This is a genomic window from Bradyrhizobium viridifuturi (assembly GCF_001238275.1).
GTDB lineage: Bacteria > Pseudomonadota > Alphaproteobacteria > Rhizobiales > Xanthobacteraceae > Bradyrhizobium > Bradyrhizobium viridifuturi.
This window is the reverse complement of sequence record NZ_LGTB01000005.1, coordinates 57,672-173,014: the sequence shown is the minus strand read 5'-3', so window position 1 is coordinate 173,014 and position 115,343 is coordinate 57,672. Positions and strand designations below refer to the sequence as shown.

The 115,343-nt window shown below is 58.2% G+C and carries 78 protein-coding genes and 11 pseudogenes (2 of these 89 cut by a window edge); 46 read left to right on the top strand and 43 right to left on the bottom strand.

What is annotated here, in order from left to right; translation table 11 throughout:
• On the top strand, window positions 1-485 hold the 3' portion of the coding sequence (locus tag ALC15_RS06960) for a type II toxin-antitoxin system VapC family toxin (RefSeq protein ID WP_050399871.1). Its footprint begins 79 nt before the window's first position; only the last 485 of its 564 coding nucleotides appear in the window; the start codon falls outside the window, past its left edge; it ends in the stop codon at window positions 483-485.
• Here ALC15_RS06960 and ALC15_RS47845 read toward each other — a convergent pair.
• Window positions 409-1,494, bottom strand: a pseudogene (locus ALC15_RS47845) (transposase). The gene ALC15_RS06960 and the pseudogene ALC15_RS47845 sit on opposite strands and share 77 nt — an antisense overlap.
• Before the next feature lie 52 nt (window positions 1,495-1,546).
• On the opposite strand from ALC15_RS47845, the gene ALC15_RS47535 reads away from it, so the two are divergent.
• The 4 genes and pseudogenes from ALC15_RS47535 to ALC15_RS48145 all read left to right on the top strand — a co-directional run.
• Window positions 1,547-1,675, top strand: a complete 129-nt coding sequence (locus tag ALC15_RS47535; RefSeq protein ID WP_283807417.1) for a transposase — start codon at window positions 1,547-1,549, stop codon at window positions 1,673-1,675.
• Between the two features lie 194 nt (window positions 1,676-1,869).
• Window positions 1,870-2,223, top strand: a complete 354-nt coding sequence (gene tnpB / locus ALC15_RS06950) for an IS66 family insertion sequence element accessory protein TnpB (protein ID WP_050626595.1) — start codon at window positions 1,870-1,872, stop codon at window positions 2,221-2,223.
• Window positions 2,224-2,292: 69 nt separating this feature from the next.
• Window positions 2,293-3,486: an IS66 family transposase gene (gene tnpC, locus ALC15_RS06945; RefSeq protein ID WP_488240837.1), complete on the top strand. Its 1,194-nt coding sequence runs from the start codon at window positions 2,293-2,295 to the stop codon at window positions 3,484-3,486.
• Window positions 3,372-3,638, top strand: a pseudogene (locus tag ALC15_RS48145) (IS66 family transposase); the annotation flags it as partial. The gene tnpC and the pseudogene ALC15_RS48145, both read left to right, overlap by 115 nt.
• A gap of 247 nt (window positions 3,639-3,885) precedes the next feature.
• On the opposite strand, the pseudogene ALC15_RS06940 reads toward ALC15_RS48145, so the two are convergent.
• The 4 genes and pseudogenes from ALC15_RS06940 to nolL all read right to left on the bottom strand — a co-directional run.
• Window positions 3,886-4,091: pseudogene (locus ALC15_RS06940) on the bottom strand (phage integrase N-terminal SAM-like domain-containing protein); the annotation flags it as partial.
• A 252-nt stretch (window positions 4,092-4,343) separates the two neighbouring features.
• The gene (locus ALC15_RS06935) at window positions 4,344-6,716 is read right to left on the bottom strand and encodes an NEL-type E3 ubiquitin ligase domain-containing protein (protein ID WP_244485967.1); all 2,373 of its coding nucleotides are present in this window, start codon (window positions 6,714-6,716) and stop codon (window positions 4,344-4,346) included.
• A gap of 115 nt (window positions 6,717-6,831) precedes the next feature.
• Window positions 6,832-7,033: pseudogene (locus tag ALC15_RS41595) on the bottom strand (IS481 family transposase); the annotation flags it as partial.
• A 363-nt stretch (window positions 7,034-7,396) separates the two neighbouring features.
• Complete coding sequence (nolL, locus tag ALC15_RS06930) at window positions 7,397-8,533, bottom strand: nodulation factor fucose acetyltransferase NolL (protein ID WP_094193721.1); 1,137 nt, start codon at window positions 8,531-8,533, stop codon at window positions 7,397-7,399.
• Window positions 8,534-10,197: 1,664 nt separating this feature from the next.
• Between nolL and ALC15_RS06925 the strand changes: the two genes are divergently transcribed.
• Complete coding sequence (locus ALC15_RS06925) at window positions 10,198-10,809, top strand: 4'-phosphopantetheinyl transferase family protein (RefSeq protein ID WP_244485966.1); 612 nt, start codon at window positions 10,198-10,200, stop codon at window positions 10,807-10,809.
• Between the two features lie 980 nt (window positions 10,810-11,789).
• On the opposite strand, the pseudogene ALC15_RS45950 reads toward ALC15_RS06925, so the two are convergent.
• Window positions 11,790-12,113: pseudogene (locus ALC15_RS45950) on the bottom strand (GNAT family N-acetyltransferase); the annotation flags it as partial.
• A gap of 1,589 nt (window positions 12,114-13,702) precedes the next feature.
• Entirely contained in the window at window positions 13,703-13,879 is a 177-nt protein-coding gene (locus ALC15_RS44055; protein WP_157860868.1) for a hypothetical protein, read from the bottom strand.
• A gap of 100 nt (window positions 13,880-13,979) precedes the next feature.
• Here ALC15_RS44055 and ALC15_RS06910 point away from each other — a divergent pair, with 100 nt between their 5' ends.
• Window positions 13,980-14,678 carry a shikimate kinase gene (locus ALC15_RS06910; protein ID WP_244485965.1) on the top strand — a complete coding sequence of 233 codons (699 nt, stop codon included), beginning with the start codon at window positions 13,980-13,982 and terminating at the stop codon, window positions 14,676-14,678.
• 761 nt (window positions 14,679-15,439) lie between these two features.
• Here ALC15_RS06910 and ALC15_RS06905 read toward each other — a convergent pair.
• On the bottom strand, window positions 15,440-17,611 hold the full coding sequence (locus tag ALC15_RS06905; protein ID WP_128089455.1) for a hypothetical protein: 2,172 nt from the start codon (window positions 17,609-17,611) through the stop codon (window positions 15,440-15,442).
• 837 nt (window positions 17,612-18,448) lie between these two features.
• Window positions 18,449-19,858, bottom strand: a complete 1,410-nt coding sequence (locus ALC15_RS06895) for an MATE family efflux transporter (RefSeq protein WP_050626621.1) — start codon at window positions 19,856-19,858, stop codon at window positions 18,449-18,451.
• Window positions 19,859-19,953: 95 nt separating this feature from the next.
• On the opposite strand from ALC15_RS06895, the gene ALC15_RS45415 reads away from it, so the two are divergent.
• From ALC15_RS45415 to ALC15_RS06875, 3 genes are all read left to right on the top strand, one after another.
• Complete coding sequence (locus ALC15_RS45415) at window positions 19,954-20,292, top strand: hypothetical protein (RefSeq protein ID WP_050626587.1); 339 nt, start codon at window positions 19,954-19,956, stop codon at window positions 20,290-20,292.
• Between the two features lie 2,129 nt (window positions 20,293-22,421).
• A complete protein-coding gene (locus ALC15_RS06880; protein ID WP_050626585.1) occupies window positions 22,422-23,720 on the top strand; it encodes a glycoside hydrolase family 28 protein in 1,299 nt (432 codons plus the stop codon).
• A 247-nt stretch (window positions 23,721-23,967) separates the two neighbouring features.
• Window positions 23,968-24,954, top strand: coding sequence for a pectinesterase family protein (locus tag ALC15_RS06875; protein ID WP_050626584.1), 987 nt, complete (start codon window positions 23,968-23,970; stop codon window positions 24,952-24,954).
• A 131-nt stretch (window positions 24,955-25,085) separates the two neighbouring features.
• Here ALC15_RS06875 and ALC15_RS06870 read toward each other — a convergent pair whose 3' ends face one another.
• The gene (locus ALC15_RS06870) at window positions 25,086-26,906 is read right to left on the bottom strand and encodes an NEL-type E3 ubiquitin ligase domain-containing protein (RefSeq protein WP_050626583.1); all 1,821 of its coding nucleotides are present in this window, start codon (window positions 26,904-26,906) and stop codon (window positions 25,086-25,088) included.
• A gap of 595 nt (window positions 26,907-27,501) precedes the next feature.
• Between ALC15_RS06870 and ALC15_RS06865 the strand changes: the two genes are divergently transcribed.
• Window positions 27,502-28,389: a leucine-rich repeat domain-containing protein gene (locus ALC15_RS06865; protein WP_244485964.1), complete on the top strand. Its 888-nt coding sequence runs from the start codon at window positions 27,502-27,504 to the stop codon at window positions 28,387-28,389.
• A gap of 84 nt (window positions 28,390-28,473) precedes the next feature.
• Here ALC15_RS06865 and ALC15_RS41585 read toward each other — a convergent pair whose 3' ends face one another.
• Window positions 28,474-30,054: a carbohydrate porin gene (locus ALC15_RS41585; protein ID WP_094193717.1), complete on the bottom strand. Its 1,581-nt coding sequence runs from the start codon at window positions 30,052-30,054 to the stop codon at window positions 28,474-28,476.
• Between the two features lie 1,052 nt (window positions 30,055-31,106).
• On the opposite strand from ALC15_RS41585, the gene ALC15_RS41580 reads away from it, so the two are divergent.
• The gene (locus tag ALC15_RS41580; RefSeq protein WP_094193716.1) at window positions 31,107-31,625 is read left to right on the top strand and encodes a hypothetical protein; all 519 of its coding nucleotides are present in this window, start codon (window positions 31,107-31,109) and stop codon (window positions 31,623-31,625) included.
• Window positions 31,626-32,222: 597 nt separating this feature from the next.
• Here the strand turns inward: ALC15_RS41580 and hemN are convergent.
• The gene (gene hemN, locus ALC15_RS06850; protein ID WP_050626582.1) at window positions 32,223-33,557 is read right to left on the bottom strand and encodes an oxygen-independent coproporphyrinogen III oxidase; all 1,335 of its coding nucleotides are present in this window, start codon (window positions 33,555-33,557) and stop codon (window positions 32,223-32,225) included.
• Window positions 33,558-34,033: 476 nt separating this feature from the next.
• Between hemN and ALC15_RS06845 the strand changes: the two genes are divergently transcribed.
• The gene (locus ALC15_RS06845) at window positions 34,034-35,347 is read left to right on the top strand and encodes a DUF2130 domain-containing protein (protein WP_050399852.1); all 1,314 of its coding nucleotides are present in this window, start codon (window positions 34,034-34,036) and stop codon (window positions 35,345-35,347) included.
• Between the two features lie 954 nt (window positions 35,348-36,301).
• Here the strand turns inward: ALC15_RS06845 and ALC15_RS06840 are convergent.
• Window positions 36,302-37,018, bottom strand: coding sequence for a sulfite exporter TauE/SafE family protein (locus tag ALC15_RS06840; protein ID WP_050399851.1), 717 nt, complete (start codon window positions 37,016-37,018; stop codon window positions 36,302-36,304).
• 985 nt (window positions 37,019-38,003) lie between these two features.
• Window positions 38,004-38,273 carry a hypothetical protein gene (locus tag ALC15_RS43150; protein WP_128089453.1) on the bottom strand — a complete coding sequence of 90 codons (270 nt, stop codon included), beginning with the start codon at window positions 38,271-38,273 and terminating at the stop codon, window positions 38,004-38,006.
• Here ALC15_RS43150 and ALC15_RS47530 point away from each other — a divergent pair.
• Together ALC15_RS47530 and ALC15_RS47525 are read left to right on the top strand one after the other, a co-directional pair.
• A pseudogene (locus ALC15_RS47530) lies at window positions 38,189-38,796 on the top strand (autoinducer binding domain-containing protein); the annotation flags it as partial. The gene ALC15_RS43150 and the pseudogene ALC15_RS47530 sit on opposite strands and share 85 nt — an antisense overlap.
• 135 nt (window positions 38,797-38,931) lie before the next feature.
• Window positions 38,932-39,093 carry a helix-turn-helix domain-containing protein gene (locus ALC15_RS47525; RefSeq protein ID WP_347336276.1) on the top strand — a complete coding sequence of 54 codons (162 nt, stop codon included), beginning with the start codon at window positions 38,932-38,934 and terminating at the stop codon, window positions 39,091-39,093.
• 315 nt (window positions 39,094-39,408) lie between these two features.
• Here ALC15_RS47525 and ALC15_RS06830 read toward each other — a convergent pair whose 3' ends face one another.
• Window positions 39,409-40,131, bottom strand: coding sequence for an outer membrane protein (locus ALC15_RS06830; RefSeq protein WP_050399850.1), 723 nt, complete (start codon window positions 40,129-40,131; stop codon window positions 39,409-39,411).
• 139 nt (window positions 40,132-40,270) lie between these two features.
• Between ALC15_RS06830 and ALC15_RS44050 the strand changes: the two genes are divergently transcribed.
• Entirely contained in the window at window positions 40,271-40,417 is a 147-nt protein-coding gene (locus ALC15_RS44050) for a hypothetical protein (RefSeq protein ID WP_157347997.1), read from the top strand.
• A gap of 572 nt (window positions 40,418-40,989) precedes the next feature.
• On the opposite strand, the gene ALC15_RS06825 is transcribed toward ALC15_RS44050, so the two are convergent.
• Together ALC15_RS06825 and ALC15_RS06820 are read right to left on the bottom strand one after the other, a co-directional pair.
• On the bottom strand, window positions 40,990-41,235 hold the full coding sequence (locus ALC15_RS06825; RefSeq protein ID WP_050399920.1) for a hypothetical protein: 246 nt from the start codon (window positions 41,233-41,235) through the stop codon (window positions 40,990-40,992).
• 698 nt (window positions 41,236-41,933) lie between these two features.
• On the bottom strand, window positions 41,934-42,308 hold the full coding sequence (locus ALC15_RS06820) for a hypothetical protein (RefSeq protein ID WP_050399849.1): 375 nt from the start codon (window positions 42,306-42,308) through the stop codon (window positions 41,934-41,936).
• A gap of 446 nt (window positions 42,309-42,754) precedes the next feature.
• Between ALC15_RS06820 and ALC15_RS06815 the strand changes: the two genes are divergently transcribed.
• Window positions 42,755-43,078, top strand: a complete 324-nt coding sequence (locus ALC15_RS06815; RefSeq protein ID WP_050399848.1) for a hypothetical protein — start codon at window positions 42,755-42,757, stop codon at window positions 43,076-43,078.
• A gap of 434 nt (window positions 43,079-43,512) precedes the next feature.
• On the opposite strand, the gene ALC15_RS06810 is transcribed toward ALC15_RS06815, so the two are convergent.
• The 6 genes and pseudogenes from ALC15_RS06810 to nodD1 all read right to left on the bottom strand — a co-directional run bounded on the left by ALC15_RS06810 (window position 43,513) and on the right by nodD1 (window position 51,383).
• Window positions 43,513-44,541 carry an LLM class flavin-dependent oxidoreductase gene (locus ALC15_RS06810; protein WP_050626620.1) on the bottom strand — a complete coding sequence of 343 codons (1,029 nt, stop codon included), beginning with the start codon at window positions 44,539-44,541 and terminating at the stop codon, window positions 43,513-43,515.
• A gap of 164 nt (window positions 44,542-44,705) precedes the next feature.
• A pseudogene (locus ALC15_RS06805) lies at window positions 44,706-44,963 on the bottom strand (transposase); the annotation flags it as partial.
• Window positions 44,964-45,848: 885 nt separating this feature from the next.
• Window positions 45,849-46,856, bottom strand: coding sequence for a branched-chain amino acid ABC transporter substrate-binding protein (locus ALC15_RS06800; RefSeq protein ID WP_244485963.1), 1,008 nt, complete (start codon window positions 46,854-46,856; stop codon window positions 45,849-45,851).
• A gap of 444 nt (window positions 46,857-47,300) precedes the next feature.
• Complete coding sequence (locus tag ALC15_RS06795; RefSeq protein WP_157347991.1) at window positions 47,301-48,014, bottom strand: MerR family transcriptional regulator; 714 nt, start codon at window positions 48,012-48,014, stop codon at window positions 47,301-47,303.
• A 921-nt stretch (window positions 48,015-48,935) separates the two neighbouring features.
• Window positions 48,936-49,931, bottom strand: coding sequence for a LysR family transcriptional regulator (locus ALC15_RS06790; RefSeq protein WP_050404918.1), 996 nt, complete (start codon window positions 49,929-49,931; stop codon window positions 48,936-48,938).
• Between the two features lie 507 nt (window positions 49,932-50,438).
• On the bottom strand, window positions 50,439-51,383 hold the full coding sequence (gene nodD1 / locus ALC15_RS06785) for a transcriptional regulator NodD1 (protein WP_050404917.1): 945 nt from the start codon (window positions 51,381-51,383) through the stop codon (window positions 50,439-50,441).
• Between the two features lie 833 nt (window positions 51,384-52,216).
• Between nodD1 and ALC15_RS06780 the strand changes: the two genes are divergently transcribed.
• The 12 genes and pseudogenes from ALC15_RS06780 to ALC15_RS06725 all read left to right on the top strand — a co-directional run bounded on the left by ALC15_RS06780 (window position 52,217) and on the right by ALC15_RS06725 (window position 67,672).
• The gene (locus ALC15_RS06780) at window positions 52,217-52,849 is read left to right on the top strand and encodes a NodA family N-acyltransferase (protein WP_050404916.1); all 633 of its coding nucleotides are present in this window, start codon (window positions 52,217-52,219) and stop codon (window positions 52,847-52,849) included.
• Complete coding sequence (gene nodB, locus ALC15_RS06775; protein ID WP_050404915.1) at window positions 52,846-53,505, top strand: chitooligosaccharide deacetylase NodB; 660 nt, start codon at window positions 52,846-52,848, stop codon at window positions 53,503-53,505. Before ALC15_RS06780 ends, nodB begins: the two co-directional genes overlap by 4 nt.
• A 17-nt stretch (window positions 53,506-53,522) precedes the next feature.
• Window positions 53,523-54,895 (top strand): annotated as a pseudogene (gene nodC / locus ALC15_RS06770) (chitooligosaccharide synthase NodC).
• A gap of 11 nt (window positions 54,896-54,906) precedes the next feature.
• Window positions 54,907-55,536, top strand: a complete 630-nt coding sequence (gene nodS, locus ALC15_RS06765) for a nodulation methyltransferase NodS (protein ID WP_050626581.1) — start codon at window positions 54,907-54,909, stop codon at window positions 55,534-55,536.
• A 13-nt stretch (window positions 55,537-55,549) separates the two neighbouring features.
• Entirely contained in the window at window positions 55,550-57,259 is a 1,710-nt protein-coding gene (gene nodU / locus ALC15_RS06760) for a nodulation protein NodU (RefSeq protein ID WP_050404913.1), read from the top strand.
• Window position 57,260: 1 nt separating this feature from the next.
• Entirely contained in the window at window positions 57,261-58,181 is a 921-nt protein-coding gene (nodI, locus tag ALC15_RS06755; protein ID WP_083992275.1) for a nodulation factor ABC transporter ATP-binding protein NodI, read from the top strand.
• A 3-nt stretch (window positions 58,182-58,184) separates the two neighbouring features.
• Window positions 58,185-58,973 (top strand): ABC transporter permease, encoded by a 789-nt coding sequence (locus tag ALC15_RS06750; RefSeq protein ID WP_050404912.1) that lies wholly within the window; start codon window positions 58,185-58,187, stop codon window positions 58,971-58,973.
• Window positions 58,974-59,284: 311 nt separating this feature from the next.
• Entirely contained in the window at window positions 59,285-61,300 is a 2,016-nt protein-coding gene (locus ALC15_RS06745) for a carbamoyltransferase family protein (RefSeq protein WP_050626619.1), read from the top strand.
• A gap of 181 nt (window positions 61,301-61,481) precedes the next feature.
• The gene (locus ALC15_RS06740) at window positions 61,482-62,588 is read left to right on the top strand and encodes a nodulation protein NodZ (protein WP_083992274.1); all 1,107 of its coding nucleotides are present in this window, start codon (window positions 61,482-61,484) and stop codon (window positions 62,586-62,588) included.
• 1,182 nt (window positions 62,589-63,770) lie between these two features.
• Complete coding sequence (locus tag ALC15_RS06735) at window positions 63,771-64,607, top strand: SDR family NAD(P)-dependent oxidoreductase (protein WP_050404933.1); 837 nt, start codon at window positions 63,771-63,773, stop codon at window positions 64,605-64,607.
• A gap of 245 nt (window positions 64,608-64,852) precedes the next feature.
• Complete coding sequence (nifA, locus tag ALC15_RS06730; protein WP_244485961.1) at window positions 64,853-66,610, top strand: nif-specific transcriptional activator NifA; 1,758 nt, start codon at window positions 64,853-64,855, stop codon at window positions 66,608-66,610.
• A 219-nt stretch (window positions 66,611-66,829) separates the two neighbouring features.
• The gene (locus ALC15_RS06725; protein WP_050404911.1) at window positions 66,830-67,672 is read left to right on the top strand and encodes an electron transfer flavoprotein subunit beta/FixA family protein; all 843 of its coding nucleotides are present in this window, start codon (window positions 66,830-66,832) and stop codon (window positions 67,670-67,672) included.
• 94 nt (window positions 67,673-67,766) lie between these two features.
• On the opposite strand, the gene tcuC is transcribed toward ALC15_RS06725, so the two are convergent.
• Window positions 67,767-69,119, bottom strand: a complete 1,353-nt coding sequence (gene tcuC, locus ALC15_RS06720; protein ID WP_050626579.1) for an MFS transporter — start codon at window positions 69,117-69,119, stop codon at window positions 67,767-67,769.
• A gap of 1,085 nt (window positions 69,120-70,204) precedes the next feature.
• Here tcuC and ALC15_RS06710 point away from each other — a divergent pair.
• The 6 genes from ALC15_RS06710 to ALC15_RS43145 all read left to right on the top strand — a co-directional run bounded on the left by ALC15_RS06710 (window position 70,205) and on the right by ALC15_RS43145 (window position 75,984).
• Window positions 70,205-71,428: a GFA family protein gene (locus ALC15_RS06710; RefSeq protein WP_244485960.1), complete on the top strand. Its 1,224-nt coding sequence runs from the start codon at window positions 70,205-70,207 to the stop codon at window positions 71,426-71,428.
• A gap of 5 nt (window positions 71,429-71,433) precedes the next feature.
• Window positions 71,434-71,787, top strand: coding sequence for a hypothetical protein (locus tag ALC15_RS45945; protein WP_244485959.1), 354 nt, complete (start codon window positions 71,434-71,436; stop codon window positions 71,785-71,787).
• Between the two features lie 23 nt (window positions 71,788-71,810).
• Window positions 71,811-72,119: a 2OG-Fe(II) oxygenase gene (locus ALC15_RS45940; protein ID WP_244485974.1), complete on the top strand. Its 309-nt coding sequence runs from the start codon at window positions 71,811-71,813 to the stop codon at window positions 72,117-72,119.
• Window positions 72,120-72,963: 844 nt separating this feature from the next.
• The gene (locus tag ALC15_RS06700) at window positions 72,964-74,352 is read left to right on the top strand and encodes a hypothetical protein (protein WP_050626577.1); all 1,389 of its coding nucleotides are present in this window, start codon (window positions 72,964-72,966) and stop codon (window positions 74,350-74,352) included.
• Window positions 74,353-74,513: 161 nt separating this feature from the next.
• Window positions 74,514-74,675, top strand: coding sequence for a hypothetical protein (locus tag ALC15_RS44045; RefSeq protein ID WP_157113602.1), 162 nt, complete (start codon window positions 74,514-74,516; stop codon window positions 74,673-74,675).
• 436 nt (window positions 74,676-75,111) lie between these two features.
• Window positions 75,112-75,984: a hypothetical protein gene (locus ALC15_RS43145; protein WP_128089452.1), complete on the top strand. Its 873-nt coding sequence runs from the start codon at window positions 75,112-75,114 to the stop codon at window positions 75,982-75,984.
• A gap of 21 nt (window positions 75,985-76,005) precedes the next feature.
• Here the strand turns inward: ALC15_RS43145 and ALC15_RS44040 are convergent, their stop codons facing one another.
• From ALC15_RS44040 to ALC15_RS06660, 9 genes and pseudogenes are all read right to left on the bottom strand, one after another.
• A complete protein-coding gene (locus ALC15_RS44040) occupies window positions 76,006-77,304 on the bottom strand; it encodes a preATP grasp domain-containing protein (RefSeq protein ID WP_244485958.1) in 1,299 nt (432 codons plus the stop codon).
• A gap of 184 nt (window positions 77,305-77,488) precedes the next feature.
• On the bottom strand, window positions 77,489-79,024 hold the full coding sequence (locus tag ALC15_RS06690; RefSeq protein WP_050626575.1) for a class I adenylate-forming enzyme family protein: 1,536 nt from the start codon (window positions 79,022-79,024) through the stop codon (window positions 77,489-77,491).
• 124 nt (window positions 79,025-79,148) lie between these two features.
• Window positions 79,149-79,424 carry a hypothetical protein gene (locus ALC15_RS43140; RefSeq protein WP_128089451.1) on the bottom strand — a complete coding sequence of 92 codons (276 nt, stop codon included), beginning with the start codon at window positions 79,422-79,424 and terminating at the stop codon, window positions 79,149-79,151.
• Between the two features lie 815 nt (window positions 79,425-80,239).
• Window positions 80,240-81,364 (bottom strand): M20 family metallopeptidase, encoded by a 1,125-nt coding sequence (locus ALC15_RS06685; protein WP_050626574.1) that lies wholly within the window; start codon window positions 81,362-81,364, stop codon window positions 80,240-80,242.
• 371 nt (window positions 81,365-81,735) lie between these two features.
• Window positions 81,736-82,281 carry a flavin reductase family protein gene (locus ALC15_RS06680; RefSeq protein ID WP_244485957.1) on the bottom strand — a complete coding sequence of 182 codons (546 nt, stop codon included), beginning with the start codon at window positions 82,279-82,281 and terminating at the stop codon, window positions 81,736-81,738.
• Between the two features lie 615 nt (window positions 82,282-82,896).
• Window positions 82,897-83,910: an anthranilate phosphoribosyltransferase gene (trpD, locus tag ALC15_RS06675; protein ID WP_050626573.1), complete on the bottom strand. Its 1,014-nt coding sequence runs from the start codon at window positions 83,908-83,910 to the stop codon at window positions 82,897-82,899.
• Between the two features lie 555 nt (window positions 83,911-84,465).
• Window positions 84,466-86,074, bottom strand: a pseudogene (locus tag ALC15_RS06670) (acyl-CoA carboxylase subunit beta).
• Between the two features lies 1 nt (window position 86,075).
• The gene (locus tag ALC15_RS43135; RefSeq protein ID WP_095732582.1) at window positions 86,076-86,579 is read right to left on the bottom strand and encodes an acyl-CoA carboxylase biotin carboxyl carrier protein subunit; all 504 of its coding nucleotides are present in this window, start codon (window positions 86,577-86,579) and stop codon (window positions 86,076-86,078) included.
• A 1-nt stretch (window position 86,580) separates the two neighbouring features.
• Complete coding sequence (locus ALC15_RS06660; RefSeq protein WP_050626572.1) at window positions 86,581-88,050, bottom strand: acetyl-CoA carboxylase biotin carboxylase subunit; 1,470 nt, start codon at window positions 88,048-88,050, stop codon at window positions 86,581-86,583.
• Window positions 88,051-91,479: 3,429 nt separating this feature from the next.
• Between ALC15_RS06660 and ALC15_RS47840 the strand changes: the two genes are divergently transcribed.
• From ALC15_RS47840 to ALC15_RS06615, 9 genes are all read left to right on the top strand, one after another.
• Window positions 91,480-91,815, top strand: coding sequence for a DUF7694 domain-containing protein (locus ALC15_RS47840; protein WP_430649144.1), 336 nt, complete (start codon window positions 91,480-91,482; stop codon window positions 91,813-91,815).
• Window positions 91,816-92,318: 503 nt separating this feature from the next.
• A complete protein-coding gene (locus ALC15_RS06650) occupies window positions 92,319-93,065 on the top strand; it encodes a YopT-type cysteine protease domain-containing protein (protein WP_050626571.1) in 747 nt (248 codons plus the stop codon).
• A gap of 1,159 nt (window positions 93,066-94,224) precedes the next feature.
• Window positions 94,225-95,952 carry a class I tRNA ligase family protein gene (locus ALC15_RS41550; RefSeq protein WP_083992272.1) on the top strand — a complete coding sequence of 576 codons (1,728 nt, stop codon included), beginning with the start codon at window positions 94,225-94,227 and terminating at the stop codon, window positions 95,950-95,952.
• Window positions 95,949-97,166, top strand: coding sequence for an MFS transporter (locus ALC15_RS06640; RefSeq protein ID WP_063781794.1), 1,218 nt, complete (start codon window positions 95,949-95,951; stop codon window positions 97,164-97,166). Before ALC15_RS41550 ends, ALC15_RS06640 begins: the two co-directional genes overlap by 4 nt.
• Before the next feature lie 24 nt (window positions 97,167-97,190).
• Entirely contained in the window at window positions 97,191-98,501 is a 1,311-nt protein-coding gene (locus ALC15_RS06635; protein ID WP_050626615.1) for a lysine N(6)-hydroxylase/L-ornithine N(5)-oxygenase family protein, read from the top strand.
• Window positions 98,502-98,553: 52 nt separating this feature from the next.
• A complete protein-coding gene (locus tag ALC15_RS41545) occupies window positions 98,554-98,895 on the top strand; it encodes a cupin domain-containing protein (protein ID WP_083992298.1) in 342 nt (113 codons plus the stop codon).
• Complete coding sequence (locus ALC15_RS06625) at window positions 98,892-99,980, top strand: NAD(P)/FAD-dependent oxidoreductase (protein ID WP_050404894.1); 1,089 nt, start codon at window positions 98,892-98,894, stop codon at window positions 99,978-99,980. The genes ALC15_RS41545 and ALC15_RS06625 overlap by 4 nt, the downstream gene beginning before the upstream one ends.
• 10 nt (window positions 99,981-99,990) lie before the next feature.
• Complete coding sequence (gene alr, locus ALC15_RS06620) at window positions 99,991-101,166, top strand: alanine racemase (protein WP_050626569.1); 1,176 nt, start codon at window positions 99,991-99,993, stop codon at window positions 101,164-101,166.
• Between the two features lie 26 nt (window positions 101,167-101,192).
• Window positions 101,193-101,873 (top strand): hypothetical protein, encoded by a 681-nt coding sequence (locus tag ALC15_RS06615; protein ID WP_244485956.1) that lies wholly within the window; start codon window positions 101,193-101,195, stop codon window positions 101,871-101,873.
• Window positions 101,874-102,335: 462 nt separating this feature from the next.
• Here ALC15_RS06615 and ALC15_RS47835 read toward each other — a convergent pair.
• The 6 genes and pseudogenes from ALC15_RS47835 to ALC15_RS06600 all read right to left on the bottom strand — a co-directional run.
• Window positions 102,336-102,920: pseudogene (locus ALC15_RS47835) on the bottom strand (acyl-CoA dehydrogenase family protein); the annotation flags it as partial.
• Complete coding sequence (locus tag ALC15_RS47830; RefSeq protein WP_128089449.1) at window positions 102,802-103,416, bottom strand: acyl-CoA dehydrogenase family protein; 615 nt, start codon at window positions 103,414-103,416, stop codon at window positions 102,802-102,804. The pseudogene ALC15_RS47835 and the gene ALC15_RS47830, both read right to left, overlap by 119 nt.
• Window positions 103,319-103,714 (bottom strand): acyl-CoA dehydrogenase family protein, encoded by a 396-nt coding sequence (locus ALC15_RS47825; RefSeq protein ID WP_128089448.1) that lies wholly within the window; start codon window positions 103,712-103,714, stop codon window positions 103,319-103,321. Before ALC15_RS47825 ends, ALC15_RS47830 begins: the two co-directional genes overlap by 98 nt.
• A gap of 1,992 nt (window positions 103,715-105,706) precedes the next feature.
• Window positions 105,707-107,345 (bottom strand): annotated as a pseudogene (gene groL, locus ALC15_RS06610) (chaperonin GroEL).
• An 81-nt stretch (window positions 107,346-107,426) separates the two neighbouring features.
• Window positions 107,427-107,741, bottom strand: coding sequence for a co-chaperone GroES (locus ALC15_RS06605; RefSeq protein ID WP_050404891.1), 315 nt, complete (start codon window positions 107,739-107,741; stop codon window positions 107,427-107,429).
• Between the two features lie 434 nt (window positions 107,742-108,175).
• Window positions 108,176-109,141, bottom strand: coding sequence for an IS481 family transposase (locus tag ALC15_RS06600; RefSeq protein ID WP_050626568.1), 966 nt, complete (start codon window positions 109,139-109,141; stop codon window positions 108,176-108,178).
• A gap of 676 nt (window positions 109,142-109,817) precedes the next feature.
• Between ALC15_RS06600 and ALC15_RS47120 the strand changes: the two genes are divergently transcribed.
• On the top strand, window positions 109,818-110,144 hold the full coding sequence (locus tag ALC15_RS47120; protein WP_283806245.1) for an FkbM family methyltransferase: 327 nt from the start codon (window positions 109,818-109,820) through the stop codon (window positions 110,142-110,144).
• Window positions 110,141-110,464, top strand: coding sequence for an FkbM family methyltransferase (locus tag ALC15_RS47115; RefSeq protein ID WP_283806244.1), 324 nt, complete (start codon window positions 110,141-110,143; stop codon window positions 110,462-110,464). The genes ALC15_RS47120 and ALC15_RS47115 overlap by 4 nt, the downstream gene beginning before the upstream one ends.
• 704 nt (window positions 110,465-111,168) lie before the next feature.
• Here ALC15_RS47115 and ALC15_RS06590 read toward each other — a convergent pair.
• The 4 genes in view from ALC15_RS06590 to ALC15_RS06575 are tightly spaced (at most 31 nt apart) and all read right to left on the bottom strand, a layout consistent with a single transcriptional unit that may run on beyond the window.
• The gene (locus ALC15_RS06590) at window positions 111,169-112,527 is read right to left on the bottom strand and encodes a condensation domain-containing protein (RefSeq protein ID WP_050626567.1); all 1,359 of its coding nucleotides are present in this window, start codon (window positions 112,525-112,527) and stop codon (window positions 111,169-111,171) included.
• 18 nt (window positions 112,528-112,545) lie between these two features.
• Window positions 112,546-113,793 carry an MFS transporter gene (locus ALC15_RS06585; RefSeq protein ID WP_283806243.1) on the bottom strand — a complete coding sequence of 416 codons (1,248 nt, stop codon included), beginning with the start codon at window positions 113,791-113,793 and terminating at the stop codon, window positions 112,546-112,548.
• Entirely contained in the window at window positions 113,790-114,731 is a 942-nt protein-coding gene (locus ALC15_RS06580; protein ID WP_050404887.1) for a sulfotransferase family protein, read from the bottom strand. The genes ALC15_RS06585 and ALC15_RS06580 overlap by 4 nt, the downstream gene beginning before the upstream one ends.
• Window positions 114,732-114,762: 31 nt before the next feature.
• Window positions 114,763-115,343, bottom strand: partial view of an aminotransferase class III-fold pyridoxal phosphate-dependent enzyme gene (locus ALC15_RS06575; RefSeq protein WP_128089447.1) — the end only. Its footprint extends 727 nt past the window's final position; 581 of the gene's 1,308 nt are visible here — the last part of the coding sequence; the start codon falls outside the window, past its right edge; the stop codon is at window positions 114,763-114,765.

Genomic DNA, 115,343 nt, shown 5'->3' with positions numbered 1-115,343 from the left:
ACGAACTTCCGTTCCTTGGTGATAGGCCCGAGGCGGGTCAGGAGCTTCTGCTCGACACCTGCGTCTACATCGATGGACTTCAGGGGCGCGCACCAAGCATCGTCGCGGACCTATTGGACCTTCGGCACGCCAACCACTCGACTGTCGCCATCCAGGAGTTGATGCACACAGTCGGGGTGCTAGATCCCAAACATCCTGGGACGCGCGCGGCTATCGAGCAGATCGGCGCCTCAATCTCGAGCATGCCGTCTCACCGAATCTTCGCTCCGGATGTGGAGATTGTTGGCCGCGCCGCGCTCCTCTCGGGCATGCTTTGCCGGCTGCAGGGCTATCAGAAGGACGACAAGTTGCGTGCGCTTCAGGACAGCGTTCTATTCCTGCAAGCCCAAAAAGCCGGATTCACTGTTCTCACCGCCAATGTCGCGGATTTCGATTACCTGCTGCAACTGATACCCCTGGGTCGCGTGTTGTTCTATCGGAGGTGAGTTCGCGACTTTGCCGACCAGAAAGGCACACGTAACCTTTCAGTTCTTGGATGCGGGCTTGATTAATCGCGCGAAGGGACCGCTTCATCGGCAAACAACCTCGACGCATCGAACCTGACGGCTGTTTCCTCAATACGAGAGAGGGCCCGCCCGAGTTTACCAGCACGGGCGCCGGATGGACGCGCACACGAGCAAAACGCGAAGACAGCTGTTCTGCCGTGCCCTCACGGCACGTGATCTTGTGCCAAGCATGCGCTGGCGGACCGATCGCAAGCTTCGTGACCGAAATCGGTCGGTGTTTGCTATCACGCCGTAGCAGTTTTGGAGATCGTCCGTTCCCCGACCACTTCTTCGGCGGCCGCGGTCCGGTTCTGAGCGCCCATACCGAGGTTTCTGGCAAGATGCCGGCCACATAGCTCAGGCCCAGTTCGGTATACTCCCACGCAGAGCGGTATCGGGCCGTAGCCGGCGTCCATCAGGACCACGCCGCGCGGCAAGCCCACGCACAGGCCCAGCGCACATGATCGAGTGCAATTGCCGGCTTCGTCTTGAAGGTGATGTCCTTGGGAACTCCGGTTTTGCGCCGACGTACGGTCCGTCGCCCATTCCCTTGGTAGATAGAGTCAATAGGCCACCGGCAAGCCGCATGATGGTTCGCGAGCGAAGCGTCACGGCAACCTGTCAATTGTCTTGCTTGCCCAACTGACCGCAATTGCCGTGCAACGCCGACCGAATGCCGCCCCTTCTTACGAAAGCCCGTATCATCGATGATCCAAGCTTCGATCTCTCCGTGACATTCGATGCCCGGTAGCGCTAACTCACGGATCTTGCCCAACGCTTGCTGATCCGACCAGTCGCCTTGACCGACAAGATGTAACAAGGCCTGATGTTGTGCCGCTGTCCGCTCAGGAGTAAGCGCTAAGCCAGAACCCTTGCTTCGGGATCTGGATAGCCGTGCGAAGAAGCCTCCGGGTTGGACGGAGGTTTGACGTCCATTTAGACGGCTCATCGGCGGGGTCGGTGAGCGGCTGGAGATCCTTGAAGGGCCGTCAGGACGTCGTGTGCGTTCGGAAGCTGAGAGAGCTCGGATCGCTGCCGAGAGTCTGTTACCCGGTGCTCAGGTGTTCGAGGTGGCGCGCAAGCACGGAGCGACGCGCCGGCAGATCTACGATTGGCGACGGCGGTTTTGACGGCGAGGTATGTTGCCGCCGTGGGAGGCGTCCCCGCCGACATTTGCGCCGCTGGTCGTAGACCATGCGTTGGAGGAGCGTCAGGCTCCGGCGATCAAGCTTGAGATCGCGATCGGTGATGTCGTGCTGCGGACGGATACGGCCATAGATGCTGACCAGCTATCCCGGGTGATCCGTGCAGTGCGAGCGTCACGATGATCGCGGCCGGTTCTGATCTGAAGATTTACGTTGCCACGCGGCCGATTGACTTCCGCTGTGGACACGATGGGCTTGCGACGAAGGTGCAGGAGATGCTTGATCTCGACCCGTTCAGCGGCGCAGCCTTCGTGTTCCGCTCGAAGCGAGCGGACCTGATCAAGGTTTTGGTCTGGGATCGAACGAGCCTGGTGTTGGTGCACAAGCGCCTCGAAGGTTGCAAGTTTGTTTGGCCAACGATCGCGGACGGTGTGATGCGCATGTCGCCGGCGATGTTTGCGGCCTTGTTCGAAGGGCTGGATTGGAGATTGGTCCGCCCGGAAGAAGCACGGCGCCCGCAGACGGCGGGATAACTGCGGCAGAATGACTCGGCAGCTATTTTGAACGTGGCACACGCGGCGGCGATGTGCTCGAAATAGCGCATGAGCATCGCGGCGCTGCGCGACGAAAACGAACACCTTAAGGCGCTATTGGCGCAAACGCAGGTGGCCTTGGAGCATCAGGGGGCACTGGCGGCGCCGGAAGAAGCCCGACGCCGGCTGGAGGTCATTCTCGGCGAATTACGACGCGACAGGTTCGGCGCGAAATCCGAGAAGCTGCGACCAGATCAGTATCATTTGCCGCTCGAAGACGTGGAGATCGCGCAAGGCATCCTGGATGCCGCGCAGGAGAGAGCCGAGGCGGTGATCCAGGGCCGGTCACGGAACGCGACGGATCAAAGCTCTCATCGCAATCGCGGCTGCTTGCCTGCCCATTTGCCGCGGGTGGAGCGGGTCATCGAGCCTGCGAGCACGCTCTGCCCGTGCGGTTGCGGCGCCATGACGAAGATCGGCGAAGACGTCAGCAAACGCCTCGACGTGATCCCGGCGCAATGGCGGGTGTTGGTCACGCGCCGCCCGAAATACATCTGTCGCCGCTGCGCGGGCCCCGTCGTGCAGGCGCACGCACCGGAGCAAGTCGTGCCCGGCGGGCTGCCGACCGAAGCGGCCGTCGCGCACGTGATCGTCTCCAACCATACGCCTTTTTACCGTCAGGCCCAGATCTATGCGCGCCAGGGCATCCGGCTTGATCGGGCGACACTGGGCAACTGGTCGGGCCGCGCCTGCTTCCATCTTCAGCCCATTGCGGAACACATGCGCCATTACCTGGCCATGGCGGATCGGCTGTTCATGGACGAGACCAAGGCGCCGGTACTCGATCCGGGCGCGGCCAAACGAAGAAAGGCTACTTCTGGGCGATCGCCTCAGACGACCGCGGCCACAGCGGTCCAAGTCCGCCGATCGTGCTGTTCCGATATGCCCCCGGTCGCAGCGGTGCCTTCTGAGCAGTTCCTGAACGGCTTTGGCGGACGCTACCTGCAATGCGACGCCTATGACGGGTATGATCGGTTGAACGAAGTCGTTCGACCGCAAGGGCCATGGACGCTCGTGCATTGCTGGAGCATTTGCGCCGGCGCTTCGTCAAATTGGTACGCAACAGCAAGTCGCCGATTGCCGAAGCCGCCGTTCGGCACATCGCGCAGCTTTATGCCATCGAAGCCATGGTGCGCGGTGCATCGCCGGACATCCGGCTCGCCGCGCGAAAGGAGCATTCGTTGGCTCTCGTCGCCGCTTTGAAAATGTGGTTCGAGAACCAGCTGTCGATGATCTCCAGCGGCTCGACACTTGCCGAAGACATCCGCTATGCGCTGAATCACTGGCAGGGGCTGACCCGCTTCCTCGAAGACGGGCGCCTCGAGCTCGACACCAACCCGGTCGAGAACGCCATCCGGCCAGTTTGCCTGACCAGGAAAAATGCGCTCTTCGCCGGTCGTGAAATGGGGGCAGAAAACTGGGCCTTGCTCGCGTCGATCGTCGCCACCTGCAAGCTCAACGACGTCAACCCGGCTGCCGAAACATTCGAGGCGATCATCGACGGCCATCCTCATAGCAGGATCGAAGATCCTCATGCCGTGGCGATTCCGCGAATCGTCAAGCCAGCCCCAATAAGGGTCCCGGCTAAGCGCTTACGATCTAGTTCAGCGCCGGCCAGGACATCCCGTCGCCACCAGATGAACCTGGAAGGCGCGGATATCCTCCTGGACAAGGCGGTCGGGAGAGCGACCGAAATACCGGCTCAACTTCGCTGCGGCGTTGAGGTAGGATTGCTGTGCCGCCGGTGACAGATTGCGGACCGTCAAGTCCTCGATCATGCGGCGGCGAAGTGGGCTGATCTCAGCCATCGGAAAACCTCCTGTCTGAAGGGTTGGGCTTCGAAAACCCGCAATCCTCTCAGACAACAGGCAATCCTTGCTATGCCTGCCTACATGCCGCGACAGCGGCTTCGTTCAATCCCAAATCGATTCAAACTAACCCCATCTGCTCTAGCAGAGGCTCGGCACGAATCGATATTTGCAAGACTGAGCCGCCAGTTACGCTGTGTCACTGAGATATGGGTTCCTGTAAAATTGACGCTCCTCGCAAGGATGGCCATTTCACAGCTCAAGCCCGCGGTCCCCAAGCACCTGGCGCATCAGAGGGCCCTTGATCTCGCGGGCGATCTCCTCGCTAATCTGGGCTCCGAATTGCAACTCGGCATCGCTATCTCCGGTTAGCTGATGGTCGGCGAGCCGTTGCTCAAGGCGGCTCGGAAACTCCTCGTCCATCGCCTCCCTGAGCCGGCCCTCCATCTGTGCATGAGCTTGTGGGGCAATCCGACTCACCACCATCTCCCAGGGTTGCCAGCGAGTTGCCAGATAGTCGGCGAACCCCGTCGCCTCCTCGTTGCGCACCTGGATCTCGGCTGCGGCGAGGTCGTCTTCAGTGACGTGGGCAACATCAAAGAATCGCATATCCGGAGCGATGAGCTGTAGGTCCAGCCGCTCACGTAGCTTGACCTGATAGGCGAGATAGACCTCGACCTCGTCGACGAACCCGAGCGAGTCGACCTTCTGACGGGCGATCGGCTCGAGCGCGTTCAGGCGGAACAGGACCCGCGCCTGCTGGATGAGTTCGCCGAGCCGATCGTCATAGGCTCCGTCATCGACATCAGCGTTCAGACGTGCGGTCTGCATGCCGTTCCAGGTCAAGGTGACGCGATCCTGGCAGGTCTCGCTCGCCCCGTAGGCCAGCTCAAAAAACTGCCGCCGCAATTCCGGCCTGATCGCCGCCTGCCGTAGATCCTCGGCCACCGCCTCTCGGAATTCGGGATTGTCATAATTCACTGTCTTCTGCAGCTTGTCGAGGAAGAGCGCGTATTCCGCGGCCCCCTCCTCGTGGGCGAAGTTCTGCCAGACGGCGATCGCCTCCGGCTCGCCCTTCAACCAGTCCGCGACCGCATTGGACAGCGGCCGTTCCTGGTCCACCATCGTTCCTCCACCCATTGCAAAGAAGACCCGCGGGCCGGCATAGCTCGGCGCATTCAGGGCTGCCGCCAAATTCGTCCGCTCCTGCTCGGGCAGCGCATTATCCTCCACATAAACCATGCACCCAGACCCTAGCCGGGTCAGCAGGGTCTCTGGCAGGCTGGTGAGCCGATTGTTGCGTGCCTCGAGCACCTGGAGCTCGGTCGGGAGGTTCTCGGGCAAGCTCGACAGGCTGTTGCCGCTGACGTGGAGTCTCTGGAGCTCAGTCGGGAGGGTCTCGGGCAGGCTGTTCAGTCGGTTATCGCGAGCGAAGAGCAACAGGAGCTCGGCCGGGAGAGTGTCAGGCAGGCTGGTCAGTCGGTTGCCGTCGGCTTCGAGCTCTTTGAGTTCGGGCGGGAGAGTGTCGGGTAGACTAGCCAACCGATTGCTACCGAGGGCAAGCGACTGAAGTCCGGTCGGTAAGTTGTCGGGTAGGCGGGTCAACAGGTTGCCGCGGACATCGAGGTCCTGGAGCCCGGCCGGCAGGTTGTCTGGCAGGCTGGTCAACCGATTGGTGCAGACGGCGAGTGTCGAAAGGCTCTCCGGAAGCGTTTCAGGCAGTCCGGTCAGCTGGTTGCTGCCGACCACCAGAGACTGGAGTCCGGTCGGGAGAGTGTCGGGCAGGTCGGTTAACCGGTTGTTGCTGGCGCCAAGCGTCCGGAGGCCGGACGGAAGGGTGTCAGGCAGGCGCACCAGCTCGTTGTCGCTGACGTTGAGCGACTGGAGCCCGGGCGGGAGGGCGGCAGGCAGTGTCGTCAGGCCCAGATCATACAGCTCCAGCCCTGCATAGACGTCGCCGGCCTCTGCCCAGGCTCTTATTCGTCTTACGGCCTCTTGGCGGCCTTCGTCTTGCGTCTGCCCTTCCTCGCCGGCCCAGATGTCCAAGATGTGGTCGAGCCGCGATTGCCTGAGGACGGGGTCTTCAAGGTCCGTCGTGCTGCCATCGCCCGGCCGGGGCTGTCGGCCGAGGATTGATACTCCGAGATCTTGCTGCCAAGGAATTGCCGCGGTCGTTGGCCACTCAGGCACCACATCACCGGGCTCCGCCCACCAATGCTCCTCCTGATCGAAACTTTGCGTCGGCCAATCGGCTGCATCCACACCGTGCCAACTATCCGTCAGACTGAAACTGCCGGCTGGCAACTGGCCACTCCGATCCGCGCCTGGAAAAAGCAGATCTTGATTGACGCCTTGTCCAGAGAAGGCGGGCGAATCCGAGGGCAACCGCGAGGTGCCTTGTCCGACGCGATCCCCGTGCGGCATTCTCAAAAAATCCACATCTCTGTTCGACACAACGTCGCGGTCGCGGAGGTTATTTGAATTCTGGGGCGGGCGCTCGTGCGGATGCAACTGGTTCAGGTGCTGCTGAAACCCGGCTGGGTAATCCTGCTGCTGTCCCAGCTCGTCGTCGTCGTGCGCCCGCTCGACATCTGGGACGGGGTGGAGGTGGTTGAACGCATCCATCCGATTCTCCTGACAAATCTGAGCAGCTAACGTCGAACCTGGATAAACACGTTCTTGCTACAAGGCTTAGCTTTCGAGAAGCTGACGAGGAATCTGAATGATTATAACTGCCCTGTTAGGTGTTTGGTCCCGGCATTTGCTGGAGCGGATTGGGTTTGAATCGTTCTGCTCGGAAGTCCAGCATTTGCAGATGTGCTCGTAAGGCGTGAGGGCCTTCAGGGTCTTTAGCCTCCGTGCATAGTTGTAGGCGATGAAGTCGGCGAGATGAGAGCTTCGAGCTGATCGTGTCGATGATAATGATAGCTTTGGACGGTCGCTTGCGGAGCCGGCATTATTGACCTGCACACTACTGCCGCGCGAAGTCACCATTACGGCTGTCATTCCGCGTGCAATAGTTGGAAGCCGATCGACAAAAGACCTCATGGCGTACTTGCGATGGAAGCCCCGTGATGGTGGCGAAGCCTTCCAGAATTCGCATATTCTCCGCGAGGTCTGACGATCTGTAACGCTCGCCAACAACTCTTTGTCAGCATCTCGTGCGTCGACATCCAAAGCCGCCTCATCGCTGTCCCTACTCCGTCCCTTTCGGGGGAAGCAAATTACGTGGAGCAAAGACGCAATCTTCTGGAACATTTTTCGGCGAGGCACCCAGATTGGGGCGCCATGAATGGACAGCAGGTTCACAAGTCCCGCAAGCTACGATGGTTTGCGAGAGCCTCCTGATTGATTTGGCTGCCCGACAAGGAGCGGGGTGGCACTCCGAGCACGAGCTGGGAGAGATAAGGAATGTCGCGCACGGCCCACCGAACCGTTAGCGCGACAGCAACAATCATTGTCCCGAGAAATGCAGCCGCGGCCGACCTCATCGTGGCGTCCCAAGATTCTCCATACTGTATCGAATCCATGAGACGGAATACCGTACCCTGGACCAAGTACAGCACCAGCGTGCTGGGTCCCAGTTTCGCGGCGATAAAGCGGACCACCCGATTTGAACGACCAATATTCCAGGATCGAAGCAGGACCTTAATCATCACCGCTGAGACAGCTGCGGAGCCAAGAAACATCAGAAGCACATTTTTTGCCGACCGCAAATCCTGGACCAAAGCGAGATTGTTGTAGACATAAGTGTCCTTGCTCCAGATCGCAAAGCACATCATAGCCGCAATTGTGACGGACATAGCCAAGAACGGCCTGTGAGAGCGCATTATGCTCGTCCACCGTTCTCTCGACATTGCAAATGAGAATCCCAGGCAGAAAAACGGGTACGTATACTTTATGAGAGGGAATATGGAAAAGGTCAGAGGTGCAAGGACCACCAGAACGACCGATACGAACAAGGCCCATGGTGACGAATGATTGCAGATCGAAATAGTCTTAGCGAGAAGAAAACAAATGAACGCGGCCCAGACGAACCAGTAGGTGCCGGCGAAATCATTCAGGAACTGCAAAACGTTGTCTGGTGCGCTCGCCAGTCGGGGAAACATGGCCAACTTTAATGTCGCCAGGAGAGAGAACCAAAACAGCATAGGCACCAGGAGCTGCATCGCACGATCGCCCATGGCTTGCATGAAGGACTTTTCCAGCAGCGCTCGGCAGGAAAGATAACCGCTTATTCCCATAAAGAGGGGCATGTGGAACATGTAGATCCATTTGAAAATTGCCGAATCCCAAAACCCTTCATTTTGATAGAGGAAATATTGGATCAGGTGACCGACGATCACTAAAATGATGAGCACTCCTTTGGTAAAGTCCAAAGCGAGATCGCGATCGTGGGCTGTCTCAGGCATAATCTTTGCTATTACATGGTGTATCAACATCTCGGCACACTTTTCCGATCAGCCGAATCCACAGCTCGCCACAAATCCTGTCCGACGACGGCGGAGACAATTGCCACGGAGAGTCTGCACTCCAATAGCTGACTTTGCGATAAATACCGAAAGGAAAAGGGCGAAACGAGCTATATGATGGTTTATCGATTTCTTTCCCACCAACCTTGCTTCAATCGCTTCCCAGATCCGGCGGGCACTTTGCACCATGCACCGAGCGGAAGAGGTGTTGGCAAGGCATCGCAAGGAGACTTTCCATAGCGCAGGGCATGAACCGAATCCGTCATTTCGGCACTGCGCAGCTCCGTGCGGGCGAGTGAATAAGTTTTACCCTGCAGATACCTGATCTAGTGATTGCTTCCGTGGATGCTCGCTGTCGAGCTCGCTTGGCTGGGGATACCGTGGTGAATGATGGGCGAGCGTTGACCGGGCGTTTCTGATTCGCGCCTGCCGGCGGAACCTCCAAATTATTGCGATCCAACGGGCAAAAACTCAGCCGTGTTGGCTGGGTTTGCGGTGATGGTGAGGGTACCCACCGAATCCGTTATTGGCCTTCGCCACAATGCGCGTTGCCGGGCGCGGAAGTTCCCGGGCGAAGAAAGTGCGGCATGCGATTGCTGATCACATTTGACCATGCAAACCAGCCAGTGGCCTGCCGCAAACTAATTGTCGGGCGCAGCTAAAACCATCCACCATGCGTCAATCTCATCTCGTCGGCTCGATCCATCGCCAATTGTCCAACGTGTTCGGTTAAGCCGATATCGTTTCTCAACCAGGACCGTGAGGGAAATCGCTCGAATCTGCGACGCCCGGGCAAGGTCGAGCGGCGCAGCCAGATGGCGATCATCCCGCCGAGCCTGCTGCCGTTCGTGTGCGCCGCTTATCCACGCAAACGCCGTTCCTCGCGGCTGACAAACCGTCCCCGGATGCTTTGTCGTCTCCGGGGAGAATGTCTTCTCGTTGCCTAAAACCCCCTTCAGTCATCAATGAGCCTTATGCGTTGATCTCGCTATGCGGAACGAGCTGGATCGGAAACAATCAACCTAACGCATGTTCTGGTGCCCATTCATGCAAAGAGCGGCCTAGCGTGTGTTGAATCCTGCATCGAGGTGCGGTTCTTCGGCGGATCTTTCATGAAGGCCCGACTCAGTATCAATCCTCGTCCAATGGCGACGGGCGCCCTGAAGACAGGTTCCATTGCTGCCGTTGACCGCCACGTCCAGCTTGCCGACGTTGCAGCAAGGTGATGCCCACCCTTGGCACCGCCGTTGGGCGCACGCGAGCATGGCTTCCAACATGGCGGCCTGACGCTCCAGCGCAACACGCTCCTGGGGCTTGAGGGGCGGCGTCGGACGCCTCGCTCGAGCAGTACTACGGATCCCAAACGGCTGATCACTGACAAATGTTTCAGGCGGGCAGCGATCCAAACAGCGCCGACGATGGCAGCCCACTTTCATCCATGTCGGAGGCGAGGCTGGTCAGGACGATCCTTTGCCCAAGTACTCCGCCGTCCTTCCAACAAATGAACAATTCCTGGCAGGACACATCGAAGTTCAGAGTCGCGAACTGAAGTGTACGCAGTTTTGAGGTGCCTTAGACGCCGGGAGGGCTCGGTAGGCCTTTCGGGTGTAGCCGATTCTTCCGAAGTTATGTCTATGGGACGCGCCCTTGCCAAAGTCCGCCGCGAAAGCGGTGCCGCAAGAGCAGCCGCCCGAACACTTCTTGGGCAATTGGGATTTCCACCAATGGCGATTCCGAAGACGCAATCTGGTGTTCCGATCTGGCCGACGGGCGTGGTCGGATCTTGGGCGCACCACGATACGGTCGCGGCCGCCGCTATTGCAAGAACGAGAAAGATTGCAGCTCTCGGCATCGATATCGAGCCGAATGAACCTCTGCCGGAAAACCTGATCGCATTGATTGCCACTGCTAGCGAGCGACGGATGTACGATCTACACACGCTCAAGCGGCGCGATGTCTTCGTTTTGAAAGAGGCGGTGTATAAGGCGTGTTTTCCGATGGATCGCGAGTTTCTTCAGTTCCAGGACGTGGAGATTGACATCTTTGCGCGATCAGGACACGTGTCCAAGGCAAATCGCACGTTTTCACTCGAGTTAATTATTTCCAAGAATGTAATCGGGGTGGCGTATTCGCGGCCGAATGAAGTGGACGTGCCGCTCCAAAATCAGGCCGGCACCCGAAAGCAATCGATACTAACTCCTTCGCGCGTTTCTTTTCGGTCGAAGGAAAACCGCGCAGGCGGCTAGCACTAGCTCCAGTGTGTGTAGCCCTTCGCTCCGGCTTGTCCCGTAGGTGTTTCTAGCCGTTCGGCTAAGTGTATCGCACCCACGATGCCCATTCTTTGAGCGAGCTTTCGATCGCTGTATCGCGGCTCTTGGCGTTCGTAGCCGTGTGCTCTCATAGAGCTGTTTGGCCCACAGGTCTTCCGCATGGCGGATCAGAATGGGTGAATTCCCCGGTCTGGGAACCGACATCATCCGCCTTGTTCTCGATCTTTTCGAGAAATCTGATAGCCCGTTGGTATTCGATCTCGCACCACGCAAGCTCGAATGGTTCCATTAGTATCTCTATCCACATTTCGGCAAAGGCTGCCATCCCGACGAAAAATAGAATTCGCGACCTCCTATCAGCCATCAGTCGACGAAACCGGCGAAGACGAATGAGTTGTCGCTGTAGCCAGCCGCACATGCAGCTAAGATGATCGTGATCATCGGCTCAATCGAACCTTGGTAAAGATTCGGCACCTCCAGTGGAGCACCTGACGATACGAAAGTTTATGGCGGATGTTCGCCTGGCTACAACGGCTGCCCGAGCAGCAAAATAATCCGACGGCTTCGTAGAGGGCGTTCGCGTAGTGAGATCGCGGCGACATGCCCGCTATCTTGGCCTCAAGGCGAGGTCGTTAGGAGCGGGGTCAGTATATCAAGCGCAATGATAGGGATTGCTTCAGGCTCCGAGGCCTTCGCGCTATAGACATTGAACGATATCGAGAGCGGAAAATCGAGGTCACTTTCTCGATCGTCGGCTCGCCATTGTGCCGACAGGCCGTTCGGCGGTTGAATGATCTACCGTCTGATCCGTTCGATTTCTTATCTTGAGAGCCAAAGCCGTCGTTGTTCACAAAACCATACGATACAGCGGTAATGTCGGTGATGTTCCCCCACGATGATGATTTATCAGGACGGGACCGGACAGATCTGTCGGTGAATAGCAAGCGCCAATTCAGCTACGCAGCATTAGAGATGCTTGTAAAAGAAGGTCGCCGAGCGATATGTCCGTCAGGGGCGAGCACACACACGGGTATGATACCCACCCGCTGCCATCCCTCGCTGGCGTAAAGACGCTCGGCAGCAGAACCTGTGGCAGTGCTGAGCGTTAACAACGTCTTTCCCTCCTTTCGTGCTAAATCGCTGACAGCCGAGATGAGCCGGCGCCCGATGCCGCGGCGGCGTGCGTTTGTGTCAACCAGGACTTTGACGACTCGGGCGCTATGCAATTGGTTCTCAGACGCGGCAGGTATCATCTGGGTCGTGCCAACAATCTGACCTGCGCCATCTTCCGCAGCTAGTCACACGCATCCATTGCAAATGACCGCGTCTGCGACGCTACGCCAGTACATCAGCGCAAGTCGTCGAGTTGGCGGTGGCAGAAAGCTGACCGAGTCGCGGTGGGCGACGCAGTCAACGAGGATGTGGCGAGACGCTCAAAACGCTTATCCACTTCGTGGGCGCCGATGCGGCGTACCTGGATATCGTCTGTCATCTGTCGGACAGAGCGAGCCGATCGCCCCGGCTGAATCGGACGGTGAGTTCATTGCCACTGCCATGGCAATAGCGAGTTTCCATAGAGCGACATACTCTTGAAGGCAAAAAATGGTCACATGCCGCGTCGCCCAAGCCAACCGAAGCTGGCAAAGGACTGTGGAGGACTACTCCGCCAAGCTGCAACGCTCAGCTGGACCTGAGGCGCGCTCCGCATCACGATCCAAATTTAGCGCAGAGCTCCGCAGCACGAAACAAATTCAACGCGGAGATGAGAGCCTTGTCGTGCGGGAACAGCCTCCGAGCGGACTTGACCCGCGCGTCATGGTCCAGTCCAGATATCGTCTGGCCCTCTAAAAGAAGCGCCTCGGAGAATCTACGAAGAGCAGGGTGATACGGGTCAAGGGCGGCCTCGCCGCGCCCATTGGCACGAGTCATCATTTCAATGAAACTCTCGTCGTTCTCTGAGGGGCCTGGGCGATCGCACGGCGAGCGTCGGGCTCGCAGCAATCGCGAAGATTGCTCAACGGCGCCTTCATCCTTCGGCTATTAGAATCCGCTGACGTGACCGATAGGATTGCCGATTGCGCAGGTCAAACGCTCGACGTCGAAAGCGGAGAACATGCCCGCAATCGGTCAAGTTCGGTAGTATGCAGGCTTAATGTGCGCCTTTTAATGAGTCCGAGCCGCCGCATTATTCGTCGCATCATCAATTCGGCGCCGGTCTTCTTCAGACTGATGAGGGCATGTACCGCTGCCGGCTGGGAGCGCCGTCGCCAAGGACGGCTCAAACGCCTGGTGCCTCGCCGACCCTCTTGCTGCTCTTCCGAGGTGGCATGCTGCACCTGCGACCAAACTGTTACGTTGGATGGGTCACAATTGTGCGGGTCCACGTAGCCTCACGTCCAAGATCACCTGAACGGACATCCTACCAGAGCAAGCTTTCGAAAAGCTGACGAAGCCCCCTCGGCATGGTGTCGAGCCGAGCGCGCCTAAGTGACTTTGGATCGTCGATATTCTGAAGGTGAGCCGCGTGACGCCTCCGGATGGTCAGCAGTGCCTGCCTTCCGGCAGTAGCAGTAGGTGGGCAATCACCGTAGTTTCCCGGAATCCAACAATGTTGTTGTAAACTCTAATGTCGCCTTGCCGGGGCTAGATTTCAGCACGGACCGATATTCAAACCGGCAAGGGGCCGCTCGCGTGAGGCGGCCCCTTTCGATTCCGGTGGCCTGTTTTGTTCCCGCAAGTGGCCTATTTCGGCCAGTACCGGATAGGGGGGCTGCCGGTGCTGCCGAGCAGCAGCATCAGCACGCCGATCGGGACAAGAGGGCACCGCAGCGGGCGAGCGGGCCTCGTCGACATGTCGACGAAGCCGCTATCACGGCTTCGACCGCTCGGAGCCAGTGCCGGTCTGAAAGTACCAGTACTTGCGCTGGTTGACAGTCTTGGAGGTGAAGGCGCCGTCTTCCGCGAATGTTTCCTGGAAGGCCGCGTTGGCGGTGCGCTCGAGGAGCTCGGCATAGGTCGTCTGGGAAACCAGGGAAGGGGCCGGCATGGTCGTCTGCCAGAATTATACTCAGTCTGCGGAGTGAGTATAAGAGGCATGGAACTCACTGCCAGCGATTTATACTGACGTTGCAGAATGAGTATAAACCGTGGTTCCGCGTGCAGTTCGGGCCAGCCTGACTCGCCGGCGGAAAGTGCTCGCCCCGAAGCGCACGGCGCACTTCGCGATGACAAGGGAGAGTCTTGGTGCCCTCGGCGCGCGACCGACCGTGCTCGTCGGCATGATGGGAGCAGGGAAATCCAGTCTTGGCCGTGCGCTCGCCAGGCGATTGGAGTCGAGGTTTATCGATTCCGATAAGCAGATCGAGGCAAAGACCGGCAAGTCTACAATCCGAATCTTCGCTGAGGTCCGCGAGGCGCATTTCAGGAATCTTGAGGCGAATGAGATCAAGCGCGCGCTCGAGCAAGGCCCGCCGTACTCGGGTGGCGGAGCATTCATGATCGATGACGTCCGGCATCATAGCGGCCGGAAAGCGATTTCGATCTGGCTCAATACCAACGAGGACGTGATCAGGCCGAACCTGAAGCACAACATCAAGTGTCCCAAGCTGCGAACCTCCGATCAAGACCGGACCATCTCGGACCTGATGCAGGCGCACAATTCTATCTATCGGCTTACCTATCTCACGATCGCCCCGCAGCACCGGCGGGATCTCAAGAGTGCGGATGCTTGCATGACGGCGCTACACGCCTATCTGTGCGACACAGGGCAGGGGACTGGGCAGGCCGGCTTATTCCAGGAGCTTCCTGATGCGCCGGGCTCTCAAAATGCGGAGCCCCGAGTATGATCGTGGAGCAGGTACAGGCCGTCGCCTCATCATCAGCAAGGGTTCAATCGTCAGGCATCCACGCCAGCCCCGAGGCTCCGGTTGATCTGCCCTCCACATCGCACCTATTGCATGATGGGACTTTATCGCCGCCCCTCGACCAAAGTTCCGGATGCTCGCAGGCAGGCTTGGAGTCCACGGCCTCGCTGCGGGGACGCAGGCTCGTGCTCGGCACCGAGGAATGGCTGGGCGACGAGCATATACCGCGGATTATGCGTTGCTGGAGCAAGAACTGCAGAGGGCGAACCTTGGTCCGGCAACGCAGATCCGGCTCGTGCCGCCGACGCCAGCTCAACTGTTGCGGTTGGCGGGGAACAGGAACGACGTCGAAGAAACGCTCGGGGGGAATCGTCCGGGACCACAATGGTAACGAGGCGAATTTTTTGTAGCTGCCGGTGAACGATGGCGAAGCTGGTCAGGAAGGCTCCCATTGGTCCCGATCTGCGTCGCTGCGGTCAGTCAGTCGCCTTGTCGTTCTTCAGGCCGTCAAGGTCGAAATCCTTGGGCAAGCGATGCGATTTCGAGCGTCGGGCTCGATTCACCGGTGGAGCTATGGCGAGGGCATTGAGACGTTGCGCTGGGCGAACTCCCTGGGAGCGCGGCCCCAGTTCACGTGCTGCCCATGATATTCGTCAATATACGTGCGCCAGCGAGCCGCCTCTCGGAAGGGGAGGCCGTGCAATCTTATGAAGGCGCCATGCATGGCTGCTCTGACCGACCTGTCAGGCTCTGCGAAGAAACACCTCCTGCTCCAGGCCTGGCGGTCCAATGCTGGCTATGTAGTCCAATCCGCGGATGGTCAATGTTGTCTCCGGCCGAATTTCGTTCGGGAGCACACCATGCAGCCGCATTCCTTCCTTAAAATCTTCGCTCGCCCACTGCTCACCATGCTCCCATCCTTGCGGAAGATACAACTCGAGTGCTGGCACCATAGGTTGCGATTGCGCCGGCTGGAACGCCGCGTCGGCCGTTGAATTCTCAAGATCCCATGACGACATCGAACTTAGCTGATTAACGCTGTCCGCCGGCGAATGGCCAGCGAACGCGAACATCTGCAGAAGCTCGGCAGTATCCAGGCTTTGGGTCGGCAGCCGCCCGGCTTGCTCGGCCTCGAGCCAAATGCTGTCGGGATCGACGTTCTGGTGCAGCGAGGGAACGGTCGCGTCGGGCTGATCGACGCTGTCCGTCGGCGAATGGCCGCCTGAAGTGATCATCTCCAGGAGCTTCGCCGTATCCAGACTCTCAGTGGGCAACAAGCCAGCCTGCTCCGCGCCCGACCAGATGTCCCCAGGATCGACAGCGTCCGACAGCCGGGGACCAACCGGATCCGGCTGAATGACTTCGTCTTCTGGCGAATGGCCAGGAGAAGCGAGCATCCCCCTAAGCTCTGCGGTATCGAGACTTTCGGTTGGCAGCTGATCAACCGGAGCCATACCGTCCTGACGCTCCGCCAAATTGTCGATCGTCTGCGAGAATGTCGGTTCGTCATCCAGGAGCCGCCGAAGCTCCTCCGGGTCGACACTTAAGATCGGCGAGCAGGCCAGAACATCATCTGCCAGCGCAGCTCCGTCCGTACCGGAAGTGCGCTCGGCATTGCGATATTCACGGATCATGCCGAGCCCGCGGATGAGGCTCTTATTGCTGGGAAACAGCTTATTTGCAAGCTCGAGAAGTGCGATGTGGTCTAGCTGATCAATCTCGAGGCTGCGGGCGGCGAGGGCCCCTGCAAACTTGACGAGATTCTTGACGGAGGCTTCGACGGCTTTCCTGGGGCGTTTACTGACGGCAGCCGCGTCCTCGATGAGACTCTTGTCTTTCGCGGAGGGAGGATAATCGAGTGGGGTGCGCCTTTCCAGGATAGCTGGGTCACGATACTCGAGAAGCACCTCAAGCGCGGACCTTATCTGCTTGTCGCCCTCGTGTGCTGCCTTGGCATGCGCAAGAAGCGCATGATGATCCAGCGCTGCAATTGTCAGTCCGCGGGCTTTTAGAGATTTCGCCAGCCTGTGAAAAGCCTTGTAATATATCTCGATTCTGTTGGGTATCCACGCCCGACGCGCGGCAGCTGCCTGGACGGCGCCGTCGATCAGGCTTTCATCCTCTTCGGAGAGAAAGTCTTGCCGCACTTGATCAGGATCACGATACTTTCGCAGCGCGCTCAATGCCGAAAGCAAACTCGCGGGCTCACCAAGAGACACTCTCGCGTGCGAGACCAAGGCCTCGTGATCGAGCCCGCCAATTGTCTTGCCCTGAGTGCCGAGATCATTTCCCAGGATACGAAGCGATCGGCCGTATTCGTAGATGGTACTTTTCTGCAGACCACCGCCGACAAAGCGGGTGAAGTTGTCGATGAGAGTACCGTCGGTCTCGGACAGGTGCGGATAGATATCCGCCGAAGGCACGGCGGCGTTGACGGGAGAAGGCTCTTTTCCGGAGGGAACAACATAGCGCCGGCGCGGGCCGTCAGGTGCATTGGTATTTAGATACCTATGAAGCGCTGTTAACGCAGGACCCATTGCTTTGTCACGCGCCATGAACTTGGCAGCGTGCGCTACCAGAGCGTCGTGGTCCAGTGCAGCAATCGTTTTGCCACAAGACCTCAGATCTTTTTGCAGTTTGAAAAGTGCCTCAGTATATCCCCGCGCAGTGCGTTGGCTTAGATTCCGGCGCGTCCGCTCTGCCTGGACCGCGCGCTCGATGACGCTTTGGATATTCGCAGGCGGCTCGCGAGGCGGGGTCTGGCGTACAGCCTCGGTCGCCTCGTGAGGCTCGCCGGCATTTGCCAATTGCCGCTCGAAGGCCTCCTGCGACGCCTCGCCTTCCTCACGATGTTCCGCGGCGGCCTGTTGTACCTGCATCAAAGCTGCCGGACTGGATGGGAAAGGATTATCCACGCTCACCTCACTCCGCAGATGGTGGCAGAACAGCTACGCCGGCAAGCTTGCGAGAAGCTGACGGCGCCTTCTGCCCGGCCACAAAAAGTGGCGTACCGATCCTTGTACTTGGTTTTCGTGGACGGGGCGCTGCAATCACCAGCGCCAGCACATTAGATCGCGCGATCTGCGGCCAGGGTGTCCTCAATGCCGCGGAGGCAGCGGCGCATCGTATTCGCCGCGGATGGATTTTCGTCGACCGCAAGCGCCTGCCGAGAAACCCACTATCTGCTTTGCTGCGCGTGAACCGTTGTAGAGTTGTCACAACTAAACTTAGGTTGGCATGGTAAAAGTGTCGTGGGAGGTTATCTTGATCAAAGATCCGCAGAGCGACGACGCTTGAAACGATGAGCGCCTCAGTGAAGAAAAAGAGAAATCATGTGAGGCAAACAATGTCGCTGCAGGACCGCTTGGCTGCGTTTGCAAGGAATCTTGTGGAAATGGCGGCGAGCATGCCAGAAGGCGCGGAGCGGGATAGTCTGATCAGGCGAGCCCGCACCGCGGAAATTGCAGCTGACATTGACGATTGGGTCTCCTCGGCTGGGCTTCAGCCGCCGACGCCATAGGGTCCGGAGCCTCTCCTCCCTCGAGGCTCCTCGAGGGCCCTGTGTCCAGCTCGGGCTCCTCTACGTCAGGCGCAACGTTTGCTGGGCTCTGATCCCTGAAGCCAACTTGACCGAAGGGCAGGGTGAGAGCCAGCTGCCCGTATCCGAAGAAAATAGGAACCGCCCCATGGCGCTCCCCAGATTGCAGAGCCTGTTCTTCACGCGCATCTTCTGGTCGCGCTGGAGCTTCGGCTCATGGTTGGCCCACCGCTCGAGCTGAAGCCTGGCTCATGGCTGCTACGGGAGGTCTGTTCGCCAAAAGACGCAAGCGTATCACGAGGAGGGCTGCGTAAACGGCTTTGCCGATGGACAAGCCGATCCAGATACCGACGGCACCGAGGCCAGTTTTCAAGCCGAGCACGTAGCTGACGGAAAGACCGATCAGCCAGTAAGCGATGCCTGCGAAAAACAGCGGCACGCGCGTGTCCCCTAAGCCGCGCAGGCCACCGGCTGCAATGCTCTGAAGTGCATCAGTAATGAGGAAGCTCGCTCCGACGAGGATGAGAGCTGCAGTCAGCTTGATCGTGGCGTCCGAATTGCTGGCCGACTGGTCGACGAACAGCTCGGCGACTTCAAAGCGCGTGCCGACCACCGCAATCGTAGCGATCGCCGCGATCAGGACTCCAAGCACCATGGCGGCGAAACCAGCCTCTCTGATACCTGATACATCGTTGCGGCCGAGTGCGTGTCCGATGCGCACGCTCACCGCCATTCCGATGCAAAACGGGATCATGAACAGGGCGGCTGCAACTTGGAATGCGATCTGATGGGCGGCAACCGCTGTGGTGCTGATCGCACCCATCAGGAGCGCCGTCGCAGAGAAAAGGCCCGATTCCATGAAAATCGTGACCGAAATCGGCGTGCCGACCACAAGGAACTCGCGCATCAATTGCCAATCGAACCGCCAAAGATATCGGAGCACCTGGTAGTCGCGAAAAGGACGACAGCATGCAACGAACCAAATACCGGCCAGAAAGGTCCCACTGTTCACCAGGCTCGTCGCAAGGCCGGCTCCGAACAAGTCAAGCTGCGGCAAGCCGAATTTGCCGGTGATCAACAGATAGGCCAGCAGTGCGTTGGTCGGAATGGCCGCGAGCGTGATCCACAAGGCCGGTGCCGGGCGATCGACCGCTGCCATGAAACTGCGGATCGCCAAAAACCACAGCGCCGGCAAGATACCCCAGGTGAGCCCAAGCAGATATTGCTGAGCTAAGCGCGCGATAGCTGGCTCGTGGCCAAGCGCAAGCACGATTTGTTCGCCTCGCACCGGCAAAATCACGATCGGCGCCCATAGAACGAGTGCAATCCATAGCCCCATGCGCAGCGATCTCCGTACTAGGGCTGGGTTTGCCGCGCCACGTGCTTGCGCCGCGAGCGGCCCTACTGCCGAGATCACGCCGGCTGCGAAGGTCAGGCCAACCGATAAGATCATACCGGCGAGCGCGGCAGCCGCGAGCGCCTCGGTGCCGATGTGGCCGATCCAGGCCAGATCCGTCGCCATCATCGCGATCTGTGCAAGCTGCGTGAGTGCGATCGGGGTCGCGAGTGTCGCTGTTGCGGCGAGTTCGCCACTGAGGTGGTGGCAAGCCTCCCATTTGGCCAATCTGTGAGCCCAGGACGATCGGTGCGTGGCGTCCCCAGTCTTTCTCATCGAATGCCGCCGCTCCGGATTGCGCGCTTCAAGCAATCGACCCGCTGATGCGAAATTCGCGCGATCACGGCCGCGTCATCGGCACTCTCATTGTTGATAGCATATTCTCAATCGATGACGCCCCGCTCAAAAATGGTGAGAGCATTTTGGCCAGGAAGGCAGTCGCTGTTCTGAGCGCTGTGCTTGCGGCGTCGACTGTCTCGCTTCAGACGCCGCTTGTTTCAACCGCAACGACAGAACGTGCGCAGCGAGTGAATGCCGCGAGATGCGCGTCATTCCCCAATAGAAAACTGTCAAGCGGATTTGGCATGTGGGTTGCTTGGAAGATGCGAGAAGATCATGCGGCCATGATGTTTCTCGAGCAACACATTCGGGTTTTCAGATGAATCGGTTAGTGTCAGAAGTCTCTGCAGGTGCGCTCTACAGCGCGCGCTCCTGCATGGCGACGTTTGTTACCTTCAGGTCGCGTTCCGAACGGTCACCATCCACCCCCTCCAATGAGCCCGGCTTGAGCTCTTCTATCGGTCATCTCGGGCGAGCAGCCGTTCACTTGAAGCTGAGCGACAACGACACATCGCGGCTTGCGCTGGCAGATGATTGAGCTGATGCAGGATAATTGGGATCCTGAGCAATTATTCAGGCAACGGGACGAGCTCAGGGTCAAGTTGCTTCGTGCCCAATCGGTCATAGCCGAATGTAAGGCAGAATTGGCGGAGCTCGAGCGGAGACTTGACTGTCTATCAGTGTCGGCGCCAACCGATGAACGCCAGCAGAGATCTGCGGCAGACACTGCGGCGCGTAAGGCGCGGCCGCGCAAATCTTGGAGCGTCAATGATCCTGTCGACCCGCAGGCTGCCACGTTCACGAGTCGATCCTGGGACCGTTAAATGCAACGGACGTTCGTGAACCCGGAGGCTCAAAGCCTCCAATATCTATCGTGTTGCGAACCGACTGCCGAATGGATGTCAAGATGCGGCTCTTCTGTCGGCGTCGCTTTTTGTTGTTCGCGGTGCTTTGGCCGGCGGACGCGCTTTTGATTGGTCACGCTGACAGAGGACGTATCGTCCGCGGTTCCGATGGGACACCATATTTCCGGATAGGGCGCTCACGCGGAGGTGTTCAATCTCTTTGTTAGAGAGCTAAAGCCAGAGTGCTTAATCGGCCGTGATCGCTCGCCAAGATCAAGGCACGTCACGCCCCCGTGATCGGGGAAGCGACCAGCCTCATTTGGCTCCGCCTGGATGTTGATGAGAGTTGTTTGGACAATGTTCCTCAGGGTTCTTGAGCGGGGGCTGATAATGGCAATTGCCTGAACTCGCGGATGCTAAAAAGAGGGGTCGAGGAACGTCGAAAGCCATATGCGGACAGCGATTTCGTCAGCTTCTCGAAAGCTTGTACGAATACGAACTAACGTGGATAGGCTTCGAGGTGAGGTTTGTGCGTGGACTCGCATGATTTCGACGCTCTGGTTCTGCAGTTTCAGCACCGATACAGAACGCCGATCTGGAAGAGCAGCAAGCTCGGGCCGAACAAGACGCGTTTGAGCAACAGCTGGATGCAGCGCGGATGGCCGATAGCGGCGCCTTCACCGGCATCCCGGCCGCAAACCGTCGGCCAATGTGTCTGGTACGGATCGCGATTACATTTGGGCCATGATGGAGGGCGTCAGCAAGCGCCGAAAGCTGTCACACGCGTCGACTGAGAAGCATACTCAGATGCTCTACAAGGTGGCAGCTTACTCGGGCGAGAGAGGCCAATCGCTCGAAAGAAGTGATAACAAGACGTTGAGTGAGCTTTCTGAGAGGGTGTTCAAGAAGAACAAGCATGTAGGTGTTGCAGTGCGGGCTCTCCAGGAGCCGCGCGGCGGGGTTGGAAAGCGTAAACGTGGCCCGCCTGCTGGGCGCATACGTTGCGCGTCTTCGGCAACCGCCGGGCGTAGACCTGTTGCCCCTACCGAGGCTGATGCTCCGCTTATCGAAAGAATTATAGAAGAAGTTGTCAATACAAAGCATTGGGCGTCGCCTACCGTCCTGCACCATCGCACGATGCTTCGCAAACTGTCGAACAGTCTGAGGGTCCGCGGCAGACCATTGCTGGAACGAGCGATGCCGCCTTGTCCAAATTTATCGAACAAGTCTTTCCGAAGAACTGGAGGAGCTTTAGATGAGGATGCATTTGTAGCGCAGAGTATGTTCCCTCTCGGCACGTGATCAGCTCTCAGTTCATGACCGAAAACGTCGATGGCGGATTGCAGGCTGATTTTTGTAAGTCTTCCTACCTAGGTCGCAGGTGTGACCCGCGCGCAAGCCTCTCTCAGCTATGAGCTGATCGGCGAAATCGCGTGCCCTTGCAGGGCCGTTCATCGCTCCTTGCAGCAATGCTGCTGCGAGCAGCTCTGCAGCCTCTGCGTCTTACAAATGTCATCTTACGCGGCGAGTGAGGCGAGCCGCGGCGGATCGGTTCGCGTGCGCAAGTGTTAGGCCGCATCGTTCCACGCGGCAAAGAGACGAGGTCGATGAAACAGCCTTTTCGAGCATGCAGTCTGTTATCCATCATTGCCTGCATCATTCTCTGTCCGGCCGCCAACGCGCAAGATCGTCGCGCCGTTACCGAACCTATTGCACCACAGACGGTGTGCGACCGGCCCGTGCCGTCCGGCAAGCAAGATACGGTCACCTTGCAAGATGCCATCGACCAATGTCCGTCGGGGGCCGCCGTATATTTAGGGCGGGGCGAGTTCCGGTCGGGTCCGCTCGAAATGAAATCGGGCGTGACGTTATGGATCGGACGAGGCGCCAAGCTCATCGCCATCCCCCAACCAGCTGCTTACGATAAGGGCCGCGGACAGTGTGGTCGCATCTCCGGCAAGGGCGATGGTTGCCGGCCGTTCATTAGCTTTTCCAAAACCCGTGGCGGCGGTATCTACGGGGACGGCATCATCGACGGTCAAGGCGGTGCAACCATGGTCGGGAGCGCCGAGACCTGGTGGCAACTGGCCCGCCGCGCCCAAGTCGAGGGCGGCAACCAAAATGCCCCGCGCTTGATCCAGATCGATCATGCGCAAGACATCACGTTCACGGGTGTCACCTTGCGCAATGCACCTAATTTTCATATCGCGATGAACCGGGTCGAAGGTGCCACTTTTTGGGGCCTCACGATCGATGCCCCAGCGGACGCCCGCAATACCGACGGTATCGACCCTGGCGCGAGCCAGGATGTGACCATCACCCGCAGCTTCATCCGAACGGGAGACGACAACGTCGCTATCAAGGCTGGCGATAATGGCTCAAGCAGCCATATCTCCATCATTGATAACTATTTCGGCTGGGGGCACGGCATGTCGATCGGCAGCGAGGTGAATTCCGGGGCCAGCGACATACTGGTGCGTAATCTGACGCTGGATGGAACGACGTCTGGTCTGCGCATCAAGAGCGATGTCAGTCGAGGTGGCCTGGTCGAGCGCGTGACTTATGAAAACGTGTGCCTGAGGGGCAACCGCTGGCCGCTGGCGTTCGATGCGAAATACGATCCGCGCGCGCAGGGCTCGAGGATTCCGGTCTATCGGCAGATTGTTCTGCGCCATGTGCGTGGCGACGATGGCGCACTGGTGATGCGCGGCGTAGACGAGCGGCATGTCCTTGACGTGAAACTCGAGGATGTCCGATTCGCCAGTTCCGCGATCTGGCAGCTCGAACATGCAAAGGTGACCGCCGATCACTCTGACGTGTCGCCGCCGCTGCCGGGGCAAGCTGCAGAGACGTTGTCGCGCGGATCGGACACTTGTTCTAGGGCATTCCGAGACGCTAACCGCTAGGCGCTACGAGTCCGGCGCCGGCAGGGGAGAGCCCGCATCGATAGGCTCGAACTGGCGAGATTGCGGAAGGTGAGCCTGATGGCCCGCGCCCGTTGCGCGATTGGTTTGCAAGGGCTGACATCGCCAGAGTTACGCACAGGTTCTGGTTCGGCGAGGAAAGTATCGACCATCCGCGAGGCTATAGCGCGGCGGTGCGTTACATCGACTGCATCGGACGCGCCGCAAACGCCACCAAGGGGAAGATCAAATGCGAATGTTCCTGACGTCTGCCGCGCTTCTGGCTGGATGTTTCTGCATCCCGGCAGCATACGCCGAGGCAATATCGGTGTCGCATGCCGCAAACGCGGACTATCGCTCCGTGCAGGAAGCCGTCGACGCGTTGCCGGCGCAAGGCGGGGAAATTCGGATCGCGCCGGGGACCTATCGCGAGAAGGTCAAAACCTCCAAATCCGGTATTCATATCGTAGGGACTGGCGGCAAACCGGAGGATACGGTCATTGTGTATGGCGACGGCGCAATCAATGCGGGAGGAACCGCGCGTTCGGCTACACTGAATGCCGCTGGCGATGACGTCCGGATCGAAAATCTGACCATCCAGAACGACTACGCGCTCAATCCAACCAATCCTCCATCGCAAGGAGTAGCGCTGTCCGTTACGGGAGACAGGGACGTCATTACGCGCGTCCGCCTGCTCGGCGCTCAGGACACGCTGTTTGCCGGCAAGGGGCCGAACGGCCGAATGTCACGACAATACTTCTCGGAGTGCTACATCGAGGGGCATGTCGATTTCATATTCGGCAACGCCAAGGCCTACTTCCGGAACTGTGAGTTGCATGGCATCGCCAATCAGGCCGTCGTGTATACTGCCCAGAGCAAAGAGGTGGCGGAGGAGGACAGTGCTTACGTCTTCGATCATTGCAGGCTGACTGCCGAGCCCACTGCGCGCTACGTTGCGCTTGGCCGGCCTTGGCGTCCGTATGCCACTGTGGTCTTCCTGTCGACGAAGATAGATGTACCCATCATCGCGGAAGGCTGGCGTGAATGGGATCCGGGCAAGACCAACGCGTTGAGGACGAGCTATTATGCTGAATACAAATCCTCAGGAATCGGGGCCAATCCCTCTGGCCGCGAGCCTCACTCCCATCAACTGACGGATCGCGAAGCTGTGAGATGGTCATTGAAGGTGTTCTTCGGGGGTGCCACAGATTGGCTGCCGAGCGAGCCGTCGGAATGAAACAGAAGTCGAGCAACGCCGATATCTGGATCGGCGCTCCGCCGTCTGGTTCTACGCTTGCCGCGCAAGGCTCTCGGCCGATGACCGACGCCATCAGGCAGGAATTAAGCCTACTGCAGCCAAAGCCCGCTTCACAGCTTCAGGCCGTGGTCGTTGAGCACCTTGTCTCTCAGGGCGCCCTTGATCTCGCGGGCAATTTCCTTGCGAACCGCGGCACCCAACTCTACCTTCGCGTCCTCGACAAGGTCCGATCCGACCCCGATCAAACCTTTGTCGGTGAGCTGTTGCTGCAGCCGGCTGGCGAACTCCGTCCCCATTGCAGCAATGAGCTCGTCGTGCGCCGTGGCATGGTCTTTGGGTGCGATGTGACGCACAACGTCGTCCCAAGGTTGCCAGTTCACCGCCAAATAGTCGGCGAATTCCGCCGCCTCCTTGTCCCGCAAGGATGTCTCTGCGCTATCAACGTCAGCGTCGGTGACGCCGGAGACTTCAAAGAAGCGCATGTCCGGCGCGACGTGTTGCAATCCCAGCCGCTCGCGGAGTTTATTTTGGTAAGCAAGAAAAACCTCAATGGCGTCGATGCCTTCGGCGTTGTTGCCCGAGCTTAGCGAGCGAACCTTCTCGCGCGCAATTTTCTCCAGCGCGTCCAGGCGGAACATGACCCGCCCCAGATCGATGAGATCGGGAAGCCGGGCCTTGTTGTTATAGGCGCCGTTCTCGACGTCAGCGATGAGGCGTGCGGTCTGCATGCCGTTCCAGGTCAAAGTTCTGCGATCCTCGCAGCTCTGGTTGGCGTCCAGGGCCAGTTGAAAATAGCGCTTGCACAATTGCGGGTTTAACGCCGCCTGCCGCAGATCATTGGCGACCGACTGGCGGAATTCGTCATTGTCAGAGTTGACGGATCCTCGCAGCTTGTCGAGGAAAAGCGCATATTCCTGGGCGCCCGGCTCTTCTTCAAAAGTCTGCCAGGCCGCCAGCACCTCATTGTCGCCCTCCTTCGGATTGCCCGTGAGCCAGCCCGCGACTGTTTCAGTGAGAGCTTCGACCTGCTCGTCGTCTGTTCCGGACAGTTCACTTACGTCCTCGCGCGAAAGCTGGACGGTCGGACCGCCGTAATCATCAGCGCCCAAAATTGTATCTAAATTCGTCAGCACTTGCTCAGGAAGGGGATTGTCAACCAGAACGATACTGGCATCAGCGCCCAATCGCGTCAGCAGATCCTCGGGCAGACTCGTCAACTGGTTGTCGCTGGCGTCGAGAAATCGGAGCGTAGCAGGGAGGGCCTCCGGCAGACCCGTCAATCGGTTGTCGCTGACATCGAGAAAATGGAGCAAAGCTGGAAGGACCTCCGGTAGGCTCGTCAGCTGATTGTGGCCGATGTCGAGAAATCCCAGCGGCGCAGGGAGGAGTTCGGGCAGGTTTGTCAATTGATTGTAGCTGCCGTCGAGAAACTGCAGCGCAGCAGGTAGCACCTCAGGCAGGCTTGTCAGCCGGTTAGAGCTCGCGTCGAGCCCTGTGAGCTCGGTTGGAAGCGCAGGGAGGCTGGTCAGTTGATTGGCACTGACGTTGAGACGCCGGAGCGAAGCAGGGAAGTCATCGGGCAGACCCGTAAGCCGGTTGAAGGGAATATCGAGCACGACGATATCATCCGGAAGCCTGGGCAAACCAGTCAGGAAAAGCGATTCGAGATCCAGTGTGGGGGCCTCACCCCGAGCATTCACTCGCCTGACCGCTTCTTCGCGATCCTCAAGCGGTCCCACCTCAGGTTCAGCAGCCCAATTCTCAAGCGCCTGATCCTCGTTAGCCTCCGCATGATCTGAATCTGCAGCTGCGTAGCCCGCCGCTATTCCCCGCCACTGCGCCGCGGTCTCGTTTTGCTGGCCCTCTTGTTCGGAAGATGCGGAAGGCATGCCGCCGTGGCGTTGAACCTGTCCTGCCTCAAAAGGATCCATCCTACTCCCCCTAAAGACTGAGCAGACTCAGTCCACGACTACGCATTTGAGAGCCTAGGGCATTTAGCTTTCGATAAGCTGACATAGCCTGTCGACGCTGACAACGATGGCAACGCAGCTGCCGGCACCATCGTCGCTACAACGATTGGAACGGTGGCGGATAGGCAAGGCGGTAGCGGCTTCGCTATAGAGCGCAACGACGACCAGCAGAGCCGTTTCGGTCGAGTAGCGAGAAATGAAGGACGGCAGGCGGTCCGAAGCGCCGAGTTCACGCCCGACATTCTCAGATGCCTAGGCAGTGCTGCCGAACTGGTCATTGCGAAGCTTGAGCGGTTCACCCGTAAGCTGGATTGCTTTGCTCACCCCGTGGCAAACGAGCGACCCTGAGGGTTGCAGCGATACTCGTCAGCTAATCGACAGGTAAGCCTGCTAACGGGAGAACGTTGCCCGTAAAAAAGTCCTGCCGGACTTATCTGGTCAACCAAATGACCGCAAAACTCGCAGCCGTATCGATCGATTTGCCGCGCTAGGGCTTGTACGAACCCGTGCCTACTTAAGTCGGACGGGGACGCAGCGCACGTATAGCGGTGATCGAGTGACATTCGCGCTGTGCAACCGCCTGTTTCGCAATCTTGAGAGTATTCTTGATTCTGGAATGGAGAAATTGAGGGACGCGGGGCAGGCACAGTGGAGTGCAGGTCCTTCCTCGGGGCTTTCCGAAGGGGCGGACCAGGAAAGCTACCTCGGCGGCTTCAACCGCGCCGTGGCGAATTTGGTCGAAACCGTGACGGGCTATCGGACCGCGGCTTCCGCGCGCGCGCAGATGCTGGACAATTGGGTTGTCGAAGAGGGGCAGGGCGAAACCGAGAATCGGCGGCAGGGGCGCACACGAATCAGGAATACGGAGAACACAGGCTCACGCTTGCTCGACTTATCGTGGCTCTCGCTGACCACTCTGCCCAGCGCCCTTCCGCCAAGGTTGCTGGAACTGCGCGCCCGGCACAACGAGCTAAGCAGCCTGCCCGCTATGTTGACGCCCGGTCTCCAGCGTCTTCTCATCAGCCATAATCGCTTGACCAGTTTGCCGGATGGTCTTCCGGCGACCCTCTCTGAGCTGGAAGTCGCTGACAATAGATTGTCCAGCCTGCCGGTAGATCTTCCGGTTGGGCTCGAGATCCTGAATGCGAACGACAACCAGCTAACCAGCCTGCCGGACACTCTCCCGAGCGGGCTCACCTCGCTCGCGCTCGGTCGCAATCAGTTGACCGATCTGCCCGAGTCCCTCCCGTCGCGGCTCATTGAACTCAATGTGAGCAGCAATCAATTGGCCAACCTGCCTGATCCACTTCCGAGCACACTCCAAAGTGCTCGCAGAGCGCGGCCTCGAACTGTAAGTCCCAAGCGGCCGACAGATTTGTCATTGCTCCGTGGCATTACAACGCTCGTCCATGGCTTTTCAAGGTGCTTTGCCAACGAAAGCTGAGAATCCCGGAAAAGAGAACCGTTCAATGCGGTGGAGGGCAGCTTGAGCCGCGCGAAGGTGACAGCAGAACGACGCTTGCCATAATCAGAAGAATACCAGCGTAGACAGCAGCAGATTGAGGGCGTGCTCCGTCTGAAGCGTATGCGTGACGCTTGTCGGGTTGTGGATGTATGACAGTCCTGCGCTCGCATAGATACCCGGAGCGAGATGAGCAGTATATGTGCCCGTGATCGCTAGGGTATCGCGATGCGCAAGCTGACCTTTAGCCAAGGCCGCATCCACGGCGAATTTGCTCCAGGTCGTGTTGCTGGCGACAAGAGCAATCAGATCCTGGGGGCGACAATCAAACGGCCCTTTCGTATAAAGACGAAGCTCGTAATACTGGCTGATTCTGTTGAGGTCAGGCGGAGCTCCCATGATAGAGAATCCGCCATAGAGTCCGCGAGACGGCGACCTGACGGCATCAGCTTGCCAGAATTGCCGGTCCGCAGCGATGTAATGGAAATTGTTGCCGCTCACTCGCTGTTGATTCGGGTCCGCCAAATTCTTGTAGCGGCTGGTGTTGAAACCAGCGCCGGCCCGCAGCCATGTGTCGGGCGATCCAGGAGCGGCCTTGCTCCTGTAGCCGATTTCATCGATGAGAAGCGTGCCCGCATTGGCCGTGCTCCAGTCCACGCCTGCGGGATTCTGTCTTATCTCGGCATAGGGACCGTCCGGGCTGATCGAACGCTGCACTGAAATCTTGTTGTAGAAACGATCGTCAAAATTGTACTTCAGGTTGACCGCCGGCGTGGGCGTAGCATTGGTACTCACCCCTGCCTGGATCAAGGCGAACATGTTCGATCCGGTCATCCCTCCGAACAATGTGCCGGTAAACTCATTCTGGTTTCTCAGGTAACCAAATTTGAGTTCGAGCTTCCTGCCGAGAAAAGTCTGGTAATAGGCGAGCGTGTTGAGCCCCACTCTGTCAGGCCCCGGGCGATCCCACGTCCAGTATTGCTGCTCGGCTCCGACGACAATCTGGCCATCGGGAATGCCAAACCGGGTGAGATCGTACGTGACGATCAAGAAGTTCGCCGAAGCGAAGGTCGGGTTCTGCCCCATGTAAAGCTGGTTTGCGATTGGGCTTCTCGCTGCATTTGGCAGCTGATTGTCTACAAACGTGTTATGTGTCCAGCCGATATAACCAATGCCGACATCAGCCAGCGCGGACCTAACGCCGCCATTCTCCTGATCAATCGTATCTGCAGGACCAGGTATCGCGAGCCACAGTCCTTTTTCACGTAGATTGTCGTACCTGGCGAAGGGGCCGATTGGTTTTTGCGTTCGCGTATGAGCAGATCTATCCACATTGTTGCGCCTTTCGGCAGGCATGTCGGCACGTACAGCTGACCGTGGATGCCGAGGCTGGACGACTTGACGTATCACACCGGTCCGCGACTTTGTCGCCGGACTGGAAGCTCGTCTTATTTTGCTGGCCTGATCCACAGTGTCGTTTCCGGAATCGAACTCGTCACCGGTTTGCGCCAACGCGGAGTTGCCGAACAGGCAAGCCGCCAGCGAAACTGCGATATATCGTTTGCCGGTTGGCCGAAACGGGAAAGCAGATGCCAAGGCGGCCGAAGACGTTAGAAACGATGTCGCCGCAAGAAACCAATCACGCATGCGCTCTTCAGATCCGTGTCAGCCAGTCATGATTGGAAAGAACGCCGGCCTGATTGGCCGAGAGTGGCATCTCAACATTCTCGTTCCCGAGGAGGGAGCAGATGAGCTGCTCCGCGATTGACTTGCGCATCAGGCCGGGGCACCGCAAAAGAGCAGCGCGTTTTGGTGTGGCGAAAGGCTGAGACCCTCGGTCTCACCTTCTGACAACAGCCTCGCTGCTCGCCATGCGACAGATTGGGCTGGCGTTGGGGGGACCTTGCTGGAAGAACCCTTTGACTGACGATGTGGCAGGCGCCAGCAAGCAAATCTCGTGAGCCTCGATGCATGGGCTCATGGCGTTTTGTGATGTCGTTGGGCCAGACAATCGACAGGATATGGAACTCGCCGTCCCTGGAATGTATGCGCTCGCAGATCGCGCGACGACGCCCGTCATGGACGTCCCAAGTGAATGGACGAAACAACCTTCGAACCACTTTGGTGGCGGCGGGCGCGCAACAGCTCCATTGAAATAGTTGGGGCGTCCAAATCTGTCTTGCATTGCGGGTCCTTCACTTGCGCGACCTTCGTTGGTCCCGCTTGGCATGTGCCCGTGATCTCGATCAACCTGCTGAGATTGGTAGTTGATCATGCGCAATAACTGCCCTCCGAATGAGGGATTGCGGCTCAGCCGTCGCTCTTAAGCGGCCCGTCTTGAGTAAAGCTGCGCGTCAGGCGGCTCTAGTCAAACACGCTTTCGGAAACGAGTTTGTTTGCATTCGGCAGGCACCAAGAAAGGGAAATCAGAAAGGTTGTTATGGATGAGGGCAAAATACTGCACGATCGGCGGCGAAGACGAGAACCGATGTTCGCCGCCAACGCTATGATACAGGAGCCCGGCACAAAGCCACTCCGTGGGCACACGGGCGCCTCACAGGAAGCAGATGGGCGAGCGGACGAGGAGGTCCGCGAAGTATGACATTATCGGCAGTCGAGATCGCTGGAGCGCGCGGACACCGCAAGCGCTCGGATCGACGAAGCGAGCCGGCCGAAAGAAGAATGCTGGACGAGGGGCGATGTTGATGATTGACGATGCGGTCGCTTCGGATTTGCAACCGCTGTTGAGAGGGCGGTCTCGACGCATTGTCCGGGTTTTGGTGCTTCTCCTTGTCCTCGTCGGTTCCAGTGCTGCTGTCGCCTGGTTTTGGGCTGACCTCGGGGAGTTTGTCGTGACGCCGGAAGCTCACCAAGTCACTTCAATCATGAGGTCGTCACTGGATGACAAAGCTTCCTTGTCCGAGGTAAAGTGGGCACAGCTGAAGGCTAGCGATGAGATCGCAGAACTGAACCGCAGGGTCGATGCCGCGCGGAATGACCTCAAAGGGATCCTGGATCAGATCAGCGTGCTGACTTCGCAGATCGAGTCGCTGCGGAATTCAATGCCTGGCGCCTCTACGCCCTCCATTTCTGCCCCATCATCGGCCCAAGCTGCTTCGAGCCGAGCCAAGAAACGCCTTGGGCAATCCACACCACAAGGACCTGTTTCCGTTGGGGGCGCGCCAGTGATCGCAGCACCTACGGCAAGCGCACCTTGATGTCTCGATCGGCTACAGGCTTGGCCATAACCCCAACCGTGCCCACGGTTTGCACCCGCATTTGCGATGCAGCTTGCAGACCTAAGGGCCGCGACGGCGCCGGGCTTTCCGGAGGCCAGGGTTCGCTTCCTTGAGGTATTATTGCCAGGTGGGCAGAGTGCGTCTCGCATAGCGGTCCTGAACGGCAAATCCGCGGGACAAGTGTTTGTAGTCAGATCATTGCCGTTGACGCACTGTCTGAAGTGATGGTGATCGCGCTCCGATGCCCCTTCGAGAGCCGCACAAGATGAGGCCGATGTACTACTGAAGCGCTCCGCAGAACCGCGCAATCTGCGTCTCTCGTCAACTCGGGTGCCGCTTCCAGTAGGCCTAAACAGAAGCCGTCAAGCTCCACAACAGGACTATTTCTCTAGGAAGAATATCATACTCGTCGCTTGAGGTCGTCCCGACAAGGGGGCGACTCGAGTTTGCGGCCTCAGTTTGGAATTGATTGCTACGCCTCATAATGACTATCTCGCCTGGCTGCCACAGGCGCTCCGCCGATTGCTCCTTGGCCATTCGCGTTGATATTGTGGATCTGCTCACATACGTAGCTTGTTAATAGGGTATGCGGTCGAGGTGAGCGTCGAACGCGGCAGCAACGGCGCGAATGACAAAACGGTGCTTCTGCTTGACCCGGATAAAACCCTGTTGGATGTCCAGTATCCCGTCTTCGGCAAGCGCTTCCAGGCGGTCGGCTGAATCAAGAAAAGGAATTGGATCAAATCCGTGGGCGACGCAGATTGCCGCCACATCGGCCTGCAAGTCGCACATCAGCCGCTCGATGATTTCGGCCCGAAGGCGATCTTCGGCGGTGAGGCAGTGGCCCTTTAAGGTTGCCAGATGGCCAGTACTAATCTGCCGGCAATAGGAACTTGTTGCCGTCTCGTTCTGGACGTAACCGTCACGCAGACGGCCGATGGCTGACGGACCAAGGCCGATCACCGTTTTACACGTATCGGCCGAATAGCCCAGCGAGTTGCGGCGCAGCCGGCCGGTTTTCTGCGCGTGCGCGAGTTCGTCGTCCGGGAGGGCGAAATGGTCGAGCCCGATTTGGCGATATCCGGCGGAGACCAGCGTATCTGCCATGGCTACAGCTTGCTCGGCGCGCGCAACATTATCGGGCAGCGCCGCCTCGTCGATCTGGCGCTGACGTTTCATGTAAGAGGGAACATGGGCATAGCCGAACACCGCAAGGCGGTCGGGCCGCATAGTCAAAGCCGTCTGCGCTGAGTTCACGCAGGATTGCACGGTCTGATGCGGCAATCCGAAGAGCAGGTCGAAATTAATACGGCTTATTTCATGCTGGCGAAGGCGTTCGACGACAAAAGCGACCTGCGCTTCGCTTTGGAGACGGTTGACCGCCCTTTGAACTACGGGATCGAAGCTTTGTACGCCGATGCTCGCGCGGCTGACGCCCGCTACTCCCAAGGTTTCCGCCATCTCGGCCGTGAACGTGCGTGGGTCGATCTCGACGGCGAGCGCGGTCGATTTGCTGAACGCGAAGCAGCGGCGCAAAAGCTCCATCAGAGCCAAGAAATCGGCCGGTGGGATGGTAGTCGGCGTGCCGCCGCCAAAATGCAGGTCGCTCATTGGAAGACCGTGAGGCGTTTGCTCTGTGACCAGACGAATTTCCTCACGTACCGTCAGCAGGTAATTGCGAATCGACCGCTCGCTGTGAGTGAGGCTTGTTGGGAAGCCGCAATACCAGCAGATCGACCGGCAGAACGGAACGTGAAGGTAGACCGATACGGATTCGTCTGGCGGCAGCCGCCGCAACCACGCCTCACAGGTCGTGGCGCCGACCGCAGCAGAGAAATCCGCTACCGTTGGGTAGATGGTGTACCAGGGCAGGCGAGCATCGCAATACTTGTTCAAGAGTGAGGTCTGCAACGCTTACCTTTCCGCGCTGATACGCTATCAGGCTGACGGATATCCTCTGCTCTGTCTTTGCTTTAAGTCAAAAAACACTGCCCTGATTCCTGAAGCTCGAGACCCTTCTTTGATGTAGCTGCCAGGACAGCCTGCGAACTGGGAGCGGTGAGAAAGTCAGGCGCCAGCCATCATTTGCACCCGGTAAGAGAACAAATGGCTCACATGAGCTCGGCCGCCCGAGCTCGATCCGCCCAATCATTGTGCGCAGGAACAATCATTCATCGGAGCGCACATTGTCTGCATTCTCCAACGCAGGGGCTTTTGTACGTTGCCGGCGGCGAACCAGTCGACCTCAACCTTTCAAGGTGTTTTCGGTGGAAAAGCTGATGTGGATGCCCCAGGCGTTCGATCGAGTCAGGAAATCACGCTAAATCCGGTTGGTAGTCCGCGCCACGCTGGGCCGGCAGCACAGGGCCAATTGGCCAGGAGGGCTCATGAACCTGAAAGCACCCGCGGCGGGCGCCGCGCATCAGCCTATTCTCAATTGCCCGAACTGCAATCATGAGATTCACCTCACCGAATCTCTTGCTGCTCCCCTGATCGAGGAAACTCGCCAACATTTTCAGCGACAATTGGCGGACAAGGATGCCGAGGTCGCCCGCAAGGCCGAGGCCTTGCGCCATGAGCAGGAGCAACTGGCGAGACAACGCGAACAGATCGAGGATCAGGTGGCCGCGCGCCTGGCGGCCGAGCGCACCGAACTCGTCGCCATGGAAGCGAAGAAGGCTCGGCAGGCCGCGGCGGCCGAGCTGCTGGCAAAAGCTGCCGAAGCGGCCGAGCTTCGTCAAAGCCTGGAGGCCAACAATGCCAAACTTGCTGAGGCGCAGCAGGCGCAGGCCGAACTGATCCGCAGGCAACGTGCCCTTGACGAAGAGAAACGTGAACTCGATCTGACCATCGAAAAGCGCGTGCAGGCCTCAATCGCGGATATCCGGGCCAAAGCCAGGCATGAAGCGGACGAAGCCGCCCGCTTTCGAGTGCTCGAGAAGGATCAAACGATCGAATCCATGGCGCGGACGATCGAAGAGTTGAAGCGCAAGGCTGAGCAGGGCTCGCAGCAATCTCAGGGCGAAGTGCTTGAGCTCGAGCTCGAAGAGCTGCTTCGCAGCCGTTTTCCCACTGATACAATCGAGCCGATCGGCAAGGGAGAGCTGGGTGCGGACGTGGTCCAGCAGGTCAACGGTTCAATCGGTCATCCTGCGGGCCTCATCCTTTGGGAAACCAAGCGTACGAAGGCATGGAGCGACGGCTGGCTCGGGAAACTGCGCGACGACCAAAGGCGGTGTGGCGCAGATGTGGCTCTCATCATTTCACAGGCGCTGCCGAAGCACGTCGAATTTTTCGATCTGATCGACGGAATATGGGTTGCTCATCCCCGCTGTGCTGTTGCGGTCGCGATCGCGCTCCGTCAGGGGCTGATTGATTTGAGCAGTTCGCGCCTGGTGCAGCAAGGCCAGCAAACCAAAATGGAGCAGGTGTACCGGTATCTGACCGGCACCAGGTTCCGCCAGCGGGTAGAAGCTGTCGTTGAAAAATTCAACGACATGCGAGAAGATCTCGACAAGGAGCGCAAGTTCATGGGCCGCCAATGGGCCAAGCGCGAGACGCAAATCCTCTCTGTCATCGAATCTACCGTTGGCATGGTTGGTGACCTTCAGGCGATCGCCGGCAAGGCGATGCCGGAAATCCCGAGCCTCGATGCACCGCTGCTGGAATGCTCGGCCCAATCGGAACGCAAAGCTTCATAATCAAAAGCGACGCGGAGTTGGCTCCTTTCAGCTTGATTTCCCGCATCCCGTTCGAACTGACAGGTGGGCGTGCTACCGCCGCTGGGCTCGCGCAATAGCTTCTTCCACACGCTTGCACGTATTGGTGGAGAAAGCGCCAGCGGGTCTCGGCGTCGATGTTGTTTTCTTGCGGCAGAAAGGCTCGTCGAGGAGCGATAGTCGTCGCTTCTCGCCGCGGTTATGCCTGCCATTGAAGCTAGACAATCTGCCGCATCTTTGTCGGTCAGGCCTGTTCAACTTGCGCAGACGGGATCTGAACCCATTTGCAATGGTTTCCGCGACTTGGGCGGGAATTACTTTCGGAAGCGATACAGTGTTCCGAGTTGCCTAGTCGTGCAGGATAAAATGGTACACGCGAACGAGGACCGGGAAGAATTTGGCGCGGCGCCTCCGCGAAGATGCATCGAGCAGAAAGCTCTTCTGGCTGGGATTTCAGACAAGGAGTCCCGGTTGATGAAACTCAGGGTGCGAGATCGTACAACGTGACGCAGCGTGAGGTTCAAGAGCCGTCGAACCGGCGTGAAAAATATTTTGCACTCCACGTCATAAGTATGGATGAGCCTCAATTCCGCCACGCCGCTTGTCTCATTGCGCCAAGCATCGTCACGGATGTACTGATGATGTTGGGGCTGCCCCGGCGCACTTCCAACCCCGGCAGGTGCGTCGGGGCGCTTTAATTCGGTCCCGCCGTTGTGAGCGCTGCGAGTTCACCAATTCCCAACCAGGCTGCAGGCTGTGCCGGAATCGCAAAGAGCGGGCATTGTCACCCTCCGCGCTCGCTGGCGCGTCCAGGTCCGACGATACGCATCTGTTCTGCTTCAGGGCATTAGGTCGACGTTTTGGAACCGTTCCGGCTGTCGTCATGAGCCTGATGATCGCAACGAAAGCCCCCAGCAAAGGCAGATCGAACAGCTTTTAGGTGCGAACCAACTGCACGCCGGCAATGAGAAGAACCGCCACGAGCATCAACCTGATAGCTGTTTCGCTCAGCCATTTCAGGCCGACAACCGTTCCTGCGACGGCTCCTCCTAGTGCAGCGATTGCGTAAGTAGCCGAATCCGAACACGGAAGCTGGCCTGTGAGAAGAACTCCGACGAAGCCCACTGTGGAGTTCGCTAGGATGAACGGAGGCGACAGCAGGGTGACTTGCCTGGCTGACGCCCACTTCAATGTCATGAGCGCGGGCGCCAGGAATACTCCGCCGCCCACGCCGGTCAGACCAGAAACCAACCCGATGATCGCCCCAATGCTTACGCTTCCCCAGAGCGGAGTTTCGCAAACACGATGGGCAACGCTCCCACGCCGAACAATCATCACAGCGCTCGCCAAAATGAGCACAAGACCGGTCAACGTCCTGTAAACGTGCTCCCCGAGCACCAGCAAGCTGCCGGCAAGTGCTGCCGGCATTGATGACAATAGAAGCGGCCGGAGCGTTATCCAGTCGATGACTTTGTTGCGGTTTAAGAACCACGTGGAATAACTCGCGACAACAATGTTGAGGCCAAGCGCCGTCGGGCGCATCTCTGTAGAAGGCAAGCCGGAAAACGCCATGAGCGCTAGGAACGCGGTTCCACCCGCCTGACCAACCATTGCATAGAGGAGCGAGATAATTGCGAAGAACAGAGAAAGCATACTTCATCTACCCTGCGAAAAGTTCTTCGCCTGCCTTGCACCTAGCTCCATGGAGTTCGAATTTGTCTTTCCACGAGGGAAGAAGTCCAAGCGAGCGCTTAATCGGAGGCCGCGCCGCACCTGGCACCGGCTAAGGTTGCCAGACGATTGCCATTTGTGGGTCGGCTTCTTCAATTGCCAGCCTTGGTACTTGACCAGGATGTGAAAGTGGTACGCCAGCGCCTGGCTGTTTGAAAGGCGCTTGGGGGGGCGCCGCGCCGAGCGGCACTCTTTCCAGGCCGCGGGAGGGTTGCGCAAGTGGCGCTGTCGCGTTTCCTCCAGATGTCGCTATTGCTCCAAGCGCGCGTGCGCCGAACGGCTCTTGTCTTGAATTTCTTGTTTTGATTCGGAGAGGTCTCCAGTTGGTACAACACTTGCTGATGCGCTGCTAGGTCCTCTCCCTTATGGAGATGCGTATGCAAGGCGTCCTCTGCAGCCGGCAGGTCTCGTTTCGGCGCGTATCTCCAGTTGCTCGCCTGGCGCGCGGATCATCTGTGCCTTCAATTCAGGTGCGCTGGACCTCTCTAACGCCCCTGATCAGGCGAGGGGCCGTTATATCACGCGGTCACCTGCTGGCTCGGCTCTTCCGTGTTGGTCGCCGATTGCGCTTCCGACGCCGTCGAAGGACGAAGGATCCGCGAAGAATCCGCGACAGAAATTCGCAGGATGGGGAAGAAAATATGACCTTTCCGTCGGGAGGAAGCAGAAAGCCGATGTCGGAACTGCGAAGGTCGATCCCGGCGCCGTCAAGTTGGCCAACGTGCTCCATTTCGCCCAAATCGCGAAGCTCAACGTTCAGGATATCATCGTGCTTGATCTTGAGGCAAAGCCACGCGTCTTTCGGGCAGCACAGTCGCTCCTTGGACAGAGACAATCCTGTTATTCATAGCTTGTTGGTGTCGCCAGCTGGATATCAAGGGTCATCGGGGTTGCCATGGCCGTCGTATCAAAAGCGATTCAGCATTGGGGCAGCGTCCAGGGCACAGACCATCGACACGAACGACAATGCGGTAATCGCCTGCTTAGCCTTCTGGTCATCGGCGAGCGAAATCAATCGGATGGAATTCGACGACGCTTCGGTCGTGGCGTGCCGTCCGGTGTCCGACGAGGATAGCGGCCGGACCCCGGCGCATGACAGGACAATTATCGCGCCGCAATTGGCGGAAGGCGACAAATTCGGGAATGGCGTCTGACGCAGCGCGCGCTCCAGCCTCACGAGTTCAGCTCATGGAACGGAATTTGGATCCGCCGGAAACAAACGCAAGCGAACGCAGCGATGGCGAGCCGGACCGGCGTGCCGAAGCGCCCATCGTGGATCTTTTTAGCTTCACCGAGTGCGCAAACAAGACGCATTCGCTGAGAGCGTTGTTCGATCTTCTTGTAAACCGTGCCACCGAGGAAGGATTCAGTGAAGTTGCATACGGCGCCATCAACTTCGTCGAGCCGCTTCGGTTGGCTGAGTATCCGCCGCCGACTGTCGCTGTGAATTGGCCGCCAGCCTGGTGCGATCGATACTTCAAACGCAAGTACCACACCATCGATCCGGTGGTCCGGCGGACGCCGATGCATTCGCGTCCGTTTCTGTGGGACCAACTCGCTGATCATTATCAGCTTCAACCGGACGAGAGACGTGTACTGGATGAGCCAGGGAGGCTGGCCTGAAGCATGGCATGAGCGTGCCCCTATTTGGCCCGTTGGGCCAAGTATCTGTGGTGTCGTTTGCGTCTCCGTCCGACGATGCTGATCCTCAGGATCGCATCGGTCATCTCAACGCCCTGGCTTCGCTCTTTCACAGCGCCTGTGGCGAGATAGCTCGATCCACCAATGGCGGCTGTGGGAAAAAAATTGCATTATCGCAACGGGAGATCAGTTGCATGCGGTGGGTTGCAGAAGGGAAATCTTCCTGGGAAATCGGCATGATCCTAGGAATCAGCGTTAATACGGTCAATTTCCATATCAAGAATGCGATGCGAAAACTGGGTGCGACCACCCGGATCCAGGCGACAGCTATCGCCATTCGCCTCAATATTCTTTGAGATCCCATCCTCACTGCCAGGAAGTGCGATTGACGCCAAGCCCTGGCAAGGCTCATGTCATTCGAACATTGCTTCGTTGAGACAGGCGACGTGAAACTCACGTTGCGTGAGGTTCTGGAGTTCGACGACGCATGTAAAGCCGACTGGTTTGGTGCCCTCGGGTGTGCCTGCGGTTTGCTCTGCCAGCCAGTGATCTAAGCCTAGGCGAGCTCGAGCCGGTTGCGCTGGCTGGTTGCGAGGCGGTAGAGCATCTCGAGAAAGAACCCCGACCGTTAGTCGGGGTTCTCGATTTAACGCTTGCGCGCGTGGGGTTCGCTATTTTGCCAACGTCGGACCGAACCTGTAGTTGAGCCGCGCCGTGACAAGATCGATGTCCTGGTGAACGCGATCGAAGCCAATAGCCGTGGGGAAGCTTACGTTGCTGCCCTGCATGAACAAGTGATCATACTCAAGGCCAACCGACCAGTTCGGCGTCAGGCTGACTTCCGCACCAGCGCCGAGCGCGCCACCCCAGCGCACATCGTTATTCCTGCCAAGCTCGGTGCCATTGGCCACTGAGTTGACGTGATAGGTGTTGCTGGTCACCGCCGCACCGCCCTTGGCGTAAAGCAGCACGGCATTGAACGCGTAGCCGACGTGGCCCGTGAGCAATCCAAATGCATCTGTCTTGGTGCTAATGGTGTCCGCTGGGAAGGCACTGCTGACATTGGAGCCGCTGAAGTTGGCCCAGTTTCCCTGACCTTCGATGCCGTACACCGTTCTGAAGATCTGCCAGCGATAGCCGATCTGTCCGCCGACGGTGCCGCCGGTCGAATTATGGCAGCCCTCGGAAGTACCGCCGTTGAAATCCCAGCAATTGTGACTCGATCCCCAGCCGCCGTTGAGACCGATATAGTAGCCGCTCCAGTCGTTGATCGGGGCTACCACCGGAAATGGGGGGGCCTTGATGTTGACAGGCTGCCCGGCGAGGTCTGCGCCGAATGCGGGAGCTGCAGCGCCGAGTGCGATGCTTGCGATCAGAATCAGCAATCTCTTCATTCCAGTGTCATTCCTTTTGATGGCCCCCGGCGCCGTGCGTCTTAACAACATGATTGCGAATTGCTGTAACTGAGGCACAACATTCCTCCGCAAGAAATGGGTCGAAACGCACGGTGCGTCAGGTTTTGAGGCGCCTAACTTGCGACGCCTCGACGAAAATGCAGCAACATTCGTGGCGCCTTTACCTGAAGGCGATGCGATCGTGATGGCACTGCGCGGCGCAATGCTGCGAGCGCATTTGCTGAAGCACCGCCACAACCAGGTTCCTGGCGATACATCCGGCTGAGCGTCGTTCAGCGGGTTTCGTCATGAGCCGCACAGATGAAGGCGTCCCTATCGGGATGAGAGTTGAATTTATCCTGAGTCAGGAGTCGTGTGGCGACTTAAGATTGTGGTAACGTCGGAAATGATCCATCAGAGGCATTGATCGATCCAAATTCGGCCATCCTCAAGATCCGGAGCGGCATCGGGCGCGCTGTAACTGCTCTTGCTGCGCCAGGAAAGCCAATCGAGCTGGTGCGCCGCCAAGATCATTTGCCGCAGAATGTTCGTCACCGCGCTGGGTGAAGCCCGCATCGAAATTGCCGAGACGCGCGCCAAGCTACAAGATACGGTGCGCATTGTGTCAAGCCGGGACAGCGCGTGCTTGTCGCGCCTTCGTTGTCGGTGTGCTCCCGCTTCTATCCTACTGATGTGGGGACCACGAGAGCTGCACAAGCAGGGCTCCTTGATGCTGTCATCGACGTAGAAGATGAGCAGGGAAAACTCAGATCGACCACGACCTGCCCCTTCGGAGTTGACGATACGGTCTCGTTCCTGCCGATAACAAGGGTACCGGCCAGCTGGAGCGACGAACCTCTACTGTTTACTCGGCGACGCCAGCTCCGCTCGTAAATTGCGTATCGCTTCGTTTGCCAGATGCAGGGTATTCCGTTCGCCGGTCCTGATCGAGCACTCCAGTAATGCTCGCAAGCGGCGGTGAAGGAACGTCTTGAGATGATGCGCAAGAACTGGGTCCTTCTCGACAAAGCGCCACGCTTTTTCAAATGCGATGCTTTCGATAATCTCCGGTGTTTGCACCTGGCCGGATATGACCTGATCCATCTCAAAACTCCTCGACTCCTGGTACAAGGTAAAAGTTTCGTCCGGAGCGTGCCGACGAGCTGCGGCCTGTCTTGAGCGGCAAGAAGTCGGAGCCACAGCCAAAATGTGTGTCGATCCTACAGCGACCTTTATAGTGCCGCTTGTTGAAGTCCGGATGACCCAATGTCGAAGTGCCAGGGAAAGTCGGACGCTTCTGAATTGGCAACAAGATGCGAGGCACAAAGAGGCAAATGTCAACGCAGGGTCTCTTAGGCCCGGCACGAGCTATCGCGACAATTGCGTTGATCTGCCAGGAATCGTTCTGGCGACGAAATATCAGGTGGCCCGCAAATTTAGAACAATGCGGCCGCGATCAGGGAGCTAGCTTATGCTGCCAAGATCCGAATATCGGAAGGCGCGGTCAACTGTGCGGCGCCTCGCGCGAATATCGCGGATCGCGCGTCCCCCTATCTGCCCTGGAGCAAACTGCGAGCGTGTAACATGCCATGATCAAGCGTTTGAAGTGTAGTGCAGCGAAAATCGGATGAATGTCTCGCTCCTCGAGGCGAAATGATCAGCACGTGGAAGCAGCTCACTCACCTAGCGGTGAGCCACGGTCTCGAAGTGGCCTTATCCGTGGGCAGGAGAGCACCGCCACGGTCAGCCCAGCAATGAAGCTTTCACTGAGCGGCCGTCGATCGCCGAGGAGCGAAGCGGCCTCAGCCCGCCGCACGTGCCAGAATCAATCTGGCAATCCGCGTCTGGTTGGCCGGAGTGCGCAGTGCAGGCGGTAAGGCGGCCACTGCCTGATCTAGAAGGCGCCCCAAGATTTGAAGCTCTTCTGGATCGTAAACGCCATGGTCCCGTCTCATTCGCGCTGCTCGCCCGTCGCCAGGAAGGCCACCGGTGCTCGTATCGCCGAGCTGGCCGAGCGCCAGTTCCGCTGATATCATTTCGTTCGTGAGTGCGTTGAGCAGCTGGATTGCCTCGAGCTCGTTGCTTCCTTCGCGTACGAGAGTGGCCACGATATCGAGTTGCAGGTCGATGCGATCCTCAAGGTCCTGCATACGTGAATTCGAAGGGTCAAGTTCCACAGTGTTGCTCCAGATTAATTAGACGAAATTGGCATGTAGTTTTGTGTGCGTTCCGATTTGCGAGGCAGCCGATGCGGTGAGCGACAAAAGTTCCGCTGCACAAGACAACTCGCGCATGTGCAACCAAAGAAAGGGACGGGCTGGCCTCGCAGAAAGACCTGAAGAAGGTATGGTCGCTATAGAGCGCTGTGCGCTGCCTGATAGAACGCCCGTCTTTGATTGAGCTATCGAGCCGGCGTACTCCACGCTGGCCGACCTCGCAGGAGCGCCGTTGGCATAGGCGGAACACACCAAACAGCGTGGAGTGGATGGGCGGCATGAGAGCCCCGCGAGCAAAGGGCGTAAGTGGGCGGCTAGTGTTGTCGCATGGCCTTTCGCGTCGCCGAAATCGAAGTCAGTATGCGCCGCTGATACCAGCGCGTCCTTTTTGTGTTTGAGAAGGTCAGATGGCTGACGTTGCATTGCTTGAGAATCGCAACATCGCGAAAGTAACGGGGCTGTCCGCCTGGTCAGGCCGACAAGCCTTGCCGAGGCTGACGCAAGAGCCGGTGCGACTGCCTGGCTTCTATGCGACGCACGCATGCAACCCGACCAATGCGCGTGAGAAGCACCTAATTTTCGGCGACGCCTTCAGGATGACGAAATTGCTGTCGGCTACTTCGAATGAGGGCAATACGGTTCGGCGAGCCATCCGGCTGAAGCTGGACCGCTGGTGGCGCGGTTTCAAAGGTCGAGGGATATCGTTGGTGATGTGGGCGCGAAAGGCTTGAGCCGGCCTGCGACTTGGCAGAAAGCAAAGGGGGTCCATGGTCACACGAGCTTCGTCAAAGATGCTTTCCGGAAATCGGTGAGCGACTATGGTGCATTTGGCTGAAATCCGTAAAATCGAAAGTTTTGATGGGATGCATCCAGTCCGCGGATAGCGCGCGCGACTATCCTTGACCTGCTCTGGACGACGCATAAGACAAGCTCGCATACGGGTTGAGCCACTTTGTGATGCCAACGCTATTCAACGTCTCATGTCGCTGCCGACGACATCGGCTGCGCGGCCGGCAACGTGATGCTTGAGGTCGCGCCTATATCCTTATGAGTTTGGGATCTCCCGTCGAGCAAGAAAGAACGCCTTGATCGTACGTCAATGGGCACGTACGGCATGCCAAGAAGGGGCCGGGCGTCCCACAGTAGCGAAGTTGAATAGACATTGTCAGCCAAAGCTATCGATGACTTCGGCTCTGATCGCGCTCGCGGTGTATAGTGAAGTGTCGAGCGGAAGGCTCCCGAATGCAAGCTGGCAGAGTAGGTAGTTGGTACCTGCCTCTTCCATCTGGTTAAGAAGCTGCTGTCGGGCGGAAGCTGGCGTCCCGACGACGCACAATTGGCTCTCCAGCGCTGCATCGAACGACAGCGGCAGAGCCGGCGGCGTCGGAGTGGCGTTTAGCTCGTAAAGGAACTTAAAGCTATCCAGCCATTGTCCATAAGCGGCTTCGGCAGCCGCATGAGCTTCTCCGTCAGATGTCGCAATCACGATCATACGAGCCAACCCCAGGAACGGCTCTCGATCGTCCGCGGCTGTGCAGCGCGCCCGACGGCAACGAAAAGCATCCGTAATGCTTCGGACAGCAGAGGCGGGGCCGACACACGCCAGATTTGCACCATTTGCCGCGGCCCATTCCGCTGATTCGGGCCGATTGCTGGCGATCCAGGTCGGTGGAGAAGGTCGCTGATGAGGCCTCAAAGTTAAGGGTACACTGTTCAGCTCAAAATGGCTTCCTTGGTAGGATAACGTATCGCCCTTCAGCGCAACATTTAAGATTTCGCTGGCTTCCATATAGCGGCTTGGCGCCGCGCCTGCGCTGATGCCGAAATAGCCCCATTCGATCGGCTGGGAGCCGCGACCGATACCGAGTTCGAGCCTGCCGCCGCTCAATTGATCAAGCATGCAGATCTCTTCGAACACGCGCAACGGATGATAGAGGTTGAGCAGCAGAACAAGCGGACCAAAGCGGAGCCTGCGGGTGCGCTGCGCAAGACTTGCTAGAAACAGGTTCGGCGAGGGCCCTCTGCCATGAGGGGTGCAGTGGTGCTCCGCTAGGTGATAAGCGTAAAAGCCCAGAGAATCACACGCCTCCGCCAGCTTGAGACGATCTTCATACTGTCGCGCAATATCGCGACCGTCGTCGTCCAAGTGGTCAAAGATTGCGCATTTCAGTCTTGAGGGAAGGCCGCTTTTCACTCGATCATCTCCGATTTTGGAATGGGAGTCCTGGTTGCTTTGTGCCTTCGGCCTCAAGGACGTGGAACGCATCACTTGGCCGATCTGGCTATTCTGCGGGAGCTAACGCTCTGGGCTTGCGCCATGCAGCGTGGGCGTGAGAACCTGCATATTCGTCGCGACTACTTTGATAGGAGTTCGCGAAGTGCATCCACGCCAAGCATGTGCTCGACCAGAAGCTTCTTTAGGTTCGCGTTTTCCTCTTCCAGCGCGTTCAACAGCTTGGCGGCCGAAACGTCCATGCCGCCGAACTTGGCCTTCCAATCGTAGATTGTCGCTTCAGAGATCTCGTGTCTGTGAGCTAGATCAGCCGGTTTCGCACCAGCCCCATGCTCGTTCAGTATCGCGATAATTTGCTCTTCTGTGAATCTCGGTCGTTCCATTTGTCCGTTCCGTCTTGCACAGCACTTGCACTCGAAGTGCAGACAATATGCAATGTGACATCATCTGGCGCCCTTACGAGCTTGGCTCAAAACACGCACTAAATATTCCGAATATCCGCGATGTCAGATGGCGCGTTCCATCCTTCATGCCAAATGGATCGGCGGCTGTGCCCGAAAGTAGGACAACGTCCAGGGATGCGCATTCCGATAGGAGAGCTGATCGAAGTCATGTCGATAATATTCTCAATGTTGTAACTCTGCCCGATTGTCGTGGCGTCACGCCTGTTGCCGCCTGCTGGAAGCAATGTGAGCTTGTTATCGACAATTCGCTTCACAACGAGCGGTGTCGCATCAAGCTGGCCAGTGGTGGGATCGAGTTCGCACAGACTTTAAGTCTGACATAAGTCGCTTGGGAGCGGTCGAGGCGCTGGCAGAATTGACGAGGAACGCGCTGGCGAAACAGCGATTGGATAGCAATCGCGTTTCGCGCAATGTGGGGTAGCCGGAAGTTGCGAAGTACAGTTGCATTTGTCAGCATGCGCGGTCGACGGAGAGATTGCCGTGGCGGTTTGGTTGTCATGGCTGTTGTCGCATGAGCGGAACGGCCGGAACTGCGCAGCATTCCCGATCAGACTGTTGCGGATGTCTGCAGTGAAGCGTCGCAAGAACTGGCCTTAATCGGAATGCTATTTGTCTACCATCGGACGTAGCTCCTCCTGTACGTCGACGTCTGGTAATTCCGCGAGCGCTGCAGCGAAGGCGATAAGCGCTCCGAAAGCCGCGAGCACAAGAGAGCTCGCGAGTATAACGGCAGCAAGGTCCTGATGTCGTTTCATCATCTGTGTCGTGGCTGTGTTGGCGGAGAACGGCTGTGGATCGCGTCGATCAGTTCTGGTCGAGCACTTCAACACGCCCGTCGAGCCAGCGGTAAACCACAAAGCCTGGGCCTGCATTGTCTCCCTTGGTATTGAACCTGACCGGACCAACGGCTGTTTCGATCGGCCGTGAACGGAGTTCGGTTGCGACCCGCGCAGCATTGAGGGAACCGGCCCGCTTCACCGCCTCCGCCCACGCCTGAACTGCGGCATAGGCGTAAAGTGTGTAGCCTTCGGACGACAGCCCGGAAGCCTTGAGTGAGGCCACGGCGTCAGCCGCATTGGCATTTGTTGCTATGTCGGGCATGAAGGTAAATAGCGTACCGTTTCCCGCGCTGCTGGTGATGCCCCAGAATTCGGAGGTCATCAACGGGTCGTTGGCCATGACGGTAAGACCGGCCTCTGCTTCTGATGCCTGACGGATGATCAGCCCAATCTCGGTGTGATAACCGCCGATATAGGCGAGGCGTACCCCGTCCCTCTTCAATCTAGAGATCAGCGCCGTATAATCCTTTTCCCCGGCTATATAGCTCTGCCGAATGACGGGTTCGCCGAATCCCTGAAGCTGTGCCTCAACCGCGTCGGCGATACCTTTGCCGGCGGTGCTCTTGTCGTCGAGCACTGCGATCTTGACGCTGTGGTAATGTCGGTGAATGTATTCAGCCGCAACGGTGCTCTGCTGGTCGTCGCGGCCGCAGATCCGAAACACGGTCTGGATGTTGCGTTCCGTTAGCTGAGGATTTGTCGAACCAGGTGATAATTGGATGATACCTGCTTCGGCATAGACGTCGGAGGCTGGGATGGACGAAGACGAGCAAAAATGGCCGACGACCAGACGCACCTGAGCCATTGCGAGCTTATTTGCAACGGCGACCGCTTGCTTCGGGTCGCAGGCGTCATCAGCGACACTCAGTATCACCTTGGTGTTGGGAAGCTGGCCCGAAGCGTTCAACGCCTCGACAGCCGCGGCGGCGCCGTTGCGCATCTGCGCGCCGAACGCCGCGCTGCTTCCGCTCATTGGGCCGGCCACGGCAATATGAACGTCCGAAGCCCGCGCAGTCGAGGCGAGGGCACAGAAAAGGAAGGCTGCACCTGCAGCTGGAGTGTAAAACCTATTCAACACTGCAGATCTCCTAGTGCTCAGCTCGATCTAAAGTCCAACTGTCTGCGGCCAGCACGGGCCCGCGCTTAAGGATCGCCAAGCGAAGCATGTGTCAGCTCGGGCAACGACCATGGCGGAGCCTACAATTTGACGTTACGTACGATTCAAGTCTTTCTTGAACGGGAGCTTCGCTCAATGCATCAGAGAAAGCGGCGGATCGCCGAGACCCTCGCAGAAAATCTGACCGGTGATTGGTAAAGCTGCCGCCGGGCATCAAAGCCGGCGGATCACGCTGAACCGCCATGACGATCGAGCTGGCCAAGCGGGCTGGTCAAGCCGTCCGAAGCCGCCTTAGTGATCTCAGTATGGCTGATCCTCTAGGCCGGAGAGGGCAAGATCGAGATATTGCATGAGGCAGGGATCCCAACCAGCCAAACTGCGTGGGGCGCTTAGGCGTGCGAGGACCTTCAGGATCGTCGAAACCCGGGAATCCGCTCCAGCGATTTCGCCGATCAGCAGGCGCGCGGCAATCGCGACGGCTTTCGCGCGCTCGCCGCAAGGGTGTTCGCCGCGATCCATACAATCGCGGAGGTCGTCCCGGATGCGTCGCCATCGCTCCTCGCGTTCTGCAGCCAATTTGCATGTGCATCGGGATGTTTGACTACGCGTCTCAATCCGCGACATGGCGTCCAAGGTGGCAGGCAGCTCATCTACGCTGACCTGAACGTCACTGTCGGTCGTCATGTTGCGCAATCGATCTCGCAACAGCGTTGCTCGAGCAACTTGAAGCTCTATTCGCTCCAAATGCTTGCGCAATAGGTCGGTCAGCGAAGTCGTGCGCTCCATAGCTTTACGGATCTCGTAAAGGGAGAAGCCAAGCTCACGTAGCGCCCGGATCTGATGGACCCGCTGGATGCTCTCGCGGTCGTACATCCGATGGCCGCCGTCCGTGCGCTCTGAAGCGGCTAACAGGCCGGTGTGTTCATAATGATGCAGCGTGCGTACCGTCACTCCGGTCGCTTCCGCAAGTTCGCCAATGCGCCATCGACGCCGTCTTGGTGTAGCTTTGCTCATGTTGTTCAATTTCAAAGCCTACAACCTGACGTCACGTTGGATTCAAGTCATTTCAAAGCTCTAGCTGGATCGTCTTCCATTCCAGCGCAGGAGTGGTGACTATCCTTAGAACGGCGCGCGATCAACCCTGAGGGGAAATGGTGATCAACAGGTTCGTTAAGCATGCCAGCTGAGCGTCGCTGGCCGCTGTACGCTCCAGGATGAGTTTGGCGATCGCCGTCCGATTTTCCGAAGTTCGCATTGATGGCGGCAGCGCGGAGACTGCCCTGTCAAAAAGACTTCCTAAGACAGAAAGCTCTTCGGGATCGAATACTCCACTGTATTGCTCCAACGTACGGCTCCTTGTTCGTCATTGCGTCGGCATAGCGCACCTCGTCAAGACGTTTGGCCGCGGTACGGCCAAAAGAAGTCAGACCGGGGGCGCAGAGAGACGAAGAAGCGATGCGCACTCGGGTGATGCGACAGAGCAACACGCGCGTGCGATGCCTTGCTTGGACGGAGCGAGTCCAACATTCATATGCACAATCAATCAGCACCGCGTTCGTTGTGGTGCTGGATCTCCGACAAGTCCGGATCGTCCGCTCATCGCGAGCGCCACGACCGATTCGCCGCCTTGATGTGATTAGCCGCCGAGCCGATTCGGCCCTCTCGAGATCGACGCGGCCGCAAGCCGGGCTTGCAATGCCAGCGTAGCTTTGGCGCGAGCACGTAGCGACCTCTCTGCCTCTCAAAGCTGGGCCAATGCTCGAGCGACCGCTTTACGTCGAGCCCTCGCCGGTGCGAGAAGGACGGCCTTGGGCTTGTGACGGTCGCCAACTATGAGGGGCTTTGACGAGAGACAATCAGTTCGAGCGAGACGAGCCGAAATTGCACGTTGGGACACGGTCCGGGCGGCGGGTTCGCTGACCTCTGCTAAAGTCCTTACGCTAACGGCGAGACCGATCGTGCGAAGGGGCCGGCATCATCCGCTTGTTCCGAAGCGCTAATGCTGAATGCCTCTTCACGCGCAGTTGCTATGCGAGCTGCCTCCTGCAGCAATATCTCTCTCAGCCAGATGCTCTCTGGATTGCTGTTATTAAGGACTGGCCATTGGACTGCCTCAGTGAAGGTGGGGAATGGCTGGGGAAGCGTGGCAATCTGAAGCGGCGCGGTTTTTTGAAAATGCTTTGCGAGCCTAAAGGGTATGGTCCCTATGCGGCCTGTGCCCACTAGCAGGGGTGGAATCATGCTGAAGCTCTGCACAAGAATATCGATGCGCCGATTGAGGCCGAGATCGAGTAACAAGGAATCCTCGACGAAGGTCTTGCGTGCGCCTCCGAGCTTGACCGCAACGTGGCCCATCGACATATACCGATCAAATGTCAACCGCCTCAGTAAGTGACTATTCGTGTGGCAGCCTACACAAGCGAAACTCTCCTCGAACAAGGCCGCTCTGGGGTGTGTACCGGACATGAATAGTTCCGGCAGGATGACAAAATCGACCTCGCCGCGCCGAAGTAGCTCATCGTGTTCATCGTTGAGCGTCACCAGCTCGAACCTGACATTGGGTGCTTCTCGCGCGACGCGCTCCACGACATGGCGGAAGAATACGACGGTTATGAAATCTGACAGGCAGATCCTGAACCGCCGGTCCGATCGGGCAGGATCGAAGGCCTCACGTGCGATAATCGAGTGCTGAATGTGCATCAACGCCTCACGAACCGGAGCGGCGAGTCCCTCCGCGCGTGCGGTCAGGACAAGTTCTCGTCCTCTCATTACAAACAACTCGTCACCAAAATAGGAGCGCAGTCGGGCGACAGCTGCACTCATGGCGGGCTGGCTAAGGCTGATCTTACGTGCCGCTGCAGTCAGGCTGCGCTCAGTCATTAGAGCATCGAGCGCGACGAGAAGATTAAGATCCAGTCCTTTGAAGCGCATATCTTCTTGTCCGGCGCAAACGTGCTTGCGGTGTTAAACGACCGGCCGCGGCCACGTCTGAGGCGGTCTCACCGGCTGGTCCGAATCGGTTTCGTCCGACCTTGCTCTCGCGAGAGGAAGGTCGCGGAATCACCGCAACAGTGGACGGTTCGGCCGTTGGCGGACATCAGAGGCTGGAAGCCGTTACCAGCCCGTAATAGGCTCGCCGCTCCCGCGCGCCTCGTAACAAGACCCGGTCTTAACTATTGGCACCAGTCCAAGTTGTTCCGCCAAAGCCGTGAGTTCGGCTGTGCGCCCGGTCGACCGCCGCTTAAGGCAGCGCGAGCCAAGGCGCGCAGCCTACAACCTCACGCAGCGTGGGATTCAAGCGAATAATTGAACGTGCCTGACATTTGCACACCAATGCGGATTATGTCCCGCAGCAACGTTGGGTGTCCGTCGACCTCGGCGGAGAATTATGGCGTGCCGCAATACTCGAGACACGGCCGGAATGGCCTTATGCTGAACTTAGCATCGCCTACGAGTAGATGTCTCGAGATGGCCCGATGCGATGTTGGACGCCTCTTCCAACAATATTCGCCTCATCCAAACACTCGCCGGGTCGGTATTGTGGAACGCAGGCCATTGCAATGCTTCAGTGAATGTGGGCAGAGGCAAGGGTGGTGCGACAATCCGCACGGGCATCCGCTTTTCGAAGTGCCTAGCGAGTCGCAAAGGCATCGTGCCGATACGGCGGGTGTCCAATATTATGGGTGGGATAAGGCTAAAGCCTTGCACCACCACCTCGATCCGTCTCTTTAGGCCGTGTTCAAGCAAAAACCATTCTTCCAGATTGGGCCTCAGCGCCCGTCCGAATTTGGCCGTAACGTGACCCATCGAAAGGTATTTTTCGAATGTCAGTTGTCGTGACAGTTGCTTGTTCGTGCGGCATCCCACGCATACGAGAGTCTCGTCGAACAGCGTCGCCTTGGGATGAGAGCTCGACATAAACAACTCCGGCAGAATGAGAAAGTCGACCTCACCCCGGCGGAGCAACTCGTCGGGCTCATCCGAAAAGGGCAGCAATTCAAAGCGCACAGCCGGGGCTTCCTGTGCGATACGGTCCATAATTCGTCGAAAAAAAACGATTGTCATGAAATCGGAGAGAATGACCCTGAAGCGACGGCTGGACTGAGCAGGGTCGAACGAATCTCGCGAAATAATCGAAATTTGAATGTGCAAGAGGGCCTCGCGAACGGGACCCGCGAGCTCTTCCGCGCCCGGTGTCGGGACGAGCTCTCGACCGCGCATCGTGAAAAGTTCATCGCTGAAGTAGGTGCGCAGCCGCGCGATTGCCGCGCTCATAGCGGGTTGGCTCAGGTTAATTTTACGCGCCGCGGCGGTGAGGTTGCGCTCGGTCATCAGAGCATCGAGCGCAACGAGCAGGTTTAGATCGAGTCCTTTGAATCGCATCTTTTGAGTCTATCCATCGTGTGGATGCTTTCTATCGAAACAATCGATTTTACCAAACTGCGGGATGTTGGATAGCAAACATCAGTTTGGAAAATGGTCGGAACACCAGAATGGCTGTCGGTCGTGCGTGGACTCTGGACAAACCTTGAACGCAAGCGGCTGCTGTCGGATCCTTGGGTGGTCATTCAAGGCGAAGGCGTACGAGTGGCGTCGGTCTTGGCCGGCACAATTTGCGTATCCGTTGCAACGCGAAGCGTTCGGTAAACCTTCGTATGTGTATTCCAACCCTTTCCATATCGGCGGTTTACCCGCGTACACTTGAGGGCCGGATCAGCATCGCCCTAGTGTCGCGATACAGCGGCAGGCGCAAATCGCGGATGCCAAATAGATCTGGCGACAGTCTATCGGCTCGACTGTCAATCGCATTCGGGGCGTGTCGAAGATGCATGAGAATCAAGTTGATCTGGTGTCACTGCGACGCTCCGTCAACGAGGTGGTCCACATCGATGATCAGCTCACTAGCGGCAAAGCGCCGATAGCCGCAATAGATGAGGCAGAAGGGCTTCATACTGCAGATAACACCTGCACGATTAAATGGCCCCGTCCGTACGCCTTCGGCACAGCATTCGGTCGGAATGACAAGCCTCAATGGAGCGATCATCTGATCGCACACAAAGGTGACACCCCAAGCAATCTGCTCCGGCACCGGGCGCGCAAAGAAGAACCGGCATCCAACAAAACGCGACGGCGCATTTCTCGATCGATCTGCGTCCGGTGAGTGAGTTTGTGTGACAGACCCCCCTCTAGAGATTACTCGCGTAGGTAAGCCTGCCATGAACATTGTCGCATCTCGGGCCACGCAATCTCCTTCCGCGCGTACTCAAGTTCATTGGAGCATTCGCTGGGAAAACGAGCTGCGGCTAACCGAGCATGCCGAGCTCGCCGAATTTTTTCGCAAAAGTTACGGGCCGACCGGTGCTTTCAATGCGCAGCCATTTGAAGGCAACAGAAGTTGGGCCGGCGCTAGGCCTGAGGTCCGCGTGATTGGTCGCGACGCCCATGGCGTAGCTGCTCACGTCGGACTACTGCGCCGCTTCATCAAGATCGGTGAGGTCGATCTACTCGTGGGAGAACTTGGGCTGTATGCCGTGCGGCCGGATCTCGAGGGACTGGGAATCAGCCACGCGATGCGGGTGATGTATCCCAAACTGCACGAACTTGGAGTCCCGTTTGGCTTCGGGACGGTCCGGCCCGCGCTTGAGAAGCATCTTACTCGACTGGTGCAGAGACAGGGCCTCGCGACCCTCATGTCGGGCCTTCGCGTCCGCTCCACGCATCCGGATGTCTATCCCAATTTGTCGCCGATCCGCATCGAAGAGGTGATCGTGGTGGTGTTCCCGGTTCAAAGCGCGATCAGCGAGTGGCCCGCTGGCGCAATGATCGATCGGAACGGGCCCGAGCTGTGAAGGAGCTTATCCCCGTGTCTACCGTTCCTTGCGACTACGCTGATGTGAGCGGAAGCTTCCCCGTCTATTTGACCTTCGACGACGGGCCAAATCCATTCTGCACGCCAGAGGTTCTCGATGTGTTGACGCAACATCGGGTGCCAGCGACGTTCTTTGTGATCGGTACCTACGCAGCCGAGCAGCCCGAACTCATTCGGCGGATGATCGCGCAAGGCCACGAGGTGGCGAACCACACGATGACGCATCCGGATCTGTCCAGATGCGGGCCGGTTCAGGTGCGCGGTGAGGTGCTAATGGCCAGCGAGGCGATTCGTTCGGCGTGTCGGCAGGCCGCGCCCAGGCACATGCGGGCCCCCTACGGTAAATGGACCGAAGAGGTGCTCGCTACATCGGCGCAGGCTGGCCTTACGGCTGTGCACTGGTCGGTCGATCCGAGAGATTGGTCCCAGCCCGGGGTGGACAGAATTGTGACTTCGGTACTCGGAGCCGTTCGACCGGGTTCGATTGTTCTCCTGCACGACGGATATCCTCCTGATGAGGACGCGACGTGCGCTGACGCAACTCGGCGAGATCAGACGGTTAGAGCGCTCTCTTACCTGGTTCCAGCACTACAACGCCGCGGCTTCGTGATCCGCCCGCTCCCTCAGCTTCACTGAACAACAACTGGCACCCTATGGACCTGCTCGCTACAACCAGCGCCGTCGCGGTTTCGTCTTACGCGCTGCTCTCGACCATCTACAAAAGCGCGCAAGCGCTGTACGCGCAGCGGGAGAATACCCCATCGTCGACGATTTAGGACAATCTGCGCTGGCTCTGCCAAGTGTGGATATTATCGTGCCTTGCTTCAACGAGAAGCCGGGCACGCTCGCCCAGTGTTTGGATTCGCTCGCCAGGCAAGACTACGAAGGAGAGCTGCGGGTCTATGTGGTCGACGATGGCTCGGCAAATCGCGACGTTGTGGGGCCTGTACATAAGATCTATGCCAACGATGCGCGCTTCAGCATCATCTTGCTTGCCAGGAATGTTGGCAAGCGCAAAGCGCAGATCGCCGCAATACGCGGCTCGTCCGGTGACTTGGTGCTTAACGTGGATTCGGACACGATACTGGCCGCTGACGTGGTCACCAAGCTTGCGGCGAAGATGCGGGACCCCGACATTGGTGCCGCAATGGGCCAGTTGGTAGCGAGCAATCGCAACGATACATGGCTGACCAGTCTGATCGACATGGAATACTGGTTGGCGTGCAACGAAGAGCGCGCGGCGCAAGCTCGCTTCGGTGCGGTCATGTGCTGCTGCGGTCCATGTGCGATGTATCGTCGCTCTGCGCTTGCCCTGCTGCTTGATCAGTACGAAACGCAATTCTTTCGCGGCAAGCCGAGTGATTTTGGCGAAGATCGCCATCTGACGATTCTCATGCTCAAGGCGGGATTTCGAACCGAGTATGTTCCGGACGCGATTGCGGCAACAGTTGTCCCTGACACTCTCGGGCCATACCTTCGTCAGCAGCTGCGCTGGGCGCGCAGCACCTTTCGCGATACGTTTCTCGCATTGCGTCTGCTGCCGGAACTCGATGGCTACCTCACATTGGACGTTGTCGGGCAGAATCTTGGCCCACTGCTACTCGCTCTTTCAGCACTGGCTGCGCTTGCCGAGCTCGCAGTCGGCGGGTCTGTACCTTGGTGGACGGGCCTGACCATCGCGGTGATGACGATGGTTCGGTGCAGTGTAGCTGCACTGCGGGCGGGGGAATTGCGGTTTCTCGGCTTCTCGCTCCACACACCGATCAACATCTTTCTTTTACTGCCGCTCAAAGCGTATGCCCTTTGTACATTGAGCAACAGCGATTGGCTGTCGCGCACGATCGTCAGCGAGCCGACTGAAGGAGATGAGCGGGCGGTTCTGCAGGCGCCGAACAGTGCAGCAGGTCCTGTGGCTACAGGGCTGGCTTCTGGCACAATTCCGAAGCCGGTGGTTCCTCACCGTCCATCGCGCTTGGCGGCGCCGGAGAGTATTTGCGGTCGGAAACAATCGAGCGGGTATAAGTAGGTCGATCGGGCATGACTGTGTACAAGAACCATCAATTACTGGAACGCGAGCTCGCTGGGGATGATCCATGGCATCTCGACAGCAGTGCGTTCGAGCAGGAACGGTACGCGCAAATACTCCGGATGTCGTCTTGCAATGGGGGTGTCGAGCATGCCCTCGAGGTCGGATGCGCAGCCGGGGCATTCACGGAAATGCTTGCACCGCGTTGCCAACGCCTAACGGTGGTCGATGTCATGCCGCAGGCGATCGAACGGGCGCGCCTGCGGACCGGGCATCGGTCACATATAAATTGGATAACGTGCAATATTCAGCAGTTTTCGACCACAGAGAAGTTCGATCTGATCGTCGTCGCCGAGGTTCTCTACTATCTCAATGACGTTTCCGAGATGCACGCGGCGGTCCGCAACCTGGTGAGCATGCTTGCCCCAGACGGCGCTCTGGTGTTCGGGTCCGCGCGTGATGCCACTTGTCGACACTGGGGTCATGCCGCTGGTGCCGAGACGGTGATCTCTCTCTTCAAGGAGAGCTTGTTGGAGGTGGAGCGTCTGCACTGCCAAACCACGTCGGTCAACGAAGACTGCTTGCTCGTCCTGTTCCGGAAGTCGGGGCAGTCGTTAAAACACTCGATTGTCTGTCATTAGATCAGGGGGTCCTATGCGCATCTGCGGCATCAAATTAACACATGACGGCGCAATTGCTCTCGTCGAGGACGGGCGGCTCGTCTTTTGCACCGAGCAGGAAAAGCGCGGTAACAACGCACGCTATCAATCCATCGACAACCTCGATGATGTCGTGCGTGTGTTGGCGGAGCATGGTCTTGATCCGCGAGACATTGATCAGTTCGTCATCGATGGCTGGGACGGAGAGATCGAGTCGCGGTTCCAGGTCCTTAGTGGGGCGGTGCCGATCACGCTGAAAGGGGGGCCATATGTCGAGCGTCATGCTGAGGGCCTTCTTGATTCCGTCGAAGGCTTTGGCCTGATCCTCGGCGACAAGGTTTTTCCTTATAAAAGTTACTCGCACGTCACGGGCCACGTTGCGTCAGCCTATAGCACCAGCCCCTTTGCCAGTACCGGAAAACCGGCGTTCTGTCTGGTATGGGACGGCTCCATTTTTCCCCGCCTTTACTATGTCGAACCTCGCGGCGCGCGGCTCGTGGGATCCCTGTTTCCCATGATTGGTCAGGCCTATGCTGCCGCCGGCCTTCACTTCGGGCCTTACAGGCAGCCGAGCCGCACCAGTTGGGATTTGGGCATCGCCGGCAAGCTGATGGCGTACATCGCTCTTGGCTCTGTCGACGAAGGCATTGTCGCAGTGTTTCAAGAACTCTACGAGAAGCGCTTTGCCGCGGACACGGAGCAGACTCGTCGCTACCGCGCAGACATCCACAATCCGGAGGCCTTACTTTCGGCCACGCACGGGTTTTTCGAGGCAAGCGCATTGCGCCTTACGGGCAAACGAGCGGAGGACATCCTTGCCTCGTTCCATATGTTCCTGGAACGTCTTCTGGTTCGGGAAATCGCGATGGTTATGTTGCAGCACTCCTCTCTTCCGGGCGCGCGAAATCTATGTGTGGCAGGAGGGTGCGGTCTCAACATCAAGTGGAATAGTGCGCTTCGCGCGACGGGCCTGTTCGATGAGGTGTGGGTACCGCCTTTCCCGAATGACAGCGGCTCGGCAATAGGTGCTGCTTGCGCGGCGATGGCGGCGCGAAATGGGTTTGGACCGTTGGAATGGTCTGTTTACAGCGGTCCGGCTCTGCAGGCCACCGAGGGGGTGTCGGAATGGGAGGCCGAGCCGTGCAGTCTGCGTGAGCTTGCCGCCATTCTCGCCGACAACAAGCCGGTAGTGTTCCTGTCCGGGCGCGCCGAGCTGGGACCGCGAGCGTTGGGCGGCAGAAGTATTCTGGCGGCTCCGACGTCACTGGCTATGAAGGATCATCTCAACGACATCAAGTGTCGTGAGCACTTCCGACCGGTGGCGCCGATCTGCTTGGAGGATCGCGCGCCAGACATATTCGACCCAGGTATGCCGGACCCCTACATGCTGTTCGATCATCAGACCAGGGCGGAATGGTGCGACAAGATTCCCGCTGTCATCCATCTGGACGGTTCGGCACGACTGCAGACAATCTCCCGCAGCTCTCCACACAAAGTCGCTGAGCTTCTCGTCGAATTCGAGCGCCTTACGGGGCTCCCGTTGCTCTGCAACACGAGCGCGAACTTGAACGGGCGTGGATTCTTTCCGGATGCCGCGGCGGCCTGTCAATGGGGGCGCGTTGAGCATGTGTGGTGTGACGGCCAGCTTTGGACTAAGCCGGTCATGAGGAAGCAACCGCCGGCCAAACATCTCCAATCGGCCTAAGATGAGCATGTCCACGGTAGCAATCGACCTTGCCGGCGTCAGAAAGTCATTTGGCGGCAGAACTATCGTCGATGAACTGTCGTTCTCGGTTGCCCGGGGAGAGTGTTTTGGTCTGCTCGGGCCAAATGGAGCCGGCAAGAGCACGATCGCCCGTATGCTCCTTGGCATGATCTCGCCGGACGCAGGCAAGATCATGGTACTCAATGAACCTGTACCGGCGCGCGCTCGTGTCGCACGCATGCGGATCGGTGTCGTACCGCAGTTCGACAACCTTGAGCTTGAGTTTACCGTACGCGAGAATCTGCTGGTGTTTGGTCGCTATTTTGGCATGAGCGCCCGCAAGATCGAGGCCGTCCTACCGTCGCTGCTCGAGTTCGCGCGGCTCGAAACCAAGGCGGACGCACGGGTCTCAGAACTGTCGGGTGGCATGAAGCGGCGACTGACCTTGGCACGCGCGCTAATAAATGACCCGCATCTGCTCGTGATGGACGAGCCGACGACCGGTTTGGATCCGCACGCCCGCCACCTGATCTGGGAGCGTCTGCGAGTTCTACTGGCGCGGGGCAAGACGATTCTCTTGACCACTCACTTTATGGAAGAGGCCGAACGCCTGTGCGATCGGCTGTGTGTCCTCGAGGGTGGACGCAAGATCGCCGAAGGCAAGCCAGATGTGCTAATCGACGAGCATATTGGCTGCAACGTGGTCGAAATCTATGGAGGTGATCCACATCAGCTCCGCGAGCTGATCAGGCCCCATGCGCGGCACATCGAAGTGAGTGGAGAGACGCTCTTCTGTTATGCGCCATATCCGGAGCAGGTCCGCGTGCAACTGCGGGGGCAAGCGGGACTTCGTGTTCTGCAGCGACCTCCAAATCTCGAAGACGTGTTTTTGCGGTTGACCGGGCGCGAGATGGAGAAGTGAGTGATGGGTGAAAGTTATGCGGCGGTGATGCCCACTAACGCGTACAACTGGATCGCGGTATGGCGTCGTAACTTCCTAGCATGGAAGAAAGTGGCGCTTGCATCGATTCTCGGCAACCTCGCGGATCCCTTGACCAATCTGTTTGGCCTCGGCTTTGGCCTTGGGCTGATCGTGGGGCGCGTTGAGGGGACGTCGTACATCGCGTTCCTGGCGGCAGGCATGGTCGCGACCAGTGCCATGACGTCCGCGACCTTTGAAACCATGTATGCAGCCTTTGCACGCATGGACGCCAAGCGTACCTGGGAAGCAATCCTCTCCACTGAGCTCACGCTTGGCGATATCGTTTTGGGTGAACTGGTGTGGGCGGCCAGTAAGTCCGTTCTGGCCGGAACAGCGATCGGGATCGTCGCGGTCACGCTAGGTTATGCATCATGGCTATCCATTCTATATGCGATGCCAACAATCGCCCTTACTGGCCTTGTCTTCGCCAGCCTGGCCATGGTCGTCATATCTCTTGCGCCAAGTTACGATTACTTCGTGTTTTACCAAACACTTGTTCTTAGTCCTATGGTGTTCTTGTGTGGCGTGGTCTTTCCGACGAGCCAACTGCCCGGCTCATTTCAGCATTTCGTCGGCTTGTTACCTCTCGCACATTCGGTCGACCTTATTCGCCCAGCGATGCTTGAACGCGGTGTCGACGGTGCTGTCCTGCATGTCGCTGCGCTTTGCGTTTACACGGTCTTTTCCTTTTTTGCGTCGATAGCAGTATTTCGGCGCCGTCTGCTGCGTTGACGTGAGTTCAGCGAGAATGGAGAAAGTCACAGTCAGATGCGTCGTGCGGTAGCTCGGAATGACTTGGTCTATCGCAGCGGTCGCTACAATGGATTTGAGAGGCCGCGATCGAGCAAGGTCTCTGGCCGTTTGTTTAGTCGATCGGTGCCGACGGCTGCACCGCTACATTCTGACCGCCTGTCGCGAAGCGCCAAGACGGATTTGCAAATTTGTATGGTGTTGTCTGGCTCGCGAGCCCGACGGAGCGTGACCGCACAGATTGGATAGGTGGAACGCAGTTGTCGTTCCGCCATGATCAAATGGAGAGCTGGATGTTGTGCCTAGGAATAAGTGGTGGTCTTGACAGAATCTATGAAAGCTCGCCGGAGCTGCCGGGTACATTTCTTCACGATGGTGCTGCGGTTCTTGTGCAGGATGGCCGCGTGATTGCTGCCGTCGAAGAGGAGCGGCTCAACCGCGTCAAGCACTCCAACAAGTTGCCGAGTAACTCCATCCGATACTGCCTTTCTACCGCAGGAGTTGAGCTCGGCGAGATTGACCGTATCGCGTTCTACGCGACTGAAGCCTACTGCAATACAATGCTCGAGCGTCTTTCTGTTTCCAAGCCCGTGCCGCTGGACGCCAAACTGTTGATGCGCCAGCTGCTGGCACGGGAGTTCGACGCCGATATCGATCCGACGCGGCTTTCCTTCGTAAATCACCACGAAGCCCATGCCGTGAGCGCGTTTGCCATGTCGGGGTTCGAACAAAGTCTCATTTTCGCGGTCGACGGTAGTGGCGATTTCCTCTCCGGCTTATTGGCGGTGGGGTCTGGCATCGAAATTGCGCAGCTTGCAAGCTTCCCGGAACGTAACTCCCTGGGGCTGTTCTATCTCGAGACAATCCGATATCTCGGCTACGGGTTGTTCGACGAGTACAAAGTGATGGGGCTTGCCCCGTATGGCGATCCCGCTCCCTATCGCGAACTCTTCGCGCAGTTCTACGAGTTGTTGGACAAGGGTGGCTATCGCGTTCACCTGGATCGTATCGCGCCGGCCCTGGTCCGCCACATCGAGGTTCGGCGAAAAGGAATGCCATTCACCCAACAACATCGAGATGTCAGCGCTTCGCTGCAGGAGGCGCTGGAGCGGATCGTGTTTCACATCCTGCGGCACCATCGTGAAGCGACAGGCATAGCACGCTTGTGCCTGGCTGGAGGGGTAGCCCATAATTGCACGCTGAACGGTAAACTGCTTTATTCCGGGCTGTTTGACGACATCTTTGTTCAACCTGCGGCGCACGACGCCGGTTGCGCGCTCGGCGCTGCATTGATCGTGTCAAATGAGCTGGGCAGGCCGGCGCCGCGCGAGCGACTGCCGGACGTCTATTGGGGGCCCGATCTCGGCAATGAGCAAGCCGTGGAGCGTGAGCTCAACGCATGGTCAGGCCACCTCGACATTCAACGAAGTGATGACATAGCATCCAGTGCGGCAGACTGGATGGCAAATGGCGCTGTAATCGGCTGGGTTCAGGGCCGCTCTGAGTTCGGCCCACGTGCGCTTGGTAACCGCAGCATTCTTGCGGACCCGCGCCCAGCCGATAACAAGAGCCGAATTAACGAGATGGTCAAAAAGCGCGAGAGTTATCGTCCATTTGCGCCGTCTGTACTGGTTGAGCATGCGAGCGAGTTCTTCGAGCTTCCAAGCGGCACGAGGGAGCTGCCGTTCATGAACTTTGTGGTTCGCGTGCGTGAAGCCCAGCGCAGCGTGCTCGGTGCGATCACGCACGTTGACGGGACCGCTCGTCTGCAAACGGTGTCGCGCGAGACGAACCCTGCTTATTGGGATTTGATCAACGAGTTCAAAAAGCGAACTGGAATACCGATTCTTCTAAACACGTCGTTTAACAACAATGCCGAGCCCATCGTTGATTCGGTGTCAGACGCGATTGTTGCGTTCTTGACGACCGATTTGGACGGACTTGTGGTCGGGCCGTTCTTGGTCAAGAAGCGGACGGCAACATTGCAGGATTGGAGCGCATTAGGCGTTTCATTGCCACCCTACGCATCGCTTCATCGTGTCCGCTCGCACGTAGCGGTAGATCGTCAGGAGACGGTCTGCGAGATCCGCACGGGACATTCCGCCCACGATAGTATGCGCATCTCGCATGAGCTGTTCGAGATGTTGATGCGGATCGAGGGCGAGGCGTCGCTCGGCTGGCTGCTCGACGCAACCATGCTGGGCCAGGCCAAGCGTGAAGATCTCGTGAAGGAATTGCGGCTCGTGTGGGAGCGGCGAGGCATTCGTCTGCTTCCGCCGCGCGCGGCCCGGGACCGCAATAAAGTGTAAAGCAAAACATAGCCGTAACTCATGAGCATGGCCATGCCTATGCCTGCATGTGAGAAGGCAGGCCGTCCGACGCACGGAGCGGGCATCGGGCATTTGGCTGAAATCGGCACGTCGCTGCAACACCGCTCAAGAAAAGACGGAACGTGTTGCGAGATATCGGCGCATCACGGATAGCACTGATATGAAGTTCTACCGACGCAGCTCGCCGCCACCGCAATTTCAGACCGCGACATCGGACGAGATGATACATGAGATGTCTGCAATGGCGTCTTTCGTCCAACCAGGAGCCCGGGAGGAGGCCATGCAGAGCGGTTCGAAGAATGATAGGTTCGTAGTGTCCCGACGACGTACGGGATTCGGCGACTGCCTGTGGTCGCTGGCGGCTGCTTGGCGTTTTGCACAGCGGACCGGGCGTAACCTGGTCATCGATTGGCGGGGGTCTTGTTATCTCGACCAACCCTTCGTCAATGCCTTTCCAGTGTTCTTTGAACCAGTTCAGGACATTGCCGGCGTACGGGTGATTTGCGACGACCAGATCAATCAGCGCTCGTTGCCAGGACCATTCTTCCCGAGTTGGTGGAATAAGCCATCGATCGACTGCGTCTATCGGCCGGACGAGCAAATTTTCCGAGAGCGCGACGAACTCGATCAACTATTTCAAGGCCAGCAAGACAGCGATGCGAACACTGTCGTTTGTGACGCCTGCCTGATGTGGCGCTGCGATCAAGAAGCAGAACGGGAAATCTTTCGGAGCATCAAACCACGCCCTGAGAGTCAGGCCCGGATTGATGCCATTTATCGCGAGCACTTTGAGCCATACAGTATGATCGGCATTCATGTTCGACACGGCAACGGCGAGGACATTATGGGGCATGCTCCCTATTGGACCGATCCGGAGCGCGCCCTGCGACAGGTCTGTAATGCCATCGAAAGGGCCAAGGCGTTGCCGCACACAAAACCAGTGAGGGCGTTCCTGTGCACGGACAGCGCGCGCGTCCTTGAGCAGGTTTCGGCAATATTTCCCGATGTTTTCACGATTCCCAAGCGCTTCAAGCCCCCTCAGGCCGGACCGTTGCACAGCGGGGCGCTCGGAGTCGAGGGCGGGTTTGCCGCCCTTACCGAAATGTATCTCCTTGCGCGGTGCGACACTGCAATTCGTTTTCCTCCGACAAGCGCTTTCACACGCTATGCACGCCTGTGTGCGCCACGCGTCATAGAGTTCGACCTAAACGATCCGAGCCGACTAATCTTGATTGAAGAAGCTTCCCAAGAGGTCGTGAGGACATGAACGTCGAGCTTACCATCACTGATTTGATGGCCGCTCTTTGCATCAAAAAGTGCTATCACGTGTCTTCCCGGCGTAGAATCGTTGGCGAAGTGGCCGCTGGCAGCGAGGTTATCCTGGAGGACGTTAACCCTCGGAAGTGCGAAGCCCGACGTCGATCAACAATTGCCTCGCCGCGCTAAAAAGGTGCGCGCCTATCTCCGTCTTCGCCTCGCGCGAACCTTGGGAATTTGGTTGGTCCTGACGTCGGGCAAGGACAAGGCTGCACTCTCATATCACCGCGGCCGACGTTAGACGGGATGGTATGCATTGATGCTTGCTCCTTGGGAGGTCGAGCAGCGCCTTGCACTGAAAAATGAGCCAACAGTGCCTCCTTTGCAGAACCTCGAAGGCGCGGGTGCGACAGTCTGATGCCAGGAGCTTTCCGCCGTTAGCAGCTGAAGTGTAGGACGTACAAGGTGCTGGACCCGCTGAGCGCGCATCTTCGTCTTCCGCTGTCGCCGCAGCGATCTTGTGAAGGTGTCTGGCACGCCTGGCAGGGAGTATACTTATTCACCAAAAGGCTAGGGAGAAGAAAGAATCATCGGGACATCGGTCGCGGGTGATCCGGAAACGATCTCTCCGGCGTAGCTGGACTATCTGTTGGCCAGGATCGATTGGCGCAACAGTCCTCAAGGCCGTCTGCCGCTCGCTCGCCCAACTGACGCAGGCGCGACCGGGGACCCGTTCAAACAATCAGCGAACCGGTTCACGATACGCGAAAGGAATTCGCGGCGATATGCGACCGTCAAACGGGCCTGTGCGTGACAGGTCGGGCAGCTGTAGGGAAATCGGACGTGCCAGGATGATAACGTCAGTTTCGGATCGCTGAACGGCGCGGCTTAACAGGCCTGATCCTACCGACCGATCGTTGCTCCGCGACAAATGCTGCCCAGCTGTCGCTTTCGCGGATTGCGCAAACAGAAAAGGGCGCGCCGCTTCCAGGCCCGTATTCATTTAGGCGAGCGCGCGGTTCCGACGTTTTTGTTGCTAACATGCCATTGTTGTCGCAAAGCGAATGCGCCGTTGCGAACCTGCCAAGCGTTCTGCGACACCAGGCCGCAAAGCCGGAGCGGCGTTGCCTCGGTTATGGTGGCTCAATTCCTGCTTGGAGTGCGCGAGCACGCAACAGGAGAGGAGGTGGGCGTGGCTCTCGATTTGCCAAATGACGATCCGATCCCGAGCCCGCTGCTGGCGATGCACTCGACTTGTCCGTTTCATGCCGATAAAGCCGGCGCGCATCGAGGAGAAGGGAAGACGATGCTTCTAACTGGCGCATCGCGCGGAATTGGTCACGCTACTGCCAAGCTGTTTTCAGAAGCCGGCTGGCGTATCATTTCTTGCGCGCGCCAGCCGTTTGACGGCGAGCGCTGCCCGTGGGAATCAGGGAACGAGGATCATGTCCAGATCGACCTCAGCGACCATCGAATGCTGCCGAGCGCGGTGAGCGAGGTGAAAAAACGTTTGAGCGGCGGAGTGTTGCACGCCCTGGTGAATAATGCCGGGATTTCGCCGAAAACACCTAATGGTGACCGGCTAACGTCCTTGACGACGTCCACCGAGACTTGGATGAGGGTCTTCCATCTCAATCTCGTGGCTCCGATCCTGCTGGCGCAGGGTTTGTTTGACGACCTGAAAGCTGGGTCAGGATCGATCGTCAATGTGACTTCGATCGCCGGATCGAAGGTGCATCCGTTTGCTGGAAGTGCCTATGCGACGTCGAAGGCGGCGCTTGCAAGTCTCACACGCGAAATGGCACATGATTACGCGCCGCACGGCATTCGTGTGAATGCGATCGCTCCCGGCGAAATCGGGACGGACATGTTGTCGCCCGAAACCGAGGCGCGTCTTGTGCCCACTATCCCGCTGCGCAGAGTGGGAACGCCCGATGAGGTGGCCAAGGTCATCTTCTTCCTGTGCTCAGATGCTGCGAGCTACGTCACGGGAGCCGAGCTGCCGATCAACGGTGGGCAACATCTGTGATCGGCCTCGCCTTGCGAGGCAGCTGACTTGAGCTGCAGCAGTGGAACCTACGTTCTACGCTGACGTCGGGCATCCATTCCGCAAAAGAAACGCACTGAAAGTTTATCGTCGTGCCACGAAAAGCTGTTACGCTTCTACGGCGTCTCGTCAACACTTGGCCCTAGATCGAGAATGTCATGCCTAACGAAGCTCGCAAACCAGAACAAGTCGCCAGGGCGGATGACCAAAACAACGGAGACCGCCTCATGCTGCATATCGCTTCCGCACGCGAAAGACCTGCCTCAGAGGTGGAGCCGCAACGCGAGCTCTCCGTCGAGCCATTGCGCGAGAGCGCACTGACCGGCATCTTCGAAATATCGAAGATACTGACCGCTCCTTGCCGGCTTGAAGTCACCTTGGCCAACGTTCTCGAGCTTCTGCAATCGTTTGTGCAGATGCGACACGGCATCGTCTCACTGTTCGACGATGACGGGATGCCAGACATCACCGTGGGCGACGGCTGGAGCGAAGGCAGCGACGAACGGTACCGGATGCGCTTGCCCCGAAAGGCGATCAATCAAATCGTCGTGGAGGACCGGCCTCTTGTCGCCGAGGATGTGGCAGCCGAGCCGGCATTCAGCGCTGCCGACCTCGAGGTGCTGGGTGCCTCGGATAATACACCCGTCTCGTTCATCGGAGTGCCAATTCGCATCGACCCCAAGGTCGTGGGTACGCTGACAGTCGACCGTATCCGCGACGAAAGGTCGAGTCTGCGGCTCGATCACGACACACGGCTGCTTGCCATGATCGCCAATCTGGTGGGACAGACAGTGAAGCTGCACCGCTTGTTCGCCTGCGACCGCGAACGGCTGATGGTGGAGAAGGACCGGCTACAAAAGCAATTGTTTGAGCTTAGGCAACCTGCACGGGATCGTAAGAAGGTCCAAGTTCATGGCATTATTGGCGACAGCCCGGCGCTCCGTGGGCTTCTCGATAAGATCGCGATCGTAGCCAAATCGAACAGCACGGTTCTACTGCGCGGTGAATCCGGGACCGGAAAGGAACTGGTAGCCAAAGCCATTCACGAGTCGTCATCTCGAGCCAAGCGGCCCTTCGTCAAACTGAATTGCGCGGCGCTGCCTGAGACGGTCCTGGAGTCCGAATTGTTTGGCCATGAAAAAGGTGCCTTCACCGGCGCATTCAGCTCGCGCAAGGGGCGCTTCGAGCTTGCTGACAAAGGGACACTATTTCTAGACGAGATCGGCGAGATTTCGGCGCCGTTCCAGGCGAAATTGCTGCGAGTTCTGCAAGAGCAGGAGTTCGAGCGCGTCGGCAGCAACCAGACCATCAAGGTCGATGTTCGTGTCATAGCAGCGACCAACAGGAACCTGGAAGAGGCCGTAGCAAAGAGCGAGTTTCGCGCAGACCTTTACTATCGGATCAGCGTCGTTCCTTTGCTCCTGCCGCCGCTGCGTGAGCGGCGCAGTGATATTCCGCTGCTGGCCAACGAGTTTCTCAGGAACTTCAATAACGAGAACGGGCGTACGCTCACCTTGGATGCGAGCGCGATCGATGTGCTGATGAATTGCGGCTTTCCCGGAAATGTCCGAGAGCTCGAAAACTGCATTCAGCGTACGGCGACGCTGTCCGCCGGGCCAGCGATCGTGAGAAATGATTTCGCTTGTTGCCACGGCCAATGTCTTTCCGCCATGCTGTGGAAAAGTACATCGGAGGAGATGATCATGCCGGCGGTCCCGAGCACGCCGGTACTGGCTAAGTCGATCACTCCGCTACCTGAAGCGACCGCGCCGGCTCCGCCAGGCGGCAGCGAGTTGGCCTCGCTGGCTGCTCCTCCCGGCACGGTCCTCGTAAGTGGCGCGAAGATCGCCGATCGCGAGCGAGTCATTGCAGCCATGGAAAAATCTGGATGGGTGCAGGCAAAAGCAGCGCGCTTGCTGGGGCTAACGCCGCGTCAGATTGGTTACGCGTTGAGGAAATACGGGATCGAGATCAAGCGGTTTTGAGCGCAAGGACCTTGGCGTCACTTACCTGACGTGCCCGGCGGCGGCACGGCGCTGTCGCGGGCTTCGACGCATGTCGGTATTCGTCCCTCACAAAACCGGGTCAGGTCGCTCGATCGGCTCCGTCCAGGCCTTTGTGATGGCGAGCACAGTCCAAGGAGAGTCGTTGTGGTACGAGACTTGCTGTTCTCTTCGTAGTGCCGTAACTTCTGGAGCAACTCCGTGCACAATGTCGTCTGCATCAAACAGGTTCCCGACTCTGCACAGATTCGCGTGCACCCCGTTACCAATACGATCATGCGTCAGGGTGTGCCGACCATCATCAACCCATATGACCTCTTTGCGTTTGAGGCCGCGCTGGAACTGCGCGATCGGTTTGGCGGCGAAATAACCGTGCTTACAATGGGCCCGCCGTCGGCGGAAGACTCTTTGAGGAAGGCGCTGACCTATGGTGCCGATCGCGCCGTACTGCTCACTGATCGATGCTTTGCGGGCTCCGACACCCTTGCCACGACGTATGCACTGGCAACAGCCATCCGAAAGATCGGTAAGGAATATGGCCCGGTAAACCTCATCTTCACAGGCAAGCAGACCATCGACGGCGATACCGCGCAGGTTGGGCCCGGCATCGCAAAGCGCCTGGGCGTGCTGCAGCTTACCTACGTCGCCAAGGTCAGATCCCTGGATCTCGCCGCACACACAATCGAAGCCGAACGACGTTCCGAAGGTGGTGTCCAGGTCCTGCACACGAGGCTGCCCTGTCTCATCACCATGCTGGAGGCGACAAACCAGATTCGGCGCGGCGCGATGGCGGATGCCTTACGTGCCGCACGGGCGCCGATCGTGAAATGGAGCGCGCACGACGCAGGCGTTGAGGACATCTCCAAATGCGGTCTCAAGGGCTCACCGACCGTCGTCAAGCGAGTGTTCGCCCCCTCTGCACGCGCTGAGAAGGCGGCCTTGGTTGAGGCCACCGAGCAACCCGCGCAGGCACTGATAGACGCTATTTTCAAGCATCAACCCAAGCTCGAAGCCGAACTTGCGGTATCAGCCCGTGATGGTTGATCTGGATAGAAGGTCGGTCAGACCAAAACACAAGTCCAGCTTCGAGACCGCGGTGACGACGAGGCGAAACCTGTCTGTATCCGGGAGCACCATGCTAGGGCGATGCCGTTTGCACGCCCAAGGTGCTGTCATTTGGTTCAAGGTGTGAACGGTCCGCGGTTCTCGACGGTTTGGCGGTGCCCCGATAGATGGTCAGTGCCGCGATGATGCCGAGCGTGGCTGAAAACATCAGCCAATACGCCGGTGAAGCCTTGTCGTTGGTCCGCTCAATGAGCCAGGTCGAGGCCAACGGCGTAAAGGTCCCAAACAAGGCGGCAGCGAGTGCGAAGGCCAGGGAAAAGCAAGTTGTGCGAACATGCGCGGGCACGATCTCAACGAGCGCGCCCAACATAGTTCCGCTGTAGGTGCCAAAATAGAACGAGAACATCATCGCGACCGCCAACATCTTGCCGAAGGTGGGAGCGCTTACCAGCCAGTTCAAGGCCGGATACGCGCTCATCAATGCAAGGCCGGCAATGGCGAGCAGAACTGGCTTTCGGCCGATACGGTCGGAGACGGCGCCGCCAATTGGATTCCAGATGAAATTGGTCATGGCGACCAGGAGCGTCACCAGGAGAGCATCCTGAGCGGACAGCTTCAAGACCGTCTTGCCGAAAGTGGGCGTGTAAACGGTGACGAAATAGAAGGTCGTCGTGCTCAGGATCGCCATCATCATTCCGAGAACGACTATGCGCCAGCCGACCAGCGCCGAGGCAAAGATCTCGCGGGCTTTCGGATGCTTCTTCATCGCCAGAAATTCCGGCGTTTCCTCCAGTGTTCGACGAAGAACGAAGATAAGCGGAATGATAAGGCAGCCGAGAAAGAACGGAATGCGCCATCCCCAGGAGGCTACGGTTTCGGCCGGCATCGACTCGTTCAGCAGGTAGCCCACGCTCGCCGCGACGAAGATCGCGACCTGCTGGCTAGACGATTGAAAGGATGTATAGAAGCCGCGATTGCCTGGGGTTGCGATCTCCGCCAGGTAGACTGAAACGCCGCCGACCTCGACGCCGGCGGAAAAACCCTGCAGCAGCCGTCCAGCCAGAACGATAATCGGGGCTGCAATGCCAATGGTCGCGTAACTGGGACAGAAAGCGATAATGACAGTGCCGATCGCCATGATCGATAGTGTGATGATCAGGCCTTTTCGACGGCCGATCTGATCGATATAGGCGCCGAGGACGATTGCGCCTACTGGACGCATTAAGGCACCCAACCAGAACACGCCGAAAGTGTTGACCAACGAGGCTGTTTCACTTTCGGATGGGAAGAAGGCTCGTCCGATAGCGCTGGCGTAAAAGCCAAACAGGAAAAAGTCGAATTGCTCGAGGAAATTGCCGCTGGTTGCACGCAGGATCGCATTGACGCGCGATTTAACTGTCCCGTGCTGACTAAGTGTCTGTGACAAGCGAGTTTCCTTCCCGTCAAAAATGGCCGGTTCGGAAAACCTCACGCCAGCCCAATTGCATCAGGCCGTGACTTTGTCATTGGTGACATTACCGACCGAGCGGAAGGCGCCTGATCTTTTCGGCGTATTTTCGGCGATAATTAGATTAGTGCACATATTTCAACGCCAGTTCGCGGAGCACCAGCAGATCTCAACGCCAATTGCCGCAAGCTCACTTCACTTCAAACAAGAATTGACGAATACCTGAGGCGACTCGTTTGCCGGCTCACGGCAGCTATGAGGCTTATTCGGGGGAATCTGGCGGTCAAGGACGTATGCCCCTCGTGGGCAGAGGCTGGCACTTATTCGCTGCTCGATTTCCGACAGCCATGCAACCCGTGTCAGACTCAAGACACCTGTCCTGACGAGCCGGCATGAACGATTTACCAAACTATTTCGAAACTTATGGCCCGAAACCAGGGTTGGCACGGCGATTGCTGGAAACGTGCAAGACCACAGGAGCGGACGAGTGCAGGCGGAACGGGTAAGAGCAGCGGCGGTGGTTTCTCAGACGCTCGTGGGGGCGAGCTGCCGACATCTCGCGCAGATCGCGGCGGAAGCTCCTAAGCGCGCGGTAGACACGCCTCCATCTAGCAGCGCTGTCCCAAGCGCGTAGACAGTCAAAAATGAGCAATGAGCAGAAACCGCAGGGATTCGATGCATCTTGCGACCGACGTCAAGCGAGGCTCGATCGCGCAAACAGAGCCCGCTCCTGTGACGCAAAATCCCGATGCTTTTGGGCGGGCCGATAACTCACCATGAATCTGCGCGTGATGCCTGGAGGCGCCAGCCATGCGCGGAATTGGGCTGATCTGGATCGTAATCCGACAGAATTATAGCCGCTTCAATCAATGGGCGTGCTCCAAGTGTGAACAGGATTGGGCTCAAGACGCCCGGCTAAGGGGGCCGCGAGGATGCAAAGAGTAGAGTTCGCCTCGGAGGCGACGGCGATCATGAGCGCCATCGCGCCAACCAGCTCCTCTGTCTCGACTGGCCAATAGCTGGTCCCGACGAGAATTCGCTTCTTCAGGGCTCGTTCTCCCCTCATGGCTATCGTCCAAATGACGTCTTCTCAAGCTTCTCGATTTTCACCGGATCAGCCTCCGCAGAGTTTTTGCGCGCATTTGACTGAGCGTGCGCGAGCTCTGTTTGGCGCGCATCCCTTTGCTGAGGAGCTGTCCGAAGAGCAGGTTGGTAGCCTGCTGCCTGAATACCTGGCGATGTCACAGGCGTTTCCCCACCTGCAGGCAGGGTCGCAAAAAGATCTCATATTCGATGCAATGCATCATAATCGGGATCTTCCCAGGGATATTGAACTGACCAGCGTCGTCGCAAATTTCATTTGTTGGGATGAGACGGGCGGCTATGGCCGAGTTCTCCAGGGTGGAAAGGCGGCGCTACCCGATATTCTGCTGACCGAAAATTTTCACTCAAATCTGTTTAGAAGGGATGCATCGCGACTGCTCGGCAGAGCAATACGTCCCGACTATAGCGCCACGACAAACCGGTACCTGCATTCTCTCTATGATGGGTTGTCAGCGAAAGACCCCGTGGTGCGTTGCGCCTACATGGTCGCCTTTGAGTTGCATGCTGCGGACATGATCCAGGCGCTGTGGACCACTACGGTCAAAACCTTTGATGCGAGCCCCGACGATCTTGAGTACTTCCGGAGCCACGTCGGTGGAAAAGATCCAGCCGAGCGGTATCATGGAGAAATGACAAGCCGCCTCATTGGCGAACTTGTTCCGGCTGCTCGCAACGGTTTCTTTTTGGACGAGTTCGATCGAGCCTATCGACTGAACTTGCAGTGGTGCCACGATCTGCTCCGGATTGTCTCACTTGAACAAAACGACCGATCTGAAATCGAACACCGTGGCCATTGTCATTGTGGCTCTGTCAAATTCCGTGTCCGGGCGCCGCGGCAGCTCTCTGCAGTTCGATGCAATTGCTCGATCTGCCAGATGTCTGGATTTATGCACTTGTTGGTGCCTGGCGATAGGCTCACGATTGAATGTGGCGAAGAGTTCCTCATCACTTACCAGTTCAACAAGAACATCGCCCGGCACACGTTTTGTCGGGTTGGCGGGGTCAAGCCATTCTATCGGCCGCGGTCGAACCCAGCCGGATTCAGCATCAATGTTCGATGCCTGGATAAAACAACGATCGAAAGCATCAGAATTGACGAGTTCGATGGCGAGCATTGGGAACAAGCATTCGGCTCGATGCAACCAGGACCCAAACTCTGCACCGAAGAACAAACCCCGGAGTGAAGCCAATGGCGCGTTCAGCAAATGACAAAAAGGGCCTACTTTCGGAAGAGGCTCTCACGAAATTCCGCGTAGAGCTCTTGGTGAAGGGTACGATCGTGATCGGCTCCCAGACGTTATTTACACAGGATGAACTGGCGAGGATCAATCAGCTGCAGGCTGAGATTCCCGAAGAAGAGGTGCGGTTGGGAGATGCTGGCGACTCGCACAACGTCTTTGTCAAGCGCGTGAGGGTGGATCCGCCCGGCCGTAGTCCCAGCAATGTGGATGGCGCAGCGCCGAGGCAAATCATCGATCTGCTTGAAAGGAAAGAGCGCGGATTCGCGTTAAAAACGATCCTGGGAGCATCGTCAGATACGTGATTCGCAGATGCCAGTTGCATCGTATGCCTCCCGGTTCGTTTGTCGGCATCCATTTGGATGCCGAGAGCGATCCAGACTTTGAGTACTCCGTAATTGTGCAGCTCGCGCAAGAGTTTGAGGGTGGCGAATTCGTCGTATATCCGAGCGCGTACGAGCAGCAGGTATTTCGACCACCATTTGGAGCGGTGCTTGTCACAACATGTAGGCTGCGGCATGAGGTGAAGCCTGTATCCGCCGGGGAGCGACGGTCGCTGGTCTACTTCTGTTCGAAGCGCAGCGGCACAAACCGGCGCGTCATCGAAAGCTCTACCAGCGGCCATGAAGCAAGTTAGCTGCGAGTAAGTTGAGTGGCGCGGAGGTCTCACGCTGAGTTCGGCAGATCGCACCCATCTTGCAGAAGATCTGTCCTGCGAAGCGGTTTGTCGCTGCGGAACGCGCTGTTAAATCGGGATCCGCCGAAGACCGTCGGCGAGAGCCATTCGGAGGAATGACGTGGTGACCCGTCACGGTCCCGCAGCGAGCTCGCGCGCACAAAGGGGACGTCGGCCGTTTTAGGTTCCACCGGAACGAGGTGACGAAGACGTTGGTCAAAGTGGGAACCGGGCGCTTCGAGCAGTGAACACGTTTTTGCTGGGTCCATCTGTTTTGGAGGGCCAGTGCGGAGATGCGTTCGATGGGCGCCGATCGTCAGCTGATCCGCCCGCCGCAATGAGCGTGGCCGTAGATGGTGGAATTCAGCGACCGAAATCGCTCTGGCTTAAGGGGGGCGGCGCAAACACCCACGCGGACAGGCTGCTCCTCGCCCAGGCTGCCGAAATGCTGAACGGAGCCCTGGAAGAAACCATGATCGCACAACTTGTCTCATAAGAATACCGGGGCAACATCGCGGCACGACCTCGTCACTGCTTTCGAACTACGGGTGTTCTGGCGCTTGCTCGACCGTGTTGTCGCGCCGCTCGTAGAAAGCTGCGGGCTCGTCAGGTTCTCGACAGCTGTCCGGCCTAGCAAGACAGGCAGATGCTAGGACCATTTGGGACGGTGGGTGCGAAGCCGGGGTTTAGTGCAAGAGGCAGCGAAGAAAAGCGGTTAGCTGATGCTCTAATCGCCCTCGATTGATTGCCCGATTGTCCATGCGGCAGCCGAGACCAGATATTTCACCGTCGAAAGTGACAGCGAATGAACGATCCCTCTCCTGGTCGCGCGCTTCAGCAGTCGAGCAGCGTGGGCGCGCAAGACAACTCGTCGGTCTCCCCCTCGGCGGACGCGGCGGCGTTCGAACAACAGCCGGGAGAGATCGCCAATGCGGGTAGTGGCGTGCCGGAGCAGACCTCTCAGGTGGCGGGCGGAGTGGCGCCGGTCGCAGGCCAACCTGACCTAAAGGCCTACCCGGACGACGCGGCATGCATCAAGCAGTACAAGGAAGACGCGGCGACCGCTGGCACATCAAAGATTGCCAGGACCTATGCAAGTGTTATGACCGATTTCAGTCGCTACCTGCGCGAAAACAACAGGCAGGGCATTGCCGCTCGCCTCAACGAGGATGGGCTAGATAAGGATCAGTCGCTCATCGAAGATATGGATCTCTATCGGCGATCCGGTGGCTCCAGGGCAATCCGTGCCGCGCTAAAGCATTTGCGGACCGGTGCGAGAAAGCCTGCATCTCTGCATGCTGAGGATGCGCCGCTCATTTCCGCGCTTGAGGACGCACTCATCAAGGCGAGCTTCGAGAAGATCACCGCCCAAACCAATGGGCGGATTCTCCGAAGATTCAGCCGATGGCTTTTTGCAAATGAAAAGCTGGCCATTGTTGCCAGGCTTTACGATAAGTCGCTGGATAAGGACGCAGCAGCTTTTGACAAGAGTGGCAAACGGCGCGCTCTCACGGCACTGGCACATCTGCGGGCCTCACAGTCGGCAGACGGAATTGCACCCAATGCAAGTCGCGCCAAAACGGTCGCGAACCTCTTCCATCCCGAAGACGCGCAGCTTGTTTCGGCGCTCGAGAAGGCACTCGTCGCAGCCAGATACGAAGAAGCAAGCGCCCAAGCGATCGCCCGTCATATTCGCAAATTGAGCCAGTGGCTATTAGCAAATAACAAACCGGCGATTGCCGCCCGGACCGGAGAGGAGTCGCTTGATAAAGATGCCGCGTCATTTAAGGCGAATGGGGGCGAGCAGCAGATCACGGCGGCACTGGCTCATCTGCGGGCCTCTCAGTCGGCTGCCGGGATTGCGCCAAGGAAGCCCCGTGCTGAGCTCAGCCCTTATCCCGAAGATGCGGACCTGATCAAAGACTACAAAGCCGCAGAATCCCGGCCGACTGCCAGAAACTATGCACCTTTCCTTGTCGGTTTCAGCAATTACTTGCGCCAAAACCACAAGCAGAGCATTGCCGCCCGACTATCCGATGAGTCGCTGGATGAGGATGTCGAGACCTACAAGAGGTCCGGCGGTCATGCAAAGACCAGTGCCGCACTGGCACATCTGGCCAAATCGGCCGCAGGTGTTCGCGCCGTGGAACTCAGGCGCACGGCTGATAAGCTGCGCCTGATAATGCACCACTAGGAGCCGCCAATTCGCATGCGGATGTTGCCACGGAAGAGTACGACTACTCTCGGCGTTACCGCCTGCAGCCAGCACCCTCTCGCCGCTCGCGCGGATTCCGTACCCTCACGAGGCTCCAGATCCCGGTGAGCACGTAGACCCCTTGAGCGAGAACTACGAGAATGCGATTTTCCGCGGACGGGCTGATCAATGCACCTGATTGGGGCGATTTCCTCTCCACCGAGCACGTTTTTGGCGATGATGAGCACGAGGCGGCGGGCGCCAGACCGGCGAAGAGGCAAAGGATCGACAATGCTCCGCAAAACGGCGCGTTCGAGCGGTAGTCGAGCCAGATCAGCGTTTCAGTAGCCGAAGCATTGGCGCAGCTCCAGCCAATCAGCCGGATGCTTCTGTTTCACAGGAACAGAGTGGACAAGGCTGCCGGACGGCGCCGCAAGCTGCCTCGGGGGACGTTGTGGACGCCGCTTCGCAACAAGGAACGCCGCAGGGACCTGTCATTTGGCCATTGCTTCTGCCGGCGGTTTACGATCAGGATCAGCTCTGGGGGCGTTGGAAGACCTTCCGGCGTGGTCCGGGTTAGCCAGCCCCGAGCACGCGCCGGAGGCAGAGCAAGTAGCACGGCCGGCAACAGCTGGATCCCCCTCGAGCTGGTGGCTGCCGACGTCGCCCGACTTTGATTGGAGCATGCTGCCGGCAACGCCATCCGCTGTCGAGACGCGTTCGTCTGATGTCTAGCGGGGTGTCGAGGCCCTGATTGATTTGCTGTCTCAAGAATTGCGTGATGAAGGCCAGCTTGCGCCATCACGCACGCCAACTGATGCCGGGGCCGATGGCGTGACTCCCACAACCTCGGTGGATGGGCACAGCGGACAGCGGCTTGGCCTGACCGAATGCTTGCAGGACGAACATATCGCCCCCGATTACGCCCTGGTTGAAAAGGAGTTGTATTGGAACAATCCAGATCTTGCTCGCCAGACCGGATTCGTACAGCCGGCGCAAGCCCAGCTATTGCGCCTGGTTCCGAGTGAGAGCGACCGCCTGCCGATCGTGCTGCAGATCTTCAGTGAGGAAGATACAGATGTCGCCAACTTCTTGTTCGTTCCGGTGAATGATGCTGGAGTTGAGGGCGGCGGATCGCATTGGTCGCTGCTGCTGGTTGATTGGCGCGTGCCGACAGCAGCGGTTGCCTATCACTATGACTCTGCCGGGCTTTGCAACGGCGCCGTGCAGAATAGCTCGCAGCACGTCTCGGCTCCCGCTTTCAAGCGGGACGGATGGCCCAGCAGCAGAACGGCTATGAATGCCGAGCCTTCGTGGTGGACGCGACGCGAGCGCCGGTCACACGCTTGGCGCAAGGAGAGCGGCCGGACCGTGAGCCGCTGCACCTCGAGCGCCTCATCGCCGATCGACCGGCACTTCGGGATCGCCCCAGGACTGATCGCGGCCTGCGTTGACGGACTCCATCGGACCACCGGTTTTCGCCCGGATCAGTCTCCGGCTGAACAGCGCAGCCGGCAACGGATATCCGCATCATGCGAGACGAACGCGGATTTCGGGTCATCTCCCAGATACCGTTCTCCAGCACACTACCGGAAGCAGGGGCAAGTTCGAATGAATGGAGTGGCAGGATAGATGTGGTTACTGTGATTCCAATCAAACCAGTGTGAGGAGCCGTTGTTTCAGATCGACGGCGGCGGCCCGGTCGTACGCAATCACGAGGCACTCCACCGTGCCAGCCTCTTCGTCAACGGCAAGCGGTATCACGCCCTGCTTGCGTGTGCCATCGAATAGAAAACCCTCCTTGGCGAAACGTTCATGTGCAGTCCGGAGCGAACTCGATCGAACGTTCCTCACGGATGAAATAACGTAGGAGCCCGAGTAGTCGAAGCCCAGGAGCCGGACGGCAATGCTATGCAACACCGAGCCGCCACCCCAGCGGCCGTTCACTTCATTGAATAGCAGCCGTCCGTCGTTCGCGAAAATTGCGTCAATATTAATTGGTCCGCGATATCCTAGATTGCGTACAAGAGATACGAATCGGTAGGCATGCGCCTGCGCAGTCAACCATTGCTCATTCCCCAGATCGCTTGGAAGCTCAAGTCCTGTCCAGATCAGAGCCCGTTCAGATCGATCGGTGCTCCGGCGTAGTCGAATATTTCCACTGTTGATGAAAGTGATTGAGCCATCACGCTCGATTTCATACTCGAGAAAGAACGGAGTTCGCGCCAAGTGGTACGATTCGACCACTAGCGTCTTGCATGACGCAGTTGTGATCTCAGACCAAAGTACATCCGGATCAAACGACGGCCAGGCAATCTGTCGGGTCTCTCTCGCCCCGGGTAGCGGACCGTCTTCATTGCTGCTCAGAATGACATTTCCGACCCCGCCGGCCCCATTGTCTAGCTTCACAATGACCCTGCCGGTTTCGTGCCGGAGCGAGTTGACCGCTCGGAACAGTTCGTTCGAATTCGTCGTTATGGAACCATTGGGCAACGGAAGCGCGACACTTGTCGCCAGTTGACGGAAGTGGCTCTTGCGATTCAATAGATCAGGCCCACGCTGTAGAGCGAATTCGTCGCCAGTCTGCTGTATACCCAGCACGGACGCCAGCCGCGCCACGCCTTCGCTGGAGTAGCAGGGATAGATGCTCCAGGATGATTTCTGACGAATATGCCTGTTGATTTGCTCAACCATGCTGTCAGACAGCAGTGCGTAATCGTCGAGAATCGGCGCTTCGCGGCCGTCTCCAGGTACAAGCAATGAAAGACTGGAGGCGTCGAAATTCAGCGTCGCGCCAACGTAGGAGAGCAGATCCGTCGGGATAGATAGGGGGGACACTATCAGATCGCCTTCCTGAGCAAACCACGCCGAACGGTAAACCGAGTTGCCGGCGAGCAAAAGTTGAGCTGCTACCAGATCGGAGCCCGACATTTGCGCCGTGCCGGCATTCATGATTATGATCCGCGGCATCAGTGACCTTTGCGCATTGGGATGTGATCAGAGCGAGAGACGGTCAACAGTGGCGAAGTCGCTGCAGCACAGCCTGTTGATGCCCAGGCGGAAAAGCTCATTTTGCGCCGTCACGATGTCACCTGCGGGTCGCTGAGAAGTACAGCTAGCGTGCAATCCGCCGAACTCAATTGCCATTTGCTTTGTAGCTTGATCTCGCGTCAGCCTTCTTCAGCATGAAATGCTGGGCCTTGCCCAACGCAGTTTTCGGTAGCTCTGGCGTGAAAATGATCTCGTGCGGTACCTTGAAACGGGCGAGCTGCGACCGGACATGCGCGATCAGCGCTTCTGCTTCGATCCGGGCGCCCGGTCGCCTGATTACATAAGCGACCGGCACTTCTTCCCAACGCGGATGCGGTCGACCGATGACGGCGCAATCTGCAACATCCGGATGACCAACAAGCACACGTTCAACTTCGGCCGGATAGACGTTCTCTCCACCGGAAATGATCAGGTTCTTCTTGCGGTCATGCACCCAAAAGTACCCGTCGGCGTCGCGACTACCAATGTCGCCGGTGCGATACCAGCCACCGTCCAGAGCCTTGCGCGTTGTCTCTTGATCCTCCCAGTATCCGCAGAAGACGTTGGGCCCGCGTACGGCGATCTCGCCTGCGCCACCGGCCGGCAGCGTGTGCCCAGCATCATCTATGATCGCAGCTTCGCAACACAGACCTGCGAGGCCGCTCGATCCCTCGGGCACGAGACCCCCGCCGAGCTTAGTATACACAGCAATCGGGCAGGTCTCCGTCGAACCGTAAACCTGCAGGACCGGCACGCCGCGCGCGACAAAGAGCTCGACAAGATCGTGGGGCACCATAGTAGATCCGGTACAGATTGCCCTGAGCGCGGAGAGATCGGTGCTATCCCATCGGGCATTCTCGGTCAGGGCTCGCATCATGGCTGGCACCAAAACTGCCAGAGTGGGTCGATCGCGCTCGAACGCGTCGAGAGTGGTCTCCGCTGTAAAGCGGCTGTGAATAGTAACCGTCGCGCCGTGATGCAAACTGGGCGTCGTCTGGATGTTTAGTCCACCGACGTGGAACAGTGGCAGCACAGTCAAGGCGTGATCGGCCGAGGTGAGGTCATGCATGTGCTGACTCATGACGCCGTTCCAGAGCAGCGCTTCCTGACGCAGTACGGCACCTTTCGGTCGTCCTGTTGTGCCCGAAGTGTAGACGATCAAAAGCGGGCAAGACAGGTCCGCACCCGGATTGCGTCCGTCACCACAGTCTGCGTCCAAAAGATCGTCCAGTTTGTTTCCGCCGATAGGTGCGAAGTCTAGCCCGACAACAGAAACAGAAGGCAGCCGCGTCGCGACAATAGGCAGGACCGCGTCGAAGGACCGCTCGACTAGCAACACGTTTGCTCCTGAGTCGGACAGAATGAACAGCTGCTCGGCGGGCGCGAGGCGCCAATTTAGAGGTACGAGAATTGCGCCGAGCCGCGCGCACGCATACAGCAGCACGAGATAGTCTGGTCGGTTCAGGCTAAGGATCGCGATCCGGTCTCCTCGCTCTACCCCGAACTGGCTCTTGAGGGCGCAAGCCGCCCGCCCTATCCGGTGACTGAGGCTCGCGTAGCTTAGAGTCTGCCCCTCGAAACGGATGGCGGTTTTATCAGGAGCATACGCTGCGTTGCGTTCAACTAGGGTGCAGAGGTCCAACTAAATCTCCATATAATCAGCTCCGCGCAACGGTTCGAACAGGTATCGCAACGCGCTCGCGAGGCCCACCAGATGGTTCGCTGCCCGTTGCACGATAATCACACCCTTCGGCAGGACAACGTGGCTATTGATTGTTGCGATGGTTGCGATCAACGGATATTGCCTGGCGAATCGCTGACGACTGATTACTCGTTCTGTTCGGCTCGGCGGCGGTCGTGTGCATCTGACCGTAGTGGTAGGCGCACCATGACGACTGTTTCTTGCCCGGTCTTTGACAGACAGGCTCGCCGCACATATAGGCAGCTCTGGTATCTCCATCCTTGACGCCGATGATGGCCCGGCATTGGCCTTCAATATGGTCGATCAACAAGACTTTGTTGACGCCGTCAGGCTCTTTCAACTTGTTGCTCCAGGATACCAGGCAATCTCTCCGGTGCTGTTCCGGTCACGCCGAGTGACACCCGCAGCTAAGGCCCTATGAAAACCTCAGGAGGCTCACGGCCTGTCGAGGAGGCTCACGGCCTGTCGCACATCTGCGCACGAGAATGCGCCGGTAGGCCGGCATGAGCGGAGCGAAGAGCCCATTCGGCGGACTGCTTCTGGGGCTGTCTCCCGCCAGAAGAGCGGGGCGGGTTCAATATCGGGAAAAGGCCGCGCCCTGCAGTGGCGCTGCACCGAACCCTGCATTGATCTTGTCCGACGTCGCCTGCTCGCTGCAGGCCCGGCTTGCGGTAGCCACAGTGTTGCGGTTCTGCAATGCTCAACCATTTGCAACTAGCCGCGAGCCGTAAGGCTGCGGTCAAGACGCGCTGCGTCACTGTTTCGACCGGAAGGCCGTCGGGGATGAAGATCATGACCAACCAGTGCGGGGTTGTTCTGACCAACTCAGACATTCGTCAATCCTTCCAGTCGCGGCGGGGGATGAAGATGCGTGCCAACCGTAAGATCGTACAACTTAACGTTACGTCCGATTCAAGCCCTTTCTGACAACTTCGCATGAACATGCCAAAGGTATGTCGGGACGGACCTCAGCGACGGGTAGAGAGCTCCCAGCGCGCGATCTGCGTTAAAAAGTGGCGCTCCCATCAGAATGGTTCTGCGGCTGGCAGGGTCCTTGTCGAAAAGGCTTGCCACATCCAGCGATCGAGTGCTCGCTACCAAGAGCGGATTGCGCGACGCCCTCCGCTTAAGTTCGCTCGCCTACCGATGCGTGGATTATCGCAGTGTCTGATAGAGGCGATACAGCAGCCGCGCGCGAGGTTCGATCGATGAAATATAGAGTTGCTCATGATGCGTGTGCGCGCCCTTGCCGTCTACGCCGAGGCCATCGAGGGTTGCGGTATGCGGCGCGGTGAAATTGGCATCGGAGCCGCCGCCGCTGAACGCATCGAGCAGCTCGAAACCAATCTCAGCGGCAAGTTGCCTGGCGTGTTCGTATAGCGTGGCGCCGGCCTTGCTCTTCTCATAGGGAGGACGGTTCAAGCCGCCCGATACTTTCAGGCGAACGCCATCGGTGCGCGAGGTGATTCGGAGAATTCTCGACACCAACTCGTCTGCATGTGCCATAGCCGGCACGCGCAGGTCGACTTCCGCATGGGCCTGTTCGGCAATTACGTTTGGCTTGGTGCCGCCGCGGACGACGCCAACGTTGACGGTGATGCCGCGCGAAAGATCGTTCATCGCCTCGAGCGTCTGGATCACATTGGCTAGCTCCCGGATCGCGCTACGGCAGTGTTCGGGGCGTTCGCCGGCGTGCGCCGGCGCGCCCTTGATGAAGACATCGAAGCGGCCAACACCCTTCCGCCCGGTGACGACCTTGCCGCCGTTGCGCGCCGGTTCGGTAACCAGCACATATTTTGCCTTGCGACCCTCGGCCTCGATCAGGGCCCGCGAGGTGGGACTGCCGATCTCCTCATCCGACACGTAGAGGTGGGTGATGCCGAGCGGCGGGCGCGCGTCGTCGGCGCAGATCTGCCGAAATGCGTGATAGGCTAAATAGGCGCCGCCCTTCATGTCGTAGGTACCCGGGCCGAACGCGCTGTCACCGTTGGTCTTGAACGGTAGTCGTTTTATGAATCCCATCGGATGAACGGTGTCGAGATGGCTCAACACCAGGATGCCCGGCACGCCCTGTCCCCATGACGAGCGCGCGATCAGGTGATCGCCGCAACGTTCACGTCCCGCAATGCGCTCGATGGCAGCCGGCAGGTCGCGATAGCCGCCCGCGACGACGTCAGCCAGCTTGTTGAGCTGATCCGGCCGTTCCGTCGGGGACTCGATCTCGACCCAGCGACGGATGCCATCGAGGATCGCGGAAGTTTCAAACGGGTAACTGGACATATTTGTCGGATGCCCCTCGAGTCTCAACTTTCATCACTCGCGCAAGCCCATGGTACGACCCGCTTGCTCGCTTCCGGATTGAGCACGAAGATCTTAGGTTGGCTGGCTATTGTGACGCAGTGTGCCTTTAAACGATGATCCTGCCGCGACACTACGCGCCTGCCGAGGAGAACTGAGCTACCAAAGCTGGTAGTTTATGTCGGGGCTATGCCGGTCCAGTGTGCGGTCGGATGGTCTAATCAGTCGTGAGCTACGCGCGCTTTTCAACGCGAGGTGAGCCCGTAAGAACCAAAGTCGTCCACGAGCTGCCCGGATGATTTTTCGATAAGGATCGCTCCAGTACCAGTCGTCCGGTCAACGCGTATTCCATTCTAACGGCATTCTGCGCAGAACTTGGCAACGGGCAAGGTTCGAAGCGCGCCCTGGAAGTTGATCAATGGATTGCCATGGCCAGCCCGAGCTGCGACAATTCGTCCGATAAAGATCCTATGTGTGCCAATGATCTTGTGGTCATAGAGAACGCATTCGATCGCGCAAAGTGCGTTGGACAATAGCGGCACGTTGACCACGCCCTGAGTCCAGGAAGCCGTGCCGAAGCGATGAACACCTTTTACTCCCTCCTGACCGCCAAAACGCAGGGCCAGGTCCTCCTGGTCACTGTGGAGAAGATTGATTGCAAAACTGCCGCTAGCGAGGATCGCGTCATGCGCTTCAGATTGGGCGTTGATGCCAACGAGCAAGCACGGCGGTTCCATGCAGATGGACGTCACAGAACTCACCGTCAGTCCACGTCGTCCGCCGGCCGTTCCGGTCGTCACGATGGCGACACCGCTTGCCAGATATCGCATAGCCTGACGGAAATCGGCCGGCTGGATAGACGGCATGTTCCCAATTGCGGGGGATGACCAGTGTGTCATGATCTGCCTTTGCGGTTATACCCCACTCTGATGCTCCGTTAGCTTGGGCAGGCTCGGATTCATCTCGCGGCCGCAATTGGGCGCGCAGTCTCGGAAAATCGCGTGTCTAGAGGGCAATGATGAGACCGAACACGACCTTGATGTCCTCCGCGCGACGACCGGAGTGCTGCCCAAGGTTAGCGCTCAATGTACGCGTAAGAGAACACGCTTTTTTGCATCCAGAAGATGCACATCGAGCGTCGCGTGCAGCGAACCTCGCAATTCGGGCGGGATCGAGCAATCCGTGTCGATCAATTCACGAAACTTTCGGATGATGTGTTCTATCATTGCGATGGATCCGAGTGCCTCCAACTTCTGTGATGACATCATCTGACTGTCTCCTTTGGAACGCAGCGCATGCCGCGGGTCTGTATCTCGGCAGTAGGGGCTGGAGCAGACTCTCGCCCATGAACAGGGATGGCTCTCGTACCGCGTTCTTAACGAGGACTGCTTTGAACGGCGCGCGCACGCGGCACATGCTCATCGAAATTTCGAAGGAATAGGCGCGCAGTCGCAGCTGCTATTGCATAGCCGCTTGTCAGAATCGGCTTCCTCGGGACCATGTTCCGGCCCCTGTTACGTGTTTGACACTGCAATCAAGCGTTTCAGTCGAACGGCTGCGCTGCCACTGTCAAGCGCATGTTGTGCAAGTGCGACGCCCTCCTGCAGCGTCTCGACGCGGCCGGCCACGATCAATGTCGCCGCCGCATTCAAAATTGCAGCGTCGCGAAATCGACCCGGAATGCCGTCGAGCACGTTTTGCAAGGCGACGGCATTGTCCTTCGCTTCGCCGCTCTCCAGCGTCTCCTTGTCGCAGCGGGCAAGCCCGGCTTGTTCCGGTGTCACTTCGAAGGTGCGCACTGTGCCGGCCTCAAGCGCAGCAACAAAGGTCGGCCCGGTGAGGGTAACCTCGCCCAGCCCGTTAGAGCCATGAACCACCCATGCCGATTCGGCGCCAAGGTTCTTCAGCACGTAAGCCAGAGGCTGAACCCATTCGCGAGCGAATATCCCAACGATCTGCCGCTTGACCCTGGTCGGATTGGACAGGGGCCCGATGAGGTTAAGGATGGTGTGGGTCCCAAGTGCGGTGCGGATCTGGCCGACGCGCTGCATCGCCGGATAATGGGCTGACGCAAATGAGAAGCCGATTCCGGCTTCATGCACACAGCGCGCAACGGCCTCAGGCTTGAGGTCGACGTTGACCCCGAGATGCGCCAATAGTTGCGCGGTGCTAGGACCCGAAGATGTATCGCTGTTGGCATGTCTGGCAACAGGAACGTCGGCTCCGGCGACGATAAATGAGGCGCACGTCATCACGTTGGCCGAATACGCAACGTTATCGCTCGTACTAGCGATATTGATCGGATTGCATGCGACCTCGACCCGCGGCATTCTCTCGCGTACCGCGGAGACCGCTCCGGTGACTTCTTCGATCGTCTCGCCCCTGACTCGCAAACCCATCAACAAGCCGCCGATCTGCGACGGAGTCGCATGACCCGACATCAGGCCGTCGAATGCTGACGCAGTTTCCTCGCGCGTCAGAGTGGCGCCGGTGGCAACTTTACCAATAATTGATTTCAGCGTTTCCATCGACTTTACACGTTCATTTGACCGAATCTGATGAGTCCCGCTTCATCGGAGGCTTTTGTTGAAGAGACGCGGCACGGGCTATCTTGATGAAGCTATCAAGCCCATCGGCGGCACGGCCGAAGGTCGACGTTTGAGTGATCGGTTGGGTAGGGCACCGCCATTTTGGCAAGGCTACAACCTGACGCTACGTGAGGGTCAAGCTCTTCATGTCGTAATGCCGTCAAGAGATCGCCGACCGATGAGAGCAGTGCAGTTGCTGCGCCAGCAAAGATGGCGAGGTCTACTGCCGCGCATGTGCCTTAGCGGCGACTTCTTGATCACGAGGATTCAGCCGAAGCGCCCGGAAACGTGGAAAAATCTTGCGGCTTGTCGGCACCGCTGTCCTGTCGGTTGTAGTCGCTTCTCACGTGCTTTGGGCGGAGCAGTGCTGATCTGCCTCTACAAGCCACTCGCCAGACTGCAAATCAACGTGCATACGGCGAAACCGGAAGCATCCTACCGCAACGGAGAGCTCCCGGTCCGGCTTGGGTCAGCGCCTAAGTGCTCGGTCCTGCCTTACATTCGGAACACGCCGTACTGCGGCGCGTCGATCGGTGCGTTGAGTGAAGCACTCAACGCGATTGCAAGGGCGGTCCTGGTATCGACAGGATCAAGAATGCCGTCGTCCCAGAGCTCGGACGTTGCATAATAGGCGCTTGATCGCTCGCGATATTCTTCAAGAACCGGTTCGCGAATGCCTGCCAGTTCCTGCTCAGAGAGCCGCCCTCCGTTGCGGGCCAATTGTCTCGCCTTGACGTGGGTGAGAACGCCGGCGGCCTGCTCGGCGCCCATCGCGGAAATCTGAGAGTTCGGCCAGCTGAACACAAACCGAGGATCAAACGCGCGTCCCGACATGGCGTAAGTGCCTGCGCCATGAGAGCTGTTGCAAATGATCGTAAACTTCGGGACTGACGCGCTGGACACAGTCATGATCAGCTTTGCGCCGTCCTTGGTGATCCCACGGCGCTCATATTCGCGGCCAACCATAAAGCCTGTGACGTTCTGCAGGAAGAGCAGGGGCGTTCGGTTTTTGTCGCATATTTGAATGAAATGAGCACCCTTTAGCGCACTGTCGCCGAACAAAAACGCCGTTATTGGCAACAATCCCGACTTGATATCCATAGAGCCGGGCAAAGCCGCACACGAGTGATGTCGCATAACGCGGCTGGTACTCATCAAATCGACTGCCATCGACCAGACGAGCGATGATCTCCCGCATGTCGAACTGCGCTCGCGCGTCCTCTGGAATGATGCCGTAGAGTTCGGATGCATCATAGGCGGGCGGCTCGGGCGCTACGCGATCGATGCAGGTTTTCGCCGGTTGATGGAAGCGCGCGACAACGTTGCGCGCAATCGCGATTGCGTGGAGCTCGGAAGTTGCGAAATAGTCACTGGTGCCCGACACGCTCGTATGCATGAGGGCACCGCCGAGCTCTTGGGCGGAGACTTGTTCGCCAGTGGCAGCCTTCACGACCGGAGGGCCGCCAAGAAAAATGGCTCCCGTGCCTTCGACCACAATGTTGTATTCGCTAAGCGCGGGGACATAGGCCCCTGCCGCAGTGCACTGGCCCATGACGATGGCGACCTGCGGTACTCCCATCCTCGAGAGTATCGACTGATTGCGCAGAATTCGACCCGCATGGTATCGATCAGCAAAGAACTCCGCCTGCAAAGGCAGAAAACCGCCGGCGCAGTCGCATAGATGAACCACCGGCAGACGGTTTTCGATGGCTATGTCCAAGGCCCGCACGATCTTCTTGACCGAGAGTGGATACCATGCGCCGCTCTTCACGCTGGAATCGTCAGCGTGAACAATCACTTCTCGACCCGCAACGATGCCGATGCCGACCACCTGCGCGGCACCCGGAACCTCTCCGTTGTAAGCCTTGTTGGCAGCCAGCGTGGAAAGCTCCAGGAAAGGAGTTTCCGGATCCAGCAAGGCTGCGATGCGGTTGCGAACAAACAGCTTGTTCTGCCGACGCAGCCGCTCGATGTCTTTCTCAGGTCTGTCGAACCGGGCCAAGCGTTGGCGCTCCTTCAATTCGGCAGCCAGTTGTCTGTTGTGGAGGTCGTTGCGACGAAACTCCTGCGAATCGACATCCGCCGCAGAACCGATCCGCTGCATTTCAGAACCCTTCTTTAGACAGCGTTACGAGTACGGCGTCGTGCTCGAAGCTCTCGTTCTCCTTGACGTGAATCCGCTCGACGATGCCGTCCTGGGGTGATCGTATGATCGTTTCCAGCTTCATGCTTTCAATCATCATTAGCGCCGTCCCCGCCGAGACTGAGTCACCAGGCGAAACTGTAATCGCGACAACCCTCCCAGGCATTGGCGCTCGGGCTACGAGGGGACAAGTCCCGTCATTCCCAGCAGCGTAGGCCCCTAGCGGATCGATGTAGCGCAAAGTACGCGTTCTGCCGCGGATATGGAGGTGAATGAGCTCCCCGTCGATCACGAACCTGACGGGTTCGCTCTGCCCGGCAATGGTCAGGATACCGCTGCTGTCGCTGCGCTCGGTGAATGCGACGGGCGCAATCACCTCGTCTCGCAAATGAAGGCGGTAGCCATGCCGGCTGGCCGAAAGCCACAATGTATGATCTACGCCGTCAACCTCGAACGAGTGATACACTTCAGTTTCTCCAATTGCCGAGCGCTGAATGAAGCTCTGGCACGGCATCTGCCGAGTCGCGGACCGGCCTCGTCAGGAGAGCGGCGGATGCGAGGAACGCAGACATTCCGGCAGAAAAATTGCCCGCTGCGAGATGCGGGTTTTGTTCAAGGTATCCGACGTGGAAGTGACCGCCGAGAAATGCCTCGTCGGAAACGATCCGGGCGAGCAAGTTCGCATTGGTCTCGCACCCCAGCAAAACCAATTCGCGGACTGCACGATGGGCTTTCAGAGCAGATTCCATGCGGCTTGATGAATGCACGATGATCTTGGCGAGCATCGGATCGAACGCCGGCGTGATGTGCTGGCCTTGCATGATGCCGCTGTCGATCCGTACGTCATTGGGATACTCGAGAAGAAGTACTTTTCCGGTGGTAGGAGCGTATCCGCGTTCAGGAGCCTCAGCGTACAGCCGGAGCTCGATTGCATGGCCGTTCGAAACGATATCGGACTGGGAGAATGCAAGTTCGCGGCCCGCTGCCGCATAGATCTGTTCCGCCACCAGATCGACGCCAGTAATCATCTCGGTGACCGGATGCTCGACCTGAAGTCGTGTATTCATTTCAAGGAAGTAGAAATCGTCTCCGCTCAAGAGAAATTCGACCGTTCCTGCATTCCGGTAGTTCGCTGCACGAGCGATGCGAACCGCCGTATCGCAAATTCGAGCCCGCAATTCTTGGGATAGCGCAGGCGAGGGCGTTTCCTCGATAATCTTTTGGAAGCGGCGCTGCACGGAACACTCGCGCTCGTACAGATGCACGACGTTTCCTAAGCAATCACCGAGCACCTGTACTTCGATGTGTCGTGGGTATTCGAGATGTCGTTCGGCGTAGAGTCGGGCATCTCCAAAGTAACGGCCCGCTTCACTGCGCGCCTGCTCGATGGCTGCCTCCAAGGTATTAAGGTCGCGTACAATCCGCATGCCCTTACCGCCGCCCCCAGCCGATGGCTTCACGAGCAGAGGAGCTCCCATGGCCTGCGCTCTGGAGGCAAATGTCGCCGGATCATCTTCTTCGATGACGCAGGGGGCGACCGGAAAACCGTTGGACTGAACGAAATTGCGTGCGCGGATCTTGTCCCCCATCAGTTCGATAGTATCCGGAAGAGGACCGATGAACGCAATGCCGGTGTCTGTCACGGCTCTGGCGAACTCCGCATTTTCGGAAAGCAGCCCATAACCGGGATGCAGCGCGCCGGCGCGCGCCTGGTCGGCGGCCGCGATGATCTGCCTAGTATCGAGATAACTTGCGATCGGCGTGTTGCCGCTGATCTGAATGGCCAGGTCGGCCATGGAGACGGCGGGTGTTCTCGCGTCTATTTCGTGATAGGCAACTGCAGAACGGAGGCCAAGTTTACGTAACGTTTTGACGATGCGGGCGGCTATCTCGCCCCTGTTGGCGATCAGTACGGTATCGAAGGGCAATTGTGACATTTGCCTATCCAAATAAGCATGAAGGGGACCAAACCGTCGTGAGTGACCGTGCTTGTTGCCTCCAGCCGACGTCGTGTGAACGTCCTGCGTGCTAGGTGGGCTATCTCGGAACGTGAGGCGGGCGAACAGGCCACCCGACCCTCTACTTCGAGATGCCGCCGTTCTTGCCCGTATCTCGCGAGGAGATCACGTAACGGCATTGCTGGCTGAGGCTGGCGTACTTGGATCTGAGGCAAGCAAGGATAGCGACGTGGCTCGGTATGTGATTGCTGCAAAGGCGGAACACGTCCTCCATACACGCCTGTCTCTCCTCGGGAGTCGGAGCTTGATCTCGCGCGTTGACCTGCCACGGGATTACAGCAATCACTGCGGCAGCTAGAGCGATGGCGCGGCAGGATTTGAGGAGCGAAGCCAAACCGGCCCCTTGGTCTTGAGTCATGTCATTCCTTAAGGTTGGTAGATCTGCGATGTTTTGAGCGAAGCGCAAGATGGTCTGTCCGTCGGCCAATAGACGTGTAGCGCCAGGTGCAATGCCTGCGAGTTCCGTGTCGCCGACTCTGGTATGCCTGGATGTCTTGAAGTACTCGGCGTGGCACGTTGAGGTGCTTGAGCACAGCCCACCTCACGGCCAATAGTTGCTGCCACGGTCGGCGCGATACGGGATCGAACACGTCCTGCGGCCTGGTGCCGGCCTTATCGAGGCATGAGATGAGCAAAAGCCAGGTGCGCTCAAACCATAGTTAATGACGCAATTGATCCTGCGTAGCGAATCCAGATGAGACGCCTCCAGGTCATCTTTAGTGTAGTCGGCCTGCGCTCCACATTAATCCGGAGACGGCCATCGGGATGAGAGCGCCTTCTGTAGAAATATCGAAGGGCTCGATCTCTTCCGGTACCGGCCGAGGTAGCCTTGGATAACGCGTGCGCAGGTACGTATCTGCCGAAGCGTGTGATCCCGAGCGACTCTCGCCAGATGAGTTTAGATGTTTGACACATTCGCTATTCTCATTGTCCGCAGGAAGCGTCTGGATTGTCGGATGCGGTCCCGACTTGTCCAGGATCGTACAATCTGACGCTGCGTGCGATTCAAGTCCCTTCTTGAATCAAATCGACCGACACCTCTTACGGTGGCAAATGGCGCTTTGGTGGCCGCCAGCCCTTAGGTGATTATACGGAGCGCCGGTGTCGCATTTCTTTGATGTCCAAATTGCATGCTCACGGCATGAATCCGAAAAGTAAACTCTACCAGCCCGACCACTGGCGAAGCCGCGCGGAAGCAACACGAAGAAAGGCGGAAGGACTCGCTTATGGTAAACCCAGAGACAGGCTTCTTAACGTTGCGATCGAGTACGATAAGCTGGCTCGGCGTGCCCAAGAGTGGCAGACGCACAGAAGTGAGGATGAAACATGGTCAGAGCGAGAGCTGTAGGGCTTTGCCGGGCCTCGATAAGCCGTGCCTCAGCTGGACGGCCGCAGCGCCGATCGCGGAGCAAATGTCACTCGGCAATCGGCGCATCCAAGCAAGTAGCGCTGGATTTGGCGTTTTGGTCCACGATAGGCTTTGCGGCTTTGAGGCACATTGAGTGACCTCCAAGCTGGTTCGGCATGGTATGCTGGAGGCGTGTTGCTGCCTCAGTTACGAATTCATGTTCTGCTAGCCGCGCCGACGCACAAAGCGGACCTGTGAAAGAAGTGTCCGCTTCCAACTGACGGTGGGGATATTCCTGGCTTACCATCGGATCGCCGAGGTCGGGAGGTGCGCGCGTGCCATCCGACGTAGCTTTACTTGTGATTTGTCAGTTCCGCGGGCTTCTTTGGCTCATGAGAAGACCGCTGCGACGATCCAGTAAATGCTGGCCCAGAGCAGCGCACCCAGGAGGAGCGCGGCCAGCGGCCATAGATTCCATCGCCGTTGCGCCTGCAAACAACGGCAATCGGCGTCGTAAGGCCTGACCTTTGGTGTGCGCCAATGAGTCATGGACCACGTGCCGCACTGGTCCGCGGGGAGCGGGTGTTCTCCGGATGCATCGTATCGTTCATAAGCTCGAAGTCTTCCTTCATGGCTCGGGTTATCGGATTCTTGTTTGCCGTGCGACCTGTATCCAGGTGATGGTATTTCTCATGCAGTGGGCGGTTAGACGAGGTGCTACCAAAGCTGAGGGACGCCGGGCAGTGAATCGCTCAGAACTAAAGGATAGCCAGATGAGTGACGTCTGGACTCACTAGAGCAATCAGCATGCCACGATCGGACTGGTGCCGGCGCAGCCTCGATGCGAAGCAAGCCGCCCGCTTGGTTTGGCGACACGAGCTCGCTGCACATGGTCGGAGTTGCGACCTTGTCGTCCGGAAGGCGCCATCGGCATCGAAAGAAGGCAAGAGCTCGCTAGCGACTTTTAGCGAACAGGGGTTCGGAGTTGCATGGAGGGGTGGCAAAGGCGCCGCCAACCGCAGCGCGATTGCAGTGCCTCGAGATAGACTAATCAGCTTCTCTGACCATAAGCTTACGAAACCTCATCAACCCTTGGATGTTATCGGTTAGCGACACGTTATGCCTAGCCATCGCGACGTGAGGCTAGCCCGCTCCGATGTTGCTCCCGGACGAATCGATCACGGCCACATAGATGACGCATTGGCCCTGTTTCAGACTCGGCGAGCAGAAAGCGGCGAATGACCGCAGGACAGTTGGTGAGGCAGCAATCGCCCTTGCCAAGCATTGAGCGAGAATATGCGAATTACGCTGTGGTATTGCGGGCGATGAGGGAATGTAGATGTCAGGCAATTCGGAGCGCATGCCAAGAATGGCGATCGATCCGGCGGCGATGAGGTGGTGGCTCTCGACGCCTCCGTAGGATCAAGCACATCTCCGCGAGACCTCAACGCGGCGCACACAACGAAACATTGTGCTTCAACCGTGAAAGCTCGAGGCCACATCATGTGCTGAAGCGTGCGTTGTTCGGCGGTGTACCTGCAGTCAATGAGCAAGGCGCTCCGCATGGGCCTCGTGCTGTGATCGAGATGTCGGGTCCTCATGCCCGCGGAGCCTCCCAGATAGGAAATTCGCAACCTATGCGCCGGGTCATCATCGAGCGGATCTTGCACGGTTTGCATTCGGGCAATCAAGACCTCGCAAGAATTCGCAAGCGTCCTGGGCAGGGCGCCAGCGGCCAAAAAAAGAGGAGAACAAGTGATGGACATCTGCGGCTTTCTCAGCAGGTGGTTCGCCGAAGAATGGTATTGGAGCGCCGTCCCAAATAGGACGGAACACGCGCTAAGTCGCGAGTTGAAAAGCAACAATGTCATCTACATTGACTTCAAGGCGGTCCACGAGGCAAAGGAGGAAACGTGCGGGCGAAAATAATTGAGAAGCTGGAGGCCGGTCGCGTACAATACGGCCAATTTGCCAGCCATCCAGGATCAGGTCCTTGTGGCATGTTCGTTGTACAGGGGCCTTGCGGCTGTGAACTGAGGATCAGTGGATTAATCCGTCCTGGCTGGGAGCATGTCGCTGTCTCAACGCCGCGACGTTGTCCGAATTGGGAAGAGATGTGCTTCGTCAAAGACCTGTTCTGGGATGAAGAGGAATGCGTGATGCAACTGCATCCCCCACATTCGCAATATGTAAATAACAGTCGGTACTGCCTGCATCTGTGGAGGCCAACTCATCGGGACATCCCAATGCCGCCACCGGGCTTTGTAGGCGTGGTTGGGCTCGGCCCATCAGAGGCGGCAATGTGGTTTGCGTGCATGAGTGCGACCGCATTATGAGGTAGGCTAAGGATTGTCCGCGTGGCAGATGAAAAGTAGTGGTTCGGCACTATTGTCAGCCCGCACCGCAACGGAAAGTGTCGGCTCTTCCGTTTGCCTAACGTGGCGGGCTTGCCAGCCCAGCGAAGCACGAGGTGATGATGACGCACGGGCTCGGCGAGCCCGGTGCTGGCGAATTGACGGAACACAGCGTCAGAATCGAACCATCGCCGCGTCAAATCTGTCTGGAGAGCCGCGCCAAACTCGAGCTCGGGATAAAATTGCATCCTCCGGCGATTGTGTCCGACCACTCCGTATCCTTGGAGTCGTCGACCAGGGCGCCGGCATTCCGGCCGGGACTGGCTGAGCAGAAAAGGTGGCCATCCAAGAGACGCCCTGCGGCCGCTTCTCCAACCCGTTCTTGCTCGTCAGCTCGTCGTCAGCTTGTCGCGATATGATTCGCAGGTAGGGCTCGCCAGCCCCACTCCGTCCAGGCAAGCATGCGCTAGAGGCACGCGAACGCCATGTTCAATCCGATAAGTGGCCAAGCCACGCGCGCGCCGATCAAGATGACGAACTGGGTTCAGTCGGCGGACAACAGCAACTTCGAGCAAGCGCTTACGGATCCCGCGCAGGAAGAGAGCCAGCCTCCCGAAGCGCTGTCGGATAAAATGGGGCTCTGCTGCAGCAGACCGGAGCCGAGCCAGACTTTATTCCAATACAGAACTGCCGAATTGCCTGGCGCCAATGTCGATGGCATCTGCGTCGGCTTGGCGGCGGAGTGGCTCCTCAATCTCGCCAGCAGCCCTTCGTCCCGAATGAGCGCGCTGATACCGGGCGCTCAAAGCCATGCCTCGGCGGCAGTGCGGCAGCAACGGTATGAAGAGCTCAAGGCGTTGTTGCGAATTGACAGGCCGGGCGATTCTACCAACCTTCAGGCAAAAACCGCAATGTTGCGTGAGGCGGGATTAGAGCCTGCGAACAATCAGACTCGATATGAGTTTGGAACGTCCTCCGGAATTGCCCAGATAGTGAATGAAGTCACCCACGATCCATCGGACTATCTGATCGGCCTGCGTTTTAAACCGCGTGGCGCGCATACAATTGCGACCTCGACATCGAATGGAATGACGACCCTGTTTGATCCAAATTATGGAGAATTTTCCGTTCGGTCAAACCAGATGGGCGAGTTGTTCAAAAGCCTTGGCGACCGTTACAGTAACGTGAACGGGCTTGATATATTTATGGTGGTCACGCAAAGCATGACGTGAGCAAATCGAGGCTTCGGAGGTCGGTCCGATGTGCTGGCGCGAAGCCTTTGCCTGACAATGGCGATCGAGATCGGAAGCTGCATTGGTTTGAGGCGCACCACCGAAGCCATCGAAGGTCGAATTTGCTGCTCTCGACCGCGCAAATTCGTCCCGGTGGTGCCCCGAAGGTGTCGCAGCTTGGCGGAGATCGGACAGTTCTGCGGAGAAAGCGCTGTACGTTAGCGAGATGGCCTTGCTTACTTGGAAATGGTCTTGCTTCCTTGGAAGAGGCCGACAGCTCACGCACGACGGAGGACGCCTGCCTCGCTCTTCGAAGGTTGAATTGCCCTGCGCCCGGATTGTGCGGCTCGGTAAGGCACAATAACGTTATCTGTCGTACGGTCTCGGTTGATTGGAGCGCCCACGAGGCGCCGGGCTGAACCCGTCTAAACTTTTCAAAAACAGGGGCTAAGCTCCTGCGGTTGACTTCAATGGGTTCGTCGCCCCTCCGAGTGTCGGCATGTTCGCCGGCCGGCCGGTTCTCCGCGACGCTCGGAACTACCTACTCCCAGGCGCAATCGGCTGGTCGGCACGCTGCAGTTTTCGCAGCAAGCCATCGGATTCTTGGCAGTGAGAGCTCGTGCATCCGTTTCGCGCGGGCCTATTTGATCGCTGCGCGCTCGTCCACAGGTCGGGGATCATCAGCAACCTTGCAAGGGCCGGAATGGTCGCCTGGCATAGATCGTGAACTCGCAGTCGCCTGGCCGGGGCCGGCTACCCCTCCCACGGATCGCCGTTGCTCTTAAGGGAGTGAAGGGAAAAGAACCTATGGCGGACTCCTGCCGGCCCGGCCGAGCCGCCTGTCGAGTTCGTGACCAGATGTCGGTAGTCGACCTAAATGCAGGCCGCGGCAAGAGCAAAATCAACGATTTTAAATTGGCGCGTCACTTGCTTCTTCACGGCGACATCTCGATCGTTCCAGGAGCGATCAGTTCGATTGACTAAGCAAAGGTGAAGAGGTTGGCCAGGTTGCGAGCTGAGGTGAACCGATACGTGAACCGTCCAGCTAGGAGAGCGTCAAGTACTCAAAGAGTATGTGACACGCTTTGAACATTCTGACTCGAAATCCGCACCCGATGGGATCCATAACCTATCGAGCCGCGCGCGTATTCCCGTTGCCGTGGTGGGCTATCTGGATGTCTATTCGGGTGTTTTCAGGATCTGTTACTGGATGTCATGTGCAGATATGAGAAGAAGCCCAATCATCGCGCCGCTAAGCGTAGCGAATGCGAACCCCGCTGACGTATATATCTCGCCCGTCAACTTGACGGCTAACGGCAGGGCACATCTTGGCCACGCTGCCGGGCCATTTCTCAGAATGGACGTCGTACAAAGGCACCTGAAGAGGGCAGGGCATCATGTTCGCTCCGGTCTGACGACCGACGGTTTCGAAAACCATGTTCTAGTCCGAGCAGCGCGCGAGAACATCGACCCGTCGGACTTGGCTCATGGCTTCCATGTCGAGATTGCTCGTGATCTCGCCTCACTAGGGATCGTTTTCGATCATTTCGATGATCCAGCCCATGGCAAAAATCTTCAGCGGTTCTCCAATGTCAGCAACGCGCTCATGGAGGCGCTATCTGCAGCAGGATCGCTGGAGTTTCGCGCAGCGCGGCTACCCGTCGACGATGCCGGCTCTGCTCTGACGCCAACGGAAGAGCGTTTTTGCATTGGAGGCTGGTTTGGCGGAACCTGCCCCGTATGCGGAGCATCCGCAGGGAGCTTCTTCTGCGAACAGTGTGGAGATCATTTCGAGCCAGACGAAGCACGAAATCCGGTGTCGAGGCGAGGACGGATCGTAGAATGGACAGATAACATCTCTGCCTTTCTCACAATTACACGAAACGACCAACTCGTCCGGGCGTGGGACGATGCGGCTATCGAACCTGGCTTTGTGGAGATAGGGAGGCGATATATCGCACGTAAAGGGCAGCGAATGCGGTTGACCGTTCCTGGCCTGCATGGAATGGCTTGGAATTCGCAGCAGTTCAACACACGTCAGATCCTGTTTAGCTACTCCTCGTTGCTCTACGCTCATTCCCTCTATTGTGGGCATAAAGATGCGGAGGCATCCGGCACGCCAAGTGCCTTTGCGCGCAATTCCGATACTTTCCTGATCGGCGCGACCGGTATCGACAATACAATCCCGATGCTCGTGGGAGTTACCGGATGTGCATTGGGTCAGGAGTCCTTTCGTCAATTTGACCGAATTTTCTTCAATCATTTTCTTTTGTTGAACGGATCGAAGTTCTCTACCAGTCGCGGCCACGTGATATGGGCGGGTGAAATCGCTCAGGTGCCGGATATATCTATCGATATTCTCAGAGTGTGTCTGTCGGAAATCTGCCCCGAAGAAGCGGAGACGGATCTGAACCCGAAGCAATTGATTGATCGCTACAATGCGATTCTCGACAAGAGCGCTGTGGTCTTCAATCGTTGTACGGACATCATCAACGCGATGCCGTCTTCTGCCGCGTGTCACGTAGATGATGCGATGATGCTCACGCTGAACCGGCTGTACAACCAACAGTGCTCAGCCCTCTCGCTAGATCGTCTGCGCGTGTCGCACGTGTCCAGATCGGTAACCGAATGGCTCGATTGTCTTGATTCCAATCCGCACTATCAGATCGCTTACACATGGCTGATGGGCTTCAGCATACTGGGCTGGCCGCTGATGCCGAGGATAACGGAAGCTCTGTGGCACTGGCTCGGCCATGAAGGACATCCCATCGCAGCCTGCGCTGCGCGACCCTCATCCGTACGAAGCGGAAGGGTACCAAGAATCGATGGGCGCAGCTTGACGGCCGCAGACATTGATGGATGCCTCCCGGGAATAGTTGCACCATGAGAGCCGCAGCGAACATTGTCACCGCCGAGAATTTGCCCGATGAGGTGCCGCTCGATGTCTCGATTCCATTCATGCTTGGTAGCATCAATGTGGCCGCGTCCTATGGGGCGAGCTTTTTTTTCGTGGATGCTCTCCGCTCGGCTCCACAGAGCGCATCCATAGCAGGAACAATTATTTCGACCGGTACGGTCGCGACAATACTATGTTCGTTTGTGGCTGGCCGGATCGCCGATTCATGCGGGTTGATGCGAACGATCATCCTTGCCGCCGTGGTGATGGCAATTGCAATGATCTGCTTTGCAGCGGCTCCAATTTCTCTGTTCCTCGCTTATTTCGGCGGGCTCTCGCTCGGCATTGGATGGTCAATCTTCTATATGCTGGCGCCGCTTCAAATCCTAGAACGCGTGCGCCCTGCGGCTCGTGTCAAATATCTCACCTTGCTTTCCGGATCCCAGATGCTGGGGATCGGACTTGCTGTTCCCCTGGGGCGCACGGTCGTGGAGATTTTCGGAACCTATATCGCAGCGTACGCTCTATTCGCGGCTGCATGTCTCGTTGGCGCCATGCTGCTGGAGTTTGCTAGCAGGGCACTGGCGCAGGCTCCTCAGATCAAAATGGCGGCTGTTCGACTCACGTTTGAGGGCGTGCGGGAGGCCTTCAAGTCGAATACGCGTTATCCGATCGTCATGATCGGAATCGGCGCATGCGTGTTTTCCGGTCTGTCCACGTTCCAGACGCTTTACGCTTCATCGCGGGGGCAATCCGCCGATACATTCTTTCTCGTCTTCACGTTGACAGCCGTTTTCATGCGCTTCGCGGTGGCGCCGGTCATCGGAAAAGTCCGGCTTGAGTGGATCGCTGCGTTTCTCATCTTGTGCACCATGGCGGGACTATTCTTGCTTTTGATGAATGCAGGGAGTGCGGAGATCTACATCCTCGGTACAGCGATGTTCGCCCTTGGATACGGACTTAGCTATTCGACTCTGAATGGTATGGTTGTCCTCATTGCAGGTACAGACGGGACATCATTGGCGGTTGCTTCTCAGGTTTTCACGCTTTCCTACTTCGTTGGCCTATTCGGATTTCCATATATCGCCGGGCAGATCGTGAGCGCCCACAGCTTCGATGACCTGCTGAAGAGCATGATGACGCTTATCGGTGGCAATGGAATCGTTCTAGCAATTCAAGCGTTTTCGACCCGCCGGGAATGTTAAGTGGCTGATCTTACGGATAGCGTGATGTCAAAGAAGGGCAGCGGTCATCAGGTAACGGCAATCGGCGCAGGCCCGGCGAATCTGAGCCTGGCAGCGCTCGCGGCCCCGATTCCGGAAATTTCCGTACATATCCTAGAACGATCGGAGACGCTAAGTTGGCATCCGGGTTTGCTTCTAGATGGGGCTTTCATGCAAACCAGCCCCTTAAAGGACCTGGTAACACCGGCAGATCCGACAAGTGCATATAGTTTTCTCGCCTACCTGCACGAGAAAAAACGGCTTTATCAAGCCATGGTTCGAGGTATCGCTTCGGTTGGCCGGAGCGAATTTGAAGATTATTTGAAATGGGCGGGCGAAAAGCTTGCGAACGTTCAATTCGGCGAAGAGGTCATTGCAGTCGAACTACGCGGCGAGGCGTTCAGTATCGCTACCAATCGCCGCAATTATCAGACCCGTACGACAGTGGTCGGCGTAGGCCGGGTGCCCTTTGTTCCCGACTGGAGCAGAAATGCACCGGAGAATCAGCTGTTTCACGCGAGTACCTTCCTCCTGCGGCGCCGTGAGTTCTCCAGCAAGCGTGTTGTTGTGGTAGGTGGTGGCCAAAGCGGAGCAGAACTATTTCTTCATCTGCTAACCGGAGCATGCGGTGCGCTGGGAGCCTTGGCCTGGGTCACGCGCCGCGCAAGCATATTTGCTCTCGAAGATAGTCCCTTCGTCAATGAGTGGTTCTTTCCACAGTATGACGGATGGTTCCTTGAACAAAGCGAAGCCGTCAGAGAGCAAACCCTTGAACGGCAGGCTTTGGCGAGCGATGGCGTCAACCCATCGACACTGCGCGCGATCTACAACGCACTTTACGACCGCGAAGTTCGTCGAGGTTCGTATCCCGCTCAGGTGGAAATACGCGTCGACACCATGGCCGAAGAGCTCCGTGCCATATCTCCATTTCGCCTGGGGGTGCGCCAGCAGGCCACCGGCGTTCGCACAGAACATGTCGCCGACATTATCGTGCTGGCCACGGGCTATCGGACCGAAATCCCTTCCTTTCTGGAGCCGGTCGCAAACCGGCTTTCGATTGTGAGTGCGCCTGGCGGCTCTCGGGAGATCGTGGTCGGCAAGGAGTTCCGGGCCCGGTTTGATGGCCCCGAAAGCTGCCGCTTATACGTCCAGAATGGTGCACGATTTCAACATGGCATCGCCGACACAAATCTGAGTTTGGTTCCTTGGCGCGCCGCAACGGTGCTCAATTCGATCATTGGTCGGGTAGCTTACGATTGCGGGCCTGCAACAGGAGCTCTCAAGTGGCATGGTGCGGTGCCTGAGAGCGCCCGCTGAGGATCGGCAATGGGCTGCATGTCTGATCGAGTTGCATGATTGGAGATACCCCGTGAAGAATGCTCAGCTGATGACGTTAGGGGACGTAACGGTCTACAGCCCCGGCGTACTGGTACAGGACGTCGAAGGGATAAATGATCCGGAGATCACCGTTCCGGTTGAATTCATCGAATTCCGCCTCGATCCACTCGCGGTGTCGACGCCTCATTCTCATCCATCCACCGAGATCTGGCGGATCACGAGCGGGCGCGGTCAGGTCGTGACCGACGATGGTGAGTTGGCCGTGAAGGCCGGCGATCTGGTGTTTCTGCGACCAAATCAAACCCATCATTTGCGGAATAGTGGCAGCGAAGTGCTGAGCGCCTTGTCCATCTCCTGGAAACAAACTCAATGACTGACAAGATCTATGACCTCGCAGTCATCGGGGCTGGCATTATGGGCCTCAGTTCTGCCTTCATCGCAGCGAGCGATGGCCCGGAAAAAAGAATAGTCATCGCCGAACGAGATATCGTTGGATCTGGTACGAGCGGGTTTGCGCCTGGGATCCAGATCAACATCTGTCGTAACCAGAAGGAAAGAAGCCTCATCGACTGTGGTTCGAAATTCTGGCGCGGGATCTATCCCGACGGACAATGGCCCAAGGGGCGAGACTGTGATGTGTTTTGGTTGACGCGCAATCCCGGCGAACTGGCGAAACAGGGCAGCGCGGGCCAGCTGAGCCTATCAACATCCTTCGCTCTGGTCGAGAGGCTATTATCGCTGGAGCAGTTCGTGGTTCCCGACGATGTGTCCGTCGTGTTGGATCGTGGTTCGTACTGTCAAGTCGATTCCATCGTTCAGGATCTGACTCAAAGGCTCAAGATCAAGGGAGTGTCGATAAGAGAGAGTACATCGATTACAAAAATACGGAAGGGGCCACGCAATATTCTTCTCCAGACCTCTGATAACAGCGAACTCTCGGCGAAGCGGGTGATTCTCGCAATCGGGCCATGGTTACCGGAGTCGCCGTTGCGTCAGCACCTAACAGACGAACCGGGGTTGCGAGTCAAGAAGGTCGTCGCGCTCCATTTGGCCGTACGGCCCACGCCGAACTGTCCAATGATTGGGCTCTTCGATGACTACGCGTTCCTCATTCCCATGATCGAGCAAGGATACTGGCTGTTCAGCTTTACCTCGCAGGAATGGGATGTGAAGCCGGTTTCCGACGAGCTGCGGCTCAGTTCGGATGATCTCGCGCGTGCCAACGCAATTCTGGCCAAGTGGTGTTCCTCCAAGGTGCCGGCGGTGGAGTCAGCACGTGTGTTCTGCGACTGCTATTCGGCGGATGGTGTCCCGTTTTCCCGTCCTGCGAAAGATATCGCAGGTTTGCATGTGATTGGCGGTGGCTCGGGTAATGGGTTTCGCTTTGGACCAGCATGTGCGGAAGAGGCAGTACGATCCTTATATGCTGCGGATCGACACGCCATTACGGCGACATGAGGGTCGGCTTATGCCGGATGTGATTGGTCTCAATTCCAATCTCTCTGATAATCCGTCAGATGCCGGCTATGCCAACACATCGAGATCGACCATGGTTGTTGATCTCGGCGCGATAGAATCTAACTACCGGAAGTTTCGGATGCTGGCGCCCCAAAGCGCTTGCGGCGCAGTTCTCAAGGCAGACGCCTACGGCCTTGGCGCGCTGCGCATAGCGCCGTTTCTTGCGCGGCTTGGCTGCGGGCATTTCTTCGTGGCCGATGTGGAAGAAGGCGCGGCCTTACGCAAGGTGCTGCCACTATCTGCGAAGATCTACGTGCTTCACGGAGCTATGCCCGGTTTGGAGGCGGCTATTGAGCGCCATGATTTGCTGCCGATCCTGAACAGCAGGGAACAGCTGGATGCTTGGCTTCGGCATTGCCGCCTTCGCAACCGGCTGTTACCCGCAGGTGTCCATGTCGACACGGGTTTGTCTCGACTGGGGTTTCCCATCGACGAACTGCAAAGAGCCGCTGAGAGCGAAAGGGTGCTGTCGGATCTGCCTGTCGTTCTGTTCATGAGCCAACTCGCCTGCGCGGAGTGGCGCGACGAAATCAGTCGGCAACAATTGGATCAGTTCCGTAAACTTACCTATCTGTTTCCCAAAGCCATCCTTTCGCTGTCGAACTCCGCGGGACTATTTTCCGGATGTGAATTTCATTTCGACCTCATACGGTCGGGGGGAGGGATTCTCGGCCTTGCCATATCCGGTGATCCCGACTTCAGGCCATCGCAAGTCGTCCGCCTGCGAACGCGAATCATTCAATGTCGCAGCGTAAAGGTCGGAGAAGCGATCGGATACCACAGGTCATACCCGGTGAAGAGACGGATGCGTGTCGCGACCGCCTCTATTGGTTATGCAGATGGGTTCCCGCGTAGCCTCGGCAATCGAGGTCATGTCTTCATATATGGTGCTCGCGCGCCAATCGTTGGCTTCGTTTCGATGGATCTCATGAGCATCGATGTGACGGATCTGCCCGAGAGTTCGACTGCGCCGGGTACAATGGTCGACCTGATCTGCCCCGAGCAGACCGTCGCAGATGTGGCGTTGGCCGCGAACATGCTGAGCGATGAATTGACCACGGCGATCGGACTCCGATGTCGCAGACTTTATGTTTCGGCCAAGCGGGATGAGATGAGGCGCCAGTGAACTCCTCTGCGTTCGGATCTCGTCAAGTGAATCGAGCGATCTATCTGGACGGCGAAGGTATGCGTCTCATGCGTCCGGGCTACTTCACCGCTCGGGTGCGTCAGTTCCATGAATGTGAGAGAGCCTTCTGTCATGAGCTCCTGCGTTCGACCACATACCGGCTAATTATTGAGGTCGGTTGCAGTTGCTACCGCCTTATCGGTGTCAAGAACGATGACTGTGATTACCTTGGTATCGACATCAATCCACCTCGTGCACGCAGATTGAAGGAGGACAAGGGGGCTGTTGTCCGCTGCGAGGCCAACAAATTCTTTAAAAGAAGGCGTCTGGTCGGTGAGATCATGCGGCGATATGACGGAAGAGTGCTGTGCATTCTGCCGTTCAATTTTCTTGGCACCATGGATCATCCAATGGAATTTCTCACGGTAATGTGCCAGACGCCCTTTGATCTCGCGTTGTCGCTCTTTTCAACCAGCGAGACAGCGACCGCGGCGCGACTAGAATATTATGATCGTTGCGGGATAAACGTTCAGGCCGTGGAGCGGACAGATGACTGCGTCCGATTAGATTGCTCGAACGGCTTCCAGGCGTTTGCTTTCGATCCATGTGTTCTGACGAGCCGAATATCAGCATTTGGATTCCGCTTGAATGAGGCAATGTACTTTGACATCTGTAACTTCCTTCATTTCAGTAACCAGCGGGTGTGAAGGTTATTCGCGTTCGTCTTACGCGACATGCAGAAGGGGCAGCAGAGGAGCGACGCTTGCTTCGTCGTAGGCATCAACAGAAAAGAAGAAATGCAAGTCGATTTTGAGCATCGATTCAGTGAAGTAGGGATTGTTGCGCGGGCACGAGCCTAGTCTAGGAAGCGTATGCCGTTCAACGTCGCCTCAAATGCGGACGCTGAGACGGTCCAGAGCGAAAATGCTGCAGGAGCCACCCGATCGTTTTCAACGGAAAGTCCCCCGCCGGGCGATCGTGGATCCTTCGTCCGGCGGGGCGGTGATGGAGCATCTTAAGGCTGACGCGATGCGCCATCATGAACCGGCAGCTTTGCGCGGTCAGCGGCTTGTTGTAACTGACAAGGTCAGGTCATGGTCGAGGTGAGACTCGGCGCATCCGCAATGCCTGCGTGTCAGATCGCCTTCGCTACACCTCGTCGCTGGACGTTAGACATATTGTACCAATTTAAGGTAATCGTCTCTGAGAACAGGGGAACGGATGGAGCAGGCCGGGTCTGAAGAAAAAGTGGCCCGCGTCTGGCTGGCACGAGTGCGGCGTTCGACACTTAGGCGTGTCGGCGCGCTAGAACGCACAGCAGCTAGTTCGGTGCTGACCAGATCAGTCGCCGCTGTAGCACAGTCCGAGGCAGTGAAAGTGCCATCAGTCATGACAGCTTGCGCTAATCCCAATGTGGTGAACCAACCTGCATAGATTAGCACGGCACCGTCTGTCTCATCGAGGCCGCGGAGCTCCTCAATGGCGTCCGCATGGACTGACGCCGCACCCAGAGAGACAAAGAGATCGGCTATTTCGTCGCGCGTGGCTCTGTAAAGAAGACAGCGGCCAAGATGGGATAAAAGCGTCTCCGTCGGACCTTCGAAGAAGCGGAGAATACGGGCGTCACGATAGATTTTAGCTAAGGGCGTCCCCTCGTCGTACCCTCGGCCACCCAACAGTTGGACGCATTGATCGGCGACAAGGCCGCACCATTCGGACGACAGTACCTTCGTTGCCGACGCAAGGTGGACATTGGGAGAGCCCTGCCCAGAGACGTCTACAAGATGCCGTAAGCATCGCCTTCACGACTTCGCGGCGAAGCACCATCTGCCCAAACAGCTGCTCTATATGGCTGTTCTCAATCATGCGCAGCTTACCTAGGCGACGATGATTTGCATATGAAGCCGCGACCTGGATCGCGCGCTCAAGGGCGCCAAGGCCCATCGCAGCCACACCTATTCGGCCGCGGTTCATACTGGATGCCGCTGCACCCCAACCGTCTTGGTCGCGAAAAAGCACGTAAGCACGTGGCACCTCGACATCCTGGAACTCGAGAGTATTCTGTATAATTCCACGGGTGCGATGCTCGTGCGTGACTTTAAGGCCGGGAGCCTGCCTATCAACCAGTACACCAACGAGGCGACCTTTGGCATCATGACTGTAAGCTCGCGCAAAACAAAACGATCCACCGGGCCCAGTCAGCGAGGCCAATCCAAAGTTTACGGCCGCAGATGCGAACCTTCTCTTCATGCAGGAAAGCCGAAGCTTCTATGTGCCTCGGGGAAGAACCTGCTCCAGGCTCCGTCAAAGCGAAAGCGCAAAGATCGCCGCGTGTTGCACCCCGTATGACCTGCTCTTGGTTGGGGAGATGCGGTGCCGCTTCGATACAGGGCAAGGCTAGGAAGTTATGGATGACGAGGGTAGATGCAGCGGAGACATCGAAAGACGCGGTGGCAGAATGAGCTCGATGGCTTTTTGCAAGGAAAGAGCCAATCCGCCGCGATCTGCCAGTATTGGTGAGCCCGAACAGTCCATGCCTTGCCAGCATGCTATGTAGGTTCGGAGGGAATGCTCGACGGTCATCCGCGTCTGGCGGTTCCGAGGACCCCTTTACTCCGCATTAGAATCTGGCGCCTGGCGTTGTTCGCTTCCCCAATGAGCGAACGACGTGCAGCAGGCTCGTGGCACCGGTCTCTCAGTAGAGTTCTGCTAAGCGGAAGAATCTTGATCAGACTGACGGTCTGCCCCACGGCGCCCCGGACCGTCCCGCCGACTGGCACCGGTGATTCCCACATCGAGCTTTACGAAGTCAGGCCCGATCGATGTCTGAGCGATTTCGAACCGAGACGCTGCGCCGACCTCGCGACAGAGGGGGCCCCAACTTTCAGAAGCGAGTCAACCGCCGCTTTGGTGGAAAGAATATTGGCGCGCATCCAGTTCAGGCGGGGGTGCGAGGTCTGCTACGATCGCTTCTCGTTGGAAAATGTGGCCGAGATTCACATATGCTAAATGCCCTGCTTGGCCCGCTCTTTATCTTCAAGCCGCCCGTCGCTTATCCCTGAGTCAGGCAAGATGCGGCCCCAGCACCGGCCCTTGGCCCCCAGAGGTGCTAGGGCCGTTTTCCAGCGGACGTCAAAAGGTTGATTGGCAAGCAGCTTGTAGACCCCGAGGCCTTCCTCTCGCTCACTACGTTGCAGGTTATTGCCACAGCATGCTGAGCAATTTGAAGACCGGCGTAAAAATTGAACTTGAGGAAGACGCCGAGGCGTCTTTCGATGTCCGCGTGCGGGATTCTCCCGGCGACTTGATTAGTTCACGCTCGCCGCCGCGTTGCCGTGGAGGCGGTGGCTCGAGCGTGACCCTCTCGAGGAGCAAAGCGGCTCATGAGGCTTTCTCGCGACTGTGTCGTCAAAGTCACCAAACCGCTTAAGCATCGGCCTATGTTCGTCGAGAGCGAGGATCCATGTACGATATATACGTGAACGAACGGAACGACCTTCTCGTCGTTCCTCGGGGCGATTCCATTCCGCTCCATTTTAACAGGAACTGGCGGAAGAAACGTGTCGTACGGTCGGTGAGCGAGCAAATCCGCGAAGACATCCGGACGCACGGCTACCATCGGCGAAATGTTACAGCCAGGCCGCGTATTCGGGGAGCATGCGCGTCCTCTCAGCCGCGCGCTGAAAACGCTCGCTGACAAGGTGGCTTGATCTACAAAAGGAGAGTTCATCCGCATCTTGGTGCAGGCGGTCATAGGCTTCATTTGCGAACCTCGGCCTCAGCGGGGATTCCCCGCTGGGGTCTCTTCATTTGTGAGACTGACGCATCGGATTGGCGGTCTTGCGGCTGCGCTCAGTGCTGGGTTGACTCTGTGGGCTTTGGCCGTTGCTTGTAAAGCCCGGACAACTCGCCGCGCCGCTTGATCTTTGATCAAGCGAACGGCTAGCAGCAGTGGAGTATCTTTGCAGTCTCTTGAGCAAGTTGTTCCTTCGTCAGAGTCCCGCGATCTGCCTGATCGAACACTCAACAGCATCAGTTGCACGTCTTGCTGTTGCGTCGCTCCAGGAGCGATACGTCGATACCAGGAAGATGTGCCGCGAAATTGAAGGATCGGTCCTCTTGAGCGCACTTCACGGCCCGATGGCGACGAGATGTCAGACCGGAGCAGGAACGGTATCTGGCGCTTCGGACGGCGCGTCAGAATTTGTAAATGTAGGCGGAATGTGAAAGCCGGAGCTTGGCACCGGATCTGCGTCTGCTCAGATGAGGTCTCGAATGAACAGTGGCAGCTTCGTCAGGCGGAATGGCGCGCAGGCCAGGCTTCCGTCACAAGTTGGGCTCCTTTCTTTGCCCTGCCGAGGTGCAGAGCGTCTGACCAGACGGCTTGGTCGGGCCAACCGCTCCTGACATGGATGACCGATGGGGCTTTCGACGCCACCTGCCGACCCGGCTGAAATGGTATCTAGATGGTTCGCCCGAAGCTGAAAACCCTGGCATTCCTGCCAGGGCTCCGCATGTGTCGACCCTCTGATGGACGGCGTCAGAAATCCATACCGCCCATGCCGGCGCCGGGAGGGATTGCGGGACCCGCCGCGACCTTCTTCGGCAGTTCGGCGACCATCGCTTCGGTGGTGATCAGCAGAGCTGCCACGGAGGACGCGTTCTGGACCGCGATGCGCACGACTTTGGTCGGGTCGATGATGCCCTTGGAGACGAGATTGCTGTACTCGCCTGTCTGGGCATCGAATCCGAAAGAATATTGCTCGTTCTCGAGGACTTTGCCGACCACGATCGAGCCGTCTTCGCCAGCGTTGATCGCGATCTGGCGGGCCGGCCAGGACAGCGCCTTGCGCACGATCTCGACGCCGGTCTTCTGGTCGTCGTTCTTGGTGCGCAGGCCCTTGAGCTGCTCCGAGGCACGGAGCAGGGCGACGCCGCCGCCCGGCAGGATACCTTCCTCAACAGCCGCACGGGTCGCGTGCATCGCGTCATCAACGCGATCCTTGCGCTCCTTCACCTCGACCTCGGTCGCGCCGCCGACGCGGATCACCGCGACGCCGCCTGCGAGCTTGGCGAGACGCTCCTGCAGCTTCTCACGGTCGTAGTCCGAGGTGGTCTCCTCGATCTGCGCCTTGATCTGGCCAACGCGGGCGTCGATGTCGGCCTTCTTGCCGGCGCCGTTGACGATCGTGGTGTTCTCCTTGTCGATCATCACCTTCTTGGCGCGGCCGAGCATCTGCAGCGTGACGTTCTCGAGCTTGATGCCGAGGTCTTCCGAGATGGCCTGGCCGCCGGTCAGGACCGCGATGTCCTGCAGCATGGCCTTGCGGCGGTCGCCGAAGCCCGGAGCCTTGACGGCCGCGACCTTCAGGCCGCCACGCAGGCGGTTGACGACGAGGGTGGCCAGCGCTTCGCCTTCGACGTCTTCAGCGACGATGACCAGCGGCTTGCCGGTCTGCACCACGGCCTCGAGCAGCGGCAGCAGCTCGTTCAGCGAGGAGAGCTTCTTCTCGTTGATCAGGATGTAGGCGTCGTCCATCTCAACGCGCATCTTGTCGGCGTTGGTGACGAAGTAGGGCGAGATGTAGCCGCGATCGAACTGCATGCCCTCGACGACATCGAGCTCGGTCTCGAGCGACTTGCTTCCTCGACCGTGATCACGCCCTCGTTGCCGACCTTCTTCATGGCGTCGGCGAGGAACTTGCCGATCTCGGCATCGCCATTGCCCGAAATGGTGCCGACCTGGGCGATTTCCTCGTTCGAGGTGACCTTCTTCGAGTTCTTCTGGAGGTCGGCCACGACGGCTTCGACCGCGAGGTCGATACCGCGCTTCAGATCCATCGGGTTCATGCCGGCGGCGACCGACTTGGCGCCTTCGCGCACGATTGCGGCCGCAAGCACGGTCGCGTGGTGGTGCCGTCGCCGGCCGCGTCGGCAGCCTTGGAGGCGACTTCGCGCACCATCTGGGCGCCCATGTTCTCGAACTTTTCCTCGAGCTCGACCTCCTTGGCGACGGCGACGCCGTCCTTGGTGATGCGGGGAGCGCCGAACGACTTGTCAAGCACCACGTTGCGGCCCTTCGGACCGAGTGTGACCTGCACCGCGTTAGCGAGGATGTCGACACCACGCAGCATGCGGTCGCGCGCGTCTACTCCGAATTTGACTTCTTTGGCTGACATAAACAATTCCTTCGGTTTATTCTCTCATCCTTCGGTGCGCCGAGCAGACGCCCGTCGGGGTGAGGTGTGCGAGTAGCCGGGTCAGGCGGCCTTCTTCTTGGAAAACACGTCGGTGAGAACGCCCATGATGTCGCTTTCCTTCATGATCAACAGCTCCTGACTGTCGAGCTTGACCTCGGTGCCCGACCACTTGCCGAACAGGACGCGATCGCCGACCTGGACGTCGATCGGAATTAGCTTGCCGGTCTCGTCGCGGCCGCCCGGGCCGACGGCGATGACTTCGCCTTGCGAGGGCTTCTCCTTGGCTGTGTCGGGAATGATAATACCGCCAGCGGTCTTCTCTTCAGCGTCGATGCGCCTGACCACGACGCGGTCGTGAAGCGGACGGAAATTCATGCGGACCTCCTGAGCATTTGAACGAGTTGGCGTTTCGCCACATTGCAACAGTATCGGTGATAGCAAGAGCCAGGCCAACGATGAGGAGCGCCCCTTGCCTGCAGTTCGGCTGAATCGCGCGCCTGGACTGCGCGTGTCCTAGGTCGGAAGCAGACGTCATCATGTCTAAAGACAGCCAAGCTGTTGCGAAAATGACATTGCATTTCGTCAACACAACCACATTCCCTCTATACCCTTATCTTGCAGTCTCTGGATGCGCGCCGCGGGTCCCGCGAAGTGAAGGGTAGCGGAACGCAGCGTGACTCGCGGTCGACGGCCCGAATTGGCGTAGCCTTCCGGAACCGAACCGATTCGTCGGGAGCGACCAATGGACTTCGGGGCCCGACCAACTGGGAGGCCGCGTGCCCCGTCGGAGTGGCCGTGATCGATGCCCCCTAGGTGTTTAGTCCCGGCATTTGCTGGAGTGGGTTGAGTTTGAATCGTTCTGGCTGGGAAGTCGAGCATTTGCAGATGTATTCGTAGGGTGTGAGGCCCTTCAGGGTCTTCAGCCGCCGAGCGTAATTGTAGGCGGTGATGAAGTCGGCAAGGTGAGCTTCGAGCTGATCTTGTCGGTCGTAATGGCAGCGATGGACAGTCGCTTCCTTGATCGTGCGGTTCATGCGCTCGACCTGGCCATTGGTCCAGGGATGCTTGATCTTGGTCAGTCGATGCTCGATCCCGTTTTCTTGGCATCGCATGTCGAACATATGCGTCACGTATCTTGCCGTCGGGCCGTCTGCATAGCGCGGCGGGAAGGTGAACTGGATCCCATTATCGGTGAGCACCGTGTGGATCTTGTAGGGGACGGCCGCGATCAGAGCTGCGAGGAAGGCCGAGGCTGAGGTCCTTCCCGTCTTCCTGGCCAGTTGCACGAAGGCGAACTTGCTGGTGCGATCGATTGCGACGTAGAGGTAGAGCTTGCCTTCAGCGGTCTGGAGCTCAGCGATGTCGATGTGGAAATAGCCGATCGGATAAACCTTGAACTTCTTCTTCGAGGGCTTGCCGCCTTGGACCTCCGGCAATCGGCTGATGCCGTGGCGCTGGAGGCAGCGATGCAGGGAGGACCGCGTCAGATGCGGGATGGTCGGCTGCAGCGCATAGAGGCAATCGTCGAGCGGCAGCAGCGTGTGTCGCCGGAAAGCGACGATGATCGCCTCCTCCTCGATGGAAAGGACTGTCGACTTGGCTTCCTTGGGGCCGGTGGAACGATCGGCGACGGTCTCGCGCTGCTTCCACTTCGCGACAGTCTTCTGGTTGATCCCGTAGCGCTTGGCGAGTGATCTCAGGCTCTCTTGACTATTTTGTATTGCTCGACGGACTGCCTCCGTCGTGGTGGCGCAGCCGTGTAGAACTTGTCCCATAGCGCATCCTTCGAATCGTGCGATAAGAATGCACCATCAAAGCTTGGGACTAAACACCTAGGAGTTCGCGCCGCGCCAATGCTGTTTTCTCCGAGCGCCAGTACATGGCTCGGCGAACGTTGCAGTGAGTTCTGCGACCATCATTCAGCGGCGGTCAGCGTGGCCTGAGCGCGCTCTCAGGATTGCCCGGCGTGATCGCGCTCCTTCAGGCCAAACAGCCTAAAAGTCGTCAGCCGAAGATCGTGAGTGCGCGGATCTGGAACGCCGACTATCAGATGGCAGGGCGACATTGGCTGGGCTGCAACTGCGATCGATGGGGATTGGTCGTCGTTGCGCAGGAGCGGTCACTCTGTCCTCGACCACTCCATCGAGATCCGCCGACGGGTAATGCGCCGGCACGACGATGTTTTGAGGAAGACGATCTTTAGTCTGGAAGCGAGGGACCGCACGCTCGTGCACGATTTTCCGATTTACGTTCTTCCGGATAGCTCTGTCGCCCCAGGGCAATTGCTGCGGCTTTCGCCGCGACAGACCCCCCTTTGGTATCGCCGTCCAGATGGCCATGGATAAATGGGGAACGCACATATGAATTATATACGTTGATATGCATTGTGCGGCGGCGTCTGGCATGTGATTGCGGCTTCGAGCACAAATCTCAACTATTGGGGCAAGACCGGTGTCTTCTGTGGAAATACATCAGCACATTGTTTCGCTTCTTGAGAAGTCGGATCCGGTCATCCTCGATATCGGATGCAACGACGGAACTGACACGCAACACTTTCTCAACCTGTGCCCGCAAGCGCAGCTCTACTGCTTCGAGCCTGACCCCAGAGCGATCGCGCGCTTCAGGAAGAAGCTGGGCCCATCTCTCGACAAGGTGAAGTTGCTTGAAATCGCGATCAGCGATCGGAACGGGGTGATCGAATTCCATCCAAGCAATGCAGATGGCGATGCGAAGGATGGGACCTTTCCGGCTCGATACGCCGCCCGAAAAATCATTTGACTGAGTATGATTGGGTTCGTTTCGATCGTCCTGTCCCGGTTCAAACGCGGCGGCTTGACGATTGGTGCAACGAAGCCGGGCTGAACAGGGTCGATTTCATCTGGATGGATGTCCAGGGAGCCGAAGCCGACGTCATCGCCGGCGGCATGCAGACCGTCAGCAACACGCGCTTCATCTACACGGAATACAGCGACCGCGAGCTTTACGAAGGGCAGCTGTCTTTGCGGGCCATTCTTGACCTGTTACCGTCGTTCGAAGTGGCGGCGCATTATCCGCGCGACGTGGAAGGCGACGTATTGCTTAAAAATACGCGCTTCTAACGGCTACTTGAATACGGCGCTCATTCGTAGCTGCAAGACTGATTTGCGCAGTTTATGCCGCCCAAAGCTGCACAATCAATGATCAATAGGGCGAACAAACGCAGCGGTCGGACAGGCTTGCAAGCGTCCTTTTGTTCTCGGCTGTTATTGCAGATCCCGCCGATGGCGGCCAGGTCGAGGCTTTGGTGAGAGTGTGACAATCACCGGCTTAGCGAGCCGAACCACCGGCGAGTTTGCGGTCAGTCGCCCGAGCCGTTTCAGATGCTTGAACCAGGACTACCAGCCGGCGCTCCAAGCGTTTAAGCGTCTGAACGGCTGCTGTATGTTCTGGGCCTCTTGGAAGCTCGTGCACTCGTTCGAACAAATGCCAAAGCAATTGCATGAGTTCGCGTAGCTCCTTGAGTTGGTCGGACTTCGTCACGCGCTTGGCGCCGCTATTGTTATTTCATGCCGTGAGTTGATGCTCACGCCATCCCTGGCCTCTTCCTTGTTCAAACGGGTCTGCATCTGCGGACAACTTGGTCGTAGCAGGCTCATTTGAAGCTCCCTTTATCCATGCGAGCATAACTGCAGCAGCCGATCGTCCCGTAGGCCTCCTCGGCCGTTCTGGGACGAATTGATCTCACGGCCGAGACTTGGCAAGGACTGTGCCATCGCCAGGCTCAGTGCAACAAACGCAGGTGAGGATGCTATGCGCCTTTTGGTCAGTTCGAAACTTGCGGCAGCGGACGAGCGCGACTGATGAAATGAGCGTGCGCCGCCACTTCAGCGAGATAATGATCCATCGCGGTTCGCGCGAGGGCGGTGCCGGGGTGACGGAAGTGCACATAAATTCCGTCCTGCCAGCGACTGATCCACAGGTATGTCTCGCAAGCATCAGAACTACGACTGATCATAAATCGTGTCCGCCACTGCGGCCACAGGTCTGACCCGGGCACGGTGCGATTGTCCATATAAGAGACCATGAAACGGTCGCGCAGCGCGGTGCCGAGCAGCTCCATCGCCTTCGGAAATGGCACCTGAGCGGTTTTCTTGGCTCGCTTGAGCTCGAGCCGCGCGGCGCGCAGGAGCTCCGGTAACGTGCCAGCCAGGCGGAAACGCACCGGGCCCATCCCGACATACCATCCTACCGAGCGCATCGAGGGCAGGTCGTACCGCGTGTGAAAGGGGGCAACGGCGAGGAATTCTTGTTGGTCTGCCAGTGTCTTTCCGGCGAGCGCCAGACAGGCGAATAATCCCGTCGTCGCGTTTCCGCCCTGGGACCTGCAGCCGTGATCGAACTCAGCTGCTTGTGCCGCGTCGAGCAGCCACATTCGCCCTGTGCGTTGTAAGGTGCCCTCCGGCGCACCGAGTGGTAGTGGAAAATCCGGCAATTGACCGCCGTTTGCGGCGATCAGTTCGCGCCAGTGAGCGATAGCAGAATGATCATCGGTCAAATCGCCCAGTCGCTCTCGTTCGGATTCAGCGTGGTCCAGATAGCTGCTCACCGGTGCCAGCTCGGGCGCCACTCCGAGGATTGCGGCTGTGTACAGCTCGCGAATTTCGTATGGCACCAAAGCGATGGAATAGGCATCGCTGACGGAGTGGTCGCAGGCCAAGAGGAGGCTTGTCGATGTCGGCCGTGTGATCGTCACGAAGACATATGCTGGCCAGGACACCGGCCTGGTCTCCGCGTCGAACAGCTCTTCCAGCAATTGAACTATTTCATCGCCATCGGCGTAGTCACCGACCACGGTTTTTTCAAGCCTTGCCGCGCCTGGTCCGATCGTGGCACGATGGATTGTCGATCCATCCTTGACCAACCGGCTGCGTAGCGCCTCGTGCCGGTCGACCCAGCCAAGGATCGATTTGGTCAGCGCAGCGCTGTTGAACTCGCCCGGCAAGTCGAAGGCGGTGCCGAGCCAGCCGGGCCGGCCATCGTGCGCAAAGCGAAGGTGGTCTTCCTGAACATGGGACGGACGGCGCGGGTCGGGCCGCCAGCTGACCGGGTCCGGAACGCCGACCCGCCACAGCATCAGCCGACCCGCCTGCCGATCAGTATCGCAAAATTGCTTGATGTCCATGACTGGCCGTCGCGATGGTTACAGGTGCAAGCTGTGCATGCGGCGCAGCGGCGAGCGCCAGATCCAGAGTATCGAGGCAGTGCCAAGCACACTGCTCGCCAGCAACATGGTGCGCAGGCTCGTTGCAGCGGCGGCTGCGCCGCCGACCAGTGCGCCCAACGAGCCCAGTCCCCACACGACGCAGCGGATGCTCGCATTGACCCGGCCTTGCAGGTGCTGCGGGACCAGCCCATATCGAATTGGAACCTGCTGCACGTGGTAGAGTCCCTGGCCAATCCACAGAATGAATTGGGAGAGCGCCACGCATGCCACTGCTGCCCACGAGGGCGCGGTGAGCAGGCCTCCAAGACTCATGCCTGCCGCGCTCACCGCCAAGCCGGTCATTAATACGGGACCAAGCCCAAATGTCCGGCCCGCCCACGGTGAGCCCGCCGCGCCCACCACACCACCGAGAGCGCCGATACCGAGCACCATGCCGACGATTCGGCTGTCGAACTCGAGATTCCTGGTCAGATGCAGGAGAAACGCCGCAGAATACGCGTTGAGCCAAAAGATGAATGTGCCGGTGGCTAGGGTAACGGCCCTTAAAACCGGATTGCCGAAAACGCTCGCCAACCCTTCTGCCATTTGGACCAGCACAGTGCTCGAGGGGGCCGCTGAGCATGAGGCGGCACGCATCGGCACCAGCGAGAGCAACGCGGCGGCAAGCAGAAATGAGACGGAGTCGGCCAGGATTGCGGTTGGAGCGGAGAAGGCGTTGATGAGCCAGCCGGCCAGAAGCGGACCTGCGGCCATCGCAGTCGCCTGGCTGAACTCCAATGAGCTCTGCGCCCGAACCAGCTGAGACCGGTCGAGGACTGTAGGTATGCACGCCAGATAAGCCACGTCGGCGATCACCGCGGCTATCCCAACCAGCACGGTTGTCACGTACAGCTGAACCATTCCCAGATGTCCAAGGCTGGCGCACAACGGAATGGTGGCGAGCGTTACCGCCATCACCAGATTAGCGGTCAGAAGGATACGTCGGAGCGGGAGACGGTCGACAATGACCCCGGCGAACAGGCTCACGAAAAGGCACGGTGCCCGACCGCAGGCCAGCAAGAGCCCCGCCTGCGCCGGTCCGGCATCCAGTAGCGTAATTGCAGTGAGCGGCAGCGCCAGCATGGTTACGTTGGAGCCCAGCAAGGAAATGGTCTGGCCGACGAGCAGCGCAAGGTAGCTGCTTGGCAGCCGGTGAGGCGCATCAGATCGGCGCCGGCGGCTCACGCGTCGCCAGACGGCGTTGAGGCGGACAGATAACCTAGTCGGGCCAGTTCACTTCCGGCGATCTCCTCGAACTCCGAAATCTCAGCTGGCGTCAAATCTTGGACGTGGCGACCGATCCGCCCCTGATGCAGCGGCTTTCCCGCAGCCTCGGCTGCCGGATGGTCGTGCGGTTGTTCGAACAACGCGTGTTCGTATTCAGCGTGACGCAGCACGGCCTCGTCCCACGGCAAGCCGAGGTGATCCAAAATCGCCGCCAGTGTAGTGTGGGGACTGCTTACAAGGTCCTCGTAACGCACCTCGAGATAACGGCCAGGCGGCGCGATTCTGTGCGGCCGGGACACCACTTCAAACCAACCCTGCGCAGCATCAGCAATTGTTCGGTACCCCCAGTCAGGAACTGTCCTCAGATGAGAGGCGGCAACGTCACGGCCGTCCCGCACGATATGCACGAAATGTGCACGCGGCCACAGGCGGGCGAAGTCATCGACCCGGGTGATTTTCCGCTGCAGTTTCAATCCCCAGCGTTGCGCTCCGCTGCGCGCACGGCGCAACTCACCGATCTCGTTAATGAGATGGCATCGGTCGGCGAACGAGACAATGTCATTGCCCGTGACGACCATGACCTTGCCGACAAGTTCGCGCACGTCATCGAAGTCGAGACCGAAGCGGCGGCACTGCACCACAAAATGCATCCCGTCATACCAGAACGGATCGATTGTGTTCTTGCTTGTGCCCATGCCCCACGAATCGGCGGCCGCAAGCTGATCGATGGCACCAACAATGTGCGGCCCGAGGTTGGGCGGTTCGAGGAAGTCGATCTCTGGCCCGGCTACCAGATCCAGATGCGAGTCGAGCACGATACTCAGCAGGGTGGTGCCCGACCGGTTGTCACCGCCGAGCAGCACCGGCGATGTGGAAAATGTATCCGGCTGCGACATGGCCCTGCTCTCTGTTCGACATGTGTGCTGGTCAGGGGACGGGCGCATTGAACCAGCGCCGAACCGCTCCCGGGGTGGCAACGAAATGATCTCTGGCAAACCGTACTGCAGCTGCGACCGGATCCGGGTCGCGAGCCGGGTTCTCCATGCGGGACAGCGCTGCCGGAAGGGCCTCTCCAGCTGCTTCGACGGCGGCCTGCACATCGGTGTCGGACACTGCTGCCGATGGCATGAAACGCCCGCCATACTGCATCAGGAAGCCCCGAGCCCACATTTCCTGGAAGAAGGCATGGCCAAGCTCGGGGTCAGCAAATACGACGTCGAACATGGTGGGCCAGGCAAACGCCCATGCCGCGGCTTGCTGTCTTGTGAAGACGCCGTTGAGCCCCTTGATCAATTGCTCGCCGACCTCGCGCATCCGGGCCAGCGCGGTCCCGTCGCGCAGGGCGTGCAGGGTGCTCAATGCAGCGGCGAACGGGGTTACTTCGCGCTGGTAGGTGTTTCCCATGTATGTCTTTTCGGCCGCGGCCAGTACGTCCGCCCGGCCCGCGACTGCCGACAGCGCCATTCCGTTCGCCAGTCCTTTACTCAGTGTAATCAAATCGGGCGTGA

Excerpts from the sequence above, each read along its gene's own strand:
- tnpB (WP_050626595.1), top strand. The coding sequence starts at position 1,870 with ATGATCGCGGCCGGTTCTGATCTGAAGATTTACGTTGCCACGCGGCCG.
- tnpC (WP_488240837.1), top strand. The coding sequence starts at position 2,293 with ATGAGCATCGCGGCGCTGCGCGACGAAAACGAACACCTTAAGGCGCTA.
- ALC15_RS06935 (WP_244485967.1), bottom strand. The coding sequence starts at position 6,716 with ATGGATGCGTTCAACCACCTCCACCCCGTCCCAGATGTCGAGCGGGCG.
- nolL (WP_094193721.1), bottom strand. The coding sequence starts at position 8,533 with ATGTTGATACACCATGTAATAGCAAAGATTATGCCTGAGACAGCCCAC.
- ALC15_RS06925 (WP_244485966.1), top strand. The coding sequence starts at position 10,198 with ATGGGACGCGCCCTTGCCAAAGTCCGCCGCGAAAGCGGTGCCGCAAGA.
- ALC15_RS44055 (WP_157860868.1), bottom strand. The coding sequence starts at position 13,879 with ATGCCGGCCCCTTCCCTGGTTTCCCAGACGACCTATGCCGAGCTCCTC.
- ALC15_RS45415 (WP_050626587.1), top strand. The coding sequence starts at position 19,954 with ATGCGAAATTCGCGCGATCACGGCCGCGTCATCGGCACTCTCATTGTT.
- ALC15_RS06880 (WP_050626585.1), top strand. The coding sequence starts at position 22,422 with ATGAAACAGCCTTTTCGAGCATGCAGTCTGTTATCCATCATTGCCTGC.
- ALC15_RS06875 (WP_050626584.1), top strand. The coding sequence starts at position 23,968 with ATGCGAATGTTCCTGACGTCTGCCGCGCTTCTGGCTGGATGTTTCTGC.
- ALC15_RS06870 (WP_050626583.1), bottom strand. The coding sequence starts at position 26,906 with ATGGATCCTTTTGAGGCAGGACAGGTTCAACGCCACGGCGGCATGCCT.
- ALC15_RS41585 (WP_094193717.1), bottom strand. The coding sequence starts at position 30,054 with ATGCGTGATTGGTTTCTTGCGGCGACATCGTTTCTAACGTCTTCGGCC.
- ALC15_RS41580 (WP_094193716.1), top strand. The coding sequence starts at position 31,107 with ATGTTGATGATTGACGATGCGGTCGCTTCGGATTTGCAACCGCTGTTG.
- ALC15_RS06845 (WP_050399852.1), top strand. The coding sequence starts at position 34,034 with ATGAACCTGAAAGCACCCGCGGCGGGCGCCGCGCATCAGCCTATTCTC.
- ALC15_RS06840 (WP_050399851.1), bottom strand. The coding sequence starts at position 37,018 with ATGCTTTCTCTGTTCTTCGCAATTATCTCGCTCCTCTATGCAATGGTT.
- ALC15_RS47525 (WP_347336276.1), top strand. The coding sequence starts at position 38,932 with ATGCGGTGGGTTGCAGAAGGGAAATCTTCCTGGGAAATCGGCATGATC.
- ALC15_RS06830 (WP_050399850.1), bottom strand. The coding sequence starts at position 40,131 with ATGAAGAGATTGCTGATTCTGATCGCAAGCATCGCACTCGGCGCTGCA.
- ALC15_RS06825 (WP_050399920.1), bottom strand. The coding sequence starts at position 41,235 with ATGGATCAGGTCATATCCGGCCAGGTGCAAACACCGGAGATTATCGAA.
- ALC15_RS06815 (WP_050399848.1), top strand. The coding sequence starts at position 42,755 with ATGGCTGACGTTGCATTGCTTGAGAATCGCAACATCGCGAAAGTAACG.
- ALC15_RS06800 (WP_244485963.1), bottom strand. The coding sequence starts at position 46,856 with ATGAGCGGAAGCAGCGCGGCGTTCGGCGCGCAGATGCGCAACGGCGCC.
- ALC15_RS06795 (WP_157347991.1), bottom strand. The coding sequence starts at position 48,014 with ATGAGCAAAGCTACACCAAGACGGCGTCGATGGCGCATTGGCGAACTT.
- ALC15_RS06790 (WP_050404918.1), bottom strand. The coding sequence starts at position 49,931 with ATGCGCTTCAAAGGACTGGATCTTAATCTTCTCGTCGCGCTCGATGCT.
- nodD1 (WP_050404917.1), bottom strand. The coding sequence starts at position 51,383 with ATGCGATTCAAAGGACTCGATCTAAACCTGCTCGTTGCGCTCGATGCT.
- ALC15_RS06780 (WP_050404916.1), top strand. The coding sequence starts at position 52,217 with ATGAACATTGTCGCATCTCGGGCCACGCAATCTCCTTCCGCGCGTACT.
- nodS (WP_050626581.1), top strand. The coding sequence starts at position 54,907 with ATGACTGTGTACAAGAACCATCAATTACTGGAACGCGAGCTCGCTGGG.
- nodU (WP_050404913.1), top strand. The coding sequence starts at position 55,550 with ATGCGCATCTGCGGCATCAAATTAACACATGACGGCGCAATTGCTCTC.
- nodI (WP_083992275.1), top strand. The coding sequence starts at position 57,261 with ATGAGCATGTCCACGGTAGCAATCGACCTTGCCGGCGTCAGAAAGTCA.
- ALC15_RS06750 (WP_050404912.1), top strand. The coding sequence starts at position 58,185 with ATGGGTGAAAGTTATGCGGCGGTGATGCCCACTAACGCGTACAACTGG.
- ALC15_RS06745 (WP_050626619.1), top strand. The coding sequence starts at position 59,285 with ATGTTGTGCCTAGGAATAAGTGGTGGTCTTGACAGAATCTATGAAAGC.
- ALC15_RS06740 (WP_083992274.1), top strand. The coding sequence starts at position 61,482 with ATGAAGTTCTACCGACGCAGCTCGCCGCCACCGCAATTTCAGACCGCG.
- nifA (WP_244485961.1), top strand. The coding sequence starts at position 64,853 with ATGCTGCATATCGCTTCCGCACGCGAAAGACCTGCCTCAGAGGTGGAG.
- ALC15_RS06710 (WP_244485960.1), top strand. The coding sequence starts at position 70,205 with ATGGCTATCGTCCAAATGACGTCTTCTCAAGCTTCTCGATTTTCACCG.
- ALC15_RS45945 (WP_244485959.1), top strand. The coding sequence starts at position 71,434 with ATGGCGCGTTCAGCAAATGACAAAAAGGGCCTACTTTCGGAAGAGGCT.
- ALC15_RS45940 (WP_244485974.1), top strand. The coding sequence starts at position 71,811 with ATGCCTCCCGGTTCGTTTGTCGGCATCCATTTGGATGCCGAGAGCGAT.
- ALC15_RS06700 (WP_050626577.1), top strand. The coding sequence starts at position 72,964 with ATGAACGATCCCTCTCCTGGTCGCGCGCTTCAGCAGTCGAGCAGCGTG.
- ALC15_RS44045 (WP_157113602.1), top strand. The coding sequence starts at position 74,514 with ATGCGATTTTCCGCGGACGGGCTGATCAATGCACCTGATTGGGGCGAT.
- ALC15_RS44040 (WP_244485958.1), bottom strand. The coding sequence starts at position 77,304 with ATGAATGCCGGCACGGCGCAAATGTCGGGCTCCGATCTGGTAGCAGCT.
- ALC15_RS06685 (WP_050626574.1), bottom strand. The coding sequence starts at position 81,364 with ATGTCCAGTTACCCGTTTGAAACTTCCGCGATCCTCGATGGCATCCGT.
- ALC15_RS06680 (WP_244485957.1), bottom strand. The coding sequence starts at position 82,281 with ATGACACACTGGTCATCCCCCGCAATTGGGAACATGCCGTCTATCCAG.
- trpD (WP_050626573.1), bottom strand. The coding sequence starts at position 83,910 with ATGGAAACGCTGAAATCAATTATTGGTAAAGTTGCCACCGGCGCCACT.
- ALC15_RS06660 (WP_050626572.1), bottom strand. The coding sequence starts at position 88,050 with ATGTCACAATTGCCCTTCGATACCGTACTGATCGCCAACAGGGGCGAG.
- ALC15_RS47840 (WP_430649144.1), top strand. The coding sequence starts at position 91,480 with ATGTTCGTTGTACAGGGGCCTTGCGGCTGTGAACTGAGGATCAGTGGA.
- ALC15_RS06650 (WP_050626571.1), top strand. The coding sequence starts at position 92,319 with ATGTTCAATCCGATAAGTGGCCAAGCCACGCGCGCGCCGATCAAGATG.
- ALC15_RS06640 (WP_063781794.1), top strand. The coding sequence starts at position 95,949 with ATGAGAGCCGCAGCGAACATTGTCACCGCCGAGAATTTGCCCGATGAG.
- ALC15_RS06635 (WP_050626615.1), top strand. The coding sequence starts at position 97,191 with ATGTCAAAGAAGGGCAGCGGTCATCAGGTAACGGCAATCGGCGCAGGC.
- ALC15_RS06625 (WP_050404894.1), top strand. The coding sequence starts at position 98,892 with ATGACTGACAAGATCTATGACCTCGCAGTCATCGGGGCTGGCATTATG.
- alr (WP_050626569.1), top strand. The coding sequence starts at position 99,991 with ATGCCGGATGTGATTGGTCTCAATTCCAATCTCTCTGATAATCCGTCA.
- ALC15_RS47830 (WP_128089449.1), bottom strand. The coding sequence starts at position 103,416 with ATGAAGAGAAGGTTCGCATCTGCGGCCGTAAACTTTGGATTGGCCTCG.
- ALC15_RS47825 (WP_128089448.1), bottom strand. The coding sequence starts at position 103,714 with ATGCTGGCAAGGCATGGACTGTTCGGGCTCACCAATACTGGCAGATCG.
- ALC15_RS06605 (WP_050404891.1), bottom strand. The coding sequence starts at position 107,741 with ATGAATTTCCGTCCGCTTCACGACCGCGTCGTGGTCAGGCGCATCGAC.
- ALC15_RS06600 (WP_050626568.1), bottom strand. The coding sequence starts at position 109,141 with ATGGGACAAGTTCTACACGGCTGCGCCACCACGACGGAGGCAGTCCGT.
- ALC15_RS06590 (WP_050626567.1), bottom strand. The coding sequence starts at position 112,527 with ATGGACATCAAGCAATTTTGCGATACTGATCGGCAGGCGGGTCGGCTG.
- ALC15_RS06580 (WP_050404887.1), bottom strand. The coding sequence starts at position 114,731 with ATGTCGCAGCCGGATACATTTTCCACATCGCCGGTGCTGCTCGGCGGT.